A 115,343-nucleotide genomic window follows, 5' to 3' on the forward strand; every position below is an offset into this window, starting at 1 on the left:
CTCGGCCAGCTCTTCGACCGGCTCGGCGAGGAGTCCTGGCGCTACGCCGACATGCCCCGCGAGTACCGCACCAAGCTCCTCGCCAAGGAACTCAGGTCGCGCCGCCCGCTCGCCCCCACCCCCGCGCCCGTCGACGCCGCCGGTGAGAAGACCCTCGGCGTCTTCCAGACCGTCAAGCGCGCCCTGGACGTCTTCGGGCCCGAGGTCATCGAGTCGTACATCATCTCCATGTGCCAGGGCGCCGACGACGTCTTCGCCGCCGCCGTCCTCGCCCGCGAGGCGGGCCTGATCGACCTGCACGCCGGCTGGGCCAAGATCGGCATCGTGCCGCTGCTGGAGACCACCGACGAGCTCAAGGCCGCCGACACCATCCTCGAGGACATGCTCGCCGACCCGTCCTACCGCCGGCTCGTGGCCCTGCGCGGCGACGTCCAGGAGGTCATGCTCGGCTACAGCGACTCCTCCAAGTTCGGCGGCATCACCACCAGCCAGTGGGAGATCCACCGCGCCCAGCGCCGGCTGCGCGACGTCGCCCACCGCTACGGCGTCCGCCTGCGCCTCTTCCACGGCCGCGGCGGCACCGTCGGCCGCGGCGGCGGCCCCTCCCACGACGCCATCCTCGCCCAGCCCTGGGGCACCCTGGAGGGCGAGATCAAGGTCACCGAACAGGGCGAGGTCATCTCCGACAAGTACCTCATCCCCTCCCTCGCCCGGGAGAACCTGGAACTCACCGTCGCCGCCACCCTCCAGGCCTCCGCCCTGCACACCGCCCCCCGCCAGTCCGACGAGGCCCTCGCCCGCTGGGACGCCGCCATGGACGTCGTCTCCGACGCCGCCCACGCCGCCTACCGCCGCCTGGTCGAGGACCCCGACCTGCCGACGTACTTCCTCGCGTCGACACCGGTGGACCAGCTCGCCGACCTCCACCTGGGCTCACGGCCCTCCCGCCGCCCCGGCTCCGGCGTCTCGCTCGACGGCCTGCGCGCCATCCCCTGGGTGTTCGGCTGGACCCAGTCCCGGCAGATCGTCCCCGGCTGGTTCGGCGTCGGCTCCGGTCTCAAGGCACTGCGCGAGGCCGGACTCGACACGGTCCTGGACGAGATGCACCAGCAGTGGCACTTCTTCCGGAACTTCATCTCCAACGTCGAGATGACCCTCGCCAAGACCGACCTGCGCATCGCCCAGCACTACGTCGACACCCTCGTCCCCGACGAGCTCAAGCACGTGTTCGACACCATCAAGGCCGAGCACGAGCTGACCGTCGCCGAGGTCCTGAAGGTCACCGGCGAGCAGGAACTGCTCGACGCGCAGCCCGTGCTCAAGCAGACCTTCACCATCCGCGACGCCTACCTCGACCCCATCTCCTACCTCCAGGTCGCCCTGCTCAAGCGCCAGCGCGACGCCGCCGCCGCGGGCGAGGACCCCGACCCGCTGCTCGCCCGCGCCCTGCTGCTCACCGTCAACGGCGTGGCGGCGGGCCTGCGCAACACCGGCTGACCCACGGCCGCACACGACGATGCCCCCGCGCCCTTCCCGGGGCACGGGGGCGTCGCCCTCCCCACGCCGTCACACCACCACGTACGCCGCCGTCAGCAGCGCCACCCCGGACCCCGCCAGCACCCACGCCGTCCGCGTCCGGCGCAGCCCGCCCGCCACCACCACCGACGCCAGCAGCAGCGCGCCGCCCAGCGGAACCCACGCGTACAGCACCCCGGCCGGACCGGAACGCACCACATGATCGCTGCCGGGTTTCACCACCACCGAGTACGTCCGCCCCTCGGCGACGGCGACGGAGTCCTCGAACACGGCCCTCTCGCGCGCCCGCGACCCCGCCGACACCGGCGCGTACGGTCCGCTGCACATCCCCCCGCCGCACCGCGTCACCTCCACCGTGCCGCGTTCGCGCCCCTTGGTCAGCAGCACGTGCTGCGCGGTGCCCCAGGACGCCCACACACCGGCGATCAGGATGAGCGCCGCCACCGTGCCCATCGCCGCGACCCGCCCGAAGTGCAGCACGGCGTACGACGCCCGAGAGGAGGAGACCGCAGAAGGCATGGCGGCGATCCTTGGCCATACCTGTGCGCTCGGTCAACCAGCCCGGGTGCCGGGGAAAGGACAAGTCAGGAGTTGTACGAACTCTGCGCCCGCTCCAGCCCCTCCACCACCAGCGACTCCACCGCGTCCGCCGCGCGGTCCACGAAATAGTCCAGCTCCTTGCGCTCCGCCGACGAGAAGTCCTTCAGCACGAAATCCGCCACCGGCATCCGCCCCGGCGGCCGGCCGATCCCGAAACGCACCCGGTGATAACCCGGGCCCATCGCCTTCGTCATCGACTTCAGACCGTTGTGACCGTTGTCCCCGCCGCCCAGCTTCAGCCGCAGCACCCCGTAGTCGATGTCCAGCTCGTCATGGACCGCCACCACATGCGCCGTCGGCACCTTGTAGAAGTCCCTGAGCGCCGTCACCGGACCACCCGACAGATTCATGTACGACATCGGCTTCGCCAGCACCACCCGCCGGCTCCCCGGCCCCGGCGGACCGATCCGGCCCTCCACCACCTGCGCCTGCGCCTTGCCGTGCCGCTTGAACCGCGCCCCGATCCGCTCCGCCAGCAGATCCACCACCATGAAACCGACGTTGTGCCGGTTCCCCGCATAACCCGGGCCGGGATTGCCCAGACCGGCGATCAGCCACACCGCCGCCGCGTCCGTCGTCACGTCCATGTCTCCTTCATACGCGTCGGCCGCTGCCCCGCACGGGAACAGCGGCCGACGAACCGACGAGCGTCGAGGATCAGGCCTCGGCGGGAGCCTCTTCGCCCTCGCCCGCTTCACCCTCGGCCGGAGCCTCCTCGGCCTGCGCGGCCAGCACCTGGAGGACCACCGCGTCCTCCTCCACGGCCAGCGTCACACCGTTCGGCAGCGTGATGTCCTTGGCGTGGACCGAGGCACCGGCCTCCAGGCCCTCCACCGACACGGTCAGCTGCTCGGGGATGTGCGTCGCCTCGGCCTCGACCGGCAGCGCGTCCAGCACGTGCTCCAGCAGGTTGCCGCCCGGGGCCAGCTCGCCCTCGGCCACCACCGGAACCTCGACCTGGACCTTCTCGCCACGCTTGACCAGCAGCAGGTCCACGTGCTCCAGGAAACCCTTCAGCGGGTCACGCTGCACGGACTTCGGGATGGCCAGCTCGTTGCTCTTGCCGTCGATGTCCAGCGCGATCAGCACGTTCGGCGTACGCAGGGCCATCAGCAGGTCGTGACCCGGGAAGGTCAGGTGCAGCGGGTCCGAACCGTGCCCGTACAGCACACCCGGAACCTTGTCGGCGCGGCGGATACGACGCGCGGCACCCTTGCCGAACTCGGTGCGCGTCTCGGCGGAGATCTTCACCTCGGACATGAACACTCCTCGTAGAGGTATCGAAAACGGACGTGGTCACCCGGCCACGAACGGCCTGCTACGAAGAGCGCGTCGATAACGGACCGCCGCACACGCGTCTTCCTGCGAAGACGAGTACGGCCTCCCTCGCCGAGCAACTTCAGCAGTCTACTCGGAGGGGGAGGCCGCACCCAAAAGGATCATCGGGCTCTGCGCAGAACCCTTACTGCACAGGCAGCTCTCACTGCTCGTCGAACAGGCTCGTCACCGAACCGTCCTCGAACACCTCACGCACCGCACTCGCGATCGTCGGCGCGATCGACAGCACCGTGATCTTGTCCAGTTCCAGCTCGTTCGGCGTCGGCAGCGTGTTCGTGAACACGAACTCGCTCACCTTCGAGTTCTTCAGCCGATCCGCCGCCGGACCCGACAGCACACCGTGCGTCGCCGTCACGATGACGTCCTCCGCGCCATGCGCGAACAGCGCGTCCGCAGCCGCACAGATCGTGCCACCCGTGTCGATCATGTCATCGACCAGAACACAGATCCGGCCCTTCACGTCACCCACGACCTCGTGCACGGTGACCTGATTCGCCACGTCCTTGTCACGCCGCTTGTGCACGATCGCCAGCGGCGCACCCAGCCGGTCGCACCAACGGTCCGCGACCCGCACCCGGCCCGCGTCCGGAGACACCACCGTCAGCTTGTCCCGGTCCACCTTCGCGCCCACGTAGTCCGCCAGCAGCGGCAGCGCGAACAAGTGGTCCACCGGCCCGTCGAAGAAACCCTGGATCTGATCGGTGTGCAGATCCACCGCCAGAATCCGGTCGGCACCGGCCGTCTTCATCAGGTCCGCGATCAGGCGCGCCGAAATCGGTTCACGCCCCCGGTGCTTCTTGTCCTGCCGCGCGTAACCGTAGAACGGCACGATGACCGTGATGGAGCGGGCCGACGCACGCTTCAGAGCGTCGATCATGATCAACTGCTCCATGATCCACTTGTTGATCGGAGCCGTGTGGCTCTGGATCAGGAAGCAGTCCGCACCACGCGCGGACTCCTGATAACGCACATAGATCTCGCCGTTGGCGAAGTCGAAGGCCTTCGTCGGGACGAGCCCGACACCCAGCTCGTGGGCGACCTCCTCGGCAAGCTCGGGGTGGGCGCGGCCGGAGAAGAACATCATCTTCTTCTCGCCGGTCGTCTTGATCCCGGTCACAGCAACTTCTCCTCAGAGGTGTCTCAGCTGGTGCGGAGCGGACGTCCCAGCCAGTGGGGTGCGGATGTGCACTTATCACGGTACGCCGACTCAGGCGCACCGGTTTCCGGTCAGCCTTCGCCGTCCGACTCCCGGGACGTCGCCTCGGCCGCCTTCGCCGCCGCGCTCCCGGGACGCTTACGAGCCACCCAACCCTCGATATTCCGCTGCTGACCACGGGCCACGGCCAGCGAACCCGGCGGCACGTCCTTCGTGATCACCGAGCCGGCGGCGGTGTACACACCGTCCCCGACCGTGACGGGAGCCACAAACATGTTGTCCGCCCCCGTGCGGCAGTGCGAACCGATCGTCGTGTGGTGCTTGTCCTGACCGTCGTAGTTCACGAAGACACTCGCGGCACCGATGTTCGTGTGCTCACCGATCGTCGCGTCACCCACATAGGACAGGTGCGGCACCTTCGTGCCCTCCCCGATCGCGGCGTTCTTCGTCTCCACGTACGTGCCGATCTTGGCCTTCGGACCCAGCCGCGTCCCCGGCCGCAGATACGCGTACGGCCCCACACTCGCCTGCGGACCCACCTCCGCACCCTGCGCGACCGTGTGGTCGAGACGGGCCCCGGCACCCACACGCGTGTCCGTCACACGGGAATGGGGGCCCACCTCACAGCCCTCGGCCAGATGCGTCGAACCGTGCAGCTGCGTCCCCGGGTGGACCGTGACGTCCTGCTCGAACGTCACCGTCACATCCAGCCACGTCGTCGCCGGATCGACCACCGTCACACCGGCCAGCATCGCCCGCGTCAGCAGCCGGTCGTTGAGAATCCGGCGCGCCTCGGCCAGCTGCACCCGGTTGTTGATCCCCGCGATCTCCCGGTGGTCACCGGCGACCGACGCACCCACCCGGTGCCCCGCCTCCCGCAGGATCCCCAGCACGTCCGTCAGGTACTCCTCGCCCTGGCTGTTGTCCGTGCGCACCTTGCCCAGCGCATCCGCGAGCAGCCGGCCGTCGAACGCGAACACACCCGAGTTGATCTCCCGGATCGCCCGCTGCGACTCCGACGCGTCCTTGTGCTCCACGATCGCCGTCACCGCACCCGAGGCGCCGTCACGCACGATCCGGCCGTAACCCGTCGCGTCCGGCACCTCCGCCGTCAGCACCGTCACCGCGTTCCCGTCGGCCGCGTGCGTCGCCGACAGCTCCTTCAGCGTCCCGGCCGTCAGCAACGGCGTGTCCCCGCACACCACCACCACGGTCCCGTCCACGGCACCGCCCAGCTCCTGAAGCGCCATCCGCACGGCGTGCCCGGTACCGAGCTGCTGCTCCTGCACGGCGGTGCGCACACCGGGCGCGACCTCGGCGAGATGCGCGGCGACCTTCTCTCGGGCGTGCCCCACGACGACGACCAGGTTCTCGGGGTCCAGCTCACCCGCGGCGGCGAGCACATGACCCACCAGGGAACGGCCACAGATCTCGTGCAGGACCTTGGGTGTGGCCGACTTCATACGGGTGCCCTCACCCGCTGCGAGAACGACGACGGCTGCCGGGCGGTTGGCGCTCACGGGATGCCCTTCGGCTGTGGGTGGGGTTGGACATCCGCAGGATACCGGGGGTGGTTTCAGGGGGCATGGGTGCGGGTCCTGACGGGCGGGGTTCGCCGGTCAGGACCCGAACATAGGTCTTGTGCGCCGTGGCTCCCCCGCAAGGATTCGAACCTTGTCCTGCTGGTACCAAAAACCAGTGTGCTGCCAGTTACACCACGGGGGACAGCGCCTCAGACCTTACCGGAGACGTGCTTCCGCGTGAGTAACGATGCCGCTCCACCAGCCCTCGATGCGGTTGTACAGTTCGGCGCCTTGGGACACGCCGACAACCAGACAACCGTGGTAGGTGTCGCCGGTGTTCTTGCGGACGGTCTTCGGGTTGTGCTTCTTGAGAGTCGGCTTCGCAAACGCCGAGACATCGACACCGGCAAGGTCCGCCCAGTGCTGATGAGCCGCCGTGACATCTGCGGTCTCGTGGATGAGAACGCGGAAGGTGAGGCGGTCCCGGCTCACGCCGAGGAGGTCGAGCCAGGCCAGGTAGACCTGGATCACGCCGGGGTCGCTGTTCACGAAGACGACACGCTCGCGTCGGTCGTACGGCTTGCTCTTGGAGCCCTCGGCCCAGTAGAGCGCGACACCGATCAGGAAGAGGTCCCTGTCGCTGAGGTCATCGCTCTCCTGCCGGGCGTCGGCCCTGATGCGCTGGCGCTCCTCGTCCTGGGCGTTGCGTAGGCGCATCAGCCCGGCGTTCATGAGCGCCCGCTGTTCCTCCGGCGTGTAGCGCGGCTGCGGCTTCGGCAGGTCCCGCACCCACAGCGAGACGGAGCTCCTGGAGCAGCCCAGTTCCGCCTCGATCTGGTCGTACGTCCAGCCCTGGAGACGTAGCTCCCGTGCCTTGGCTTTCAGGCCGTCCTTCGCTCGTGGCCGTTTTGTCCATTCTGGCGGGGGTTCCCCCTTTACCAGCTGGTTGAGGATGTCGTTGTTGAAGATCTTCAGTTCGTCGCGGATTTGTCGAAGGCTGTAGCCCGCGCGCCGCAGCGCCACGGCCTGCTCTCGCAGTCCCTCGAAGTCGGCGTATTTGCCGTGTGGATGTGCCATGGGCATACCGTCCGGCCGGAATCTGACCCTCCGGGGGTGAACGGGCGTGCGTTCACCCGTTCGAGGGGTATCGCGTCACATCGCTTCTCGAACTCCCCGGAAATGCGCCCCTGCGCGCCCGTAGGCTGGAGGCATGACCACGACGGGGGAAGACCAGGTACCGGCGGCCCGGGGTGGGCCCTGGTGGTGGAGCAGGCGGCGCAGTGCGGTGCTGGACGCGGGGCTCGCGGTGGTGTCCGCGGCCGAGTGCGCGGTGGAGGGGGTGCCGTTCGCGCGGGACGCGGGGGTCCCGGTGGCGGTGGGGGTCGTCTTCGGGGTGCTGGCCGGTTCCGTGGTGCTGGTGCGGCGCCGGTGGCCGATCGCCGTCGTGCTGGTGGCGATCGCGATCACTCCGGCCGCGATGGGCATTCTCCTGGGCGTCGTCGGTCTGTACACGCTGGCCGCGTCGGAGGTGCCGCGCCGGATCATCGGCTCGCTGGCCGGAATGCAGCTGGTGGGCACGCTGATCGTGATGTTCGTGCGGCTGCGGCAGGACGTGGCGCGGGAGGACCTGGACGTCGGGGACTGGATCGTCCCGTTCGCGTCGATCACGACGGCGCTGGGGCTGACCGCGCCCCCGCTGCTGCTGGGTCTGTACGTGGGTGCCCGGCGGCGGCTGATGGAGAGCCTGCGGGAGCGGGCGGACAGCCTGGAGCGGGAGCTTCAGCTGCTCGCGGAGCGCGCCGAGGAGCGGGCGGAGTGGGCGCGGAACGAGGAGCGGACGAGGATCGCTCGAGAGATGCATGACGTCGTCGCCCACCGGGTGTCGTTGATGGTCGTGCACGCGGCGGCTCTTCAGGCGGTCGCGCGCAAGGACCCGGAGAAGGCGGTGAGGAACGCCGCGCTGGTGGGGGACATGGGGCGGCAGGCGCTGACCGAGCTGCGGGAGATGCTCGGGGTGCTGCGCAGCAGTGGCCAGGAGCGCCGGGAGCGGGCGGACGTGCCGTTGGCGGCGGTGGGGGTGGCTGCCGCGGCCGCGGCGTCGCGGGCGGAGCCGGAGGAGGGCGAGGGGCCCTGTCTGGCGGAGTTGGACGAGTTGATCGGGCAGTCGGCGGCGGCCGGGATGGTGGTCGATCTGTCGGTCGAGGGGGAGGTGCGGTCGTATCCGGCGGAGGTGGAGCAGACGGCGTTCCGGGTGGTGCAGGAGGCGTTGACGAACGTCCACAAGCACGCGGCGGGTGCGAAGACGTATGTGCGGCTGGCGCACCGGGTGTCGGAGATCGCGATGCAGGTGGAGAACGAGCCGCCGCCGGAGCCGGCGTCGGCGGGTTCGGCGCGGTTGCCGTCCGGTGGCAATGGTCTGGTGGGGATGAAGGAGCGGGTCTCGGCGCTGGGCGGGGTGTTCGTGTCGGGGCCGACGGAGGCGGGGGGTTTCCGGGTGTCGGCGGTGATTCCGGCGGCGTAGCCGGTGCGGGGTCTGTGCCGGTCCTGCGCGGGCTCGGGGTCGCGGGGGTGGTCAGCCGGCGGTGAGGCGGGCGGGGGTCGTGCCGGAGACGAGGGAGGCGAGGGCCTGGTCGATGTCGGCGCCGAGGTACCAGTCGCCGGTGTGGTCGAGGGCGTAGACGCGGCCCTGGGCGTCGATGGCGAGGAGTGCGTGGGTGTCGGTCTCGGCGCCGAGGGGGCAGACCTCGGTGTCGAGGGCGCGGCCGAGGTCGCCGAGGGTGCGGGCGAGGTGGAGGCCGTGGAGCGGGTCGAGGTGGACGGCGGCGGGGGCGATCTGGCGGCCGGGTCCGGTGGGGGCGATGTGCAGGCCGCCGAATTCGGCCCAGGCCTCGACGGCGGCGGGGAAGACGGTGTGGCGGTGTCCTGCGGGTGAGGTGTGTTCGCGCAGGGTGTCGGCCCAGATCTCGGCCTGCTTGATGTCCCAGCGTCCGGGCTGCCAGCCGGCGGCGCGCAGGGCGGCGTCGACGGGGACGGGGAAGCGGGTCGTGGAGGTGCGGTCGGCGTGCATGGGCCTTCGTTCGTCGTCCGGTTCTCGTGACGGGGTGTGTGTTCTCGTGACGGGAGCGGTCGGGGTCAGTCGTCGGTGGCCGTCGGGTCGACGATGCGGACGCCGAAGTGGGCGCTGAGGGCGGTGCAGGCGCGGCAGGGGGCCGCGAAGCTGCCGTGGAGGGGGTCGCCGTCCTCGCGGATGCGGCGGGCGGTGAGTTTGGCGTGTTTGAGCGCTTTGCGTGCTTCGCCGTTGGTCATGGGTTTGCGTGCGGCGCGTTTGCTGCGGGCGCTGTCGGCGGCGGTGATGTGCCGGGAGATGAGGATGGTCTCGGCGCAGCGGCCGGTGAAACGGTCGCGTTGGGCGCTGGTGAGGGTGTCGAGGAAGTCCTGTACGAGCGGGTGCAGTGCGGGGGGTGTGTCGCCGCGGGCGGCGGTGCCGGTGAGGGTGGCGCCGCGGACGGAGAGTGCGGCGGCGACGGTGGGGAGTATGCCGTCGCGGCGGTGGTGGAGGGTGGGCGCCTGGGCGGTGTCGGTGGCGCTCCAGCCGATGCGGGGGTCGCCGGTGCGCGGGTCGGCGCCCGGGGTGGTGCGGGGGGCGGTTCCCGGGCCCTCCGGGCCGGCCGGATGCGGCCCCGTCTGTGTCGCACTCATGATCATCATCCCCTCCTGAGCATCCCCCCGAAGGTCACAGACTGCCAAATCCCGTGGCTGGTGCGGAAGCTGGGGCGTGGCGACACGCCCGGGAGTGGGCGGTCCGTCACGGCGGGGTGACGGCTGGTCACGGTGGGCGCGTGGGGGGTGTGACCGGTGCCGGTGACCGGTGTCGCCGTACCGCATAGGCTGTCGGGCACCGCGATTCCAAGCGGTGATCCAGACAGGCCAGACAGGGCAGACAGACTTACGCCGCAGGGGGCTACCGCCATGACGACAGGTCGGCTCGGGCTGGGGGCACCTCCCGGCCGCCAGGCCGGGGGACAAGCCGCGCCGCCGAACGCGGCCTATGCCGGGCAGGTCGTGCATTTCCCGGACCCGGTCAGGGCGGCCCGTCACCCGAGAGGGGTACGGGTGGACGAGGGCGGTTTCCCCGACTTCTCGCCGTACGCGCGGGCGGCGGCGGAGATCGCGGACCCTCCGGAGGGTTTCGGCGTCGACGAGTTGCGGCTGACGGACTACGTGTCGGCGAACGCGGTGCTGGCGGCGTCGGGGCACGAGCTGTGGGACACGGTCCCGGCGGTGGCGACGCCGCACGGCTGGACGTGGCATCACGTGGCGGGGACGCGGCGGCTGGAGCTGGTGCCGGTCGAGGTGAAGGCGCTGCTGCGGCATCACGGCGGGATCGCGACGGCGGTGGTGGACCAGGCGAAGCGCGGGACGCGCCCGTTGCAGGAGACGCGTCCGGCGCACTTCGGGCTGCCGAAGTCGGGTGTGGCGGTGTCCGAGCAGCAGGTGCTGGGGGTCGAGGAGGACCTGGGGTACCGGCTGCCGGGTGCCTACCGGTCGTTCCTGAAGGCGGCGGGTGGTTGCGCGCCGGTGGGGACGGCGCTCGACGCGGAGCTGGGGCTGCTGCTGGACCAGCCGTTCTTCACGGTGCGTGAGGAGGCGGCGGTCAATGACCTGGTCTACGTCAACAAGTGTCTGCGGGACCATCTGACGAAGGACTACCTGGGTGTCGCGTTCGTCCAGGGCGGTCTGCTGGCCGTGAAGGTGAAGGGCGAGCGGGTCGGCTCGGTGTGGTTCTGCGCGTACGACGACGCGCGGGACGTGGACCCGTCGTGGTCCCCGGCCGAGCGGGTGGAGCGGTTGCTGCTGCCGTGCGGTGAGGACTTCGACGCGTTTCTGTCGCGGCTGGCGGGGTCGCCGCCGGAGCTGGAGACCGTGGCGAACCTGATGGTGGACGGCGGTTTCGCGCGTGCGGTGCCCGTGTCGTCGGTAGGGGAGTGAGCTGGCCGTGGTGACGTTCGCGCAGGCGCAGGAGCGCGCCGAGGAGTGGATCAACGGCGATGTGCCGTCGTACCAGCACCGTGAGGTGCGGGTGCGGGAGTTCGAGCTGGGCTTCGTCGTCTGGGCGGAGGACCGGGCGGACGGGCCGCGTTCGGACGGTGGTGCGCAGCGGCTGGTGATCGCGCGGGACAGCGGCGAGGCGACGCTGTGGCCGCCGCTGCCGGTGGGCGAGGTGATCCGCCGTTACGAGGAGGAGTACGGCCGTCCCGGCGCGGCGGCCGAGCCGGTGCCGGCGCCTGCGGAGCGGGTGGATCTGAATCAGACGTCGTTCCTGCTGTCTCCGCCGGAGTGGTTGCAGGAGGCGGCGGACAAGCTGGGTATTCCGGACCGGCGGCGTGCGGGGGGCGAGCCGGGCGGTTCCGGTGGTTCGGCGCTTCCGGAGACGCAGGCCGGGGTTCCGCTCGGTGCGTCGGGCGCAGGGGATGCGGTCGGCGTGGCGGGCGGTGCCGGTGGTTCGGGCGGCTCCGGCGGCTCCGGTGGCTCCGGTGGCTCCGGTGGCGCTGGTGGGCCCGGTGCCCCTGGGGTTTCCGGGGGTGCCTCCTCGGGCGGTGGTACGGCGTGGCCGGCCGCCGGTGGGAGCGGCGCGGGCGATGCCGGGACCGGTGGCGCGGCGGCGTCGCCCTCCGGGCCGGGAGCGGCGGGGACGCCGGGGGCTCCGGGGGTGCCGGGTGCGCCCGCCGCGCCGTCCGGGGCGACCCCGTGGGCCGGGACCGACACCAACGCGGACGCCGGGGAGGACCGTTCGGTACCGCTGCCCGAGACGGTGTTCGCGCCGCCGCTCAGCGGTGCCGACGACGACACCCCGCCGCCCTCGACGACGCCGGACGCCAAGACGGCGCTGATGTCGGGCGGCAGCGGGCTTCCGCGGACGGCGGTCGCACCGGCGATCGACGACCCGGACACGCCGGGTCCGGGACCGGGCGTCCCCGCGGCGCCGGGGGCCTCCGCGGCGCCGGGAACCCCGCAGCCGCCGTCGTCCGGGCCGGGTACGCCGCCCCCGCCGTCCGGTCCGGACACGCCGGCGCGACCGCTCGCGCCGAACGCCGGTGACATCGCCGACGCCGCGACCAGAAAGGCGACTCCGCCGCCGCGCCGGGGCGGGGACGTCTCCACGCCGCCTCCGCCGGGTGCCCCGGGTGCGCCCGGTGCGCGGCCGGGGGCCGCCCCGCCGCCTCCGCCCGCGTCCGGGCCGGGCGCGCCGGGTGCCTCGGCGGGCGGATACGTGCCGACCCAGTTCGCCCCGGCGCTCGACGGGGCGAACGGTCCGGGCACGCCGCCCCCGGGCGCTCCGCAGCCGCCGTCGTCCGGTCCGGGCACGCCGCCTCCCGGCGCTCCCCAGCCTCCGGGCGTGCCCGGCGGGACGCCTCCGGGCGGGGTGCACCACGCCGCGACGATGCTGGCCGACCCGGGCCGGTCGGGCGCCACCCCGCCGCCTCCGGCACCTCCGGGCGCCCCGGGCGCTCCTGGCACCCCGCCGCCTCCGGGTCCTCCCGGCGCTCCTGGCACCCCGCCGCCTCCGGTTGCCCCCGGTGCGCCCGGGGGCCCGCAGCCTCCGGCGGCCCCCGGTGCCCCGGGTGCCCCCGGTGGTGGGCGCGGTGCCGTCCATCACGCCGAGACGATGCTGGCCGCGCCTCCGCCGGGCGGTCCCGGCGCGCCCCCGCCGCCTCCGGGCGCCGTACCGCCGCCGGGCATGCCGCCCGGTGCTCCTGGTGCCCCCGGTGCCCCAGGCGCGCCCGGCGTTCCGGGTGCCCCCGGTGCCGTACCGCCGCCCGGTCAGCCCCCGGCGTACGGCTATCCGCAGCAGCCCACCGGTCAGCCGACCGTCGGGCCCGGTTACCAGGCCGTGCTGCGCTACCGGGCGCAGGACGGCTCCGAGCAGCAGCTGATCCGGCGTTCCGCGCCGGGCACCCCGCACCCGGAGTGGCAGATCTTCCACGAGCTGCGCGCCATGAACGTGCCGCCGGACCAGGTGCTGGAGCTGCACACGGAGCTGGAGTCCTGCGAGCTGCCGGGCGCGTACTGCGCGCGGATGATCCGGGAGCAGTGGCCGCAGGCGCGGATCACGTCGATCGCGCCGTACGGCACCGATCACGCCAGCCGGCAGCAGGGTATGCAGCAACTCCTGGCCCACCAGGGCGAGTTGCACCAGGTGGCCGACGGTCCGGCGCGTCCGGCGCCGGTGCGCGCGCCGCTGCCGCCGGTGCAGCCGGTGCCGCCGGTCCCGCCGGAGGCGATCGGTCAGGAGCTGGCCGCGGCGTTCGGGCCGGGCGTGTTCCGGTTCGAGCAGGCGGCGGTATCCCGGCAGGGCGTGCCGCCGGTCGTGGCGCACACGCTGATGGCGGCGGGCCTGCCGATGGACATGGGCCCGTTCTTCTGGGCGCAGGCCCAGCCGGGGCGGCCGGTGCCGACGCTGGCGGAGCTGGCGGCCGAGCGCGGGGTGCAGCCGGCGTCGGACGCGGGCTCATACCTGGTCGTGGGCAGCGACTTCGGCAAGGCGCTGTGCGTGCAGTACGGCACGGCGCACATCGTCGCCGTGCCGGTGGAGGCGGGGCCGGGCGGTGCGCCGGTGCCGCCGCAGTTCGTGAACACCGGGCTGCCGGAGTTCGCGCGCTGTCTGGCGCTGCTCGGCCGGATGTGGCGGCTGCGGTACGGGCTGAACCAGGAGCAGGCGGGCCGCTGGACCGTCGACTTCCAGGCGCAGCTGGCCGCGCTGGACCCGGCGGCGCTGGGTTCGCCGGAGAGCTGGTGGTCGGTGCTGCTGGAGCAGATGTGGGACGGACTGCTCTGACGCGGGGCCGCCGCTGACGGACACGACGGGCGGGGCCCGGTCGGCCTTCGGGACGACCGGGCCCCGCCCGCTGTCGTACGGCCTCCGCTCCATGTGCCGTGCCCGCCTGCCCCTGTGCCGTGCCCGCCCGTCGTCGGGCCGGGCCCGTACGCCCGTAGGCCTTTTGTGCGGTGTGTCGGATTATGGGCGTTTACGACCGATCCATAAAGTCGGTTAAGTCCATTCAGTGCGGCAGGTTCACACAGGGGTGTTGAGCATGAGCAGCGCATCGGCGTCTCCCCACGGCTTCGTGACCGTACGCGGGCGCGAGCGCGGCTACCGTCCCGAGCAGGTGGAGGCGGGGGCCGCGGCCCTCTGCGAGGAACGGGACGCCGCGTGGGAGCGGGCCGCCCGGCTCACCGTGCTGGCCCGGGAGATGGAAGAGGGGCTGGTGGAACTGCGGGAGGTGGTCGCCCACCTCGCCCCGCAGGACTACGAGGCGCTCGGGGAGAGCGCGCGGCGCCTGTTCCGCCTCGCACAGGAGGAGGCCGACGCCGTACGCGAGGAGGCGCGGCGGGCGGCCGACGAGTGCGCCGAGGACGCGCGGGCGTACGAGGCCCGCGTGCGGGGCGCCGCGCAGGAGCACGCCGACACCGTGCGCGCCGAGGCGGACGAGTGCGCCCGGCGGCGGCTGCTGGCGGCGCGCGCGGAGGCCGACGAGGTCCGCGTCGCCGCCCGGCGCGAGGTGAAGGCGAGCCGCGGTGAGGCCCTGGGGGCGCTGCGCGAGATGCGCCGGCGCACCGCCGGGATGCTCACCGACCAGGCCAGGGAGCACGCCGAACGGTGGGCCGAGGCCGAACGGGAGGAGGAGCGGCGGGCGGCGGCGCTCGACGCGTACCACGCGGAGCTGCTGGCACGCGCCGAGGAGACGCTGGCGGAGGCGGAGCGGTCCCTGGCCGAAGCCGAGGAGTCGGCGCGGCGCATGCCGGAGGAGGCCCGCGCCCGCGCGGCGGAGATCCTCGCCGATGCGCGGGCCCGGCGGGAGCACATCACCCGGGAGACCGAGCGGGTGCTGCGCGAGCACGGGGAGCGCTGGGACGACGTGCAGGCGCAGATGGACTCCGTACGCAGCAGGCTCAGCGCGCTGACGGGACGAGCGGTGGAGTGAACCCCGCGCCCGCGCCGGCCCGCACGCCCGCGCCGGCCCGCACGCCCGTCAGCCGCCCCGGCGTACCGCGCCCGCGAGGATCCAGCCCTCCACGGCCTCGTACTGGCGCCGCTGTTCCTCGGCCTTGCTCCGGCCGGACAGCACCGTGCCCAGCCAGCCGCAGGCGAAGCCCAGGGGGATGGAGACCAGGCCGGTGGTGGTGAACGGGAACCAGTTGAAGTCGGCGCCGGGGAAGGCCGAGACGGGTGAGCCGGAGACGAGGTTGGTGCCCGGCATCAGCAGGATCACCGACAGCGAGCCGCCGGCGAGGGTGGCCAGCAGTCCGGCGCGGGTGTACCGGCGCCAGAACAGGCCGTAGACCAGGGCGGGGGCGAGGGCGGAGGCGCCCAGACAGAAGGACAGCGTCACCAGCGGCTGGAGGCTGCGGTGCTGGACCAGGGTCGCCAGGAGGATCGCGGGGACGCCGACGGCGAGGGCGGAGAGACGGGCCAGGGTCATCTCGCGGCGCGGCGACATCTCCTGCACGCGCGTGGCGAACACGTCGTGGGCGAGGGAGTTGGCGCAGGCCAGGATCATGCCGGCGACGGAGGCCAGCAGGGTGAGGAAGACGGCGGTGGTGACCGTCGTGAACAGCAGCGTCTCGGCGGTGGTCACCTGAGCCCCGAACGCGGCCTGCGAGCCCAGCAGATAGGCGGTGTTGCCCTGCGGGTCGATCCCGGCGATGGCCGCCCGGCCGATCAGCGCCGTCGCGCCGACGCCGACGACGGTGATGACCAGCACGAACAGCGCGACGCTGGAGACCGCCCAGGACATCGAGCGGCGCACCTGGCGGGCGGAGGACGCGGTGTACATGCGCATGGTGACGTGCGGGAGGCAGGCGCCGCCGAGGACCACCGTCAGCTGCGAGGTGATCATGTCGAGGCCGGGGTGGGGGCCGCCCGCGAACTGGAGTCCCGACTCCAGGAAGGACGATCCGACGCCGCTTCGGGCCGCCGCCGCCTCGAACAGGGCGCCCGGGTTCCAGTCGAAGCGGTGCAGGATCAGGACGGCGACCACCGCGCCGGAGCCGAGCAGCATCACCATCTTCAGGATCTGGATGAGGGCGGTTCCCTTCATGCCGCCGATGGCCGCGTAGCCGATCATCAGGATGCCGAGGCCGATGATGCAGCCGGTCTCCAGGGACTCGCCGGAGAAGCCGAGCACGAACGCGAGCAGCTGGCCGGTGCCCGCCAGCTGCACGAGCATCATCGGCAGCAGCGCCGCGATGGTCACCACGCAGGTGGCGACGCGCACCGCGCGTCCGCTCATCCGGCGGGCCAGCGCGTCGCCCATGGTGAACCGGCCCGCGTTGCGCAGGGGTTCGGCCAGCAGGAACATCAGCAGCATCAGCGACAGGGCGGTGCTGAGGGCGAGGACCACGCCGTCGTAGCCGAAGAGCGCGATGACGCCGCAGGTGCCGAGGACGGTCGCGGCGGAGATGTAGTCGCCGGCGATGGCCAGTCCGTTGCGCATCGGGGACAGGGAGCCGTAGCCGGTGTAGAACTCGTCGAGGTCGTCGCGGTCCGGGCCGGTCATCACGCACAGCAGCAGGGTGATGGTGACCACGGCGGTGAAGCCGACCAGGGCCATCGTCTGGGCGTTGCCGCTGAACTCGCTCATCGGGCCGCTCCCTCGCGCCGGGCGTCGAGGGCGGCCTCCTTGCGGATGCGGTCCGCGAGCGGGTCGACGTGCCGGCGCGCGGTGTGCTCGTACAGGGCGATCGCGAGCCAGGTGACGGGCAGTTGGGCCAGGGCGAGCAGCAGGCCCATGGGGATGCCGTCGGTGACGGTGCCGGTCATGAAGCCGGGCGCGAAGGCCGACAGGACCAGGAACAGCGTGAAGTAGCCGAGCGCGGTCAGGGTGGCGGTGCGGCGCTGCCAGCGGTAGGCGCTGCGCAGGATGCGCAGGTCGCTGTGGTGGCCGAGCGGTGGCCGGCGCGGCGCGCGCCGGTGCGGGGACGGCTGCGGGTGCGGGGGGAACGGGCGCTGGGACGACTGCGAGGGCGGGGGGAACGCGTGCGGGGACGACTGCGGGGGCGGCGGGTAGGACGGATACGCCGACGGGGGCGGCGAGTACGGGTCGTGGGACATCCCGGTGCTCCTTGCGCGGCTCGGGCCCGCAGCGGCGGACCGCAGGGAGTGGTGGGGGTGGGGGGCACGCACGCTACTCGCCGGTCGCACACCGCGCGGCGTTTTGGCCAAACTGATCGGTCGGTATGCGCTTACTGCCCTGACCTCGGGTGTTACCCGCGTTAACCCGGATGCTCCGGCCGAAAAGCGTTTGCCCCAGGGGCCCGCGGCACGGCAGTGTTCAGGCCACTTCGCCGCCCCGCCCCCGAAGGATGCGCCCGTGCCGCGACGCCTGGCCCTGCTCGGCGGAGGCTTCTCCACCGACTCCGACGGACTGCTGGACGACTGGGTGCTCGGCCAGGCGCGTACGCCCCGGCCCAGGGTCTGCTTCCTCCCGACGGCGAGCGGTGACGCCCCCGCGTACGCCGAGAAGTTCCTGGCCGCGTTCCGCGACCGCGACTGCGTGCCGTCCGTCCTGCCGCTGTTCCGGCGGGAGCTGGACGACGACGCGCTCCGGGCGTTCCTGCTCGCCCAGGACGTCGTGTACGTCGGCGGCGGGAACACCGCCAACCTGCTGGCCGTCTGGCGCGTCCACGGCGTCGACCGGCTGCTGCGCGAGGCGTACGGGGCCGGCACGCTGCTGTGCGGGATCAGCGCGGGCGCCAACTGCTGGGCCCAGGCCTCGCACAGCGACTCCTTCGGGCCGCTGCGCCCTCTCGCGGACGGGCTGGGCCTGCTGCCGGGCTCGGTGTGCCCGCACTACGACAGCGAGCCCGGCCGCCGCCCCCGCTACCGGGCGGCCGTGGCCGGCGGCGCCCTGCCCGCCGGCTGGGCGCTGGACGACGGCACGGGCGCCCTGTTCACGGACGGCCGGCTGACGCGGACGGTGACCCGGACGCCGGGCACGCGGGTGTACCGCGTCGCGGCGGACGGGGCCGGCGGCGTCACCGAGGAGCCGCTGCCCGGCCGGCCCCTCGGGCGATAGCGGGCGGGCGTCTCAGTCCTTCAGCGCCGGCTGCTCCGTGCCCTGCGGCGTGCCGCCGTCCTGGATGACCGGGAACCTGCGCGGTGCCAGCACCAGCAGCACCACGAACGCCAGGGCCGCCGCGCCGGCCGCGCCCAGGTACACCGCGTGCACGGCGTCCGCGATCGCGCGGCGCACGGACTCGTCCACCGCGCCGCCCGCGTCCAGCGCCCGGGTCACCGAGTCGAGGTCGCTCGCGCCGCCGAGCCGCGTGGCCAGCACCCCGTTGGCGATCGCGCCGAAGAGGGCCGCGCCGAGGGTCTGGCCGGTCTGCCGGCAGAACAGCACCGACGCCGTCGCCGTACCCCGCTCCGACCAGTCGACCGTGGACTGCACACCGACGATGAGCGGCAGCTGGAACAGGCCCAGCGCGGCGCCGAGCAGCAGCATCAGCAGCGTCGGCTGCCAGGCCTCGCCGGGGTAGGGCAGGAACGGGAAGGCGCACAGGAGCAGGGCCGCCGTGCCGATGCCCAGCACGGCCGTGTTGCGGAAGCCGATCCTGCGGTACACGTGCTGGCTCAGCGCCGCCGACACCGGCCAGCTCAGCGTCCACACCGACAGCACGAACCCGGCGGCCACGGGGGCCAGGCCCAGCACGGCCTGCGCGTACGTCGGCAGGAACACGGTGGGCGCCACCATGAGCAGGCCCAGCGCGCCCAGCGCCAGGTTGACCGCGGCGATGGTGCGGCGGCGCCAGACCCAGCCCGGGATGATGGGCTCCGCCGCCCGCCGTTCGATCACCACCACGACGGCCGCCAGCGCCAGCCCGGCGCCGAACAGCGCGAGCGAGGGCGCCGACAGCCACGGCCAGGCCACCCCGCCCTGCACCAGCGCGGTGAGCAGCACCCCGCCGCACGCGAACACCGCCAGCGCGCCCGCCCAGTCGACCCGAGGGCGCCCGCCGGACACCGGCTCCCGCGCGGGCTCGTGCAGATGACGCACGATCAGCCACAGGGCGACCGCGCCGATCGGCAGGTTGATCAGGAAGATCCAGCGCCAGTCGGCGTAGGCGGCGAGCACACCGCCGACGCCCGGGCCCGCCACCGCCGACACCGCCCACACCGTCGACAGCCTGGCCTGGATCTTCGGGCGGTCCTTGAGCGGGTACAGGTCGGCGGCGAGCGTCTGCACCGTTCCCTGGAGCGCGCCGCCGCCCAGGCCCTGCACGATGCGGAAGGCGATGAGCGCGGCCATGTTCCAGGCCAGCGCGCACAGCAGGGAGCCCACCAGGAACACCGCGGCGCCCGCGACCAGGACCGGTTTGCGGCCGAAGGTGTCGGAGAGCTTGCCATAGACGGGCAGGGTCACGGTGACGGCCAGCAGATAGCCGGAGAACAGCCAGGAGAAGACGGAGAACCCGCCGAGATCGCCGACGATCTGCGGTACGGCGGTGGAGACGATCGTCGCGTCCAGCGCCGCCAGCGCCATCGTGAGCATCAGCGCCGCGACGACGGCGCCGCGCCGCTCGGTGCCTGCGTGCCGTGCGGTCTCGCGGACGGCGGATCTGGAGCTGCCCACCCCGGTGTCCCTCCCTGTCGTTTCCCCCTGCATCCATCTGCCGCGCATCAGCTTCCCACTTGACCCTGACGTTGCGGGAGGGCCGATGCTGGACGCGTCGTGGGAGGGAGTCGTCCCCGAGGCGGCCTCCACCGGAGGGTGGACTGCCCCTAGGGGTACCTCCGTACTACGGCTCGGGGAGGGTTCGTACCGCCGGAGGACGAGCCGGGACCGGTGCCGTCCTTAATCTGGCTTTACGCCGCTGGGGGGGCGGCGTACCGCAGCCGCGGGGGTGGGGTTTTCCCCCGCGGAAGTGTGCGCTGGGCCCCAGCGCGCCCGGGACGCGGTTCGACCAGACTTCTCGGCACCACCCGCTACGTCCGTAGCACCGACGCACTTCCCTCCGTACCGCCGACGCGTCCGTCGCCGGTACCGGCGGCCCATCTGATGACCGACATAGGAGACTTGCCATGACATCGGCCGTGACCATTCCCCGACACGGGAGCACCGGCGGGCGTACGGCCGTTGCCGCGAGGGCGCGGCAGGTCGTGAAGGCGTACGGGGCGGGGGAGACCCGGGTCGTCGCCCTCGACCACGTGGACGTGGACGTCGCCCGCGGACAGTTCACCGCGATCATGGGCCCCTCGGGGTCCGGCAAGTCCACGCTGATGCACTGCCTGGCGGGCCTGGACACCGTGACGTCCGGCCAGATCTTCCTGGACGAGACCGAGATCACCGGTCTGAAGGACAAGAAGCTCACGCAGCTGCGCCGGGACCGGATCGGCTTCATCTTCCAGGCGTTCAACCTGCTGCCCACGCTGAACGCGCTGGAGAACATCACGCTGCCCATGGACATCGCCGGCCGCAAGCCCGACAAGGCGTGGCTGGACCGGGTCGTGGAGACCGTCGGCCTCGCCGGCCGGCTGAAGCACCGGCCGAACCAGCTCTCCGGCGGCCAGCAGCAGCGCGTCGCCGTGGCGCGGGCGCTGGCGGCCCGGCCGGAGATCATCTTCGGTGACGAGCCCACCGGCAACCTCGACTCCCGCGCGGGCGCCGAGGTCCTCGGCTTCCTGCGCCGCTCCGTGGACGAGCTGGGCCAGACCATCGTGATGGTCACCCACGACCCGGTGGCCGCCGGCTACGCGGACCGTGCGCTGTACCTCGCCGACGGCCGGATCGTCGACGAGATGCACAACCCCACCGCCGAGCAGGTCCTGGACCGCATGAAGGACTTCGACGCCCGGGGGCGCACGTCATGACCGTCCTGAAGACCTCGATGCGCAACTTCCTCGCGCACAAGGGACGCATGGCGCTCTCGGCGGTGGCCGTGCTGCTGTCGGTGGCGTTCGTGTGCGGCACGCTCGTGTTCACCGACACCATGAACACGACGTTCGACAAGCTCTTCGCCGTCTCCTCCGCGGACGTCACGGTCAGCCCGAAGGACGCCAAGGCCGAGGACACCCCGCAGAACGGCGTCCCGGCGTCCCTGCCGGCCGACGCCCTGGAGCGCGCCCGCACCGCCGAGGGTGTGAAGTCGGCCGAGGGCGCGGTCAGTTCGATGAACGTGACCGTCGTCGACGGCGACAACGACAACGTGGGCGCCACCAACGGCGCCCCCACCATCGCCGGCAACTGGACCAGGAACGACCTGCGCTCCATGGAGATCACCTCCGGGCACGCCCCGCGCGGGCCCACCGAGGTGATGGTCGACGCCGACACCGCCGACAAGCACGGCCTGAAGCTCGGCGACGAACTGCGCACCATCGCGCAGACCGGCGACTTCACCGCGAACATCGTCGGCATCGCCTCCTTCACGGTGACCAACCCCGGCGCCTCGGTCTTCTTCTTCGACACCGCCACCGCACAGCGCCAGCTGCTCGGCGGCACCGACCGGTTCACCCAGCTCCACGTCACCGCCGCGGACGGCGTCTCGGACGCCCGGCTGAAGCAGAGCGTGGCGCAGTCCCTGGACGGCACGTACAAGGTCCAGACGGCGAAGGAGACCTCCGACGAGAACCGCCAGGACATCGGCGAGTTCATGAACGTCATCAAGTACGCCATGCTCGGCTTCGCCGGGATCGCCTTCCTGGTCGGCATCTTCCTGATCATCAACACCTTCTCCATGCTGGTCGCCCAGCGCACCCGGGAGATCGGCCTGATGCGGGCCATCGGCTCCTCGCGCCGCCAGGTGAACCGCTCGGTGCTGCTGGAGGCGCTCCTCCTCGGCGTCGTCGGCTCCGTCCTCGGCGTCGCCGCCGGTGTCGGCGTCGCGATCGGCCTGATGGAGCTGATGTCGGCCGCGGGCATGAACCTTTCCACCGACGACCTGACCGTGAAGGCGACGACACCGGTCGTCGGCGTGGTCCTCGGTGTCGTCGTCACGGTGCTGGCCGCCTACCTGCCGGCCCGCCGCGCCGGCAAGGTCTCCCCGATGGCCGCCCTGCGCGACGCCGGCACCCCGGCCGACGGCCGGGCGGGCCTGCTGCGCGGGCTGACCGGCCTGGTGCTCACCGGCGCGGGCGCCGCCGCGCTGTACACGGCGGCCACGGCGGACAAGGCCGGCGACGGCGCGCTGATGCTGGGCCTGGGCGTGGTGCTGTCCCTGATCGGCTTCGTGGTGGTCGGCCCGCTGCTGGCCGGCGGGGTCGTCCGGGTCATCAGCGCGGTGCTGCTGCGGGCCTTCGGGCCGGTGGGCCGCATGGCCGAGCGCAACGCCCTGCGCAACCCGCGCCGCACCGGTGCCACCGGCGCGGCCCTGATGATCGGCCTGGCCCTGGTGGCCTGTCTGTCGGTGGTCGGCTCCTCGATGGTCGCCTCGGCCACCAGCGAGCTGGACAAGTCGGTCGGCGCGGACTTCATCGTCCAGGGCAACCAGCGGATCGTGCCGCAGGCCGAGCAGGCGGTGCGGGACACCCCCGGCCTGGAGCACGTCACCGGTTACAAGATGCTCGACGCCACGCTCACCTCCCCCGACGGGGAGAAGGACACCGACGGCGTCATCGCCGCCGACCCGACGTACGCCGAGGATCTGCGCCGCCCGACCACGGCCGGGACGCTGTCCGACGCCTACGGTCCGGACGCCATGTCGGTCGGCTCGGACTACGCCCAGAAGCACGGCGTCCGCGTCGGCGACACCGTCTCCGTCGCCTTCGAGGGCGGCGAGACGGCGAAGCTGAGGGTCGCCGCCGTCACGGACGACGACACCGCCATCGACCAGGGCGCGCGGTACATCGGCATGGAGACGATGCGCAAGTACGTCCCGGCCGACCGGGTCCCGCCGAACACGATGATGTTCGCCAAGGCGGAGGAGGGCCAGGAGGAGGCGGCGTACGCGGCGCTGAAGACGTCCCTCGACGGCTACCCGCAGTACCAGGTCCGTGACCAGACCGACTACAAGCAGGAACTGAAGGACCAGGTCGGCCAGCTGCTGAACATGGTCTACGGGCTGCTCGCGCTGGCGATCATCGTCGCGGTCCTGGGCGTGGTGAACACCCTGGCCCTGTCGGTGGTCGAGCGGACCCGCGAGATCGGCCTGATGCGCGCCATCGGCCTCTCCCGCCGCCAGCTCCGCCGCATGATCCGCATGGAGTCGGTCGTCATCGCCCTCTTCGGCGCCCTGCTGGGCCTGGGGCTGGGCATGGGCTGGGGCGCCACCGCCCAGCGGCTCCTGGCGCTGGAGGGCCTGAACGTCCTCGACATCCCGTGGCCGACGATCATCGGCGTCTTCATCGGCTCGGCCTTCGTGGGGCTGTTCGCCGCCCTCGTCCCGGCGTTCCGGGCGGGCCGCATGAACGTCCTGAACGCCATCGCGACGGAGTAGCCGCCCGGCAGGGGCCACCGCGAACGGGGGTCGCGGAGGAGAGCCCGGCACCGAAGCCACCCGGCTTCCGGTGCCGGGCTCCTCGGCGTCCGGCGACGGCGGTTCGGTGAGCACTTCGCCGGTCACCCCGCCTCCGGGATCGTCCGCGACCTCCGGGGTTTCCGCGGTCCCCGGGGTCGTCCACGGCCTACGGCGTCGTCCATGCCTACGGCGTCATCTGCGGCCTCCGGGGTTTCCGCGGTCCCCGGCGTCCTCCGCGGTCCCCGGCGTCATCCACAGGCCCGGGCGTCATCCGCGGCCCCCGGCTTCATCCACAGCCTCCGGCGTGCGCTCGCCGCGCGTCGTACGCTGGAGACCCCCCGGCCCTCACCGCGTCGGGCCTTTCGTGTTGCCCACCCCCCTGGACCCGGGCCTCCGGTTCCACGTCACGGACGGAAAGCGCACCCTCCATGAGCCTGCACGGTCTGCTCGACGCCGTCGTCAAGGACCCCGCCCTCGCGGAAGCGATCACGGCGGCCGCCGACGGCCACCGCAAGCACGTCGACCTGGTCGGTCCCCCGGCCGCCCGCCCCTTCGCGGTGGCCGCGCTGGCCCGCGGCACGGGCCGCACGGTCCTCGCCGTGACGGCGACGGGCCGCGAGGCGGAGGACCTGACCGCGGCCCTGCGCTCCCTGCTGCCGCCCGAGGGCGTCGTGGAATACCCGTCCTGGGAGACCCTCCCGCACGAGCGCCTCAGCCCCCGCAGCGACACCGTCGGCCGCCGCCTCGCCGTCCTGCGCAGGCTCGCCCACCCCCGCCCCGACGACCCCGAGACCGGCCCCGTCTCCGTCGTCGTGGCCCCCGTGCGCTCCGTGCTCCAGCCGCAGGTCAAGGGCCTGGGCGACCTGGAGCCGGTGGCCCTGCGCACCGGCCAGAGCGCCGACCTGGACGAGATCGTCGACGCCCTCGCCGCCGCCGCGTACGCGCGCGTGGAGCTGGTGGAGAAGCGCGGCGAGTTCGCCGTGCGCGGCGGCATCCTCGACGTGTTCCCGCCGACCGAGGAACACCCCCTGCGCATCGAGTTCTGGGGCGACGACGTCGAGGAGATCCGCTACTTCAAGGTCGCCGACCAGCGCTCCCTGGAGGTCGCCGAGCACGGCCTGTGGGCGCCGCCCTGCCGTGAGCTGCTGCTCACCCAGGAGGTGCGCGACCGGGCCGCCGCACTCGCCGAGCAACACCCCGAGCTGGGCGAACTCCTCGGCAAGATCGCCGAGGGCATCGCCGTGGAGGGCATGGAGTCGCTGGCCCCGGTCCTCGTCGACGACATGGAGCTGCTGCTCGACGTGCTGCCCGAGGGCTCCATGGCCGTCGTCTGCGACCCGGAGCGGGTGCGGACCCGCGCCGCCGACCTCGTGGCCACCTCGCAGGAGTTCCTCCAGGCGTCCTGGGCGGCCACCGCAGGCGGGGGCGAGGCGCCCATCGACGTCGGCGCGGCCTCCCTGTGGTCCATCGCGGACGTCCGCGACCGCGCCCGCGAGCTGGAGATGATGTGGTGGTCGGTGTCGCCGTTCGCCGCGGACGACGCCCTGGAGGACGCCGACACCCTCAAGCTCGGCATGCACGCCCCCGAGAGCTACCGCGGCGACACCGCCCGGGCCCTGGCCGACACCAAGGGCTGGCTCGCCGACGGCTGGCGCACGGTCTACGTCACCGAGGGCCACGGCACGGCGGCCCGCACCGTGGAGGTGCTGGGCGGCGAGGGCATCGCGGCCCGCCTGGACCAGGACCTCGCCGGGCTGAGCCCCTCCGTGGTGCACGTGGCGTGCGGCTCGATCGACCACGGCTTCGTCGACCCGGCGCTCAAGCTGGCCGCGCTCACCGAGACCGACCTCTCGGGCCAGAAGGCCGCCGGCCGCGACGGCGCCCGGATGCCGGCCCGGCGCCGCAAGTCCATCGACCCGCTCACCCTGGAGCCGGGCGACTACATCGTCCACGAGCAGCACGGCGTGGGCCGCTACATCGAGATGGTCCAGCGCACCGTCCAGGGCGCCACCCGCGAGTACCTGGTCGTGGAGTACGCCCCCGCCAAGCGCGGCCAGCCCGGGGACCGGCTGTACATCCCCACGGACCAGCTGGAGCAGATCACCAAGTACGTCGGCGGCGAGGCGCCCACGCTGCACCGCCTGGGCGGCGCCGACTGGACCAAGACCAAGGCCCGCGCGAAGAAGGCGGTCAAGGAGATCGCCGCCGACCTGATCAAGCTGTACAGCGCGCGGATGGCGGCGCCCGGCCACGCCTTCGGCGCGGACACCCCCTGGCAGCGCGAGCTGGAGGACGCCTTCCCCTACGCGGAGACGCCCGACCAGCTCACCACGATCGCCGAGGTCAAGGAGGACATGGAGAAGTCGGTCCCGATGGACCGCCTGATCTGCGGCGACGTCGGCTACGGCAAGACGGAGATCGCGGTCCGCGCCGCCTTCAAGGCGGTCCAGGACGGCAAGCAGGTCGCCGTCCTCGTGCCCACCACCCTGCTGGTGCAGCAGCACTTCGGCACGTTCAGCGAGCGCTACGCCCAGTTCCCGGTGAACGTGCGCGCGCTCTCCCGCTTCCAGACCGACACCGAGGCCAAGGCGGTCCTGGAGGGCCTGCGCGAGGGCTCGGTCGACGTCGTCATCGGCACCCACCGCCTGTTCTCCTCGGAGACCAAGTTCAAGGACCTGGGCCTGGTCATCGTCGACGAGGAGCAGCGCTTCGGCGTGGAGCACAAGGAGCAGCTGAAGAAGCTCCGCGCCAACGTCGACGTGCTGACCATGTCCGCCACCCCCATTCCGCGCACCCTGGAGATGGCGGTCACCGGCATCCGCGAGATGTCGACGATCACCACCCCGCCGGAGGAGCGGCACCCGGTGCTGACCTTCGTCGGCCCGTACGAGGAGAAGCAGATCGGCGCGGCCATCCGCCGCGAGCTGCTGCGCGAGGGCCAGGTCTTCTACATCCACAACCGCGTCGAGTCGATCGACCGCGCGGCGGCCCGGCTGCGCCAGATCGTCCCCGAGGCGCGCATCGCCACCGCCCACGGCCAGATGTCGGAGCAGGCGCTGGAGCAGGTCGTGGTCGACTTCTGGGAGAAGAAGTTCGACGTGCTGGTCTCCACGACGATCGTCGAGTCCGGCATCGACATCTCCAACGCCAACACCCTGATCGTCGAGCGCGGCGACAACTTCGGCCTCAGCCAGCTGCACCAGCTGCGCGGCCGGGTCGGCCGGGGCCGCGAGCGCGGCTACGCCTACTTCCTGTACCCGCCGGAGAAGCCGCTGACGGAGACCGCGCACGAGCGGCTGGCCACCATCGCCCAGCACACCGAGATGGGCGCGGGCATGTACGTGGCGATGAAGGACCTGGAGATCCGCGGCGCCGGAAACCTCCTCGGCGGCGAGCAGTCCGGCCACATCGCGGGCGTCGGCTTCGACCTGTACGTGCGGATGGTCGGCGAGGCGGTCGCGGACTACCGGCGGCAGCTGGAGACGGGCCAGGTCGAGGAGGAGCCGCCGCTCGAGGTCAAGATCGAGCTGCCGGTCGACGCGCACGTCCCGCACGACTACGCGCCCGGTGAGCGGCTGCGCCTCCAGGCGTACCGGGCGATCGCCTCCGCCAACAGCGAGGAGGACATCAAGGCCGTCCGCGAGGAACTGGCCGACCGCTACGGCAAGTTGCCCGAGCCGGTGGAGAACCTGCTGCTGGTGGCCGGGCTGCGGATGCTGGCGCGGGCGTGCGGCGTCGGCGAGATCGTGCTCCAGGGCACCAACATCCGGTTCGCGCCGGTGGAGTTGCGCGAGTCGCAGGAGCTGCGGCTCAAGCGGCTGTATCCGGGCACGGTGATCAAGCCGGCCGTGCACCAGGTGCTCGTCCCGCGTCCGAAGACCGCGAAGGTGGGCGGCAAGCCGCTGGTCGGCCGGGAACTGCTCGCGTGGGTGGGCGAGTTCCTGACGTCGGTCCTGGGGTCCTGAGCCCCGGGGCCGGGCCGGCGGACGCGGAACCGTCCGCGGAGAGGCTCCGCGGACGGTTCATGTCACCGGGTCGGTCCGGCGGACGCCCGCCGGTTCCTTCAGGCGGGGTCTACTGCTGGTCCGGCCGGTCGCGCTGTTCGCCGCCCATGCCGAAGCGCTCTTCCGCCTTCTGCTGAGCGGTGTCGACCTGCTGCTCGTACTTGCCGCCGGTCCTCTCGTTGACCTGCCGTTCGGCCGCGTCGGACGCCTGCTTGGCCTTGTCCTTCGCGCCCTGACTCTTGAACCTGTCGAAGATGCCCATGCAGAGGCTCCTTCCGGACGTGACTCACTTCCGACCATACGCCCGACTTGTGCCGAATGCCCGCTGAGGTGCCGTGGGGCCCGGCCCGGCGGCTCGCTACGGTGGAGCCGACCGGCGGCACAGGGGAGGGGCACGGGTGGAACGGCACAGCGGTGCGGCGGCGGGCGGATCGCGCCGCGTGGGCGGGGCGGCGGCCGTGTGCGCGGCCCTCGCCCTGATCGCGGGCTGCGAGGGCGTCGGCGGCGACTCCCCGGCGGGCGGCGCACCCGCACCGGACGGGCGGGCGATGAGCCCCCTGGACAACCCCGACGGCACCGGACCCGGCCTCGCGCCGGTGACCGGCGAGAGCGACCGGGCCGAGGCGCGCCGGCTCATCGAGACTCTGAACACCAAGGGCCGCGGACCGAAGACCGGCTACGACCGGGACGAGTTCGGCTACGCCTGGATGGACACCGCCGACGGCGTGCCGCTGGCCCGGAACGGCTGCGACACGCGGAACGACCTGCTCAAGCGCGACGGCGAGCGGCTCCGCTTCCGATCCGGCTCCGACTGTGTGGTCGTGGCCATGACGCTGCGCGATCCGTACACCGGCACCACCATCGACTGGCGCAAGCAGGACGCCGCCGAGGTGCAGATCGACCATGTGGTGCCCCTGTCCTACAGCTGGCAGATGGGCTCCTCCCGGTGGCCGGAGAGCAAGCGCGAGCGCTTCGCCAACGACGTGCTCAACCTCGTCCCGGTGCAGGGGCGGGCCAACGCGGCCAAGGGGGACTCCGGTCCCGCCTCCTGGCTGCCGCCCGAGAAGTCGGTCAGGTGCGCGTACGCGGTCCGCTTCGCCCAGGTCGCGCTGAAGTACGAGATGCCGGTGACCGCGCCCGACAAGCGGATGATGCTCAGGCAGTGCTGACGCCGTGCCGTCCCGGCCGGGAAACCCGCTGTCCGGGCGGGTCCGCGCTGGCTACGGTGACCGCATGGAGATCAAGGTGTCGAGTCTCGCCGAGCGGCCCGAGATGCGCGACGCGGTCCTGCGCATGCCGGACTCCTGGCCCGAGTTCGCGGTCGAGGACCTGACGGGCAACGCCCACTACCCGCGCATCTCCCGGGAACTGCCCGAGTACGTGCAGTTCGCCGAGGACGAGGACGGCGAGGTCGTCGCCCACGCCCACAGCGTGCCGTTCGCCCTGCACACCGAGGGACGGGGGACGCTGCCCGACCGCGGCTGGGACGAGGTGCTGGTGTGGGCCTTCGCCGACCTGCGCGGCGGCGTCCGCCCCGACACCGTCAGCGCGGTCTCGGTCACCGTCGCCCCGCACGCCCAGGGCCGCGGACTGTCCGGCCTGCTGCTGGCGGCCATGCGGGACAACGCCCGTGAGCGTGGCTTCCGCGAGGTCGTCGCACCGGTCCGGCCCAGCGCCAAGCACCTCGAACCGCACACGCCGATCGAGGAGTACGCCCGCCGCCTCCGCCCGGACGGTCTGCCGTACGACCCGTGGCTGCGGGTGCACGTCCGGGCCGGCGCCCGCGTCGACTCGGTGGCACCGGCCTCGATGACCGTCGCGGCCTCCCTTCGGACGTGGCGCGACTGGACCGGGCTGCCCTTCGACACGGCGGGCGACGTCGAGGTGCCCGGCGCCCTCGTGCCGGTGCGGTGCGAGCCGGAACGCGGCTACGCGGTGTACGTCGAGCCCAACGTCTGGGTGCGGCACGCCGTGTGAATCCGTCCGGTCGTGGGCCCGGCGCGGCGGTGCCCGACGCCCCGGTGAATCGTTGGTCGAATGGGTTGGCCAAAGCCTCGCCGCTGCATACCATCGATCACCGCAAGACTTTGTGCACCGCCGCACAATCTCCTCGGGAGGTTCCCTTGCACCGCCGCCGTCGCACCGCGCTCCTCCTCACCGCCGCGATCGCCGCGGCCCCCCTCCTGACCGCCTGCGGAAACGACGCGCATCCCGGTGCGGCGGCCGTCGTCGGCGGCCAGCGGATCACCGTGGCGCAACTGGAGGACCGAGTCGACGAGGTGCGCGCGGCACAGCGGGCGACCGTGCGGGACGAGGCCCAGTACGCGCAGGCCGTCGCCCGGACCGGCAGCCTGAGCCGCGACACCCTGCACGGCATGGTCCTGGACCGGGTGCTGCACCACGCCGCCGAGGAGGCCGGCGTGACGGTCACCCGCAAGGAGGTCCAGGAGATGCGCGACGGCCTGGAGAAGCAGGCCGGCGGGGCCAAGGCGCTGGAGACGGTCTGGCTCCAACAGTACGGCATCGCCCCCGAGCGCCTGGACGAGAACCTCCGCATCCAGCTGGAGGCCCAGAAGCTCGCCGAGCACCTCGGCACCGACACCGGGCAGCCGGCGTTCTGGCAGGCGCTGTCGAAGGCGTCCGAGCAGCTCGACATCGACCTCAATCCGCGCTACGGCAGCTGGGACCCGGAGCGCAGCAGCCGCGTCGACGCGCAGACGCCGTGGGTGCGGGAGATCACGGCGGCCGGGACCCGGCAGACCATGTGACCCGGGCCGTCCGGCCCCCGCCTTCCGGGGTGCGCCGGCGCCCCCCTGTGGACAACTCGGGGGACCGTCGGTGGCGTGCGTTACGTTCGGTGGTGTGAACGCAACGAGCCCCGAAGCCGCCCCCGGCCCCGCCGCCGACCCCGGTCGCGTCGTCCTGCTGACCACCAGCCACCGCGTCGCACCCGGCCTGCTGTCCTGGCCCGCCTGGCAGGCGCTGCGCGAGGCCGACCGCGTGCTCTGCGCGGACGGCGCCCATCCGCAGCTGCCGTATCTGCGCGAGGCCGGGATAGCGGTCGACGAGGCCGCCCCGACCGCGGAGCAGCTGGTCGAGGCGTGCGCCGGCGGCCGGACGGTCGTGGTCGTGGCGACCGGCGAGGGCGAGCCGGCCCTGACCGACGGCCTGGCCCGGCTGGCCGGCTCCGGCCGGGTCCGCATGCCGGAGCTGGAGTTGCTCCCCGCCTCCTACGACCTGCCGGGCGCCCGCCTGCTCGACCTCGTGCAGGTGATGGACCGTATCCGCGCCGAGTGCCCCTGGTCGTCCCGCCAGACCCACCAGGGCCTGGCGAAGTACGGCATCGAGGAGGCGTACGAACTCGTCGAGGCGATCGAGGAGGGCGACCGTGAGGAACTGCGCGAGGAGCTGGGCGACGTCCTGCTCCAGGTGATCTTCCACGCCCGGATCGCCGAGGAGCACGAGGAGGCCCCGTTCTCCATCGACGACGTGGCCGGCGGCATCGTCGCCAAGCTGATCCACCGCCACCCGCACGTCTTCGGGGAGGAGACCGCCACCACCCCCGAGGAGGTCAAGGAGCACTGGCTGCGCACCAAGGCGGTCGAGAAGCAGCGCACGTCGGTCACCGAGGGCATCCCTCTCGGCCAGCCGGGCCTGGCCCTCGCCGCGAAGCTGGCGTCCCGGGTGCGGAGCGCGGGCCTGACGGTGGAGCTGCCGCGCGGCGAGGGCTTCGGCTACGACCTGCTCGCCATGGCGGTGGCCGCGGAAGCGGCGGGCACGGACCCCGAGGCGGCCCTGCGCGCCGCGGCGAGGGCCTACCGGGACGCGATCCGGGCCGCCGAAGGCACCTGACGACGCCGGAACGGGGCAACGGACGACCGGGCCGGCCCCGGACAGGGCCGTGTGCTCCGGAAACGATGCCTCCGGAGCACACGGCGCGCAGTCGGACGGACCTGTCAGATCCGGTCGCTCCGCGTCAGTTCAGGGACCGGAAACCCGACAGGCCCGAGCCCACGTTCACGCCGCTGCCCTTGATCTCCGGGTAGAACAGCAGGTTGCCGGAGGCGTCGGTGGCCCAGACCGACGGGTGGCCGTCGCCCTTCACGTCGGGAACCGACGTGACCAGCGGCCGGTTGGACGGCGTCCATCCGGTGCCGATCTGCACCTTGCTGCCACCGGCTCCCAGGCCCTCGCCGTTGGGTCCGGTGCCGTCGTAGCGGTACAGCACGCCCGTCGACCTGTTGCGGGCGATCATGTCGACGCGCCCGTCGCCGGTGGCGTCGCCCGGCGCCGCGATGTCGTACCCGGACCAGCCGCCGTCGCCGATCAGCACGGGCGGCTGCTCGAGGTACTCGTCGAGGTAGCCGGACGGCGACCCGAAGTACAGCCAGAGCTGGTCGCCCTGCTTGACGAGCAGGTCGGGGTGGCCGGGCCGGTCGTCGGGACCGATCGTGCCGTCCCCGTCGAGGTCGAGCGGGCCGTCGACGTCGCCGATCGCGAGGATCTGGTCCGCGCCCTGCCAGTGGTCGTTCTCCGGCTCCCAGACGTTCAGCTCCCGCACGTCGGAGGTGTCGATAGCGCCGGCGCCGTCGTTGGGGTGGATCCACAGCCGGTCCCGCCGCTCGGTGGCGTCGGGACGCAGCAGGAGCAGGTCCTCGATACCGTCGTCGGTCCAGTCGCCGCGCCGGGTGGTCCTGGCGTCGGAGTACCGGCCGGCGGCCGAGGCGGCCTCGGAGGCTCGGACGGCCGCGCCGGTGCCGTCGCCGAAGTACCGCTGCAGGGTTCCCGCGCCGTCGACCGCCCACAGGTCGGGGTGGCCGTCGCCGTTGAGGTCGCCGGGCTTGTCGGGCACGGCGGCGCCGTTGACGTAGAAGAGGTAGGCCTGGAGGTCGGACTTGTTCCGGGCGCGGTCGAGGCTGCGCACGTACAGGTGGTGGGGACCAGCCTTGGTCGGCGTGAGCGAGATGGTGACGTTGCCGTTCAGCGTCGCCGGGGTGGCGGTGCGCACGGTGGTGTCCTGCGTGGTCCAGTACTCGTAGGAGGCCACGTCCTTGGCCGCGCCGGGCGTCACGACGAAGTCGCCCTTGGTCCGCACCGGACTGGTGCCGGCCGGCCAGCCCGCGTCACCGTTCGGGAACTGCTCGGAGGACACGGTGGGCGGTGTGCTGGGACGCTGCGGGTCGAAGACGAAGCGGCAGCCGGGCGCGCCCTTCGTGGGCGTCCAGTCCGAGTACAGCGACCCGTCGGTGGCCTGCGCCTTCCACGAGAAGTTGCCGTTCGCCGTGGCCAGGTGGGGCACCAGTGTGCTCTTGGCGACCTTGAGCTTGGCGACCGAGCCCGAGGTGACGGCCACGGACTGGTTGACGATCAGCACCCCGTCGGGATCGTCGTTGGGGTGGTGCCCGGTCGCCCACAGGTGGAACTTGACGTTGACCGTGCCGCCGTCGGGGTCGCTCGCCCGGGCGGTCAGGTAGATGTCGGTGTCACCGATGTAGCCGTACGGGGCGGTGTCGCCGCAGCCCGTGCTGTTCTTGGTGCTGGGCACGGTGTCGAGCGCGCTCGGTGCCGCCGGCGTGCTGTTGTACTCGGTGGAGATGACGGCGGTGGAGGCGTCGAACTTCTTCCAGGCGTAGGTGTCGGTCTCGCTGGCCTTCAGACCCAGGGTGATGGTGTTCCACTTGTTCGCGGAGGCCTTGGTGGCCGCGTCGAGCGTGGAGAACTCCAGGTTGCCGGCCGGGCAGGAGGACGACCAGCCCTTGGCGTCGGTGACGGTCGCCTGGTTCGTGCTCCAACTGGGCTGGTTGTTCCAGGTCGTCGCCGAGCTGATCCCGCCGGTCAGGCTGAGGGTGACCGCCTTCTTGGTGCAGGACCAGGAGTGGGTGTTCTTGATCCGGAACGTGGACTTCACGATCTTCTTGCCGTGCAGGTTCCGGGAGTCCATCGTGAAGAAGGACCGCCAGGTGCCGCCGGTGTCCGACTCGTAGCCGACCCGGGCGACGTTGTCGGACTTGTTCCAGAACGCCGTAGTGGGGTACTTCTTCGCGACCGCGGCCCAGTTGTTGCGGCCCCCGGAGACGTACGGGTCGATGTGCACCGGGTAGACCGTGTCGGGCGCGGTGAGCAGCTCCTGATCCGGCGTCAGCTTCAGGGTGCCGCCCTCGATCCGGGTGGGCAGCTCGGCCTGCTTGGCGCCCACGGCCGGGTCGAAGAGGTGCTTCTCGTCCGCGGCCCGGGGGGCGGACTGCGGCGCGGCCAGGGCGGCGCCGGCGGAGCGCGCGGCGGCCGGGGCGGGCTCTGCGGGGACGCCCGAGCTGTCCCACATCAGGGGGGTGGGCGCCGTGAAGACCTCCTGGCCCGCCGGGTCGACCGCGGTGAGGTTGCCCGCGGCGTCCGTCCGGGGCTTCACGCCGTCGGCCCGCAGTGCGTACCCGAGCTGCTTGAGCCGGGGATCGGCGGCTGCCCTGCGGTTCTTGACGACCAGCAGCTGCTGGAAGCCGGTGACCCCGGAGCGCAGCTTGAGATCGACCCCGGGCAGCACCTCGGGGTAGGTGGCGGTGTCACCGTCCAGGACGGGCTCGGGGAGTGCGCCGTCCCAGTCCAGCGACATGGTGCGGCCGTCGCGGGTGATGGTGGCCATCGTGGTGTCGGCGGGTGCCCCGCCGCCGGAGAACTCGATGCCGACGGCCGCGGCCCGGGGCCGTACGACGCCGTCCTCGCCCTTGACGAGCGTGGGATCGGCGGTGACCAGGCGGCCGTTCTGGCGGACCCGGACCGGGACGACGTGCGTCTCCTGGGTGAGGGTCCCCGCGGGGTTGGCGAAGGTGCTGGAGTACTCGGTCCGTTCCGAGACCACCTCGACCCGCTGCCCGGTGTCGGCCGCGCGGTCCAGGGCGCGTTCCGTCTCGGTCCGCTGCACCTGCGGTGCGGCGTCCGCGGCCGTGGCCGCCGCCGCGGGCAGGACGGTGCCCGCCAGGCCCGCGACGACCGCGCAGGCCAGGAGCCGGCTGGTTCCCCCCGGTCTGTGACCGCGCATGGGCGGTTGCTTCCTCAAAACTCTCCCCTCCCTGGCACTTGGGCCGGGCCGCCGGACGGCCGCGTGCCCGCAGTGCGGCGGTGCCGCCGGACGACGGCACCGGAATCTCGTCGAAATCCAGAGAAGGGTAAACGGTCGTCTTGGCCTGAAATCCGCGCAGGTGTCGTCTGATCACAGCTCAGAAACTTTTCCAGGGCGAACATCATCGCTTGCCTGATAGATCATGTTTGTACCGTTCATGACCAGTAACGTCCGAGTAATCTGCCTCCGTTTTCCTTGACACAGACAGGGGGCGGGAGTGCTCAAGACCCTGGACGCCGCAATGGGGAAGCGGCGCAGACGACGATCCGTCAGGCAACGCCGCTGGAGACGGGCCACGGCCGTCGTCTCGACGGCCGCGCTCTTCACCGGACTTCTGGGCACCGACATCGCGGTGGCGGCCGGTGAGCTGAAGCTGCCGGGCCTGGACGAGACCAAGCCGGTGCCGGTCACCGAGGTGAAGCCGGAGAAGGCCACGGGCCGCGACGACGCCGCACGGGACGCGCGCAAGCGGGCCCCGGCGGTCGAGTGGCCCCGGGCGGCCACCGCGGAGGCCGAACTGCCCGAGCGGCGCGGTACGGCCCGCAAGGCCGGCTCGCTGCCCGTCTCCGTGGGGCTGCCGCAGGGCGGCGGCAGGTCGAAGGACACCGCCCCGCCGAAGACCGCACAGGTCCAGATACTCGACCGGGCGACGACGCAGCGGCTCGGTGTCGAGGGCGTCGTGGTGGCCGTGCGCGGCACCGGCGGCGGCGAGGACGGCAAGGTCCGCGTCACCCTCGACTACTCCGGCTTCGCGCAGGCCTACGGCGCCGGATGGGCCTCCCGGCTCACCTTCGCCCGGCTGCCGCAGTGCGCGCTGGACGACCCGGACGCGAAGAAGTGCTCCACGGCCGAGCCGCTGGCCGGCGACAACGACGCCGACGGCCAGACCCTGACCGCGGACGTGCCCGTGGACGGCACCGCCGAACTGTCCGGTGACCCGGTCGACGGCGGCACCCGCACCATGCTCGCCCGCGAGGCGGGCTCCGCCGCCGAGGGCGTCACCCTGCTCGCCGCCACGGCCACCCCCTCCGGTGGCGGCGGCGACTACAAGGCGACGCCGCTCAGCCCGTCGGGCCACTGGGCGGCCGGATCCTCCTCCGGGGGCTTCACCTGGTCCTACGACATACAGACCCCCGAGACGCCCGGCGGCCTGGAGCCCGAGCTGGGACTCGGCTACAACTCGCAGTCGCTGGACGGCCGCACCGCCGCCACCAACAACCAGGCCAACTGGGTGGGCGACGGCTGGTCGATGACCGAGAACTACATCGAGCGCCGCTACGCGTCCTGCAACGACGACAAGTCGGGCGGCAACAACACCGCCAACAACGGCGAGCTGTGCTGGCGCAGCGACAACGCCACGATGTCGCTCGACGGAGAGTCCCACGAGCTGGTCCGGGACGACGCCACCGGCACCTGGAAGCTGAAGGACGACGACGGCACCCGGATCGAGCGGCTGAAGGACACCGCCCGCGCCAACGGTGACAACGACGGCGAGTACTGGCGGATCACCACCACCGACGGCACCCAGTACCACTTCGGCTACCACCGGCTGCCCGGCTGGACCTCGGGCAAGGCGGAGACCAACTCCACCTGGACCGTGCCGGTCCACGGCAACCAGTCCGGAGAGCCCTGCCACAAGACGTCGTTCGCGGACTCCTCCTGCAAGCAGGCCTGGCGCTGGAACCTCGACTACGTCGTGGACACCAACGACAACGCCACCGCCTACTACTACGCGGCGGAGACCAACCGCTACGCCCGCAACGCCAGCCCGACCACCGGGCTCGGCACGGTGACCGCGTACGAGCGCGGCGGCTACCCGCTGCGCATCGAGTACGGCCTGCGGGCCGGCAACCTCTACGGCACCAACGCCGCCGCGGCGAAGGTGGAGTTCACCGTCGCCGAGCGCTGCCTGCCCGACGCCGCGTTCGACTGCGCGCCGTCGAAGATGACCGCCGCCAACGCCAAGCGCTGGCCCGACGTCCCCGTCGACCAGTACTGCCGTGAGGGCGAGGACTGCAAGGCGAAGATCGCGCCGACCTTCTGGACCACCAAGCGGCTGACGAAGATCACCACCAAGGTCCTGGCCGGCACCTCCTACGCCGCCGTGGACAGCTGGGACCTGCGCCACCAGTTCCCCGACCCGGGCGACGGCACCACCCCGGCGCTGTGGCTGGCGGGCATCACCCGCACCGGGCACACCGCCGACCCGGCGCAGAAGCTGCCCGAGGTCACCTTCCTCGGCCAGCAGCTCGCCAACCGTGTCGACACCACCGGCGACGGCATCCCGCCGATCACCCGGTACCGCGTCCGCCAGGTGAACACCGAGACCGGCTCCACCATCGGCGTCACCTACTCGGCGCCCGACTGCTCCCCGGGCAGCCTGCCCGCGGAGTCGTCCAACACCAAGCGCTGCTACCCGGTCTACTGGTCCTCGGCCGACTCCCCGGCCGCCGACTACAAGCCGGTCAAGGACTGGTTCCACAAGTACGTCGTCACCCGGGTGCTGGAGAACGACCTGGTCGGCGGTTCCCCCACGCAGCAGACCGACTACACCTACGTCGGCGGCGCCGCCTGGGCCAAGAGCGAGGACGAGTTCACCAAGGCCGAGCACCGCACCTACAGCGACTTCCGCGGCTACGGCGAGGTCCGCACCCAGGTCGGCAACGGCACCGACGGCCCCAAGCTGGACAGCCGCACCCGCTACTTCCGCGGCATCGAGGGCGCCAAGGTCGCCGACTTCGAGGGCAACGAGGCCACCGACCACCCGGTGTTCGCCGGTGTCGAGCGCGCCGAGGCCACCTACGAGGGCGGCGCGGTCCTGGAGGAGGAGACCACCACACCCTGGCGCAGCGGCGCCACGGCCACCCGCGCCCGCGCCGGTCTGCCCGCGCTCACCGCGTACCAGAGCGACGTGGCGCAGGAGACCAGCCGCAGCCCGCTCAAGGGCGGAGGCTGGCAGCGCACCAAGTCGGAGCGCACCTTCGACGCGTACGGCATGCTCGCCACGGAGACCGACCACGGCGACACCGCCAAGAGCGGCGACGAGACCTGCACCCGGATGACGTACGCCCGCAACACGGGCGCGAACATCCTGGAGCTGGAGGCCTCCGAGAAGACCACCACCGGCACCTGCGCCGCCCCCGGCGAGCTGATCGCCGAAGAGCGGACCTACTACGACGGCAGCACCACCCTGGGCGCCGCGCCGACCAAGGGCAACGCCACCCGGCAGGACGAGAACGACGACAAGGGCACCGGCTTCTTCACCGCCGCCACCACGTCGTACGACGCCTACGGGCGGCCGGTGTCGGTGACCGACGCGCAGAACCGTGCCATGACCACCGAGTACGTCCCGGCCACCGGGATGCCGACGAAGATGGTCGTCACCAACCCGCTTGGCCACACGCTCACCACGGAGATCGACACCAAGCGCGGTGTGGAGACCGCCGAGATCGACGCCAACGGCAAGCGCACGGACATCGCCTACGACGCCCTCGGCCGGGTGACCAAGGTGTGGGAGCCGGGGCGCAGCAAGAGCCAGTACCCGGACTCGCCCAGCGCGGTGTACGAGTACCGCATCTCGCGCACCGAGGCACCCGCCGTCACGACGCGGGAGCTGCGCGGCGACGGTTCGACGGAGACCAGCTACACCCTCTACGACGGACTGCTGCGCGAACGCCAGACCCAGATGCCCGCGCTGGGCGGATCCGGCGGCCGGGTGCTCACCGAGACGCTGTACGACTCGCGCGGTCTGGAGTGGAAGGTCTACGACGACTACTACGCCACCGGTGACCCGGAGCCCACCCTCGTGGCGGGCGACGACACCAAAGCGCCCGCGGCCGTCCGGATCACCCACGACGGAGCGGGCCGCCCGACCGAGACGGTCGCTCTGAAGTACGGCACCGAGACCCGCCGGGCCACCACGGTCTACGACGGCAACCACACCACCGTCATCCCGCCGAAGGGCGGCACGGCGCGCACCACGGTCACCGACGCCCTGGACCGCCCGGTCGAGGAGATCGAGTACACCAACGAGGCCCGGACCGCCTCGCAGTCCACGAAGTACGCCTACGACGCCCGGGGCCTGGTGGAGCGGATCACCGACCCGGCCGGCACCGAGCGCACGTTCGCCTACGACGCGCGCGGGCGGGAGGTCCGGTCCGAGGATCCGGACCAGGGCACCACGCGTATGACGTACGACGTCCTGGACCGCCGGGTGTCCACCACCGACGCCCGCGGCGTGACCCTGACGACGGGCTACGACCCGCTCGGCCGTGTGGTCTCCGTCAAGGAGGGCTCCACCCTCCGGTCGGAGTGGGTGTACGACACGGTGGCCAAGGGCGAGCTGTCCGAGGCGCGCCGGTACGTGGACGGGCAGGCCTACACCCAGAAGGTCACCGGCTACACGGACGACTACCAGCCGACCGGCATGCAGGTCGTGATCCCCTCCGCGGAGGGCGGCCTGGCCGGCACGTACACCTGGGGGTTCGGCTACAACGACAAGACGGGCCTGCTGACCCAGATCACCCAGCCGGCCATCGGCGACCTGCCCGCGGAGCGGGTGGTCACCCGGTACGGGGCCGACGACCAGGCCCAGGGCCTGACGGCGGGCGGCCGGACCCTGGTCAACTCCAACACCTACGACCCGTTCGGGCGGGTGCTCCGCACGGAGTACAACGACCAGATGCGCCGGCTGTACCGCAGCTGGTCCTACGACGAGCACACCGGTGAGCTGCTGCGTGTCACCACCGACAAGACGCTGGCGCCCCAGCGGGTCGACGACACGCACTACACCTACGACCCGGCGGGCAACGTCACACGCATCAAGACGTCGACCGGTCAGGGCGAGGACCTGCAGACCGACACCCAGTGCTTCACGACCGACGCGCTCCAGCGCCTGACCGAGGCGTGGACGTCGACCGACGACTGCGCAGCCGGTCCGTCGAAGGCGAACGTCGGCGGCCCGCGGCCCTACTGGACGTCGTACAGCTACGACGCACTGGGCAACCGCACCAAGGAGGTCAAGCACGACACGAGCGGTGACCCGGCCAAGGACACCGTGCGCACCTACTCCTACGGCCCCTCCGGCTCGGGCCAGGGCGGTCCGAACGCCCTGGCCTCCGTCGAGACGGTGACGAACGGCACCACCTCGACCGAGTCCTTCGCCTACGACCAGACGGGCAACACCGTCGCCCGTCAGGAGGGAGGCCGGCAGCAGACGCTGACCTGGGACGCGGAGAACCAGCTCGCCAAGGTGGAGGAGCCGGGCACGGCCACCACCGAGTACGTCTACGACGCCAGCGGCGAGCGCATGCTCCGCAAGGACGCCCTCGGGACCACGCTCTACCTGCCCGGCGGCAACGAGCTGCTGCTCCAGCCGGACGGCAAGAAGGCGGGGACCCGCTACTACGACTTCGACGGGGAGACCGTCGCGGTCCGTACGGACGGGCAGCTGGAGTTCCTCTTCACCGACCACCACGGCACCGGCACGACCGCGATCGACGCCACCACGCAGGAGGTCACACACCGGTGGCTCGACCCGTTCGGCGCCGAACGCGGCAAGCTCTCCAGCGTCTGGCCGGTGGACCGGGGCTTCGTCGGCGGCATCACGGACAGCACGGGCCTGACACAGTTGGGGGCCCGGGCCTACGACCCGGAGCTGGGCCGGTTCATCAGCGTGGACCCGCTGGTCGACTACACCGAGTCGCAGCGGATGAACCCCTACGCGTACGCCAACAACAACCCGGTCTCCTTCTCCGACCCCGACGGCCTGTTCTTCGGCAAGATCAAGAACGCCATCAAGAAGACCGTCAAGAAGGTCACCAAGAAGGTCAAGAAGGTCGTCAAGAAGGCCGTCAAGAAGGTCAAGAAGGCCGTCAAGAAGGTCGCCAAGGTCGTCAAGAAGGTCGCGAAGAAGGTCAAGAGGGTCGCCAAGAAGGTGGCGCGAGCGGCCAAGAAGGTCGTCAAGCGCACCGTGCGGGTGGTCAAGAAGTACGCCAAGAAGACCTACCGGGCGGTGAAGCGCACCTACTCCAAGGCGAAGAGCGCGATCAAACGAGGGGTGAAGAAGGCCGCCTCGGTCACCAAGAGAGTGGCGAAGTCCACCTGGTCCGGCGTGAAGAAGGTGGGCAGGGCCGTCACCAGTGAACGGGCCGCACAGATTCTGGGCCATGTCAGTACGATCACCGGCACAGCGGCGGGTGTCCTGGCGATGTTCCCGCCGACCGCAGGGTTCGCCGCCGGCTTGGGCGCCGTCTCCGCGGTGACGGGGATCGGGTCGGCCGCGATCTATGCGGCCAACGGCAAGAATCAGGAGGCCGTCAGCCAGCTGGCCGGTACGGCAGCGGCCATTACCCTTGGGGGCGCGGGTGCGGCCAGCAAGCTGATCATCGGCAGCGGTGGCGTGGCCCGAGGGGCCCGCGCCGCGCTGGGCGATGGCCTGTCCGGACCCGGCATCAAACTTGCCCACAAGGGGGCCAGTGCGATGGAGCGGGGAGTCGGACGCGCGTCCATCGGCCTCCACACCACGGCCGCCAACGTCGGAGGCTGGCTCGGCCTCAGAAAGGAGTTCGCCGGCTGATCCCTTGACAGGGGTCTGCCGACGCGGGGTGCCCGGAAGTCTTCGGGCACCCCGCGGGGCTTCTCACCGCCTCCCACCTTCCGCCCGACACCAAGAGGATCGACATGCCCCGCCCGTCCCATGAGTTTGTTCTTCTGTTCTTCGGCCTGAGTATCGGATTCTTCGCACTGAGTTACTGTGCCGTCACAGTGAACTGGCGTCAGCGGACACCCTTGCTCTGGATGTTCATCCCGCTCAGCGGCGGCATCGGCATCGGACTGGCCAAGGGCGAGTCACTCGACATGATCCTCTTCAGTTTGGGAGGCGCGCTGGCCCTGGCCGCCCTGGGCGGTTTCTACCCTCCGGGCAGGGTCAAGGCGCTCAACCGGAGGAAGGCAGCCGGTGAGCAGGTCGAGTCCAAGGAATTCGAGCCGTCGCAACTGGTGACGTGGGTGGTGATCACGGCGATCGTTGCCTGGATCTGTGTGTCCTTCGCCCTGTTCGGTGGGTGACCGCCCTCCATGCCTGACGCGTCCCGCGAGCTCGCGTTCGTCACCTTTGTCCTCGGCTCCGCCGTCTTTTCGCTCAGTTACTGCATCGTCACTGTGAACTGGCGTCAGCGGGCTCCACTGTTGTGGACGCTCATTCCGCTCAGTGGCGGCGTCGGCCTCGGGCTCGCCAAGGGAGAGCCGCTGAGCATGCTGCTGTTCAGCCTCGGCGGTGGTCTGGCCCTGCTGTCCCTCATGCTGTTCTTCCCCCGCGGCCGGCGGAAGGAGCTCAACCGCAGGAAGGCGGCCGGGGAGAAGATCGAGTCCAAGGAGTACGAGCCGCCGTCCTGGGGCGTGTGGACGATGCTGTCGGGCGTCCTCGCCTGGGTCTGCCTGTCCTACTTCCTCTACAGCGCCTGACCCGCCGTGCCGAGCAGGAGGGCCCCGCGGCCCGGTGGACGCCTGGAGTTCCGCACCCCCGACCGCGGACGTTCGCTGGTGTTCACCCTGGTGTGCGCGGTGTGGGGGGCCACCGGGCTGGTCCGGGTGTCGCTCGGGCACGTCACGTTCTTCGACGTCCTGGGGATCGCCCTGCTGGCCCTGTCCCCGTTCCTGCTCAACGTGGCCCTCGGCAAGACCGTCGTGGACGCGACGGGCATCCGCACGGGCCGTCCGCTGTGGCGGCGGTCCGTGCCGTGGGCGGACGTCGAGTCCGTCACCGTGGAGGAGAAGACCGGCCGCGGCCACGGCGCCCACCGGGTCCGCGTCCGCACCACCCGGGGCCGTACGGTCTGGCTGGCCGCCCCCTACGTCGAGGTCCGGTGCACCGAGCAGCGGTACGCCCGCTTCGCCGCCCAGGCCGGCCGGATCGTCCGGTACTGGCACGTAACCCGGGGCTGAGCCGCCGGCCCGCCCGCCGGATACCGTCGACACGTGACCGACCAGCACCAGCCCCACCCCTCGTCCGCCCCCGCCCCCGACCTCTTCACCTGGGAGTTCGCGAGCGACCCCTACCCGGCGTACGCCTGGCTGCGCCGGCACGCGCCCGTGCACCGCACCGAGCTGCCCAGCGGGGTGGAGGCCTGGCTGGTCACCCGGTACGCGGACGCCCGGCAGGCGCTCGCCGACCCGCGGCTGTCCAAGAACCCCGCGCACCACGACGAGCCCGCGCACGCCAAGGGCAAGACGGGCATCCCCGGCGAGCGCAAGGCCGAGCTGATGACCCATCTGCTCAACATCGACCCGCCGGACCACACCCGGCTGCGCCGGCTGGTCAGCAAGGCGTTCACGCCCCGCCGCGTGGCGGAGTTCGCGCCGCGGGTGCAGGAGCTGGCCGACACACTCATCGACCGGTTCGCCCCGCAGGGCTCCGCCGACCTGATCCACGAGTTCGCCTTCCCGCTGCCCATCTACGCCATCTGCGACCTGCTCGGCGTCCCGCGCGAGGACCAGGACGACTTCCGGGACTGGGCGGGCATGATGATCCGGCACGGCAAGGGGCCCCGGGGCGGCGTCGCCCGGTCGGTGAAGAAGATGCGGGGCTACCTCGCCGACCTGATCCACCGCAAGCGCGAGGCGCTGCCCGCCGCGCCCGTCCCCGGCGAGGACCTCATCTCCGGCCTGATCCGCGCCTCCGACCACGGCGAGCACCTCACCGAGAACGAGGCCGCCGCCATGGCCTTCATCCTGCTCTTCGCGGGCTTCGAGACCACGGTGAACCTCATCGGCAACGGCACCTACGCCCTGCTCACCCACCCCGAGCAGCGGGCCCGGCTCCAGCGCTCCCTGGCCGCCGGCGACCGCGGTCTGCTGGAGACCGGCGTCGAGGAACTGCTGCGCTACGACGGCCCCGTGGAGATGGCCACCTGGCGGTTCGCCACCCGGCCCCTCACGATCGGCGGACAGGACATCGCCCCCGGCGACCCCGTCCTCGTCGTGCTGGCCGCCGCCGACCGCGACCCGGAGCGGTTCACGCACCCCGACACGCTCGACCTCGCCCGCCGGGACAACCAGCACCTCGGCTACGGCCACGGCATCCACTACTGCCTCGGCGCCCCGCTCGCCCGGCTGGAGGGCCAGACCGCGCTCGCCACCCTGCTGACCCGCCTGCCCGATCTGCGGCTCGCCGAGGACCCCGCCGCACTGCGCTGGCGCGGCGGGCTCATCATGCGCGGACTGCGCACCCTGCCGGTGTCCTTCACCCCGGTGCCCGGGAACGACGCGCCGGCCACGCAAAGGTGACACACGTTCACTTCTGTGATCTTCACGTGATCTGCGCGGCATGAACTTGTGACAAGTGATCGTCTGCCTATACGTTCACGGATCAGCGCGGCGCCGAGCCCCACCCGCCGCGCCGGTCAGTGCTGTCTCCGAAAGGTCTTCGCATGCTCTCCGGGAACGGTCGTCACCGTCGCCCCCGCCAGGCCCCGGCACTCGTCGTCGCCGCCGGAGTCACCGGCTCCGCCATCGCGATCCCGCTCCTCGGGGCCTCCGGTGCCAGCGCGGCCGACGGCACGGCCTGGGACCGCGTCGCCGAGTGCGAGACCGGCGGGGCCTGGAGCCAGAACAGCGGCAACGGCTACTACGGCGGTCTGCAGTTGACCCAGGACAAGTGGGAGGCCTACGGCGGGCTCGCCTACGCGTCGAGCGCCGACCAGGCCAGCCGGGCCCAGCAGATAGCGGTCGCCGAGAAGCTGCTCGCCGCCGAGGGCATCACCGCGTGGCCGACCTGCGGACTGCTCGCCGGACTGGAGAACGACTCGCCCTCGTCGGTCGGCGGCGGCACCGCGGATGACGGGTCGTCGGACCAGGGGAGCGACACCTCCAAAAAGCCCACCTCGCCCACCTCGCCCACATCGGACTCTTCGGATGCTCCGGATAGATCGGGCGAGTCGGGCTCCACCGCCCCGGACTCCGGCTCCTCACCCTCGGCGAGCCCGCCGGCTCCGTCCGGCGCCGCGACGGAGGGAGCGGACGGAGCGGACGGGGCGGACGAACCGGTCGAGTCCGACACGCCCGGCGAAAACGGTTCGTCCAGCGGCTCCGCCTCCGACCCGGCCACCACGAAGCGCGACGACTCGGACAACTCCGGCCACGGCGCCGGTCCTTCGGACCCGGCCGAGACGGGCCAGGCCGGCACCGGCCGCCATCGCGGCGAGAGCGCGGACGAGAGCGCCGGGGGCGGCCGTGCGGACGGCTCGGCCGGGCGGCACGCCTCGCGCGGCGACGCGGCCGCGCGCGACGCCGCGGACGGCACGTACACCGTCCGCTCCGGCGACAGCCTCTGGGGCATCGCGGACTCCCTTGAGCTGAGCGGCGGGTGGCGTGCGCTCTACGCCGCGAACGAGGAGACCGTCGGTGCCGACCCCGACCACATTCTGCCCGGTCAGAAGCTTGCAGTGAGTGCCGAATCGGGCGAAAAGTAGCGGGAGTTCGTGTCCCGGTTCGGGCTTGATGTCGGCTTTAAACGCCGTGAGAGATAGGTCTCAGAAGCCCTGATCGTCTTTGAAAATCCGCGGAGCGCGTGGCTACGGTCATGACCGCTCGCCATTCGCGGGCCCCGGTTGCCGCAACGCCGAATCCTGCCAGCGGCCGTCCGGGAACAGTCGTCGCGTCAAGCGCCGCAGGCAGGAGCGGGGGACCCAAGGTAAGTGCCGCGCAGGACGGTTGCGTCCGAGCGGCTAGGGGTGAAGCCGAGTCCCGCAAGGGACCCGGCCGGGCAACTCAACCGGCCCGAACCCGACAGCTCACCTCGCAGGCGTCGGTGAGGGGATCCAACCATGCTGTTTTCCGGCAAGGGCAAGCACCGTCGTCCGTCCAAGGCCACTCGCGCCATCGCCGTCGCCGGCGTCACCGGCGCCGCCGTCGCCGCCCCGCTGATGGCGGCCGGCAACGCCTCCGCCGCCACCGCCTCCGAGTGGGACGCCGTCGCCCAGTGCGAGTCCGGCGGCAACTGGTCCATCAACACCGGCAACGGCTACTACGGCGGTCTTCAGTTCTCCGCCTCCACCTGGGCCGGCTACGGCGGCACCCAGTACGCGGCCACCGCCGACCAGGCCACCAAGGCCCAGCAGATCGAGATCGCCGAGAAGGTCCTCGCGGGCCAGGGCAAGGGCGCCTGGCCGGTCTGCGGCAAGAACCTGTCCAGCACCCCGTACAACGGTGGCGGCTCCACCGGGACCGGCGGTTCCTCGAACGGCTCCTCGAACAGCTCCTCCGGCGCCACGGAGAGCCGCGAGACCGAGCAGAAGGCCTCCCGTTCGCAGGAGCGCCCGGCCGCGCCCAAGGCCGAGGAGAGCAAGAAGACCGTCACCACCCCGACCGGCAAGAAGGTCGAGAAGGGCGACGGCGAGTACAAGGTGGTCAAGGGCGACACCCTCAGCTCCATCGCCGCCGAGCACGGCGTCGAGGGCGGCTGGGAGAAGCTGTTCCAGCTCAACGACGACATCGTCGAGGACGCCGACCTCATCTACCCGGGCCAGCAGCTGCACCTGAAGTAAGCAGCGGTCCCTCCGCCTCCCGCCCCGGTGCGTCTTCCCCCGTACGCACCGGGGCGGGGTCGCGTCCGGACCGGGTTCCATTGGTCCGGATCTTTTGTTCCGTTCGGAAACAATTTACTCTCGGTTCTGTCCACAGGGTGGGTGACCGGCTGGCCGATCGCCCGGAGCCGGTTAGGCTCATCCCGCAGAGCCCCCACGGCCGGCCCGCACAGCCACCGCGGAACTGCACCAACAGCGTCACATCCCACGAAGGAGATGCTCGTGCCGTCCATCGACGTCGTCGTAGCCCGGGAAATCCTGGACTCCCGAGGCAACCCCACGGTCGAGGTCGAGGTCGGCCTCGACGACGGCAGCACGGGTCGTGCCGCCGTCCCGTCCGGCGCCTCCACCGGCGCCTTCGAGGCCATCGAGCTCCGCGACGGCGACACCAACCGCTACCAGGGCAAGGGCGTCGAGAAGGCCGTCCTGGCCGTCATCGAGCAGATCGGCCCGGAGCTCGTCGGCTACGACGCCACCGAGCAGCGCCTGATCGACCAGGCGATGTTCGACCTGGACGCCACCGACAACAAGGGCTCGCTCGGCGCCAACGCCATCCTCGGCGTCTCGCTCGCCGTCGCGCACGCCGCCTCCGAGGCCAGCGACCTGCCGCTCTTCCGCTACCTGGGCGGCCCCAACGCGCACGTGCTGCCGGTGCCGATGATGAACATCCTGAACGGCGGAGCGCACGCCGACTCCAACGTGGACATCCAGGAGTTCATGATCGCTCCGATCGGCGCGGAGTCCTTCTCCGAGGCCCTGCGCTGGGGCACCGAGGTCTACCACACGCTGAAGAAGGTCCTGAAGAACAAGGGCCTGTCCACCGGCCTCGGCGACGAGGGCGGCTTCGCCCCGAACCTCGACTCCAACCGCGCCGCCCTCGACCTGATCATCGAGGCCATCAAGGAGGCCGGCTACACCCCCGGCGAGCAGGTCGCCCTGGCCCTGGACGTCGCCGCCACCGAGTTCTACAAGGACGGCGTCTACGTCTTCGAGGGCAAGGAGCGCACCGCCGCCGAGATGACCGCGTACTACGCGGAGCTGGTCGAGGCCTACCCGCTGGTCTCCATCGAGGACCCGCTGAACGAGGAGGACTGGGAGGGCTGGCAGACCATCACCGCCGAGCTCGGTGACAAGGTCCAGCTCGTCGGCGACGACCTGTTCGTCACCAACCCCGAGCGCCTCCAGCGCGGCATCGACGACAACGCCGGCAACGCCTTGCTGGTCAAGGTCAACCAGATCGGCTCGCTGACCGAGACCCTGGACGCCGTCGAGCTGGCCCAGCGCAACGGCTTCAAGTGCATGATGTCCCACCGCTCCGGCGAGACCGAGGACGTCACCATCGCCGACCTGGCCGTCGCCACCAACTGCGGCCAGATCAAGACCGGCGCCCCGGCCCGCTCCGAGCGCGTCGCCAAGTACAACCAGCTGCTGCGTATCGAGGAGATCCTCGACGACGCGGCGGTGTACGCCGGCCGCTCGGCGTTCCCCCGCTTCAAGGGCTGACCCCCCGCCCGGGAGGAACCCGTAGGCAGCGTCGTCCGTACGTCCCCGTACCCGGTCCCGTACCGTGTGCGGGGACGTACGCACGTATGAACAGCACCGACGTGAACGGGAGGCGGGCACATGGCGGTGAAGGACCGGGACCGTTTCTCCACCGCGACGCGGATCCGGCTGCTCGGCGAGCAGACCGCGGCCCGCGTCTACCGCTCGCAGACCCGGCGCCAGGCCCGCCGCTCCCGGCTGACCGGTCGGGCGGCGCTGCTCGCGCTCGTGGTCTGCTCGCTCGTGGTCGCGCTCGCCTACCCGATACGGCAGTACATCGCCCAGCGGGCCGAGATCGCCGACCTGGAGCGGCAGAAGGAGCAGGCCGCGCAGCGGGTGGAGGAACTGCGGGACCTCAAGGCGCGCTGGAAGGACGACGCGTACGCCGCTCAGCAGATCCGGCTGCGGCTGCACTACGTGCTGCCCGGGGAGACCGGGTACATCATGCGGAACCCGGACGTGGCCACGAAGTCCCGCGCCGGCCTCGGGGCGGCCGACCGCCCGTTCTACCGCAACCTCCTGGACGGGGTGGACAAGGCCGACGCCGCCGGCCGCTGAGCCGCCCGGGACCGGTCGCGCCCGGCACCGACGAGGGAGCGCGCCCGGCACCGGCCCCACCGCGCGCTCGGCACCGACCGGCGCGCGCTCGACATCGACCAGACAGAAAGACACCCTGAAGACAGTCATGGAAACGCCCCCGCCGCCCACACCGCGCACCGAGCCCACGGACGCGGACGTCGAGGCCTTCAAGCAGCAGCTCGGGCGTCCGCCGCGCGGGCTGCGCGCCATCGCGCACCGGTGCCCCTGCGGGCAGCCGGACGTCGTGGAGACGGCCCCGCGGCTGCCCGACGGCACCCCCTTCCCGACGCTGTACTACCTGACGTGCCCGCGCGCCTCCTCGGCGATCGGGACGCTGGAGGCGAACGGCGTGATGAAGGAGATGTCCGAGCGGCTGGCCGCCGACCCGGTGCTCGCCGCCGCCTACCGGGCCGCGCACGAGGACTACGTCCGGCGCCGCGACGAGATCGAGGAGCTGAAGAACTTCCCCAGCGCGGGCGGCATGCCGGACCGGGTGAAGTGCCTGCACGTGCTGGTCGCCCACTCGCTGGCGGCCGGGCCCGGCGTCAACCCGCTGGGCGACGAGGCGCTCGCGATGCTGCCTCAGTGGTGGCGCAAGGGACCGTGCGTGACGCTCCCGGACGAGACCCACGGCCACGGCCACGACCAGGAGGGGGAGGACGCCCAGTGACCAGGGTCGCCGCCATCGACTGCGGTACGAACTCCATCCGGCTGCTGGTCGCCGACGTCGACCCGGCCACCGGCGGGCTGACCGACCTGGACCGGCGCATGACGATCGTGCGGCTCGGCCAGGGCGTCGACCGCACCGGCCGGCTCGCCCCCGAGGCGCTGGAGCGGACCTTCGCCGCCTGCCGCGAGTACGCCCGGGTCATCAAGGAGCACGGCGCCGAAAGGGTGCGCTTCGTGGCGACCTCCGCCTCCCGGGACGCCGAGAACCGGGACGAGTTCGTCCGCGGCGTCATGGACATCCTCGGCGTGGAGCCGGAGGTCGTCACCGGCGACCAGGAGGCCGAGTTCTCCTTCACCGGCGCCACCAGGGAGCTGACCGGCCGTGCGGATCTGCACCGGCCCTTCCTGGTCGTGGACATCGGCGGCGGCTCGACCGAGTTCGTCGTCGGCGACGCCCATGTGCGCGCCGCCCGCTCCGTGGACGTGGGCTGCGTGCGGATGACCGAGCGTCACCTGGTGCGGGACGGCCGGGTGACCGACCCGCCCGCCGAGGAGCAGATCGCGGCGATGCGGGCCGACATCGAGGCGGCCCTCGACCTGGCCGAGCAGACGGTCCCGCTGCGCGAGGCGCGCACCCTGGTGGGGCTGGCCGGGTCGGTGACGACGGTCTCGGCGATCGCCCTGGGCCTGCCCGAGTACGACTCGGCGGCCATCCACCACTCCCGCGTCTCCCGCGACCGGGTCCGCGAGATCGCCCACCGGCTGCTGCACTCCACCCACGCCGAACGCGCGGCGATCCCGTCCATGCACCCGGGCCGCGTCGACGTGATCGCGGCGGGCGCGCTGGTGCTGCTGGCGATCATGGACCGCATGGGGGCGGAGGAGGTCGTGGTCAGCGAACACGACATCCTGGACGGCATCGCGTTCTACGCGGCGAGCGACTCGCCCTCCTAGCCCCTCCTCGCCTTCCCGGGCTCGCGCCCCTTCCTTCCCGGGCGGCACGCCCACCTCGCCTCCCGGGTTCCTTCCTGGGCCCGGCGCCCTCATGAGCCCGGCCGCCTCATGGGCCCGGTGCCCTCATGGGCCCCGGCGCCACCCGGCCGGGAGCGCAGGCGCCGCCGCCGGGGCGGGGGCGTGGCCTCCGGCCGGGGGCGGTGTTCCCCGGCCGGGGGCGCCTGGTGTGCGACGGTGACGGCCATCAGGGCCAGGTCGTCGGCGAGCACGCCGCCCGCGTGGTGGTGGACCAGGCGGGCCAAGGTCTCCACCACGGTCGGCGGGCCCTGGCGCCAGGCGGTGCGCAGGCCCTCCTTCGGGGAGAAGAAGGCGCCGTCGGCGTCCCGGGCCTCCAGCAGGCCGTCGGTGCACAGCAGGAGCAGGTCACCGGTGGCGAAGGGGCGGGTCTCGTACGCCCACGGGCCGGGGTCCAGGTCGCCGAGGCCGAGGGGGAGCCCGGCGTCGGCCGGCGCCCACTCCTGGACACCCGCCTCGCTCGCCAGGAACGCCGGGCAGTGGCCCCGGCTCAGCAGCCGCACCTCCTCGCCCCCCGGCGGGATCTCGGCGACGGCCGCGGTGACGAAGCGCTCGCCCTCCGTGCCCTCGTCGCCGTCCGCGCCCTGCCCGGCGCGCACGGCCGCCACGTCGTGGGCGTACCGGGTGACGGCCTCGTCGAGGTGGCGGGCGAGCAGCGGCAGCGTCTCCGTGTGGTGCGCGGCCTCCCGGAAGCTGCCCACCAGCGTCGCCACGCTCGGGATCGCGTCCAGCCCCTTGCCGCGCACGTCGCCGATGAGCAGCCGTACGCCGTACCGGGTGTGCTCGGCCGCGTACAGGTCACCGCCGACGGCCGCCGAGTGCGAGGCCGCCTCGTAGCGCACGGCGATCCAGGTGCGTCCGAGCCAGGCCCGAACCGGGGGCAGCACCGCGCGCTGGGCGTACTCAGCCGCCTTCGCCGCTCCCGCCAGCTGCCGGCGCAGGGAGAGCCGCAGGGCGCACAGCGGTACGGAGACCCAGGTCAGCAGGAGCACGGCCAGGTAGTCCGCCAGTCGCAGGCCGTTGTCCTGAGCCAGGTGCCGGGTGAACAGCAGCAGCAGCCCGGCCGCGCTGTTCAGCAGGGCCAGCAGGGTCACCATGGGCAGGGAGTAGACGCAGGCGCCCATCATCGCGCCGAGGACCAGCAGGGAGTCGGCGGTGACGGACGCGGAGGTGGTCAGTCCCACCGTGACGGCCGGCACGACCAGGCCCACGGGCAGCCAGCGCGCCCACTGCGGCAGCGCGATGCTCTCGTGGTCCGGGGCGTAGGAGAGCAGCCCCGTCGCACGGCGGTGCGGACTCATGCGGAACCTTTCTCTCCCCGAGCACACTAGGGACGACTGAGCAGGTCGGCTAACGTGTGAGCGCGTTCGGGGGGTCCCTCGGGCGGTGCCGGGCGGAGTCCCGCGGGAAAGTTCGTGAAGTTCTTCACAAGGAATTGGGCCCTGTCGGACGACAAAAGCGCGCCCGTTGACCCTTTTGGGGGCTCAACTGCCCTTTGAACACGTTCAGGACGGCCGTTCGGGCCTGCCCGGCGACCGGGCCGGAGACGCCCGGCCGGGCCGCCCCCGCGAGCCGGACGAGCAGCTCACGCGGCCTTGACAGCCCGTCCCCCTACACGCCGGTTCCCGCCCGGCGCCATGATCTCCGTCACGAAGCGGCGGATGGTAACACAGCCCTCACCGGAGCTTGTGAAGGGGCGCACGAACCACCCCCCTGAGGCGGGTGGATACTCGATGGCATGAGCACCACGGAGCGTCCCAGGATCCTCGTAGTAGGCGGTGGGTACGTAGGCCTGTACGCGGCTCGGCGCATTCTGAAGAAGATGCGTTACGGAGAGGCGACCGTCACCGTCGTCGACCCCCGGTCGTACATGACCTACCAGCCCTTCCTCCCCGAAACCGCCGCCGGCAACATCTCCCCGCGCCACGTCGTCGTCCCGCTGCGACGCGTGCTGCCGAAGGCGGAGGTCCTCACCGGCCGGGTCACCACCATCGACCAGGACCGCAAGGTCGCCACGATCGCCCCGCTGACCGGCGAGGCGTACGAGCTGCCGTTCGACTACCTGGTCATCGCCATGGGCGCGGTCTCCCGCACCTTCCCGATCCCCGGCCTCGCCGAGCAGGGCATCGGCATGAAGGGCATCGAGGAGGCCATCGGCCTGCGCAACCACGTGCTGGAGCAGCTCGACAAGGCCGACTCCACCACCGACGAGGAGATCCGCCGCAAGGCGCTCACCTTCGTCTTCATCGGCGGCGGCTTCGCCGGTGCCGAGACCATCGGCGAGGTCGAGGACATGGCCCGGGACGCGGCCAAGTACTACAGCAACGTCTCCCGCGAGGACATGCGCTTCATCCTCGTCGACGCCGCCGACAAGATCCTCCCCGAGGTCGGCCCCAAGCTCGGCACGTACGGCAGGGAGCACCTCGAGGGCCGCGGTGTCGAGGTCTACCTGTCCACCTCCATGGAGTCCTGCGTCGACGGCCACGTGGTGCTGAAGAACGGCCTCGAGGTCGACTCCAACACCATCGTGTGGACGGCGGGCGTCAAGCCGAACCCGGCCCTGTCCCGCTTCGGCCTCCCCCTCGGCCCCCGCGGCCACGTCGACTGCGAGCCCACCCTCCAGGTCAAGGGCACCGACTACATCTGGGCCGCGGGCGACAACGCCCAGGTCCCGGACCTCGTCGGCCGCAAGGCGGGCAACGAGAACGCCTGGTGCCCGCCGAACGCCCAGCACGCGCTGCGCCAGGCCAAGGTCCTCGGCGACAACGTGGTCTCCGGCATGCGGGGCTTCCCGCAGAAGGACTACAGCCACGCCAACAAGGGCGCGGTCGCCGGCCTCGGCCTGCACAAGGGCGTCGCGATGATCGTCCTGGGCAAGACCAAGATCAAGCTCAAGGGCCGGCTGGCCTGGTACATGCACCGCGCGTACCACGGCATGGCGATGCCGACCTGGAACCGCAAGATCCGGGTCTTCGCCGACTGGACGCTCGGCATGTTCCTCAAGCGCGAGGTCGTCTCGCTCGGCGCGATCGAGTCCCCGCGCGAGGAGTTCTACGAGGCCGCCAAGCCGGCCCCGGTCGCCGCGGCCAAGCCCGAGGAACAGAAGGCCAAGGCCTCCTGACCCCACCCCTCAGCACACCCCCGAAGGGGCCACCCGCCATCCGTGGTGCGGGCGGCCCCTTCGGCGTTCCCGGCACCGGTCAACTGGAAGCCCCGCGCAGCTGTTTTGCGTCAGTCATGACCCCAATGCGGGACTGCGCATCGGCCCTGTCGGTGTTTACGTGGTACAGAGCATCCGGGCTCATGTGTCACGGAGGTGTGCGCCATGGCAGACGCCGCGCTGCGGCTGAGGAACCTCGTCGAACAGATGCTGGGAGTTCCGCTCCCGGTTCGTATCTGTGCCTGGGACGGGTCGCAGGCGGGGCCCGGCGGGGCTCCCGCGTTGGTCGTCCGTAATCGTCGTGCCCTGCGTCGGCTGCTGTTCAAGCCCGGCGAACTGGGGCTGGCCCGCGGGTGGGTGGCCGGGGATCTGGACGTCGAGGGCGATCTGTACACCGCCCTCGACCTGATGTCCGGTCTGATCTGGGAGCGCGGCGAGGACGCCCGGACCCTCGGTCAGGCGCTGCGCGACCCGGAGGTGCGCGCCGCCGTCCGCGGGCTGGTGAAGCTCGCGGGGCCGCCCCTGCCGCCGGCGCCGCCCGCGGAGGAGGTCCGCAGGCGCCGCGGCCACCTGCACACCCGCCGCACCGACCGGCGCGCCATCAGCCACCACTACGACGTCGGCAACGACTTCTACGAGCTGGTCCTCGGCCCCTCCATGGTCTACTCGTGCGCCTACTGGGACGAGGGCCCGGACGCCACGCTGGAGACCGCCCAGCGCGACAAGCTGGAACTGGTCAGCCGCAAGCTCGGCCTGAGGGCCGGTCAGCGGCTGCTCGACGTCGGCTGCGGCTGGGGCTCGATGGCCGTCCACGCCGCCCGCGACCACGGGGTGAGCGTCGTCGGCATCACCCTCTCGCAGGAGCAGGCCGCCTACGCCCGCAAGCGCGTCGCCGACGAGGGGCTCACCGACCGGGTGGAGATCCGCGTGCAGGACTACCGGGACGTCGCGGACGGACCCTACGACGCGATCTCCTCCATCGGCATGGCCGAACACGTCGGCGCCGAACGCTACCTGGAGTACGCCCGGACCCTGCACGCCCTGCTCCGGCCCGGCGGACGACTGCTGAACCACCAGATCGCCCGCCGCCCCGAGCGCGACGAGAGCGCCTACAGCGTGGACGCCTTCATCGACGCCTACGTCTTCCCCGACGGCGAACTCGCCCCGCTCGGCACCACCGTCACCCAGCTGGAGCGCGCCGGGTTCGAGGTGCGCGACGTGGAGTCGATCCGCGAGCACTACGCCCGCACCCTGCGCCGCTGGGTCGCCAACCTGGAGGACGCCTGGCCGCGGGCGGTGCAGCTCACCAGCCCCGGCCGGGCCCGGGTCTGGCGCCTGTACATGGCGGCCTCCGCGGTGTCCTTCGAACGCAACCGCATCGGCGTCAACCAGGTCCTGGCGGTGAGGACCCCGGAGTCCGGCGCGTCCGGCATGCCGCTGCGCGCCCGTACCTGGAACTGACGCGCGAGGGCCCCGTCTCCTCCCGGCAGGGGCCGGAAGGGAACGGGGCCCTCGTCGTCGTACGCCTGACCGGGCTACTCGGTCTTGATGGCCGTCAGCATGTTCAGCCGTGCCGCCCGCCGGGCCGGCCACAGCGCCGCCAGGACGCCGACCGCCGCGGCCAGGGCCAGGAAGAGCGCCATCCGCCCCCACGGCAGCACCAGCTCGTACGTCGCCAGCGCGGAGCCCATCAGCTCACCGGCCGCCCAGCCGAAGAACACGCCGAGCCCGATGCCCAGCACGCCGCCGAACAGGGAGATCACCAGCGACTCCAGGCGGACCATCCGCTTGATGCCCCGGCGGTCCAGGCCGATCGCCCGCAGCATCCCGATCTCCTGGGAGCGCTCGAAGACCGACATGGCCAGGGTGTTGATGACACCGAGGACGGCCACGATCACCGCCATGGCCAGCAGGCCGTAGAGCATGTTCAGCATCAGCGTGAACATCTGCGCGATCTCCTGGGAGATGTCCTTCTTGTCCTGGATCTTGATGGCCGGGTTGGTGCCGAGGGCCTCGACCAGCCGGTCCTTCGTCGCCTCGGAGGCGCCGCCGGAGGTCTTCACCATGACCTGCATGTCGACCGGGTCCGGCTGGTGCGGGGCGAGGGTGGCGGTGTCGAGCATGATGCCGCGGATCATCTCGTTGCCCTGGTAGATCCCGGCGACCGTCAGCTTCTGCTTCTCGCCGTCCTCGTAGGCGACGGTGAAGGCGGAACCGGCCTTCCAGCCGTGCTCCTTCGCGGTGGTGTCGTCCACGACCACGTCCGTGCCGCCGACCGCGAAGCTGCCCGAGTCGACCGGCAGGTCGGTCAGCTCGCCGATGGTGGAGCCGTCGACGCCGGTGAGGTACTCGGTCTCGCCGCCGATCCGGGAGGGCGCGTTGCGCAGCGGGCTGGTGGCGGTGACCCCGTCGACCCGCCGGAGCTTCTCGGCGACGTCCGGCGACAGCGGGTTGTAGTTCGCCATGGAGACCACGTAGTCGGCCTCGATCGCCGACGACGCCATCTTGTCGATCGACTTCTGAAGGCTGCCCGCCATCACCGTCATGCCGGTGATCAGGGTGAGGCCGATCATCAGCGCCGAGGCGGTGGCGGCGGTACGGCGCGGGTTGCGCACCGAGTTCTGCCGGGCCAGCTTGCCGGATACGCCGAACGCGCGCAGCGCCGGCGCCGCGGCGGCGATCAGCGGGCGGGACAGCAGCGGCGTCAGCACGAACACGCCGATGATCAGCAGCACGGCGCCGAGACCCATCGGGGCCTGTCCGTCGGTGCCGCCCATCGTGGTCGCCGCGAGAACGACGGCGACGCCGGCCGCGGAGAACAGCGCGCCGATGGTGTTGCGCAGCACCAGGGACTTGGTGGTCGCCTTGGCGTGCAGGCTGCTCATCGCCGCCACCGGCGGGATCTTCGCCGCGCGGCGGCCGGGCAGCCACGCCGCCAGCATGGTGACCAGGACGCCGACCGCGAGGGCGGCGACGACCGTGCCCGGGGTGACGACCAGCGGCCCGTCGGGCACGGGCGCGTCCAGGGCGCCCATCAGGGAGCGCAGCCCGGCGCCGATGCCGATGCCGGCGACCAGGCCGGTCACGGCGGCGACCGCGCCGACCACGAACGCCTCGATCAGCACCGAGCGGGTGACCTGCCGGCGGGAGGCGCCGACCGCGCGCAGCAGCGCCAGCTCCTTGGTGCGCTGGGCGACCAGCATGGTGAAGGTGTTGGCGATGATGAAGGTGCCGACGAACAGCGCGATGCCGGCGAAGACCAGCAGGCCCTGCTTCATCCCGCTCATCGACGAGGCGATCGCCTCCGCCTGGTCGTCGGCGAGCCGCTCACCGGTGGTGGTCTCCACGACGCCCTTGGGCAGCGCCTTGTCCAGCTCGGCCTTGAGCGCGGCCTGGCTGACGCCGTCCTTCGCCTTGACGTCGATCTCGTCGTACGTGCCCGCCTTGCCGAACAGCCGCTGCGCGGTCTCCGTGTCGAACAGGGCGAGGCTGCCGCCCGCCGCGACATTGCCGTCGTCGGTGGTGAAGACGCCGGTGATCTCCGGGGTGAGCACCGGGCCGTCCACCGACAGCCGCACGGTGTCGCCGACCCGGTAGCCGGTGCGCTCGGCGGTCTCGGAGTCGATCAGGATCTCGCCCTCGCCCTTGGGGGCGCGGCCCTCGGTCAGCGGGTACCGGGGGTCATCGTCGCCCCAGTAGTTGCCGCCCTGGGTGCTGAAGCCGTCGCCGATGAGCTTGCCGTCCTTGTCGGCGACGGCGGTGAAGCCGCGTACGACGCCGATCGCGGAGGCGGCGCCGGGGACCTCGGCGCTCTTGTCCAGCAGGGCGTCGGTCAGCTCGTGCTGCTTGCCGACGCGGTCGCCCTCGGCGTCCTGGTAGTCCGGGGTGACGGCGACGTCGACCTGGTCGAAGCCCTTGGCGGAGCTGTTCTGGTAGGCGTCGGAGATGGTGTTGGTGAAGACCAGGGTGCCCGAGACGAACGCCACGCCGAGCATCACGGCGAGCACGGTCATCAACAGCCTGGCCTTGTGCGCGAGGACGTTGCGCAAGGCGGTACGGAACATGGGGGTCTTCTCTGTCCGGACGGACGTACGAGGGGACGTACGGGGAACTGGCAGGGGGCGAGGGCGTGTCAGCTGGTGCGGCCCTTGGCGTCGAACCGCTTCATGCGGTCCAGGACGGTGTCGGCCGTCGGTCCGTTCAGCTCGTCGACGATCCGTCCGTCCGCGAGGAAGACCACCCGGTCCGCGTAGGCGGCGGCCACCGGGTCGTGGGTCACCATCACCACGGTCTGGCCCAGCTCCCGTACCGAGTTGCGCAGGAAGCCCAGCACCTCGGCGCCCGAGCGGGAGTCGAGGTTGCCGGTCGGCTCGTCACCGAAGATGATCTCCGGCTTGGAGGCAAGCGCCCGCGCGACGGCCACCCGCTGCTGCTGGCCGCCCGAGAGCTGCGCGGGACGGTGGCCGAGCCGCCCGGACAGCCCCACCATCTGGATCACGGTGTCCAGCCACTGCTTGTCGGGCCTGCGGCCCGCGATGTCCATCGGGAGGGTGATGTTCTCCAGGGCCGTCAGGGTCGGCAGCAGGTTGAACGCCTGGAAGATGAAGCCGATCTTGTCCCGGCGCAGCTTGGTCAGCTGCTTGTCCTTCAGGGAGCCCAGCTCGGTGTCGCCGATGCGCACCGAACCGGAGGAGAAGGTGTCCAGGCCGGCCACGCAGTGCATCAGCGTGGACTTGCCGGAGCCGGACGGGCCCATGATCGCGGTGAACCGGGCGCGCGGGAAGTCGACGGAGACCCGGTCGAGGGCGACCACCTGGGTCTCGCCCTGGCCGTAGATCTTGGACAGCTCCGTGGCGCGCGCGGCCACGGCGGTGGACCGGTCGGCCGGGTGTCCGCCCGGACGGAGGTCGGGGGAGGATGCGGTGGTCACGGGACGGGTGCTCCTGTCGGGACGACGGTGTGTTCGGGACGTCATCCATCGTCCCGGCCGCCGGGCGCCGTGGAGTCAGCCGCAGTTCCCGTTCCCGAGGGCGACTCGGGTCGGACTCGAGGAGCGCGTGTCATACCTGGGGAGGACGGGCGACCCCGACAGCGGCGATGTCCGCCGGGCGGGTGAGAACGGGTCGTACGCCCTGGTCGCGACGGTGAAATTCCGTCATTCCGTACGCGTGGGCGTCCGTCGCACGCAAGGCTGTCGGCAGGAGCTGAAGGGGCGCACGCGTTGCTGATGCTCCCTCAGACATCAATAAAATAAGACAACATCGGGCCCTCGCGCCGGTGTTCGACAGGTGCGTCCCGATAGGCTCGGGACCTCGACGCGGAGCCCATGGCCTGCCCGGATGGTGGAATGCAGACACGGCGAGCTTAAACCTCGCTGCCCCTTCGCGGGCGTGCCGGTTCAAGTCCGGCTCCGGGCACTTTCACGTCGCCGTCGGCCTCCTCTTCCCGGCGTGGCTTCCTGCCGTCCTTCCCTCCCTCATCCCTTCCTGCCGCGGACCCGTTGACAGCGGGCGCGCACGGCAAGAGACTCACGTCCGACCTTGGTGAAGGAAATTTCACCACACGAACAGTGAGGCGAAGAGTCCTCTGCGAAGCCCACGTGCACGGCAACGACGCCAACCGAAGGGAACGACCGATGCGCACCACCGTCGGGATCATCGGAGCCGGCCCCGCCGGCCTGCTCCTCGCCCGGCTGCTCCACAACGCCGGAATCGACTCGGTCGTCCTGGAGAGCCGCGACCGCGCCTACGTCGAGCGCCGGCAGCGCGCCGGGATCCTGGAGCAGGGGACCGTGGACGTGCTCCGCGCGGCCGGCGCCGGGGAGCGGATGGACCGGGAGGGCCTGCGCCACGACGGCATCGAGCTGCGCTTCGACCGCACACGCCACCGCATCGCCTTCCCCGCCCTCACCGGCGGCCGGTCGGTGACGGTCTACGCCCAGACCGAGGTCTGCAAGGACCTCATCGCCCTCCAGCTCGCGGAGGGCGGCCCGCTGCTGTTCGAGGCGGAGGCGCTGGCCGTCGAGGACGCCGGGACCGACCGCCCGCGGGTCCGCTTCCGCCACGCGGGCGCGGAGGACGTGCTGGAGTGCGACTACGTCGTCGGCTGCGACGGCTTCTGGGGCGTCGCCCGCAAGGCGGTCCCCGCCGGTCTCGTCCGCACCTTCGAACGCACGTACCCGTTCGGCTGGCTCGGCATCCTCGCCGACGTCGCCCCCTCGCACGACGAGCTGGTCTACGCCCGGCACGACCGCGGCTTCGCCCTGCTCTCCATGCGCTCCCCGTCCGTCTCCCGCCTCTACCTCCAGGTGCCCGCGGACACCGACGCCGACCGGTGGAGCGACGAGGAGATCTGGGCCGAGCTGGACCGCCGCTTCGAGACGGACGACGACTGGCGGCTGGAGCGCGGACCGATCACCCAGAAGTCGGTCACCCCGATGCGCTCCTACGTCCACGAGCCCATGCGCCACGGACGGCTCTTCCTCGCCGGTGACGCCGCCCACATCGTGCCGCCCACCGGCGCCAAGGGCCTGAACCTCGCCGTCGGCGACGTCGTCACCTTCGCCCGGGCGCTCACCCACCGGCGGGACACCGGCTCCGAGGAGCTGCTCGACGCCTACTCCGCGGCCTGCCTGCGCCGCGTCTGGCAGGCCGAGCGGTTCTCGTACGACATGACCACCCTGCTGCACCGCGCCCCCGACGCCACCGGCTTCGACGACCGCCTCCAGGTCGCCCGCCTGCACCGCATCGCCTCCTCGCGCGCCGCCGAGACCGACCTCGCCGAGGCCTACACCGGATTCCCGTTCGACGGTGGAGCCGGGCCCCGCCGTGAGGGGAATCACGGAGCGGCGTAGCGTGTTGGCCAGCAGCACGAGGGAAAGATCCTCCCCAAGCACTAGGGTCAATCCTTTGCCGTTCTATTACTCTTGAGCCAAGGCCGCGCAGTGCGGCCATGGAGGAGTGAAATGAGGAGCACGAACCCGGTCTTCTCGCGACGGGGGTTCAGCCGCGACAACGGCTACGCGGGCTTCAACACCGCGCCGCAGGCCGGGGGACCCGCCGTCGCCACGCAGGCCAACCCGTACGCGCAGCCCACCGGCAACCCGTACGCGCAGAACCCGTACGCGCAGAACCCGTACGCCCAGCAGGACGTGCAGCACGGCGCGCCGCCGCAGGCGCCGGCCGCCCCCGGCCGGATGACGATGGACGACGTCGTCATGCGCACCGCCACCACCCTCGGCCTGCTCATCGTCACCGCGGCGCTCTCCTGGGCGCTGCTGCCGGTGGACGAGGCCAACCTCGGGCGGTCGTACGGCATCGCGATCGGCGCCGCGCTGATCGGCATGGTCCTGGCGCTCGTCCAGTCCTTCAAGCGCAAGGCCTCGCCCGCGCTGATCCTGACGTACGCGGCGCTCGAGGGCGTCTTCCTCGGCGTCGTGTCGAACGTCGTGGACACCCACATCGCCAGTGGCGCGGCCATGCAGGCCGTGATCGGCACGATGGCGGTCTTCGCCGCCGTGCTGGTGGCGTACAAGGCGGGCTGGATCCGCGTCAACCGCCGCTTCTACGGCTTCGTGATGGCCGCCGCGCTGGGCTTCGTCCTGCTGATGGCGGTGAACCTGCTGTTCGCCGTCTTCGGCGGCGGTGACGGCCTCGGCTTCCGCAGCGGTGCCCTCGGCATCGTCTTCGGTGTCATCGGCATCATCCTCGGTGCCTGCTTCCTCGCCCTGGACTTCAAGCAGGTCGAGGACGGCCTCGCCTACGGCGCCCCGCGGGAGGAGGCCTGGCTCGCGGCCTTCGGTCTCACCCTGACGCTGGTGTGGATCTACCTCGAGTTCCTGAGGCTCATCTCGATCCTCAACAGCAGCGACTGACGCACGCCCGGGCCGGCATCCGCCGGCGCGGAAGCGTGAAAGGGCCCCGGGTTCCTCCCGGGGCCCTTCGTCTTCCTGCCGGCGCGCGCCTAGAGCAGCTTGCGCGCGGCCCTCCTCAGGTCGTACTCGTGAATGATCGCCTTGGCGTGGCCGTAGGCGAGGTCGTATTCGTGGCGGAGCCAGCTGACCTTCTCCTCGAAGCGGAGAGCGGGGCCCTCTTCGACGGTGCGCAGCCAGTCGGAGATCTCACGACCGGTGCAGTGGGGGATGCGGGCGAGCAGATTGCGATGGGTCTCCTCGGAGAGGACGTGGGACATCGGCGCCTCCGGACGCATGGGATGTAAGCCGGTCCTTCAGGTCACCGTGCCTGAGCGTTCGCCCGTTGGCAACAGTCCCGCACATCCGCGTACGCTCACGCCGTGGTTGATACGACGCCCCTGACCCGTGCGGTGGACCAGTTCGCCGATCGTCTGCGGGCCGCCCCGCAGAGCCGCCTCCAGCGCGGGGCGGCGGCCGAGGCGCTGGAGCTGGCCAGGGAACTGGCCCGTCGCGCCCAGCTCGCGGAGCGGCCCGACCGCGAGCCGCGGCAGATGCCCGACGCGGGGATGTTCGCCGCCGCCGACCAGGTCACCGTCGCCGCGCACGACCTGGCGCTCGTACTGCGGAGCGAATCCGAGCTCCAGGACGCCGTACGCCTGGTGGCGGACGCACAGAAACGCGCCGGGGTGTGAACCCCCGGCGCGCGATGCGGACGCCGGCTACAGCGACGCGATGACGCGGTCCGCCAGGATGTAGACGCTCTCCTCGCCGCAGGCGAAGGTCAGCGCGTACGCCCCCGAGACACCGGACCCGCCCAGCAGCACCGGCGTGTCACCGGCGCGCAGGGCGGCGGACAGGCGCTCGGCGGTCTCGCGGTGGCCCGGGGTCATGCACAGCGTCGTACCGTCGGCGAAGACGTAGACGTCCAGGGTGCCCAGCGGGCCCGGGCGCACGTCCGTCAGCCCGACCCGGCCGGCGGCCAGCTCCTCCAGCGTGGCGACGGTGCGCTCGTGGTCGTTGACGGCGGGTGACGGATGGGGGACGAAGTCCGGGTGCGAGGGGTGCCGGCGGCGGGCCGCGGCCAGCTCGGCGGACTCACCGGAGGGCTCGTCGGCGTCCGCGCCGGGCTCCGTCACCGACTCCAGGCCCGCCAGGTCGGCCGGCCGGGGCAGGAACAGCTCACTGTCCGGCAGGCCCAGCAGCAGCGGGGCGTCGGAGGCGTCCCGCGCCTCCTGGGCGGCCCAGAAGGCGCGCGCCTCGGCCAGCTCCCGTTCCCGCTCCTCGGCCAGCGCCTCGGCGACCGCGGCGCGTATCTCCTCGGCGTCGGCGGTGCGGGCGGCGGGGACCCGCGCCGACCCGGCCGCGCGGCTCTCGGCCAGCTCGGTGCGCAGGGCCGCGACCTGGCGGCGCAGCACCAGGATGCTGCGCAGGACGGCGACGCCCACGGCGCCGGTGGCGGCCGTGGTGAGCAGCAGGGCGATCTGTGGTGCGCTCACTGACGTACTCCCGGTTCAAAGTCGACCCCCGACTTCCTACATCAGCTTGAAGGGCGGACTAACCCGCTGTCAGTGCGTAACGTCACGAAGCGGACAGGACTTTGGGCCCGGCAGGGGCCGGTGGGGCCGGGCTGACCTGCGTCGATCTCTGCGACAGGGAGATAGGTCACATCCTGGGGGAGATTGGGTCACAAAACGGCCCGGACCCCTGGCGCACAGCGGGTTCCGGGCCGTATGTCACACAGGGTCTCCCCGGCGCTACCGACGGTCTTTCAGCGGGCCTGCGGTCACGGCCGCCGGGGTGCCGCCCCGGCCGGCCGCGACCCGCCGGTCAGCTCAGGCGCTCGATGACCATGGCCATGCCCTGGCCGCCGCCCACGCACATCGTCTCCAGGCCGAACTGCTTGTCGTGCCACTGGAGGGAGTTGATGAGCGTGGTGGTGATCCGGGCGCCGGTCATGCCGAACGGGTGGCCGACGGCGATGGCGCCGCCGTTGACGTTCAGCTTCTCCAGCGGGATGCCGAGGTCCTGGTAGGAGGGGATGACCTGGGCGGCGAAGGCCTCGTTGATCTCGACCAGGTCGATGTCGCCGATGGTCAGCCCGGCGCGGGACAGCGCCTGCTTGCTCGCCTCGACGGGGCCCAGGCCCATGATCTCCGGGGAGAGTCCGGAGACGCCGGTGGAGACGATCCGGGCCAGCGGGGTCAGGCCCAGCTCGCGGGCCTTGGTGTCGCTCATGACGACCAGGGCCGCGGCGCCGTCGTTGAGCGGGCAGCAGTTGCCGGCGGTGACCAGGCCGTCGGGGCGGAAGACCGGCTTCAGGCCCGCGACGCCCTCCATCGTGACGCCGGGGCGGGGGCCGTCGTCCTTGGAGATCACCGTGCCGTCGGGCAGCGTGACCGGGGTGATCTCGCGCTCCCAGAAGCCGTTCTTGATGGCCTCCTCGGCGAGGTTCTGCGAGCGGACGCCGAACTCGTCCATCTCCTGGCGGGTGACGCCCTTCCAGCGCGCCAGGTTCTCGGCGGTCTGGCCCATGGCGATGTAGGGGTCGGGCAGCAGGCCGTCCTCGCGCGGGTCGTGCCAGGTGGTGCCCTCCTGCTCGGCGACCGCGGCGGTACGCGCCTCGGCCTCGGCGAACAGCGGGTTGTGCGTGTCCGGGAGGGTGTCGGAGTTGCCCTTGGTGTAGCGGGAGACCATCTCGACGCCGGCCGAGACGAAGACGTCGCCCTCACCGGCCTTGATGGCGTGCAGGGCCATGCGGGAGGTCTGCAGGGACGAGGAGCAGTACCGGGTGACGGTGCAGCCGGGCAGGTGGTCCATGCCCATCTGCACGGCGACGACCCGGCCGAGGTTGTGGCCCTGCTCGCCGCCGGGCAGGCCGCAGCCGAGCATCAGGTCGTCGATGTCCTTCGGGTCCAGCTCCGGCACCTTGGCGAGGGCGGCCTGGATGATGGTCGCGGCCAGGTCGTCCGGGCGCAGGTCCTTCAAGGAGCCCTTGAAAGCGCGGCCGATGGGGGAGCGGGCAGCAGAGACGATCACGGCTTCGGGCATCACGGCTCCAGAGGCGATTGCGAGGGTCGGGGCTGCTTGGGAAGTTACCGGGACGTATGGCCTGGGTCACGGGTGTGGCGATGTGACATGTGCCGCAAGTGTCTAAGCGCTTGCTTTTCGATGTGAGGGTGTGGGTACTCAGCCCGTCCGGCCTTTGAGGGCGAGGCCGTCCAGGCCGAAGCGGGGGTCTGGGGGCGCAGCCCCCGGCGAGGCCCGCACCGGCGCAGGGTGAGGTCATACGGACGGCGCCGCGGGGGCCGGGTCCGGCTCCGCCACCCTGCGCCGCCGCCGGCGCTTGAGCAGGGCCCACGGCCCCCGCGCCCCCGTCGGTGCCGCCGCCGCGACCTCCGTGCCGGCGTCGGACGCGGCCTCCACCGCGGCACGGGCGACCGGCAGGAAGCCCTCGTGGCGGGTGACGTCGGGGCGCTCCTCCTCCGGCCACAGGCCGAGCGCCGCGCAGACCGTCGGCAGCACCGCCATCGCCGCGGTGGCGTAGCCCTCGGCGGAGGGGTGGTAGTTGTCGGGCCCGAACATCGCCCGCGGGTTCTGTGCGAACTCCGGGCCGAGCAGATCGCCCAGCGACACCGTGCGCCCGCCCTGTTCCACGACCCCGATCGTCTGCGCCGCCGCCAGCTGCCGGGACACCCGCCGGGCCAGCCAGCGCAGCGGCTGCCGCACCGGCTCGATGGTGCCCAGGTCGGGACAGGTGCCGACGACGACCTCCGCGCCGGCCGTGCGCAGCCGCCGTACCGCCGCCGAGAGGTGACGGACCGAGCTGGTGGCCGGCATGCGGTGGGTGACGTCGTTGGCGCCGATCATGATGACGCAGATGTCGGGCACCCGGGCGGGGTCCGCCAGCACCAGCCCCACCTGGCGGTCCAGGTCGTCCGAGCGGGCCCCCGGCAGCGCGACGGAGTCCAGCCGGACCGGGCGTTCCGCCACCGCCGCGAGCCCCGACGCCAGCAGCGCCCCCGGCGTCTGCCCGGCCCGGTGCACGCCCTGTCCGGCCGCCGTGGAGTCGCCCAGCATCGCCAGCCGCAGCGGCGGCTCACCGGCCGTCGGCAGCGTGCCGCCGTACAGGCCCGCCGCGTTCGGCACCCGTCCCGGCGCCCCGTTGCCCACCCGGCGCCTGGCCAGCTGCACCTCGGCCAGCAGCAGACCGACCGTGGCCGCGCCCGCCAGACCGATGCCACCGCCGCCGTAAGCCGCGCCGGCCGCGATCCGCCGGGCCACCCTCGCCCTCGCCATGCTCGTCATGCGTCGCCGCCACCTCCTCACGAGCCGTACACCAGGTGCTTGCCCCGTACGGACCGTCGTCCAATCTCGACGGAGGGTGAACGACCGTCACGGGGCCGCTGGACCCCGGCAGGCCATAGGCTGGCTGGCGGAACATCACTCCATTTCTTTCGACCACATCTTTCGCGGCATCCGGAGACAACGGTGCAATTCCACGACTCGATGATCAGCCTCGTCGGCAACACCCCGCTGGTGCGGCTCAACAGCGTGACCAAGGGCATCAGGGCGACCGTCCTGGCCAAGGTGGAGTACTTCAACCCGGGCGGCTCGGTGAAGGACCGCATCGCCCTGCGCATGATCGAGGCCGCCGAGCAGAGCGGCGAGCTGAAGCCCGGCGGCACCATCGTCGAGCCGACCAGCGGCAACACGGGCGTGGGACTCGCCATCGTGGCCCAGCAGAAGGGCTACAAGTGCATCTTCGTCTGCCCGGACAAGGTGTCCACCGACAAGATCAACGTGCTGCGCGCGTACGGGGCCGAGGTGGTCGTGTGCCCCACGGCGGTGGCCCCCGAGCACCCGGACTCCTATTACAACGTCTCTGACCGGCTGGTCCGGGAGACGCCCGGCGCCTGGAAGCCCGACCAGTACTCCAACCCGAACAACCCCCTCTCCCACTACCACTCGACCGGCCCCGAGCTGTGGGAGCAGACGGAGGGGAAGATCACCCACTTCGTCACCGGCGTCGGCACCGGAGGCACCATCTCCGGCACCGGCCGCTACCTGAAGGAGGCCAGCGACGGCCGGGTCAAGGTGATCGGCGCCGACCCCGAGGGCTCGGTGTACTCCGGCGGCTCCGGACGGCCGTACCTGGTCGAGGGCGTCGGTGAGGACTTCTGGCCGACCGCCTACGACCGCACCGTCGCGGACGAGATCGTCGCCGTCTCCGACAAGGACTCCTTCCAGATGACGCGGCGGCTGGCCAAGGAGGAGGGCCTGCTGGTGGGCGGCTCCTGCGGCATGGCGGTCGTCGCCGCGCTGGAGGTCGCCGAGCGGCTCACCGAGGACGACGTGGTGGTCGTGCTGCTGCCGGACAGCGGGCGCGGCTACCTCAGCAAGATCTTCAACGACGAGTGGATGGCCGACTACGGCTTCCTGGAGGACGCCGGTCCCAGCGCCCGCGTCGCCGACGTGCTGGACGACAAGGAGGGCGGCGCCATCCCGTCCCTGGTCCACATGCACCCGGACGAGACGGTCGGCGAGGCCATCGAGGTGCTGCGCGAGTACGGCGTCTCCCAGATGCCGATCGTCAAGCCGGGCGCCGGCCACCCGGACGTGATGGCCGCCGAGGTCGTCGGCTCGGTCGTGGAGCGGGAGCTGCTGGACGCGCTGTTCGCCAAGCGGGCCTCGCTGGAGGACCCGCTGGAGAAGCACATGTCCGCCCCGCTGCCGCAGGTCGGCTCCGGTGAGCCGGTCGCGGACCTGATGGCGGTGCTCGGCCGGGCCGACGCGGCGATCGTGCTCGTCGAGGGCAAGCCGACCGGTGTGGTGAGCCGTCAGGACCTGCTGGCCTTCCTCGCCAAGAGCGGCAAGTGAGCGGCACGTGAGCGGACGGGCCGGGGGCCGGCAGGGCCCCGGCCCGAACTCCGGGTGAACGGCCGGGGCCGAGGCCCGCGCCCGGGCGTCCGTGGGCGGGGTGCCGACTTCGCGGAAGTGGTACGTGCGCGACACGTTCGCGCAGCACACGCTTAACACCGGTCCGCCACAGTGGGGTTGTCGGCAGGGGCCGCGGGAGCGGCTCCCCGCCCCCCTTCCGGCACCGTACGGCGTCATGGACCTCCGGAGCGGCTCCCGGACCTCCCTGGACGCCACGGACGCGCCCGCCCGGCCCTCGGGCCCGGCCCCGCGTCCCTCGCGGGGACCGCCGTCGTCCCGCCCCCCGGCAACGGGGGTGCGGCGGTCCCCGCGCTCGGCTTTCCGCGTGCGGTACGCGCGCTCGGACTCCTTCGAGGGCGGCGAGGGCGAGGAGGACGACGAGGGCGACCGGGGCGGTGGGGGCGGCGGCCCTCAGTCCTCCCGGTCACCGTCCCGTTCGCCGCGCGGCCGGCGCCGGAACAGTCCCGGGTCGGTGCGGGCCAGCTGCACGACGTTGACGCCGACGATGCCGGCCCAGGCGACCAGGAGCCCGGGGAGGTGGGCGGTCCCGGCGCCGATCGCCGACAGGGGGACGGCGAGCACCAGGGAGACGATGCCGAAGCCGAACCTCTCCCCCCAGGAGTCCGTCGCCCTCGGCGAACGGGAGTCCCGGGCCGTCCGCATCCGCTGCTCGGCGAGCTGCCGGCGCATCCGGCGCTCCACCGCGCCGTCGATACGCTGGTCGACCTTCTCCAGGAACGAGTCGACCAGGGCGGACTCGTACTCCTCGCCCAGCTCCCTGCGGGCCTGGAGGGTGGCGTCGAGTTCCTTCTTCAGGTCGGCGTCCCGCGCGTCCATTCCGGTCATACGGCCCACGGTAGGCAGCCGGCGGCCGACCGGCACTGGGGCTAGCCCCCGTTTCCGGCGGGGGGATCGCCGGGCGGGGCGGGCGCCCCCGGCTGTATAACGGTATGCAGGGTTTCCGGACCGTGAATAGGCTGGCCGTGGCGAGGCGACGGAGCGAGGGGGAGCAGGTCATGAGCGGGAGCGCGAGCGACGGCCCGGCCGCGCGGTTGCAGGCGCTCTTCGAGGGGCACCGGCTGACGCCCACGCAGCGGCGCATCGCGCACAGCATGGTGCGCCGGGCCGCCGACGTGCCCTTCCTGTCCAGCGTGGAGCTGGCCGAGCTGGCCGGGGTCAGCCAGCCGTCCGTGACCCGCTTCGCCGTCGCCCTGGGCTTCGACGGCTACCCGGCCCTGCGCCGCCATCTGCGCGAGGTGGCGCCCGCCGAGCCGGTCGCCGAACCGGGCGCGTTCAACGAGTACCAGCAGGCCGTCGAGGCCGAGATCGAGAACCTGCGCCACCTGGCGGCGGCCCTGGCCGACCCGGGGCCGGTGCGGGAGGCGGGGCGGGTGCTCGCCGCGAGCCGGCCGCTCCCGGTCCTCGGGCTGCGGGCCGCGGCCGCGCAGGCGCACGGCTTCGCCTACTTCGCGGCCAAGGTCCATCCGGACGTGCGGCTGCTGAACGAGGGCGGCTCGATGATCCACGACCGGATCGACGCCGCCGTCCGGGCCGGCGCGGGCGCCCTGCTCTGCTTCGCGCTGCCCCGGCATCCCCGCGAGGTCGTCGACACCCTCACCCACGCCAAGGAGGCGGGGCTCACCGTCGTCACGGTCGCCGACTCCGCCTTCGCGCCCGTCGCCAAGGTGTCCGACCTGCTGCTGCCCGCCGCCGTGGGCACCGGGCTCGCGTTCGACACCGCCTGCGCGCCGATGCTGCTCGGGCGGGTGCTGCTGGAGGCGATGTGCGACGACCTGCCGGACGCGCAGGCCAGGCTGGAGGAGTTCGACGCGAAGGCGGCGGCGCGGGGGCTGTTCGTGGAGTGAGGCGCGGGTCGTGGAGTGAGGTGCGGGCGCCGTTCTCAGATTCGTCTCAGGTTCCCGCGCTACCGTGCCGGGGCTCACACTTCGGACGCTGCACGGACGAGAGACGAGAGACGGAGGCGAACGTGGCGCGCGGAGGACTGGGGCTGGCTCGGGTGGCCGTCGTCGTGCGGGCGGGAGCGGCACCCATGGGGTGGCTGGGGGTGCTCGCGGCGGGTGTCGGACTGGTGGTGCCGGGGCTGACCGGACGCCGGATCGGCGTCCTCGCGGGTGCGGCGCTGTTTCTGGTCGCGGCGGCCGTCGTGGCGTCCGTCGGCCGCAAGCGGTACACGGCTCTGGCCCGTTCGGCCGCCCGCGCGGGCAAGCACGACGTGCTCCAGGACCGGGCGGTCACCGCGCGCAACTGGCGCCGGGGGCACCGCTGGTGGCTTCTGCTCGCCTTCCTCGCCGCCCTCGGCAGCGCCTTCGCCGCCCCGGCCGCCGGCGGCATGCTGCTGGCCGGCTGCGGGGCGGGCCTGTGGCTCAAGGCCGCCTGGATCGGCCGCCTGGAACGCACCGAGGACGCCCTGCTGTGGGTCCGCGTCGACTGGCTCGGGCGGGGCGCCGGCCGTCCCGCCGGGAAGACCGTCAAGTCCTACCGCAGCACCGGCATCGCCGCGGGCGACGCGGCACCGGGCGGAGCGAGGAAGAAGACGGCGGCTCTGGTCTGACCGCCGGCCGAGCCACGCTGCCCCCGGGGCGCGCCGGGTCCCAGGGGGCGGTCCGGTCGTGACCGGTGCCGGCACGCCCCCGGGGTGCGCCGCTCCCCATGGGACCCGCACCCTCCTACGGCACCAGGCCGGACGTCAGTGCGTCCACCTGTGCCCCTCCCGCCTCGGCGACGATCTCCTCGACGGACTGGGCCTCGCGGACGACGGCGAACGCGACGCCGCCGGTGCCGTCCGGCGCGAACCCGTACACCCCGGGCCGCGCCAGCGAGTTGTACGCGTAGTGGTGCGCGAAGTAGTACGCCCCCGTGTCCAGCGCCGCCACGTAGTCCCCCTGCTCCACCAGCGGCAGCTCACGCCCCGCCGCCAGCAGATCGCCCGCGAAGCACGCCGGTCCCGCCACGTCCTGCACCACGGCCGGCCCCTCCTTCGGCCGTCCCTTGCCGTCGAACACGGCGATCCTGAGCGGCCACGCCCCCGGCGCGTACACCGTCCGCGTCGCGACCTGCACGCCCGCGTGCGTGACCGCGACCGGACGGCCGCCGGCGCTCTTGGCGTACTCCACCCGCGCCACCACCGTGCCGTGCTTGGCCAGCAGTGACCGCCCGAACTCGGTGACCAGCCCGTACCGCCCGTCGAACAGCCCCGGCACCGCCTCCCGCAGCACGCGCGCGTACTCGGCGTACGTCGGGGTCGTGGCGTCCGAGGCGAAGTTCACCGGCAGGCCGCCGCCGATGTCGAGGGTGTCGATCTGCCGGCGCCCGGCCCGCTCGTTGATCTCCTCGGCCAGCGCGTACGTCTCCCGCACGCCCTCGGCCATCAGCGCCAGCGGTATGCCCTGGGAGCCGGTGTGCGCGTGCAGCCGGGTCAGCCACGGCCGGTCCAGACACGCCCGCACCACCCACTCCCGGGCCCCTGCGTCCCGCAGCGCCACCCCGAACTTCGAGGTCGCCGTCGCCGTCGACAGCGCCTCGATGGAGCCGCCGCCGACCTGGGGGTTCACCCGGATGCCGAGCGGCGAGCGGCTGGGCGCGGACCGCATCAGGGCGTCGATGCGCTCCAGCTCCTGCGGATTGTCCGCGTTGACGGCGATGCCCAGCGCCAGCGCCTGGCGCAGCTCGGCCGGCGTCTTCGCCGGCGAGTCCAGCACCGTGCGCGCCACCGGCACCCCGGCCGCCCGTGCCAGGGCCAGTTCCCCGGGGCTGGCGACCTCCGCGCCGATGCCCTCCTGGTGCAGCAGCCGCACCACCGGCACCAGCGGCGTCGCCTTCACGGCGAAGGCGTGCAGCACCGGCGTCCCCGGCGCCACGACCGCGTCGAACGCCGACCGCAGCGCGGCCGCCGACTCCCGGATGCCGCTCACGTCGAGCAGCCCGACCAGGGGCGCCTCCGGTCCGAGCAGCCCCTGCTCCACCGCCGCCCGCACCGCCTGGTCCCGCCGCTCGGCCCGCTCCCCGCCGGCGCCGCCGTCGTCCTGTCCCATGTGATCCCCCGTCCCGTCGATGCCTGCACCCATGCATCCCAGCCAAACATCCGCGACGCGCCGACGCCGCCCCCACCCCGTATTGACTAGTCTTATTCACAGGGCCAGGATGTGAATAACCGCAGCAACACATCCGTCGGGAGCAAGCCCAGCAGGAGGCACCATGTCCGGACCCCGTCCTGTCCGAGCGCCGCGCGGCACCACGCCGAGCGCCCTGGGATGGCAGCAGGAGGCCGCCCTGCGGATGCTGCAGAACAACCTCGACCCGGAGGTCGCCGAGCACCCCGACAAGCTCGTCGTCTACGGCGGTACCGGCAAGGCCGCCCGTGACTGGCGGTCCTTCGACGCCATGGTCCGCACCCTGAAGACCCTCCGGCAGGACGAGACGATGCTCGTCCAGTCCGGCCGCCCGGTCGGCGTCATGCAGACCCACGAGTGGGCCCCGCGCGTCCTCATCGCCAACTCCAACCTCGTCGGCGACTGGGCCACCTGGGAGGAGTTCCGCCGCCTGGAGGCCCTCGGCCTGACCATGTACGGGCAGATGACGGCCGGCTCCTGGATCTACATCGGCACCCAGGGCATCCTCCAGGGCACCTACGAGACCTTCGCCGCCGTCGCCGCCAAGAAGTTCGGCGGCTCGCTCGCCGGGACCATCACCCTCACCGCCGGCCTCGGCGGCATGGGCGGCGCCCAGCCGCTCGCCGTGACGATGAACGACGGCGTGGCGATCTGCGTCGACTGCGACCCGCGCGCCATCGACCGCCGCATCGAGCACCGCTACCTCGACGTGAAGGCCGACTCCCTCGACCACGCCCTCCGGCTCGCCGTCGAGGCCCGGGACCAGCGCAGGCCGCTGTCCATCGGCGTCCTCGGCAACGCCGCCGAGCTGGTGCCGCAGCTGCTCGCCATGGGCGCCCCCGTCGACATCGTCACCGACCAGACCTCGGCCCACGACCCGCTGTCGTACCTGCCCGTCGGCATCGCCTTCGAGGACATGGCCGACGCCGCCGCCAAGGACCCGGCGGGCTTCACCACCCGCGCCCGCGAGTCCATGGCCCGGCACGTCGAGGCCATGGTCGGCTTCCTCGACGCCGGCGCCGAGGTCTTCGACTACGGCAACTCCATCCGCGGCGAGGCCAAGCTCGCCGGCTACGAGCGTGCCTTCGCCTTCCCCGGCTTCGTGCCCGCCTACATCCGCCCCCTGTTCTGCGAGGGCAAGGGCCCCTTCCGCTGGGCCGCCCTGTCCGGCGACCCGGCCGACATCGCCCGGACCGACAAGGCGATCCTCGACCTCTTCCCCGAGAACGAGTCCCTGGCCCGCTGGATCCGGATGGCCGGCGAGAAGGTCCACTTCCAGGGCCTGCCCGCGCGCATCTGCTGGCTCGGCTACGGCGAGCGTGACAAGGCCGGCGAGCGGTTCAACGACATGGTCGCGAGCGGCGAGCTGTCCGCGCCCGTCGTCATCGGCCGCGACCACCTCGACTGCGGCTCCGTCGCCTCCCCCTACCGCGAGACCGAGGCGATGCTCGACGGCTCCGACGCCATCGCCGACTGGCCGCTGCTCAACGCCATGGTCAACGTGGCCTCCGGCGCCTCCTGGGTCTCCGTCCACCACGGCGGCGGCGTCGGCATGGGCCGCTCGATCCACGCCGGCCAGGTGACGGTCGCCGACGGCACCGCGCTCGCCGGGGAGAAGATCCGCCGGGTGCTGACCAACGACCCCGGCATGGGCGTCATCCGGCACGTGGACGCCGGGTACGACATCGCCGAGTCGGTCGCCGAGCGGCGCGGGGTCCGGGTGCCGATGCACGAGGGCGAGGGCGAGGACGCGGACCGGGGGAGCGACCTGCACGGGAGCGACGTGCGCGAGGGTGACCCGGCGTGAACTTCCACAGCATGTGGGCGGAGCTGCTGCCGATCGGCCGCAGCTCCGCCTCCGGCGGCTACCGGCGCTTCGCCTGGACCGGGGCCGACGCCGACTGCCGGGCCTGGTTCGAGCAGCAGGCCCGCTCCCGCGGCCTCGCCTACGAGACCGACCGCAACGGCAACCAGTGGGCCTGGCTCGGCGACCCCGCGCGGGGCGGTGCCGTGGTCACCGGCTCGCACCTGGACTCCGTGCCCGACGGCGGCGCCTTCGACGGCCCCCTCGGCGTGGTGTCCGCCTTCGCCGCCCTGGACGAACTGCGCGCGAGGGGCGCGCGGTTCACCAAGCCCGTCGGCATCGTCAACTTCGGCGACGAGGAGGGCGCCCGGTTCGGCCTCGCCTGCGTCGGCTCCCGGCTCACCGCCGGGGCGCTCACCGTCGAGCAGGCCCACCGCCTCACCGACGGCGACGGGATCACCCTCCCGCAGGCCATGGAGGCCGCCGGACACGACCCCGAGGCCATCGGCCCCGACCCGGAGCGGCTGAACCGCATCGGCGCCTTCGTCGAACTCCACGTCGAACAGGGCCGCGCCCTGGACCTGTCCGGCGACCCCGTCGGCATCGCCGGCGCCATCTGGCCGCACGGACGCTGGCGGTTCGACTTCCACGGCGAGGCCAACCACGCCGGCACCACCCGCCTCGCCGACCGCCGCGACCCGATGCTGTCCTACGCCGAGACCGCGCTGGCCGCCCGCCGGGAGGCCGAACACGCCGGTGCCGTCGCCACCTTCGGCAAGATCGTCGTCGAGCCGAACGGCGTCAACGCCGTCCCCTCCCTGGTGCGCGGCTGGCTCGACGCCCGCGCCGCCGGGCAGGACGCCCTGGACGCCGTCGTCGCCGGCGTCGAGAAGGCCGCCCGCGTCCACGCCGGCACCCACGGCGTCGCCCTGGACGTCGAACGGGAGTCCTTCACGCCCGTCGTCGAGTTCGACCACGCCCTGCGCGACGAACTGGCCCGCATCCTCGGCAAGGACACCGACCCCGCCCTGCGGGTCCCGGTCCTCGGCACCGGCGCCGGACACGACGCCGGAATCCTGTCCGGACGGATCCCGACCGCCATGCTGTTCGTGCGCAACCCCACCGGCGTCTCGCACTCCCCGGCCGAGTCCGCAACCGAGGACGACTGCCTGGCCGGGGTCGCCGCCCTCGCCGACGTACTGGAAGGACTGGCCTGCACGTGACCGTCACCGAGCGGACCTACTGGCTGGAGAACGCCTGGCTCGGCACCCACGTCGAGCCAGGCGTCGCCCTCACGGTGTCCGACGGCCGCATCACCGCCGTCCGCCGGGACACCCCCGCCCCGCCGCCCGGCGCCGAGGTCCTGCGGGGGCTCACGCTCCCCGGCCTGGCCAACGCCCACAGCCACGCCTTCCACCGCGCCCTGCGCGGCACCGTCCAGGTCGGCTCGGGCACCTTCTGGACCTGGCGCGAGGTCATGTACTCTGTCGCCGACCGGCTGACCCCCGAGACCTATCACCAGCTGGCCCGCGCGGTGTACGCCGAGATGGCCCTCGCCGGGGTCACCGCCGTCGGCGAGTTCCACTACGTCCACCACGCGCCCGGCGGCGTGCCCTACGCCGACCCCAACGCGATGGGCGAGGCGCTGATCGAGGCCGCCGCCGAGGCCGGCATCCGCATCACCCTGCTGGACACCTGCTACCTGTCCGCCGGCTTCGGACAGCTGCCCGACGGCCACCAGCTCCGCTTCTGCGACGGGACGGCCGAGGCCTGGGCGGAACGCTGTGCAGTTCTCAAGGAACGGGATCACGCGCGGATCGGGGCGGCCGTCCACTCGGTGCGGGCCGTGCCCGCCGGCGAGCTGGCGACCGTGGCGCGCTGGGCGGAGGAGCGGCGGGCCCCGCTCCACGTCCACCTGTCCGAGCAGACCGCCGAGAACGACGCCTGCCGCGAGGCGCACGGCTGCACGCCCACCCGTCTGCTCGCCGACCACGGAGTCCTCGGGCCCCGCACCACCGGCGTCCACAACACACACCTCACCGACGAGGACATCGCCCTGATCGGCGGCAGCGGCACCGGCACCTGCATGTGCCCGACCACCGAACGGGACCTCGCCGACGGCATCGGACCCGCCGCCGCCCTCCAGGCCGCCGGCTCACCGCTCAGCCTCGGCTCCGACAGCCACGCCGTCGTCGACCTGCTCGAAGAGGCCCGCGCGATGGAGCTGAACGAGCGGCTGCGCACTCGCACCCGCGGCCACTGGACGGCCGCCGCCCTGCTGCGCGCGGCCGGCGCCGACGGTCACGCCGCCCTCGGCTGGGACGACGCAGGCACCCTCGAGTCCGGGGCCCGCGCCGACCTGACGACCATCGCGCTGGACTCGGTCAGGACCGCCGGGCCGGAGCCGAGGCTCGGCGCCGAGACCGCCGTATTCGCCGCGACGGCAGCGGACGTACGGCACACGATCGTCGCGGGCCGGCACGTCGTACGCGACGGGGCCCACACGCTCGTACCCGACGTGCCGCGGGCGCTGGCCCGGGCCGTCGCAGCCCTGCGGGCGTGACCACCGCCCGACCCCGCCCCCACGAGGACGCCACGGACACCATGAGCAGCACCGTCATCACCAACATCGCCGCGCTGGTCACCAACGACCCCTCCCTCAGCGACTCTTCCCCCCTCGGACTGGTCCGGGACGCGGCCGTCGTCGTCGACGGCGACCGCATCGCGTGGACCGGTGAATCCAGCAAAGCACCCGCCACTGACAATCACGTCGACGCCGGCGGCCGTGCGGTGCTCCCCGGCTTCGTCGACTCCCACTCCCACCTGCTCTTCGCGGGCGACCGGACCGAGGAGTTCAACGCCCGGATGTCCGGCCGCCCCTACAGCGCCGGCGGCATCCGCACCACCGTCGCCGCCACCCGGGCCGCGAGCGACGAGGAACTGGAGGCGAACGTCACCCGTTACCTCCACGAGGCCCTCCGCCAGGGCACCACCACCTTCGAGACCAAGTCCGGCTACGGCCTGACGGTCGCCGACGAGTCCCGCGCCCTGCGCATCGCCGCCCGCCACACCGACGAGGTCTCCTTCCTCGGCGCCCACATCGTCGCCCCCGAGCACGCCGAGGACCCCGCCGCCTACGTCGACCTGGTCACCGGCGAGATGCTCGACGCCTGCGCCCCGCACGCCCGCTGGATCGACGTCTTCTGCGAGAAGGGCGCCTTCGACGGCGACCAGGCCCGCGCGATCCTCACGGCGGGCAGGGCCAGGGGCCTGCACCCGCGCATCCACGCCAACCAGCTCTCCTACGGCCCCGGTGTCCAGCTCGCCGTGGAACTCGACGCCGCCAGCGCCGACCACTGCACCCACCTCACCGACGCCGACGTCGACGCCCTCGCGAACAGCCGGACCGTCGCCACCCTCCTGCCCGGCGCCGAGTTCTCCACCCGCGCCCGGTGGCCCGACGCCCGCCGCCTGCTCGACGCCGGCGCCACGGTCGCCCTGTCCACCGACTGCAACCCCGGCTCGTCCTTCACCTCCTCCGTCCCGTTCTGCATCGCGCTCGCCGTACGGGACATGGGGATGACGCCGGACGAGGCGGTCTGGTCGGCCACCGCGGGCGGCGCCGCGGCCCTGCGCCGCGACGACGTCGGCCGCCTCGTCCCCGGCGCGTACGCCGACCTGACCCTCCTCGACGCCCCCAGCCACGTCCACCTGGCCTACCGCCCGGGCGTGCCGCTGGTGGCCGGCGTGTGGCGACGGGGCGTCCGCGTCGTCTGAGCCGAGCGGCGGCGGGCTTCCGCGTGGTCCGAGCCGAGCGGCGGCGGGCGTCCGCGTGGCCTGACCGGCCGTCAGGAGGGCGCCGTTCAGGCCCCCGCCCGCCAGCGCTGCTCCGGCCGCCCCGACTCCGTCACCAGGACCACCGAGTCACCGCCGCCCGGCGCCACCGCGTGCCCCGGCGCGATGCCCGGACGGATCACTCCGCGTCCGTCCACGGCGAAGCGCAGGTTGGCGCCGTTGCGGCCGTGGACCGAGTCGCACTCCCAGATGCCGACGCCCTTGTCCACGCCGCCGCGGCTGTCCAGGCAGTAGTCGTCGTCGGCGTACGACTGGACCACGCCCCGGCCGGTGTCGACCCGCCACAACTGGGTGCGGGCGGACGTGCACGGCGCCAGCAGGACGTCGTTGCCCTTCCAGAACTCGCCGTCGGCGACGTCCAGGCACCGTCCCGTGGCGACGTTCACCACCTGCGCGTACGTGCCGCCGGGCGGCCGGTGCGACGGGGTGGAGCGGGTGGGGGAGGGCGTCGGGCGTGCCGTGCGCGTCGGTTCCCGGCTCGGCGTCGCCGACCGCGACGGGGCGGCGGACGTCGTCGCGGACGCCGACGGGGTCGTGGGCGGCGCGGAGACCGTGGCCGTCACCGTCACGGGAGGGGGCGGCGGACCGGGCGGCGTGCCGGCCGACCCCGCGGCCCGCGGCGGCGCCGAGGAGCCGCCCTGGGACAGCAGCATGAGCAGCACCGGGGCCAGCGCCACGCCGAGCGCGGCCGAGGCCAGGGCGAACCGCCGGGACGGCGGCCACAGCCGGGGCGTGGCGAGTGAGGCGGCGGCGGGCTCGTCCGCCTCCCGCGCGGCGTACGCCGTACCCGACCAGGGCAGCAGGCCCTCGGCCAGCGCGGTGCGCGGGTCGTCCCGCAGCGCGCACTGCTCCTCGTAGGCGGCCGTGCAGTGCGCGCAGCGCGCCATGTGGGCGTGCAGGTCGGGGCTCTCGCGGGGACTGTCCGGCCGTACCGACTCCTCGATGAGCCGGCGGAAGTCCGTGCAGCGCGGACCGTCGGAGGCGGCCAGCCGGGCGCGCAGACAGGCGTGGGCCAGCTCCTTGAGGGCCGGTCCGGTGCCGTACGTCACGTCCTGCGGGGCGATGCCCAGCAGCGTGGCCGTCCGCTCGGCGGGCTCCCGCTCCGCGACGCCGTACCAGAGCAGGCCCTGCGCCCGGAACGACAGGGTGCGAAACGGCGCGAGCATGGGCGGTACGGGGACGCCGGGGCCCGTCGTGTTCAGCACCAGCAGCAGGTTGGGGTCGAGGCCCGCGGCCCGCTCGTCCGCCGCCCACTCGGCCGCGATCTCCCCGGTCAGCAGCAGGAGCTGGTGCCGCCAGGGGCCGCCGGGGTCGGTGCCGCGCGCGGCATGACGGGCCGCCAGGGTGAAGGCCTGCGCGGCCAGTTGGCGCGCGGTGGACTCACCGGCCGCGCACAGCCGGGCGTAACCGAGGACCGCCGGCTGGTGCCGGGCGCGCAGTTCCTGGAGCGCCGGGTACGCGGTGGGCGTCTCGGCGCGCAGCAGCTCCGTCAGCCGTGCGTCGGACGCGCCCGCGTGCACGCCCTCGACACCCGTCCCGTCCCCGCCGTGCACGCCGTGACCGGCCCCGTCCCCCCGAGCCATCCGTCCGCCTCCTCGCACCACGCGGCGCCGCTGCCGCTCCGGTACTGACCTACTGGCCAGTTCGGGGGGCCCATAGTGGTGGACGGGGGCCGGTGAGAAAAGAGTTTCCGCGGGTAACCCCGGTGGTGTGCGGGTTGTTGGCGCCGACGACGCGCCGAGGGGGCGGCCCGGCACCGGGCCGCCCCCTCGGCGCGCCCGTGGCGGACGCCGTCACTCCGACGAGGTCACTCCTCGACCGTGAGCCCCTTGCGCAGCCGCACGAGCGTCCGCGACAGCAGGCGCGAGACGTGCATCTGGGAGATGCCGAGTTCCTCGCCGATCTCCGACTGGGTCATGCCCGCGACGAAGCGCAGGGAGAGGATCTTCCGGTCCCGCGGCGGCAGCTCGGCGATCAGCGGCTTGAGCGACTCGACGTACTCGATGCCCTCGAGTCCGTGGTCCTCGTAGCCGATCCGGTCCGCCAGCGCGCCCTCGGCGTCGTCCTCCTCGGGCTGGGCGTCCAGCGAGGCGGCCGTGTACGCGTTCGACGCGGCCATGCCCTCGACGACCTCGTCGTTGGAGATGCCGAGGCGCTCGGCCAGCTCGGCCACCGTCGGCGCGCGGTCGAGCTGCTGCGCCAGCTCGTCGCCGGCCTTGGCCAGGTCGAGCCGGAGTTCCTGGAGGCGGCGCGGTACCCGCACGGACCAGGAGGTGTCGCGGAAGAAGCGCTTGATCTCGCCGATGATCGTCGGCATCGCGAAGGTGGGGAACTCCACACCGCGCGACAGCTCGAAGCGGTCGATCGCCTTGATCAGGCCGATCGTGCCGACCTGGATGATGTCCTCCATGGGCTCGCTGCGCGAGCGGAAGCGGGAGGCGGCGAACTTGACGAGGGCGAGGTTGAGTTCGACGAGCGTGTTGCGTACGTACGCGTACTCGTGGGTGCCTTCCTCCAGCGACTCCAGCCGCTCGAAGAGGGTCCTGGACAGGGCCCGGGCGTCGGCCGGTGCCACTTCGTCGTACGCGGGGATGTCCGGAAGGCCGGCGAGTGAGTCGTCGGTGTCGACGACTGCGTCGGGATGCTCGATGGGATCCAGATGTTCCGGAGGGAGTGTCGACGTCGCTTCTTGGGTACGCGATCCGTCGAGCCGGGGTGACATGATGTCCTCCATCGTTCTCGGCATACGGCTGCCGAAGCCAGATACGTGCACTGCGGTGTGCGGCGCCTCCAAAGCCGGCCGTGTCGATTACGTGTTCCTCCTAGGCCTACCGGCTTCACCGAGCCCACCGCAAGTGCGTTATGTGCGGTTATGTCCGTTTCTGTACGGATGTTCGGGTGTCGAAGGGGGGCGGGAAGGCGTAGTGTTCGAGGGCGTCAGCAGCAGTCACGACCCCGGGAGAGAGAGACGGCATGGACCGCGGGACGGTCGGCAGCGCACAGTCTGGCCGGCTTCTGGTGGAGGTGCGGGAAGAGGGCCTCAGCGCCGTCGTGACCCCGGCCGGTGAGCTCGATCACCACACCGCCGATCTGTTGCGTGAACCACTCGAGGAGTGCCTCGCCAAGGGTTTCAACCGCCTTGTCGTCGACTGCTCCCGCCTGGAGTTCTGCGACTCCACGGGGCTGAACGTCCTGCTCGGGGCGCGGCTGAAGGCGGAGGCCGCGGGCGGCGGAGTGCACCTGGCGGGCATGCAGCCGGTCGTGGCGCGCGTGTTCGAGATCACGGGGGCGGACGCCGTCTTCACCGTGCATGACACGCTGGAGGCCGCGCTGGCGAACGAGTCCGGCTGAGCCGCCGTGAGCGGCCGGCGGCGGGTCTCCTGCGCCCCCTGTGACCGGCGTTTTCAGCCCGCACGGTGTTTCCTGCCGAATACAGGGGTGTTCAGACGGCCCGGTCGGGCAGGAGACATGCGAAAACATGTCGGCTGCCGGACGGGGGCACCGGAGGTGGGCGCACCGCCTGTACTGCGTGATCGACTGTGTACGACTTTCCAACGTGAACTGGTGAATCGGTGAGGTGAAGCGCTGATGAGCACCACCCGGCCCTACTCGCCGGGCGACCGCGGTCCGGAGCCCAGCGGCGCTTCCGGGGAGCCCGGAGAGGGCGCGCCCGCGACCGCCGAGTCCGTGGGACCCGCATCCGCGACAGGTGTGTCCGACGGGGGCGGTGCCGCACCCTCCGCGGCACCCGCCGGCCGGCAGGTCCGCAGGCTGAGCTTCGACGGGGCCAGCGGCGTCGTGCCGCTCGCGCGCGACTTCACCCGGCAGGCGCTGTACGCGTGGGGCTGGCTGCCCGCCGCGACGGCCGACCAGCGGGCCGCCGCCGAGGACGTCCTGCTCGTCGTCTCCGAGCTGGTCACCAACGCCTGTCTGCACGCCGAGGGCCCGGACGAGCTGTGGATCAGCTGCGACCGCAAGGTGATCCGGCTGGAGGTCTCCGACCGGGGCACGGGCCAGCCGGCCCCGCGCACCCCGCACCGCGCCGGGCGGCCCGGCGGCCACGGCATGTTCATCGTCCAGCGCCTCTGCCTGGACTGGGGGGTCGTACGCAGCCCCGGCGTCGCGGGCAAGACGGTCTGGGCAGAACTGGGCGCCCCGGCGTAGCGGCTTTCCCGCGGCCTCTCCGCCCGCCGCCGGCCCCGGCGGCCGTTCCCCGCCGCCCGTCCTCGCGGTCGGCTGCGGTGCCCGATGCTCCTTCTCGCGGCCCGGCGGCCGTTCCTCGTGATTCCCCGGTGCCCGCTCGCGCGGCCCCGGTGGCGGTGCCGTACAGCCTCGGCGTCCGCTCTCACGGCCGGGCCCCTGTCGCCTCGTGCCTGCTCCCGGGGGCGGGCTTCGCACCCCGGCAGCCTCATGCTCGGGGCCGGGCTTCGCATCCCGGCAGCCTCATGCTCGGGGCCGGGCTTCGCATCCCGGCAGCCTCGCGCTCGCGGCCTCCCCGGCCGCCTCACGTCCTGGCCGCCGGGCCGGAAGGGACCCGGGAACGGCCCGGAGGGCCACCACGCCTCTCGAGGCGTGGTGGCCCTCCGTGAGCCGTCGGCGGGTGCGGTCAGCGCACGTCGCCCATGAGCTCCTTGACCTTCTTGCGGTACATCCAGATCGCCACACCGGCTACCACGGCGAGGGTGGCCTCGGCGGCCACGATGCCCGTCCTGTTCAGGTCGACACCGGCGATGGAGAGCAGACCGGTCGTGGCGTCACCGGCGGTGACCGCCAGGAACCAGACGCCCATCATCTGCGAGGCGTACTTCACCGGCGCCATCTTCGTCGTGACCGACAGGCCGACCGGAGAGAGCATCAGCTCACCGCAGGTCTGGACGAAGTAGATCGCCACCAGCCACAGCGCCGCGGCCTCGTGCCCGTCGCCCGCGATCGTCAGCGGCGCGAGGAACAGGAAGAAGGACGCACCGACCAGGACGAGACCGAACGAGAACTTCACGATCGTGCTCGGCTCCTTGCCGCGCCGGGCGAGCGCCAGCCACACCGTGGCGAACACCGGGGCCAGGGCCATGATCAGCACCGGGTTGACCGACTGGTACCAGGAGACAGGGAACTCCCAGCCGAGGACGCTGTTGTCCGCCGACGTCTTCGCGAAGATCGACAGGGTCGAGCCGCCCTGGTCGTAGATCATCCAGAACACGGCCGCGGCGACGAAGAACCAGATGTACGCCGACATCTTGGACTGCTCGGTGCGGTCCAGCTCCTTGTCGCGCTTGATGCGCGTCAGCACCATCACCGGGATGATCACGCCGAGCAGCGTCAGCGGGACCAGGATCCAGTTCAGCGTGTAGTTGCCGGAGAAACCGACGATCGCGTAGAAGACGACCGCGAGGGCGGCCCAGAACGCGGCCTTGCGCAGCGTGGAGGTCTTCTCCTCGGCCGACAGCGGCTTCGGGACGACGCTGGAGTGCGGCGCGAGGTGGCGGCTGCCGATCAGGAACTGGGCGACACCCAGCGCCATGCCCAGCGCGGCCAGCGCGAAGCCCAGGTGCCAGTTGACGCTCTCACCGATCGTGCCGATGATCAGCGGCGCGGCGAAGGCACCCAGGTTGATGCCCATGTAGAAGACGGTGAAGCCACCGTCGCGGCGCGGGTCGTCCGGGCCGCTGTAGAGCTGGCCGACCATCGTGGAGATGTTGGCCTTCAGCAGACCCGAGCCGATGGCGACGAGGCCGAGACCGGCGTAGAAGGTGCCGGAGGAGGGCAGGGCCAGCGTGAGGTGGCCGAGCATGATGATGCCGCCCGCGATCGCCACGGTCTTGCGGGGACCCCAGACACGGTCACCGAACCAGCCGCCCGGCATCGTGAGCAGGTACACCAGCGACAGGTACACCGAGTAGATCGCGGTCGCGGTGCCGGCGCTCAGGCCCAGACCGCCCGGAGCCACGAGGTACAGCGGAAGCAGTGCCCTCATGCCGTAGTAGGAGAAACGCTCCCACATCTCGGTCATGAAGAGGGTGGCCAGACCCCGGGGGTGGCCGAAGAAGGTCTTCTCGGAACCGGGGGTGCCCGGGGTGACCGAGTCCTTCGTCAGGCTGGACGCCATGGTCGATCCTTGCTGGTCGGGACGCGCTCACAAGGCGATGCGCGCCCGGTGGGGGGCGGCCGGCACCGGCGGCCCTGCCGTCCACCCCACGCCCACGGGGAGTCCGCCCCGGATCACGGAGCGGAGGACGGTGACCCCCGGGATCCACGCCTCGGGCGCGTTCGTGCGCGCGAGGCCCGGCCACAGGTCATTCCTTTCAAGGCTGGCCGTCGGCCAGCCCGCACACAAAAGAGACCTTCAGCGTCGAACAGCGCCAAAGGTCCCCGTGGTGCTACAGGCGTTGGTTCACCATACGGCAGGACACCGACCGGTATGGAAGTACTTGTGTCATGAATCACAAGGGAAACTGGAACCGCAGCGCCTCTTTCGAAGGTATCCAACAGGATGGGCTCCCACACCCGCAGGGCGTCCATCAATGGGCTGTGCAGGCACGTTCGTACCGGAACCGCCCGTGGCGATCACGGCCCGGACGTTGCGCCAAGCGGACTACCATCAGCTCATGACCCGTGTACTGCTCGCCGAGGACGACGCGTCCATCTCGGAGCCGCTGGCCCGCGCCCTGCGCCGGGAGGGGTACGAGGTGGAGGTGCGTGAGGACGGACCCACCGCGCTGGACACCGGGTTGCAGGGCGGCGTCGACCTCGTGGTGCTCGACCTCGGCCTGCCCGGCATGGACGGCCTGGAGGTCGCCCGACGGCTGCGCTCCGACGGCCACACCGTGCCGATCCTCATCCTGACCGCGCGCGCCGACGAGGTGGACACCGTGGTCGGGCTGGACGCCGGCGCCGACGACTACGTCACCAAGCCCTTCCGCCTCGCCGAGCTGCTCGCCCGGGTCCGGGCCCTGCTGCGCCGCGGCGCAGCCGAGCCCCAGCAGCCGCCCGCCACCCACGGCGTGCGCATCGACGTCGAGTCCCACCGCGCCTGGATGGGCGAAGAGGAGCTCCAGCTCACCGCCAAGGAGTTCGACCTGCTCCGGGTGCTCGTCCGCGACGCGGGCCGGGTCGTCACCCGCGACCAGCTGATGCGCGAGGTCTGGGACACCACCTGGTGGTCCTCCACCAAGACCCTCGACATGCACATCTCCTGGCTGCGCAAGAAGCTGGGGGACGACGCGGCCAACCCCCGCTACATCGCCACCGTGCGCGGCGTGGGCTTCCGCTTCGAGAAGAACTGACCCCCTCGGCAGAGCCGCGCCCCCGGGGCCGGCAGAGCCGGGCCCCCAAGGGCCGTACGCGGATACGTAAGAGGACATGCGCCGCCGACTGATCCAGTCCACGCTCGCCGTGGTGCTCGTGGTGATCGCCGTCTTCGGCGTCTCCCTCGTCATCGTGGAGACCCGCACCATCAGCAGCACCGCGCAGGAACGCGTCGACCTGGAGGCGGCCCGGCTGGCCAGCATCGTCGACAGCCGCCTGCTCGGCACCGGCACCGTCGACGCCGGCATCCTGCGCCGCCAGGTCGAGGGCGACCGCTACGCCGAGATCCGCATCCCCGGCCGGCCCGTCATCGAGGTCGGCACCGAACCCACCGGCGACGTCATCCGGGGCGAGGCCACCGGCGAGGAGGGCGAGACGGTCGTCGTGGAGGAGCCGCGCTCCTCCGTCACCCGGGAGGTCGGCCGGACCCTGCTGATCATCGGCCTGGTGGCGCTGCTCGCGGTGATCGCCGCCATCCTGCTGGCCGTACGCCAGGCCAACCGCCTGGCCTCCCCGCTCACCGACCTCGCCGAGACCGCCGAACGCCTCGGCTCCGGCGACCCGCGCCCCCGCCACAGGCGCTACGGCGTCCCCGAGCTGGACCGGGTCGCGGACGTGCTGGACGCCTCCGCCGAGCGCATCGCCCGGATGCTCACCGCCGAACGCCGCCTCGCCGCCGACGCCTCCCACCAGCTGCGCACCCCGCTGACCGCGCTGTCGATGCGGCTGGAGGAGATCACCGTCACCGACGACCCGGAGACGGTGAAGGAGGAGGCCAGCATCGCGCTCGGACAGGTGGAACGCCTGACGGACGTGGTGAACCGGCTGCTGACCAACTCACGCGACCCGCGCAGCGGCTCCGCCGTCACCTTTGAGCTGGACGACGTCATCCAGCAGCAGATCGCCGAGTGGCGCCCCGCCTACCGCAGCGCCGGACGGGCCATCGTCAGCTCCGGCAAACGGCACCTGGAGGCCGTCGGCACGCCCGGCGCGGTGGCGCAGGTGCTGGCGGCACTGATCGAGAACTCCCTGATGCACGGCGGCGGCACCGTCGCCCTGCGCACCCGGGTCACCGGCAACCAGGCGGTCGTCGAGGTCACCGACGAGGGGCCGGGCGTCCCGGCCGACCTCGGCGCGAGGATCTTCGAGCGCACCATCAGCGGACGCAACTCCACCGGCATCGGCCTGGCCGTCGCCCGCGACCTGGCCGAGGCGGACGGCGGACGCCTGGAGCTGCTCCAGTCCAAGCCCCCCGTGTTCGGGCTGTTCCTGTCGCGCACGCCGCCGTCGAAGTCCGCGTCGGACTCGGGCCACACCGTCAGATAGCCGCCCGCCGCACCGCGCGGGCCGCACGGGCTACGGCCGCCGGCCGGCGCCCACCCGCGGGGCCTTCGCGGCCCGGTCGTCGCGCACCGCCGCCGGATGCTCGTGCTCCAGGAAGGACTCCGCGCGGGTCACCGGCGGCAGCGCACGGAACACCCAGGTGCGGTACGACCAGAACCGGAAGAGCGTGCCGAGCCCGATGCCGAGGAACTTGAAGATGTTGCTCTGCAACGGGCTGTCCCAGCCGAAACCGTACGTCGCCGTGTACAGCACACCGTTCTCGATCACCAGCCCGACGGCGCTGAACAGCAGGAACAGCGACATCTCACGGGTACGGCGGGTCTTGTCGCGGTCCCGGTAGGTGAAGTAGCGGAAGCCGAGGTAGTTGAAGACGATCGCGACGATCGTGGCGATGATGCTGGCCCGCACCACCTGGAGGTCGGTGGTGTGCCGTACGAGGTTGAAGACACCGAGGTTGACCAGCACCCCGGCACCGCCCACCGCACCGAACTTCACGACCTCACGGACGAGCCGCTCGACCCGCCGCCGCACCGCGCCGGGTGGCGCGGGAGGTGCCGAGGGAAGCCCCGAGGAACCATGTCCCATGGTCGTGCCGGCCCCCGTCCGTCGGTTGGCGTCAACCCAGCCATGCTAACCACCCACGCGTGCGATCTTCCTGCCGGCGACGGCCGGCACCGGACGGATGCCGTCGAACCGGCCGGTAAACCGGCCGCTCCCGGGTGGCCGATACGCTAGGGGTGTGACGTTCCCGGTAGTCGGCATGGTCGGCGGGGGCCAGCTCGCTCGTATGACACACGAGGCAGGCATCCCGCTGGGCATCAGGTTCAAGCTTCTCAGTGACACTCCTCAGGACTCAGCGGCGCAGGTCGTCGGCGATGTCGTCATCGGCGACTACCGCGACCTGGACACGCTGCGCGAGTTCGCCCGCGGCTGTGACGTGATCACCTTCGATCACGAGCACGTGCCCACCGAGCACCTCCGGGCCCTGGAGGCGGACGGCATCCCCGTGCGCCCCGGCCCCGACGCGCTGGTGCACGCCCAGGACAAGGGCGTGATGCGGGCGAAGCTCGACGCGATCGGCGTGCCCTGCCCACGGCACCGCATCGTGTCCGATCCGCAGGACGTGGCCGCGTTCGCGGCGGAGGGTGACGGCTTCCCCGTCGTCCTGAAAACGGTCCGCGGCGGCTACGACGGCAAGGGCGTGTGGGTGGTGGACTCCGCCGAGGAGGCCGCCGAGCCCTTCCGCGCGGGCGTTCCGGTCCTCGCCGAGGAGAAGGTCGACTTCGTCCGCGAGCTCGCGGCCAACGTCGTCCGTTCCCCGCACGGCCAGGCGGTGGCCTACCCGGTGGTGGAGTCCCGCCAGGTGAACGGCGTCTGCGACACGGTCATCGCCCCCGCCCCCGATCTGGACGAGTCCCTCGCCCTCCAGGCCGAGCGGATGGCGCTGGACATCGCCAAGGAACTCGGCGTCGTCGGCCACCTCGCCGTCGAGCTGTTCCAGACCCGCGACGGGCGGATCCTCGTCAACGAACTGGCGATGCGACCGCACAATTCCGGCCACTGGTCGATGGACGGCGCCATCACCTCCCAGTTCGCCAACCACGTCCGCGCGGTCCTCGACCTGCCCCTCGGCGACCCGCGCCCGCGCGCGAAGTGGACGGTCATGGTCAACGTCCTCGGCGGCGACTACCCCGACATGTACTCCGCGTACCTGCACTGCATGGCCCGCGACCCCCAGCTGAAGATCCACATGTACGGCAAGGACGTGAAGCCCGGCCGCAAGGTCGGCCACGTCAACACCTACGGCGACGACCTGGACGACGTGCTGGAACGCGCCCGTCACGCAGCCGGCTACCTGAGAGGCACGATCACCGAATGAGCCCCGTTGCTGGCATCGTCATGGGGTCGGACTCCGACTGGCCCGTCATGGAGGGCGCCGCGAAGGCCCTCGACGAGTTCGAGATCCCCTACGAGGTCGACGTCGTCTCGGCGCACCGCATGCCGCGCGAGATGGTCGCGTACGGCGAGGAGGCCGCCGGCCGCGGCCTGAAGGTGATCATCGCCGGGGCGGGCGGCGCCGCCCATCTGCCCGGCATGCTCGCCTCGGTCACCCCGCTGCCGGTGATCGGCGTCCCGGTGCCCCTGAAGTACCTGGACGGCATGGACAGCCTCCTGTCCATCGTGCAGATGCCGGCCGGTGTCCCGGTCGCGACCGTCTCCGTCGCCGGCGCCCGCAACGCCGGCCTGCTCGCCGCGCGGATGCTCGCCGCGCACGACGAGGAGCTGCTCGCCCGGATGCGGGAGTTCCAGCAGGAGCTGAACGACCAGGCCACGGAGAAGGGCCGCCGCCTGCGCTCCAAGGTCGACGGCTCCGGGTCCGGATTCGGTTTCGGGAATTGAATGCTCCCCCTCGCCAGCGAGGGGGATTCCTGGCTCACGCCGCTCGACCGCCCGGCGGACGGTCGAGTCTCACGCGGTCGGCACCAGCCGGGTCCAGACCTGCCCGGACCAGCATCACGCGGGCGGAGTTCTTGTCCCTGGGGGACACGGCTCCGCACGTGGCGCAGGTGTAGGTACGTTCCGAAAGAGGAAGTGCGTGCTTGGTTCTCGCTCCGCACCGCGCGCAGTCCTTCGTGGTGTGGGCGGGATGCACGAGGTGGACGTCCCGCCCGTGTTTGCGGCCCGCCTCGAACAGGGCCCGCTTCGTGGCGCCGATCGCCGCGTCAGCGGCTTTGCGCGCCAGGGTCGTGCGGCTGAGGAACTTCGGCCGGAAGTCCTCCACGGCTATGGCGTCGTGGTCGCGCACGACCTTCTTCGCCCATTTGCGGCCGGTGTCCTGACACTGCCGTGCGACCTTCCTGTGGGCCTTTGCCCGCAGACGCCTCGCTTCCCGGTAGCCCTTCGAGGTCGCTTGTCCCTTCTTCGGCTTGCGGCGGGCCATCATCCGGTCGTACCGGGTCAGCTTCTTCTTGGCCCGGAGACCGTGCAAAGGGTGTGGAAGGTCGTGTGCGTCGCTGGTGGTGGTCGCGATGTCCGTCACTCCCCAGTCGATGCCGATCACGGCTCCTGTGGAGGGCAGGGGCACCACCTGCGCAGGAACGACGAACGAGCAGTACCAGTGACCCAGCGAGTCCTGGTAGACGCGAACGGAGGACGGCTCGGCCGGAAGCCCGCGCGACCACACGACCCTCAGCACAATCCCACCCGCAAGATGCAGACGACCGTCCTTCAGCCGGAATCCGCGCCTTGTGTAGCTCAGCGTCGGCGGTGCACCGAGCTTCCTCCGGAACTTGGGCATTCCGGCGCGTCGCCGTGCGGGAAGCCGCTGCCCGATGTCCTTCAGTGCCTTCGCGCGGGCCTTGCCGAAGTCGCGGATGACCTGTTGTTGTACGACCGAGCTGCCCGCTCGCAACCACGGGTTGGCCGCTCTGGCACCGGTGAGCATGCGATCGAGACGGGCCGGGCCACACGTCTCGCCCTCCCTGTGGGCCTTGGCGGAACGGGCGACACATTCGTTCCAGACCCATCGGCAGCGGGCCCACTCGGCGCCGAGTGCGGCGCGGGCGGTCGACGACACGCGCAACCGGTAGGTGTAGCGGGCATGCAGACCCACACCCTGCCCGAGCCCCTCGGCCTCCCCCACGCCTGCCTCCCCTGCGCGCGCTCGACACGCCGCTTTCCTGCGTCGTCCCGCCGTGTGCAAACCTACGTACGACATTCGTGTGGGCGTGTCCCCATCCCCTACTTGTCGCCCCAACCGGTCAACTCGGGACGTGTGTGCGTCCTGTTGCAGAGGTCCGGTTCCGTGACCCGGCACGCTTGCCGGGAACCCCATTGAGAAACAGGAGATGCCCATGACCGCCCTGGACCAGGCCCGGGAGCTGCTGCGGGAGTTTCCGGTCGTCGACGGGCACAACGACCTGCCCTGGGCGCTGCGCGAGCAGGTCCGGTACGACCTCGCCGCCCGTGACATCGCCGGTGACCAGTCGGCCCATCTGCACACCGACCTGCCCCGGCTGCGGGCCGGCGGGGTCGGTGCGCAGTACTGGTCGGTGTACGTCCGCTCGGACCTGCCCGACGCGGTGCCGGCGACGCTGGAGCAGATCGACTGCGTGCGGCAGCTGCTGGACCGCCACCCCGCGGAGCTGCGTGCCGCGTTCACCGCCGCGGACATGGAGGCGGCGCGGACCGAGGGCCGCATCGCCTCGCTCATGGGTGCCGAGGGCGGCCACTCGATCGCCAACTCGCTGGCCACGCTGCGCGGGCTGTACGCGCTGGGTGTGCGCTACATGACGCTCACCCACAACGACAACGTGGACTGGGCGGACTCGGCGACGGACGAGCCGCGCGTCGGAGGTCTGTCGGCCTTCGGCCGTGAGGTCGTCCGGGAGATGAACCGCCTCGGCATGCTGGTCGACCTCTCGCACGTGGCGGCGACGACGATGCGCGACGCGCTGGACACGTCGTCGGCCCCGGTGGTCTTCTCGCACTCCTCCGCGCGGGCGGTCTGCGACCATCCCCGCAACATCCCGGACGACGTCCTGGAGCGCCTCCCGGCCAACGGCGGCGTGGCGATGGTGACCTTCGTGCCGAAGTTCGTGCTCCAGGCGGCGGTGGACTGGACGGCCGCGGCGGACGAGAACATGCGGGCGCACGGCTTCCACCACCTCGACACCAGCCCCGAGGCGATGAAGGTCCACCGCGCCTTCGAGGAGCGCGTCCCGCGCCCGGTCGCCACCGTCTCCACGGTCGCCGACCACCTCGACCACATGCGCGAGGCCGCCGGCATCGACCACCTCGGCATCGGCGGCGACTACGACGGCACGGCCTTCACACCAGACGGCCTGAACGACGTCTCCGGCTACCCGAACCTGATCGCCGAGCTGCTCGACCGCGGCTGGTCCAGGTCCGACCTGGCCAAGCTGACCTGGAAGAACGCCGTCCGGGTACTGGGCGCGGCGGAGGACGTGGCCCGTGGCCTCCGGGCGACGCGCGGACCGTCCAACGCGACGCTGGAGGAGCTGGACGGCTGACCGGCCAGGGCGGGGCGGCGTACCCCCGAACGCCCCGCCCACCAGGAAGGACCCCCGGCCGCGTGCGACGGTGGCGGTACTGCACGACGACCGTACGGAGCCCGCCATGGCAGACCTCCAGGACGACCTGCACTCCCGCACCGAGGCCGGCGAGCTCGACGACCTGCCCGTGCCGTTGGCCGCCGAGGCCTTCCCGCCGGAGCCCTACGCGCCCGTCTCCGATCCCGACGACGAGCCGCTGGCGCGCGCCCACGCCGTGCTGGCCGCGCATCCCGTGGCCGACGGGTACAGCGGGCTGCCCTGGGCGCTGAAGCACCTGCCCTGGTACGACCTGGAGGTGGGGGAGAACGCGGTCGACACCGATGTGCCGCGGCTGCGTCAGGGGCACGTCGGTGCGTTGTTCTGGTCGTTGCATCTGCCGGAGGGGTTCGACGGCGACCGGGCCGTCGGCGCCACCCTGGAGCAGCTGGACCTGGTCAAGCAGGTGGTGCGGGCTCATCCGGAGGGGCTGCGGCTGGCCCATGACGCGGGGGAGACCACCGACGCCCGCAACTGCGGCCGGACCGCCGTGCTGCTCGGGCCGGCCGGGGCCGCCGCCCTGGGCGACTCGCTGGGCACGCTGCGCGCGCTGCACACCCTCGGCCTGCGGGTGCTGACCCTGACGGGCGCGGCGTGGGCGAGCGACGCCGGGCTGACCCGGTTCGGCGAGGAGGTGGTCCGGGAGATGAACCGGCTCGGGGTGATCGCCGATCTGTCCGGTGCCTCGGCCGAGACCATCCGCCGGACCTTCGCCGTCTCCAAGGCGCCGGTGCTGTGCAGCCGTTCCGCCGCCCGTGCCCTGCGCCCCCACCCGGCCAACCTCCCGGACGACCTGCTGGTGGAGCTGGGTGCGGCCGGGGGCCTGTGCCTGGTGCCGCTGACCGCCGAGCAGACCGGGCCGACCGTCCGGGACGTCGCCGACCACCTCGACCACGTCCGTGCGGTGGCCGGTCCGCGCGGGGTCGGTCTGTCCGGTACGTACGACGCCGGTACGGCGCACCCGCTGGAGCTGGGTGACGCCTCCTGCTATCCCCGGCTCATCGCCGAGCTGCTGCGGCGCGGCTGGGACGAGGCCGACGTGGCCCTGTTGACCTGGGGGAACGTCCAGCGGGTGCTGCGCGAGGCGGCGTTCGCCGCGCGGGCCGCCCAGCGGCGGCGGCAGCCGTCGACGGCGACCATCGCCGAGCTGGACGGATAGCCGCCGGCGCGGGCCGGGCGCCGGCGGCGGCGCGGGCCGGGAGTGCCGGGGAACGGCGCGAGCTGTGCCGGGGCGGCAGGGGCCGGGGCCGCTGGTACGGGCCGGGCCGGCCGCCCGGGTCAGCCGTGCTCGATGCGGCACAGGCAGAACGGATGCCCGGCCGGGTCGGCGTAGACCTGGAAGTCCTTCTTCTCCCGGTCCTCCAGGTCCAGCGGCCGGGCGCCCAGGGCCAGGACCTTCTCGTGGGCCGCGTCGATCTCCTCCCAGGTGGACCCGGCGTCGAAGTCCAGGTGGAACTGCTGGGCGTTGCGGTCGGCGCGCGGCCACTCCGGCGGGGCGAGCCCGGGCGCCCGCTGGAAGGCGAGCCGGGGCCCGTCGGGTACCTGGAGCACCACCCAGTCGGGGTCCTGCTCCTCAGGGGTGCCGCCGGCGACCTGTGCGTAGAAGCGGGCCAGTTCGAGGGGCTCGGGGCAGTCGAGGACGACGTTCCTGATACGTGCCACGGGGGCCATGGGGGCTCCTTCGCGAGGTCAGCAGGCGCACAGGCAGAACGGGTGCCCGGCGGGGTCGGCGTAAACCCGGAAGCCGCGGGAGCGGTCCTCGGTGTCCAGCGGCCGGGCGCCCAGCTCCAGGACGGCCTTCTCCGCCGCGTCGAGGTCCTCGACGTTGAGGTCCAGGTGGAACTGCTGCGAGTGGTCGGGGGACGGCCACCGCGGCGGGACGAACCCGGGGGCGGACTGGAAGGCGAGCGTCCGCCCGCCGGGGAGCTTGAGGTCGATCCAGTCCGACTCCTGGTCGTTCTCCTCGATCGTGCCCCCCAGGACGGCGGCGTAGAAGGCGGCCAGTGCCCGGGTGTCGGGGCAGTCCAGGACCACGGGGCCCAGCTCGGCGACGGCCATGACGTCCTCCTCGAAGTCTGCGGTTACCCCCAAGGTGCGGGTAACCGGTAACGGTTACTGCATGCTGCCCTATTGGCGGTAACGTCGCAAGCATGAGTGAGAGGTCGCCCGCGCCCGGAGGGCTCGCCCTGGTCGAGTCCCTGGTGAACACGCTGGACGTCGAGACGGGCGCCGACCGGCTCGACACTCCGGAGGGCCGGGCGCGCTTCGGCTGCACGGAGGACGACCTGGCGGACGTGCGCGAGCTGCGCGAGTCGCTCCGCGTCGCGCTGCTCGCCCACGCCGGTCACCCGCCGCACCGCGCGGTGACCCCGCTGGGCGAGCTGCTGGCGGCGGCGCCCCTGGTGGTGACCGTCGACGCGGCCGACGGCTCGGCGGCGCTCGCCCCCGCCGACGGCGGGCCGCTGCTGGCCCGCGTCGCCGCCGCCGTCGCCGAAGCGCTGGTCGCCGGCACCTGGACGCGGCTGAAGGCGTGCGAGGCGACCGACTGCCTGTGGGCGTACTACGACCGCAGCCCCGCCGGACGCGGACGCTGGTGCTCGATGCAGGTGTGCGGGGCGCGCGCGAAGATGCGCCGCTACCGGGCGGCGGCCAAAGAGGCGTAGCGCACACCGGGTTCACCGGCCGCCCGCGCCCCGATTGCGGCAGAATGCAGCACGACGCCGGTTCGGCCGACTGAGCCTCGGCCGAACCGGCGTCACCTCGTCCGCCGTCTGTGCCGCGCCGCTACGCCGTCGGGCGCCCCATCGCCCGGTACGTCCACCCGGCCCGCCGCCAGGCCTCCGCGTCCAGCGCGTTGCGGCCGTCGAGGATCACCCGGGCCGCCGTGGCCGCGCCCAGCGCCTCCGGGTCCAGCTCGCGGAACTCCCGCCACTCCGTCAGGTGCAGCACCACGTCCGCGCCGCGCACCGCCTCCAGTGCGGTGTCCGCGTAGCCGAGCGTCGGGAACAGCCGCCGGGCGTTGTCCATGCCCTTCGGGTCGTACACCGTGACCTGGGCGCCCTGGAGGTGGATCTGCCCGGCGACGTTCAGCGCGGGGGAGTCGCGCACGTCGTCGGAGTCCGGCTTGAAGGTGGCGCCGAGGACCGCGACCCGCTTGCCCAGGAACGGCCCGCCGCCCAGGGCCTGCCGGGTCAGCTCCACCATCTGGCCGCGCTGGCGCATGTTGATGGAGTCGATCTCGCGCAGGAAGGTCAGCGCCTGGTCGGCGCCCAGCTCACCGGCGCGCGCCATGAACGCCCGGATGTCCTTGGGCAGGCACCCGCCGCCGAACCCGATCCCGGCCCGCAGGAACTTCTTCCCGATCCGGTCGTCGTAGCCGATCGCCTCCGCCAGCCTGGCCACGTCCCCGCCCGCGGCCTCGCACACCTCCGCCATCGCGTTGATGAAGGAGATCTTGGTGGCCAGGAAGGAGTTGGCGGAGGTCTTCACCAGCTCGGCGGTCGGGAAGTCGGTGACGACGAACGGCGAGCCCTCCGCGACCGGCGTGGCGTACACCTCCCGCAGCAGCTTCTCGGCGCGCTCGCTGCGCACCCCGACCACGATCCGGTCCGGGTGCAGGGTGTCCTGGACGGCGAAGCCCTCGCGCAGGAACTCCGGATTCCAGGCCAGCTCGGCGTCGCCGCCGGCCGGGGCGTGCTCGGCGAGGTAGGCGGCCAGCCGGTCGGCGGAGCCGACGGGCACGGTCGACTTGCCGACGACCAGGGCGGGACCGCGCAGATGCGGTGCGAGCGAGGCGATCGCGGCGTCCACGTACGACATGTCGCAGGCGTACTCGCCGTGCTTCTGCGGTGTGTTCACGCACACGAAGTGCACGTCGCCGAAGGCCGCGACCTCGGCGTAGTCGGTCGTGAACCGCAGCCGTCCGCTGGAGCCCTCGATCCCGGCGACGTGCCGGCGCAGCAGCTCCTCCAGGCCCGGCTCGTACATCGGGACCTCGCCGCGGCGCAGCATCTCGATCTTCTCGGGCACCACGTCGAGCCCCATGACCTCGAAGCCCAGCTCCGCCATGGCCGCCGCATGGGTCGCGCCGAGGTAGCCGGTGCCGATCACGGTGATCTTGATGGCCATGGGGGTGCTCCAGGAGTCTGCGGCGGACGTGCGCGCCCGAGCATAACCGGGGTGCGGGGCACGCCCTCGACGGGCGACTCTCCGGCCGTCCGTCCCGCCGTCCGGCCGCGGTCTTTCGCGCTGTCGTCAAGCTCACCTATCCATCGGCGCGGCCGGAGCTCTAAAATTTGGGTTACTTAACGGTAGTTAGCGTGCCCAGCATCGCAGCGTTTTGGAGCGTGAGAGACCTTGGCCGGATCGGCTGACTTCGACCTGTACCGCCCGTCCGAGGAGCACGACATGCTCCGCGACGCCGTCCGCGCGCTGGCCGAGGCGAAGATCGCGCCGCACGCCGCCGCGGTGGACGAGGACGCCCGCTTCCCGCAGGAGGCGCTCGACGCCCTGGTGGCCAACGACCTGCACGCCGTCCACGTCCCCGAGGAGTACGGCGGCGCGGGCGCCGACGCCCTCGCCACGGTCATCGTGATCGAGGAGGTGGCCCGCGTCTGCGCGTCCTCCTCCCTGATCCCGGCCGTGAACAAGCTGGGCTCGCTGCCGGTGATCCTCTCCGGCTCCGAGGAGCTGAAGAAGAAGTACATGGCCCCGCTCGCCAAGGGCGACGCGATGTTCTCGTACTGCCTCTCCGAGCCGGACGCGGGCTCGGACGCCGCCGGTATGAAGACCAAGGCCGTCCGCGACGGCGACCACTGGGTGCTCAACGGCGTGAAGCGCTGGATCACCAACGCGGGCGTATCCGAGTACTACACGGTCATGGCGGTCACCGACCCGGCCAAGCGCTCCAGGGGCATCAGCGCGTTCGTGGTGGAGAAGTCCGACGAGGGCGTCTCCTTCGGCGCCCCCGAGAAGAAGCTCGGCATCAAGGGCTCCCCGACCCGCGAGGTCTACCTGGACAACGTCCGCATCCCCGCCGACCGCATGATCGGCGAGGAGGGCACCGGCTTCGCCACGGCGATGAAGACGCTGGACCACACCCGCATCACCATCGCCGCCCAGGCCCTCGGCATCGCCCAGGGCGCCCTCGACTACGCCAAGGGCTACGTCCAGGAGCGCAAGCAGTTCGGCAAGCCGATCGCCGACTTCCAGGGCATCCAGTTCATGCTCGCCGACATGGCCATGAAGATCTCGGCCGCCCGCGCCCTGACCTACCAGGCCGCCGCCGCCTCCGAGCGCGGCGACGCCGACCTCACCTACCTGGGCGCCGCCGCCAAGTGCTTCGCCTCGGACGTCGCCATGGAGGCCACCACCGACGCCGTCCAGCTCCTCGGCGGCTACGGCTACACCCGCGACTACCCGGTGGAGCGCATGATGCGCGACGCCAAGATCACCCAGATCTACGAGGGCACGAACCAGGTCCAGCGCATCGTCATGGCGCGCAACCTGCCGTAACCGGTCCGCCGAGCCGCGAGCGAGGGGTGCCCGTCCCAGGGGCGCCCCTCGCTCGCGCTCACGGACGTTCCCACCCGCCGGGAGCCGTCCCCCGGGCACCCTCGGCCGGTGCGGGCCGGGGCAGCGCCCTCACTCGGTGCGGGCCGGGGTCTCGAGCGTCAGGCCGCCGCGCAGGGCCGAGGCGGCGAACGCCACCGCGGACGCCAGGCAGAACAGCGCGAGCGGTCCCCAGATCACCCCGAGCGCCCACATCGGCCAGCCGTTGCCCACCTGCGCCCACAGCGCCAGCAGGGACGCGAACCCCAGCGCGACGCCGTGCCAGCGCACCGCCGCGGCCGCCTTCCGGTGCCGCCGGTCGCCCCGGGCGAACAGCCCCCAGACCGCCCCGACGACGGCGGCCCCACCGACCGAGAAGCAGGCGAGCGCACCGCCGAGGCGGTCGTCGGCCCAGTCCACCGGGCCGTCGGAGGTCTGCTGCCGCAGGCCGTCCCCGGTCCGCACCTCGACGACCTCCCCGTGCCAGATGAGCCCGACGACCTCGTCGCCCGGCTCCAGCTCGGAGACGACCGGGTCGGTGTTCCGGAACGTCACCCGCCAGGGCTCACCGGACGGCAGCAGCAGTTCCGCCTCCGGCGACTCGTACCGGTCCGTGCGGTGGGTGTCGGCCGAGCGCACGGTGAAGTCCTGCTCCCACAGACACCCCGACGCCCGCACGGGCACGGAGCGGCAGGCCGGCGCGGCACGGAACTCCCGCTCCCGTTCCAGCGCCCCGGAAACCTCACGGGCGGACGCCACCCCCACGGCGAGCATCACGAGCCCGACCAGCAGCCACCCCACGCCCTGCATCGCCCCGCGCACCGCCGACGCCACCGTGTCCCCCTCGCACCCTCCGGGTCTCCTGTCGGTGCATTCGAGCACGTCGGCAGGGCCGCCGCCCATGCCCGTCACCGGCAAGACGCGGCCCGCCGGATTGCCGGGCCGGTGCAGCGAACGGGCCCGACCGCGGCGGACGGACGGAGGCGCGGTGGGCGGACGGGCGCGTCGGGCGGACGGGGGCGCGGCGGGCGGGTCAGTCCTCGAAGCCCTCCGCCGCCCGCTGCCGGCGCAGCTCCAGGATCGCGCGGCGCCGGGCCAGCCGGTGGGTGCGCCGGATCTGGGCCTCCTGGTAGCGGCGCTTGTCCCGCTCGGTCTCGGGGAGGACCGGCGGCACCTGACGGGGCTTGCCGTCGGCGTCCACGGCGGCGAAGACCAGGTACGCCGAGCCCACCTGGGTGGGCGGCGTCGACTCGTTCCAGCGCTCGGCCAGCACCCGCACGCCGACCTCCATCGAGGTCCGGCCGGTCCAGTTGACCTGGGCCTTCACATGGACGAGGTCGCCGACGCGGACCGGTTCGAGGAACGCCATCTCGTCCATCGACGCGGTGACGGCGGGACCGCCGGAGTGCCGTCCGGCGACGGCGCCGGCCGCGTCGTCGACCAGCTTCATGATCACTCCGCCGTGCACCGTGCCCAGGAGGTTGGTGTCGCTGTGGGTCATGATGTGGCTGAGGGTGGTACGGGAGGCCGAGGTCGGCTTGCCCGGGATCTCCGGGGTGCCCGACTCCGCGGCCGAGGCCTGGTGTGCCTGGTCTGTCATGGCCTCCACCTTATGCCGAGGCGACACGGGTGTGATTTGTGTCAGCTTCGCAACAGCGCCGCCCCTATTTTCCGACGACTCTTGTCCGCCGCACCGCCGGGACCTGCACACTGGGGCGCATGAATGATTGGCCCCAGGGATGGTCCGGCGACGACCGCGGCAGCGGCTACGGGCGCGGCAGCGCGAACGCGCGGCCCGAGAGCGCCCGTGTGATGCGGCAGGTCCGCCGCGGCCCCGCGGGGCCCGGCCCCGGCCCGGCCGCGCCCGCGTACGGCGGCGTGCCCCAGCAGCCGTCGTACGTCGACGGCCGCGGCCACGACGGTTACGGCCCGGACGGTCCCGGCGGCTACGACAGCGGCTACAACACCGGTCAGGTCTACGGGACACCCGGCGGCCGGGGCCCCGGCGGCGGCCCGCACGGTCCGCGGCCCGCGCCGAACTGGGGCAGACGCCTCAAGCTGACGGCGATCACCCTGGCCACGGTGCTGGTCGTCACGTTCGTCGGCACCTACTTCTGGGCCGACTCCAAGCTCAACCGCGAGGTCGACCTGTCCAAGGTCATCGAGCGGCCCGAGGCGGGCGAGGGCACCAACTACCTGATCGTCGGCTCCGACAGCCGCGAGGGCATGACCGACCAGCAGAAGAAGGACCTGCACACCGGTTCCGCCGAGGGCAAGCGCACGGACTCGATGATGATCCTGCACACCGGTGACAACGGCGCCACGCTGATCTCCCTGCCCCGCGACTCCAACGTGGAGATCCCCTCCTTCGTCGGCTCCGACTCCGGCAAGCGCTACGAGGGCACCGGACGGCAGGTGAAGCTCAACGCCGCCTACGCCGAGGACGGCCCCGAGCTGCTGGTGCGCACCGTCGAGTTCAACACCGGCCTGCGCATCGACCACTACGTCGAGATCGGCTTCGCCGGCTTCGCCAACATCGTGGACGCGGTCGGCGGTGTCGAGATGGACATCCCGCAGGACATCAAGGACGCCAAGTCCGGCGCCGACCTGAAGAAGGGCAGGCAGACCCTGGACGGCCAGGAGGCCCTGGCCTTCGTCCGCACCCGCTACGCGCTGGCCGGCTCCGACCTGGACCGCACCAAGAACCAGCAGAAGTTCCTGTCGGCCCTGGCGAGCCAGGTGGCCACGCCGTCCACCGTCCTGAACCCCTTCCGGCTCTACCCGACGATGGGCGCGGGCCTCGACTCGCTCATCGTCGACAAGGACATGGGCCTGTTCGACCTGGCCGACATGTTCTGGGCGATGAAGGGCGTCAGCGGCGGCGACGGCACCTCCATGAACATGCCGATCGCGGGCAACGCCGCCAACGGCAACCTCCAGTGGGACACCGCCAAGGTGAAGGAACTGGTGGGCCAGCTGAAGAACGACGAGAAGGTCACCGTCTCCGGCAAGTGACCGCCTCCCCCGGCGGGCGTCAGCGCTTGCCGCACACCACCTCGTCGCCGCGCACGACCGTGCCCGGCTTCTGCGGCGGCTCCTGCGGCTTCACCGTGCGCACCTCCCGGAAGTCGGCGCCCGCGATCACCTTCAGCGTCGCCCCCTGCCCCTTGACCGGCCGCAGTTCGCTGCCGGGCAGCGCGGCGGCCAGGGACTTGGCCGAGCGGTCCCAGCGGGGGTCGTAGGCGACGATCGTCCGCTCCACCGCGGGGGCCGCCGCGTTCACCGGCGCCCCCGTGGTGCGGAACCCGGTCGCCGCGAGCGCCCGGTCGATCCGCTTGCCGAGCCCGGGCGTGCGGGTGCCGTTCTCCACCTGGACGCGGATCTGCCGGGGGTCCACCGGAACGCGCACCGCCGGCTCACCGCGCCGGGCGGGCGGGGGCGGGGCCAGCGGCTTGTCCTCGCGCAGGGCCCGGAAGATCCGCTCGGACTTGACCGGGTCCCACTTCAGGGTCGAGCCGACGCCCTTCACGGCGTACCCCATCTGCCCGATGGGCACGGTGGTGAACTCCGACGACGAGGGCGAGAAGTCCCGCATGGCCCGGCCCAGGGCCAGCAGTTCGTCGGTGCCGAAGCCCTTGTCGGCGCGGACCGAGCCGAGCACCGCGCGGGTGATGTCCCGGAACTTGATCGGGTTCAGCAGGATCCCGGAGGACGTCGCCCGGTCGATGAGGGCGGCGAGGAACTGCTGCTGGCGCTTCATCCGGCTCAGGTCCGAGGCGCCGTCGACGTGCCGGGCGCGGACGTACTGCAAGGCCTGCCCGCCCAGGAGCGTGTGGTTGCCGGCGGGCAGGTCCAGCCCGCTGTGGCTGTCCTTGAGGGGCTCGGCGGTGCAGATCTCCACCCCGCCGAGCACGTCGACCGTCTTCATGAAGCTGGTGAAGTCGACCTCCAGATAGTGGTCGATCTTCACGCGGGTCATGTTCTCCACGGTGCGGATCGTCAGCCGGGGGCCGCCCTCGGCGTACGCGGCGTTCAGCTTGAGCGGGTGCCCGCCGTGCCGCTTGCCGGTGTTGCGGTCGGTGTGCGGCGGGGTCATGGCGTAGGAGTCGCGGGGCAGGCTGACCACGCTGGCGCGGTCCCGGTCCTCCGAGATGTGCACGATCATGATCGTGTCGGTGCAGTGGCAGGGCGCGCCGCCGAGCCGGTACTTCTTCCGCTCCTCCTCGGAGATCTTCTCCCGGCCGTCGGTGCCGACCAGCAGGACGTTCATGCCGTGCCCGGCCTCCGGGCGGTTCTTCATGTCCTTGAAGGCGTCGACCCGGCCGATGTCCGCGTCCAGCGTGGACAGCACCGCGTGCCCGATCCCGGCGGACGCCAGCACCACCACCGACAGCGCCGTCACCGTCCGCATGGCCCAGCGCGGTCGCCTGCGCCGCGCGGGCGCCCGCCGGGCGGCCTGCGGGCGCCGCCGCTGCGACGGGGGGCCGCCCCGCGTGGGCACGGCCGGCACCCGGGAGGCGGGGGAGCGGGGCGGCTTGGGCAAGGGGACACCTCCGCGAGGACGGGCCCGTGCGGGCTGCGGCCGGACGTGGGAACCCTGAGCACGGTAGGCCGATACGATCTGCGGCCCGGGGCAGCGACCCCGCGGCGCGCACCCGTGTCCCCCGTTCGCGGTAACGTGAGCACCGATGAACGCCAAGCCCGACGTGCGGCTCCCCGCCGTTTCCGTGATCATGCCCGTCCTCAACGAGGAGCGGCATCTGCGCGGCGCCGTCCGCGCCATCCTCGCCCAGGAGTACGCCGGCGAGATGGAGGTCGTGATCGCCCTCGGTCCGTCCACGGACCGCACGGACGAGATCGCCGCCGAGCTGGTCCGCGAGGACCCGCGCGTGCACACCGTGCCCAACCCCACCGGGCGCACCCCGGCCGCGCTGAACGCCGCGATCAAGGCCTCCCGCCACCCGGTCGTCGTCCGTGTCGACGGCCACGGCATGCTGTCGCCGGACTACATCGCCACCGCCGTGCGGCTCCTGGAGGAGACCGGCGCGCAGAACGTCGGCGGCATCATGCACGCCGAGGGCGAGAACGACTGGGAGCACGCGGTCGCCGCCGCCATGACCTCGAAGATCGGCGTCGGCAACGCCGCCTTCCACACCGGCGGCCAGGCGGGCCCCGCCGAGACGGTCTACCTCGGGGTGTTCCGCCGCGAGGCACTGGAGCAGCAGGGCGGCTACAACGAGGAGTTCATCCGTGCCCAGGACTGGGAGCTGAACTTCCGCATCCGCGAGGCCGGCGGGCTGATCTGGTTCTCGCCGGAGCTGAAGGTCTCCTACCGGCCCCGGCCGAGCGTGCGGGCGCTGGCCAAGCAGTACAAGGACTACGGCCGCTGGCGGCACGTCGTCGCCCGCTACCACTCCGGCTCCATCAACCTGCGCTACCTCGCCCCGCCGACGGCCGTGTGCGCGATCGCGGCCGGCCTCGTGGTCGGCGCGGCGCTCACGCCGTGGGGGTTCGTGATCCCCGGCGGCTACCTGGCGGCCATCGCCGCCGGGTCGGTACCGGCGGGCAAGGGGCTCCCGGTCAAGGCCCGGCTGCGGATCCCGGTGGCGCTGGCGACCATGCACATGTCGTGGGGCTGGGGCTTTTTGACCAGCCCGCGGTCGCTGGCCCGCAAGGTGATCGCGTCGCGGCGGCCCGCGGTGCGGGCGGAGGCCGACCCCGCCCGCTGACCGTCAGCGTCCGCCGGTCCTCACCAGGTGAACGCCGGGTCCACCGCCATGCAGGCGCTGTCGTCGGCTCCGTTGAGGGCGTCGGCCGACTCGGGCGTGGTGTCGTCCTGTTCCGGCGCCCGGTACCGAGTGCCCTCGCGCCAGTCCGCGCCGACGACGAGCGTCACCCCGGAGACGTCCGTGGACCGCTGCACCGCACTCGCCGGGATGCCCAGCGCCTCGGCGACCCGGCGGGCGTCGCCCTCCAGGTCGGCGCTCGGGTAGCGGACCACCGTGCGCTCCTCGGACAGCACCGTGGACTGGTCGGCGACCGCCTGCGCGAAGCCCTTCTCCGCGAGCAGCCCGGCGACCGTGCCCGCGCGCCCGGGCACCGGCGGACCGGTGCCGGTACGGGTGCCGTTGCGCACCTGCACGGCGATCTCCGCGTCCTCGGCGGCCTGGTCGGCGGGCGTCTTGTCGGGCGTCTCCGCCTCCCCCTGGTCCTTCTTCGGCTTCGCGCCCTTGCCGTCCAGGGGGATGTCCTCGCGCACCAGCCGGAACAGCTGCTCGGCGTCCTCGGTCGGCTCGACGCGCGCGCCCACGTAGCGGTTGGGCATCGTCGTCATGGTGATGCGCTCCGGCTTCACCTTGCGCAGCTCGGTGCTGAGGTCGTACAGCTTCTTGACGGTGTCCAGGCCCGGGTCGACGGTGAGCGCCCTGGTGGCCTCCTCGGCCAGCCGGCGCAGCTTGTTGGGGCTGCTGAGAGTGGCGTTCTGGCGCAGCTGACGGACCATCGCGCTCATGTACATGTGCTGGGCCTTGGCGCGGGCGAGGTCGCTGCCGTCCTCGAAGCCGTACCGGGTGCGCAGCCACTGCAAGGCCTGCTCGCCCTTGATGTCCGTGGTGCCCTTCTCCAGTTTCAGGCCCGAGCCCTTGCCGTCGGCGGTGCGCGAGTGGATGTTGGCGTCCACGCAGACGGGGACGCCGCCGACGGCGTCCGCCATCGCCACCACGCCGGCGAAGTCCACCATGACGAAGTGGTCGATGTGGATGCCGGTCAGCTCCTGCCAGGTGGCCACCGTGCAGCCGGGGCCGCCGTGGCCGAGGCTCTGGTTGGTCATCGTCCGGCCCTGGCTCGCCGGGTAGACCTTCCCGTCGTCCGGGTCGGTGCACTTGGGGATGTGCACCAGGGTGTCGCGGGGCATGCTGATGACCGACATGTTGGTGCGGTCGGCCGACAGGTGCACCAGCATCTGCACGTCCGCCAGCGGCGTCGAGCCGAACGTCTCGCGGGCGCCGCCGAGTTCCTGGTTCTCCTCGGTGTCGCGCGCGTCCGACCCGATGACCAGGATGTTCAGCGGGGTCTGCCCGGCGGCGTTCGGCGTCGGCTCGGCGACCTTGTTGTCGCCCAGGTTCAGCTCGTCCTTCTTGATGTTGCCGTTCAGATGCCGGTAGTAGAGGTAGCCGGCCCCGGCCGTGCCGAGTATGAGCAGGGCGAGGACGGTGGCGGTCCAGCGCAGCACCCGGCGGCGCCGCGGCCGGCGGCCACCGCTCCGGCCGCCCGCCTCCGTGCAGCCGTCACCGCCGCTCTCCCCTTCGGCGCCGCCTCCGCCGGCGGCCCCGCCGGGCCCGGCGGGGGTCCGCACCGCACCGGGCGCCGCCTCCTCCTGCACACTGCTTCGCGTCACGTCCTGTCCTTCCCCGCCCACGGGCCCCCGCCCGCACACCCCGCCACCGCGCCTGCCCCTCGTCCTGTCAGACGCGCGACGGGCTCCTCAGGTCACCTCACGGCCTCGACCGGCGCACTGCACGCTGCCGGCCGTGGACTTCTCCGCCTCCGGCGCCTTCACCGGGGCGTCGAGCCGCGCGCCCGCGCGTGGAGTCCGGCCCGGTGCCGGCGTCGTCGCCGGCCGTCCCCGAGCGTCAGTGAGGCGTGTGACGCGGAGGAGGGCCGCCGATTCCTCCGCGCGGTCGGGTCAGCGGGCACACGACGCCGGCGCGGCCCCACGTGGACGACGAGACCCTCCTGATGTCCTGCTCACGTATGTGACGGCCGACGCGTGCCAAGGGTTGCGTCCCGGCGGGGGATCCGTTCGCACGGGGTACGGCGGCCCGTGGCCCGCCGGATCACTGGGCGCACTTGACCTGGTCGGCGGTGGACTTCTCCACGTCGGCCGGGGCCGCGGACGTCCCGTTCAGCTTCACTCCGGCGCCCTTGAAGTCCTTGCCCAGCGTCAGCGTCATGGTGGGCAGGCCCTGGGCGTTGGTCACGCTCTCGCCCTCCTTCATCGCCGAGCCGGACAGACCCAGCAGGTCGGCGAGACGGCGCGCCTGGTCGGCCTGGTCGGGGGCGTACTCCAGCGTGGTCTTGGCCAGTTCCTCGGGCGCGTTGCCCGCGTTCTCGGACTTGGTGACCCCCGCCTCGGTCTGGAGCCAGGCCAGCTCCCGCTGGGCACTGCCGCTCGGGGCACCGCCGTTGAGGACGCGGACGCGGACCTCGGAGGCGTCGGCCTTGGGGCCCTCCAGCCGGGCGGCGACCGCGGCGGCCTCCTTCTTCTTCTTTTCCTTGACCTCGGTGAAGGAGACGTCGTTCTTGATCATGTCGAAGACCTGCGGGGCCTTGGACTCGTCCAGGACGACCGTCGCCTTGACCTTCTCGGCGGGATTGTCGCGCACTGGCACCCTGATGAACGTCAGGTTCTTGGTGTCGAGCTTGCCCAGCTCCAGTCCGAGGTCCTTCAGCTTGCCGATGCTGTCGAGCTGGGAGTCGACCGTGAGGGCCTCGGTGCCCGCCTCGGCCAGCTTCACCATCTTCGACGGGCTGGTGAGGGTGTCGTTGGACTTCAATTTGCGCATCAGCGAGCCGAGGAACTGCTGCTGGAGCTCGATCCGGCTCAGGTCGCCGCCCGTGCCCACGGAGTGCCGGGTGCGGACGAACGCCAGGGCCTGCTCGCCCTCCACGGTGTGCTTGCCCGCCGGCAGGTTCAGATGAGAGTCGGGGTCGTCGATGTCCTTGTTCAGGCACACCTCGACACCGCCGACCGCCGAGGACAGCGTCTTGACCGCGTTGAAGTCGGCCACCATGAAGTTGTCGGGCTTGACGCCGGTCAGTTCGGTGACCGTCCGCATCGTGCAGCTCGGGGTGCGGCCGCGCTGGCCGAGGCTGGTGTTGAAGCGGACGCCCTGCTCGCCGGGGATGATCTTCTGGGAGCCGTCCTCCTGCTCCGTGGGGCAGTCGGGGATGTCCACGATCAGGTCGCGCGGGATGCTCAGCGCGGTGGCGTTCGACCGGTCCTTGGAGACGTGCAGCAGGATCGTGGTGTCGGCGTGCCCCTCGCTCCCGGCGTCGCCGTAGCCGTCGTTGCCGGCGCCGGTGCGCTTGTCGGTGCCGATCAGCAGGATGTTGATGGCCTCGTCCTTGCGGAAGCCACCCGTGCTCGCGCCGTCGTCGGAGACCGAGGTGATGTTGTCGTTCAGGTGCTCCAGATAGAAGTACGCGGCCGCCGCGGTGCCCAGGACGACGAACGCCAGCGTGCCGCCGGACCACATCAGGACCTTTTTGCCCGTCGACTTCTTCTTCACCGGCCGGCGCCCGCGCCGTCCGGGGGGCGGCTCCGCGGGTGCGCCGCGCCGCCTGCGCGGGGGCGGGACCTCACGGCCGGGAGCGTCCCGGTCCGGCCGGTCGCGGCCCGGGGCGCCGCGGTCGGGGTTCGCCGTACGGCCGCGCGGTGCGGCGCCCGCGTCGGGGGAGGCTCTGCGGGGTCCGGGGACCGCCGACTGCGGAGCGGAAGGGCCTAGTCGCAGTTCGTATTCGCCGGTGCGCGGATTGAGTACCCACTGGTCTGCGGGGTCGATGTTCTCCGCCCGCCCACGGCCTTGCGCGTCCACGGTTGTCCGAATCCTCCGTCGGGGCCACGCGGCGCCTTCCCCCTCAAAGGCGCTCGGGTCTCTCACTCCGGGTCTGACTTGGTGCGCGACCGCGGGACGACGGTCTCGGGGACGGGCACCGGAGCGCTCACACTAACTGCCCAGTTCAACGTGCGGCGACGCCGGTGACAAATTCCACGACCCTACAACCGGGCAATCCGCCCAATTCCATGGACGAGAGCCGGTTTCTGTGTGCCGCCTTTGAGTCGGCTTTACCCGCAGCCGTCCTCCGCGGCGGTGTTCCCGGTGAACGTCGGGGCGGGAGAATCGCCGGCCGCGGGCTCGTCCCCGCGCTTTTCCCGGGACGTTGCGTCGCCGCGCCCGTACGTTCCGTGCCCGCCGGAATCCCGTTGTCCGCGCCCGCGATCGGCGACCGTCACCGGTTCGTCCGTCCGCAGCCGGGTGAACAACTCCTCCGCCTCGGGCTCCATGAGCTGGTCGCGATTGACGTCCTGCGCGTACGACTCCCGTGGAACGGTCAGGAATTGCACGCGTTCGGTGGGAATGTCGCGCAGCCCGCGCACGAGGTCGTACAGACCGCGCAGACTCGCCAGGTCCGGGTCGGTGGTGAGGGAGGACGTGGCGGCGTCCAGAACCGGGTACAGCTTCACCGGATTCAGCAGGACGTCATTGCTCTGCACCTTGTTGACGAGCGCTCCGAGGAAGTGCTGCTGCCGTTCCATCCGGCCGGTGTCACTGCCGTTGCCGAGCGACTTGCGGGCGCGGACGTAGCCGAGGGCCTGCTCCCCGTCGAGCGTCACCCGTCCGGCGGGCAGGCGCAGCCCGGCCGCCTCGTCGTCGACGGGTTCCGTGAGGCACACCTCGACGCCGTCGACCGCGTCCACCATCTCCTTGAAGCCGTGGAAGTCGATGACGACATGGTGGTCGACGCGGATGCCGGTGAGTTTCTCCACCGTCCGGATCGTGCACGCCGAACCGCCGGCCTCGAAGGCGTAGTTGAACATCGTGAACACCGGCTCGGTGCGGGAGCCGTCGGGGCGGCGGCAGCCCGGCACGCGCACCATCAGGTCGCGGGGGAGGGAGACGGCGGTGGCGCTGCGCCGGCCCGCCGCCAGGTGCAGCAGGATCACGGTGTCCGACCGCTCGGTCCCCGGGTCGCGCCCATAGCGGGCGTTGTCCTCGCCGGCCCGGGAGTCGGAGCCGATCAGCAGGATGTTCTGCGCGCCGCGTACGAGGGCGGTGGGACGCTCCTCCTCGTACCGGGCCAGCTCGGCCGCGGCGGCCTCGTCGGGCGTGATGTTCCCGTCCAGCTTGGCGTACACCGCCCAGCCGCCGGCCGCGGCACCGGCCACCACTCCGGCGACGGCGGCCCCGGCCCAGCCCAGCCGGCGCCGGCGGCGCCGTGCGGCCCCGGCGCCGGTCGCGGACGCCCCGGCGCCCGGGCCCAGGGGCCGGCCCCCGGCCTCGGGAGAGGACGCACCTGCCCTGTCGCCCACGTCTGGCGCCACCCCCTCATGCCGTACGAGCGTGCCGTGCCACGTGTCGTGCATTCCTGCTGCCGCTACGAGCATGGCCCGCCCGCCCGGCGCGGGGCGGCTCGGGATGCGCCGAACGGGGGAGGGGCGGGTCGGCGAAGGGGGTGGGCGGACCGCGTGCCGGCCCGGTGGTGCGTCAGCGCGCCGTCGGGGGCGGGTCGGCGACGGGGGCGGGCCGCGTGATGGTCCCGTGGCGCGTCAGCGCGCTGTCGCGGTCACCCGTTCCGACTCGATCCGCTGGTCCAGCGCCTCGGCGGCCAGCCGGTCCAGGTTCCGGCACAGCACCACCGAGCCGCCGGTCGCGAGCGGCCCGTACAGCCCGGCGTTCAGCCCTTCCCAGGTGTCGTACGGCAGGCTCGACAGCAGCCGTGCGCCCGGCCCCGTCAGACCGAGCGCCGTCGCCTCCGCGCGTGCCCGCTCGACCACCTCGGCCCCGCTGAACTCCCGCCCGGCCACGATGAGCGCGGGCTCCTCCGGGTCCACCGGCGTGTACGGCACGAAGCGGTCCGGCTGGCCCGGCACCTCCACCGCGTAGTCGGTGAACCCCTCCGGCGCCTGCGGGAACCGCCCGCCGAGCGGGCGCAGCGCCAGTGCGATCCGGGCCCCGGAGCAGGCCCGCGCCGCCTGGAGCGACTCCGGCTCCGGCCCGCTGACCACCACGTCCGCCGCCGCCGGGTCCCCGGCCACGTCGGCGACCACGCCGACCGACGCGCACGCCAGCAGCCACACCGCCGTCTGCCAGTGCGCGGGCAGCAGCAGCGCGACCCGGTCCCCGGGTTCGACGGACAGCTCGTCCTGGAGGAGGTTGGCGGTCTTGGCCACCCAATTGGCGAAGGTGGCCACCGAGAGTTCGACGCGTTCGCCCGTGGCGTCGTCGTAGAAGGTCACCAGGGGGCGTCCCGGGTCCGCGGCGAGCGCGGAACTCAGCAGGTCGGCAGGGGTGCGGTCGGTGGCGTTCACCCGCGCAAGCGTACGCGGGCCACACGGCGCGCACCGAACGGACGGGGCGCCGTACGGCCACCGGATCGGCCGAACGCGCCTGGCGCACCGTCAAGTTCCAAATGGACAGATTTGTCGGAGGATGTCCAGGATCAGGAGCATGCGTGGATTCCTTGCTTCCTCGATCGGTGTCACGTGTGCGGCCGCCCTCGCCCTCCCCCTCGCCCCGCCCGCGGCCGCCCAGGCGCCCACGAACGGGAGACCGTCGGTGTCGGCAGAGGCCGGCGGGGGGCCGTCGGTGACGGCCGAGGCGGACGGAGGGCCGTCGGGGTCGGCTGAAGCCGGCGGGGAGCCGTCGGGGTCGGCCGAGGCGGACCGGAGCCCGGCGCAGCCGGTGCCGGTCGAGCCCCATGTCCCCGGCAGCACCCGGTCCCTGCCCCTGCGGCCCCTCGCCGGCGACCGCACGCCGGGCGTCACCGCGCAGGGCCTGTCCCGCCACGACGTACGGCCCTTCTCCCTCGTCGGCGTCGTGTGGGACGACCCCGCGACCGAACTGCACGGCACCGTCCAGGTCCGTACCCGGGCCGTCGCCACCGGAGCCTGGTCCGGCTGGCAGGACCTCGAGACGCACAACGCCGAGCACGCCGCCGACCCGGGCAGCGCCGAGCGCCGGTCGGGGCGGGTACGGGGCGCCACGGCACCGCTGTGGGTGGGAGAGTCGGACGGCGTGGAGGTCCGGGTCCGCCCCGCCCCCGCCGGGACGGACCGGGGCGCGGACTCCGGCACGGACCCCGGCACGGACCCCGGCACGGACCTCGGCACGGACTCCGGCACGGACCCCGGCACCGGGGCGGGCGACCGCTCCGTGCCGCCCGGGCCGGCGCCCGCCGCGGTGCCCCTGCCCTCCGGGCTCCGCCTCGAACTCGTCGACCCCGGGCAGGGCGACCCGCCCCCGGCCGGCGCTCCCGCCGACGGACCGCGCACCGGCGCCCAGAGCGCCGTGCCGGCCGCGTCGGCCGAGGCGCTGGCCGCGTCCGCCGCCAACGCCGACTTCGCCCCGCTCGGCGCCGCCGAGATCATGGCACTGAGCCGCGAGCAGACGGAGCGCGAACTGCTCGCCCTGGGCGCCGGCGCCCTGACCGGGCAGCCGGCACCGGCGGTGCAGGCAGGGCAGCAGCGGGCCAAGCCGTACATCGGGCCGCGTCCGCGCATCGTCACCCGCCGCGGCTGGGGCGCCGACGAGAAGCTGCGCGAGAAGAAGTTCGCCTACACCAAGAAGGTCAAGGCCGCCTTCGTGCACCACTCGGCCACGGGCAACAACTACCGCTGCTCGCAGGCCCCCTCCGTCATCCGCGGTATCTACCGCTACCACGTCAAGAGCATGGGCTGGCGCGACATCGGCTACAACTTCCTCATCGACAAGTGCGGAAAGATCTACGAGGGCCGCGCCGGCGGGGTGGCCAAGCCGGTCCTGGGCGCGCACACCTACGGCTTCAACAGCAACAGCATGGGAGTCGCCGTACTCGGCACCTACAGCTCCAAGAAGCCCTCGTCGGCGGCGGTGAAGGCCATCGCCCGCCTGACCGCCTGGAAGCTCGGGCTCTACGGCATGAACCCGCGCGGCAAGACCTACCTGAAGTCCGGCGGCGGCAACCTCCACCGAAAAGGCAAGAACGTACGACTGAACGTGATCTCGGGCCATCGCGACGGCTTCGTGACGGACTGTCCGGGACGGCGGCTGTACGGCAAACTCGGCACCGCCCGCTCGACCGCGGCCCGCTACCAGGGGCGCTGAGGGGGCGTTCACCGCCATCGGGGGCACGGGCGGAAGGACAGTGGGGGGACGGGAACACGCACCGCACTGCCGTCGACGGCGTCATGGAACGGTCTGCATACACTGGCCGGCCGAAAGACAGTTCGGCCGGTCCCGGCAGGAAGCAGAGACGACAGGTGACAGAAGCGATCCTCCTGGTCGGCGGCAAGGGCACGCGGTTGCGCCCGCTCACGGTGCACACCCCCAAGCCGATGGTCAGGGCGGCGGGGGTGCCGTTTCTCACGCACCAGCTGGCGCGGGCGAAAGCGGCGGGAGTGGAGCACATCGTGCTCGCCACGTCCTATCTGGCCGAGGTCTTCGAGCCCTACTTCGGCGACGGCTCGTCGCTCGGGCTCCACATCGAGTACGTGACGGAGGAGGAACCGCTCGGCACGGGCGGCGCGATCCGCAACGTGGCGTCGCGGCTCCACTCGGGACCGGACGACCCGGTGCTGGTCTTCAACGGCGACATCCTGACGGGGCTGGACATCCGGGCGCTGGTGGACACCCACCGGTCGACGGGGGCGGACGTCTCCCTGCATCTGACGCAGGTGACGGACCCGAGGGCGTACGGGCTGGTCCCCACGGACGGGACGGGGCGCGTCCTGGCGTTCCTGGAGAAACCCCAGACGCCGGAGGAGATCGTCACCGACCAGATCAACGCGGGGGCGTACGTCTTCCGCCGCTCGCTCATCGACACGATCCCGGCGGGCAGGCCGGTCTCGGTCGAGCGTGAGACGTTCCCGGAGCTGCTGGCGGCCGGCGCGCACCTCCAGGGCATGGTCGACTCGACGTACTGGCTGGACCTGGGCACGCCGGCGGCGTTCGTCCGGGGCTCGGCGGACCTGGTCCTGGGCCGGGCCCCGTCCCCGGCGATACCCGGCCGCTGCGGCGACCGGCTCGTCCTGCCGACGGCGAGGGTGGCGCTCGACGCCAAGCTGGCGGGCGGGACGGTGGTCGGCGAGGGGGCGTTCGTGGCGGAGGGCGCGCGGGTCTTCGGCAGCACGATCCTGCCGGGGGCGGTGATCGAGCCCGGCGCGGTCGTCACGGACTCCCTCGTCGGCAACCGGGCCCGCGTGGGCCGGCGCTCGGTGCTGACGGGCACGGTCATCGGGGACGGCGCGGTGGTCGGCGCCGACAACGAACTGAGAGACGGCGCCCGTGTCTGGTGCGACGCCCGCATCCCCTCGGGCGCCCTGCGCTTCTCCCCGGACACGTAACCCCGCCCGACGGCGCCCGCCCGCAGCCCGCGGGCAGTCGTGCCGCTGGGGCGGCACGGGTGGGCGCTGGGGGTGCCCCCTCTGGGGGAGGCACCCCGTCCCGCCGGGCTGCGCAAACGCCCTGACGCCGGCCACGACGCCGGGCACTGTCGAACCGTCGGCGACAGCCCGTGGGCGCGGGCGGCACCCCGTCACGCCGGGCCGCACAAACGCCCCGACCCCCAGCCACGACGCAGGACCCCTGCAAACGGGCGGCACCAGGCACCCGTAAGACCCGCCTCACAACCGCCCGATGTCCCGCACCGCCATCCTCGGCGCCCGCCGCGGCGGCACCCTCCCGCTCAGCAGGATCAACCGCGCCGCCCGATGCCGCTGCCCCGCATACGGCTCCAGCAGGCGCAGCATCTCCTCGTCGTCGGCCCCCCGGTTCCCCGCCAGCGCCCACCCCACGATCCCGGGCAGATGCAGATCCCCCACCGTCACCGCATCCGGCGCCCCGTGACTGCGCTGCACGACCTCCGCCGACGTCCACGGCCCGATCCCCGGCACGACCTCCAACCGCGCCTGCGCGGCGGCCGGTTCCATCCCGGCCGCCTCCTCCATCCGCGCGGCGACCCGCACCGCCCGCAGGATCGTGGACGCCCGCTTGTTGTCGACCCCCGCGCGGTGCCACTCCCAGGACGGGATCAGCGCCCACGTCCGAGGCGCCGGCATCACGTACATCCGCCCGGGCGCCGGCCCCGGCGCCGGCTCCCCGTACTTCCGTACCAGCAACCGCCACGCCTGATACGCCTCGACCGTCGTGACCTTCTGTTCCAGCACCGACGGAATCAGCGACTCCAGCACCAGCCCGGTCCGCGTCAGCCGCAACCCCGGCCGCCGGTGCCGCGTCACCGCCAGCAGCCGGTGCCGCGGCTCGAACGCGGACGGATCGTCGTCCGCACCGAGCATCCCCGGCAACCGCTCCAGCAGCCACTCGGCCCCCGGCCCCCAGGCCTCGCCCCGCACCTCCCCGCCTCGGGCCGCGACCCGCAGCGTCCCGGGCCCGGCGGGCGTCAGGCTCGCCCGCCACACCGAACCGTCCGGCATGGCCCGGAACGTGGGGTCGCCCGGTCCGCGCCGCAGCGGCCCCAGCACCAGCCCCAGGTCGAACGGCCCGTCCGGCACCCAGGTGCGGACCTTTCCCGGCGCGGCGGCCTGCCGCGGCACCCCCGCGGGCACGGCGACCTGCCCGCCGCGCACGGTCGCCCGTGTCGGCCGGGGAGCGAAACGTCCAGCCACGAGTGAGGTCCCGGAGAAGAGCGGAAACGAAAGAGGTCAGTACGAGGGTAGGTGCTCGCGACCCGGCCTCACCGCACTTCCAGGAACGCCCCGGCGTCCCGCGCGGGTCTCGGCCGGGGCTCCTCGGCCGGACGGCCGACCGCGACGGCACCCATGGGGTCCCAGTCCGCCGGCAGGTCCAGCACCTCGCGCACGACGTCCCGGCAGAACATCGTCGACGACACCCATGCCGAGCCCAGCCGCTCCCCGGCCAGCGCCACGAGGAAGTTCTGCACGCCCGCCCCGGCGGCCACGACGAACATCTCCCGCTCCGCCCCGTCGCGCCGCGCGTCCCCGTACGTGTGCGAGCCGTCCATGACCAGGCACGGGACGACGAGGTACGGGGCGTTGCGCAGCACGTCGCCGCGCCGGATCCGCTTGGCGACGGACTCCTCGGACTTGCCGTCGGCCCTCAGGTCGGCGATCCACGCGTCCCGCATCGCGTCCAGCAGACGGGTGCGGGACTCCGGGGACTCCAGGAGCACGAAACGCCACGGCGTCGTGTGGTGCGGGGCCGGCGCGGTGACCGCGGCGGCCACCGCCCGTCGTACGGCTCCGGGATCGACGGGATCGTCGGTGAAGCTGCGCACCGTACGGCGCTGGGTCACCGCCTGCCGTACCGCCTCGGAGGTGCCCAGCCGGAACATGTCGTCCCGCGCGCCGCGCACCATCGCGCGGGCGCCCTCCCCGTCGTCCTCGGACACCACGTGCGGCAGCCCGCGGACGACGGCGACCGGCAGCCCGCCGGCCTTGCCCTTGACCAGGTCGCCCGCCGCGGCCAGCTCGTCCGCCGTGGCGACGACGGTGGCGCCGAGCGGGTTGCCGTGCGCGTCCGTGCTGCCGCGCAGGTCGTTCAGGACCCGGATTCCGGCCGCGCCGATCGCCACGTCCGTCAGGCCGGCGCGCCAGGGCCGGCCGAAGGTGTCGGTGACGACCACGCCGACCGTGACGCCGAGGGCGTCGCGCAGCCCGTCGCGGATCGCGCGGGCCGAGGCGTCCGGGTCCTCTGGGAGGAGCAGCACGGTGCCGGCGGGGGTGTTGGACGCGTCGACGCCCGCCGCCGCCATGACCAGGCCCTGGCGGTTCTCGACGATGCGCAGCGTGCCGCGCCGGGCCACCACCCGCACCGTCTCCGCGTCGATCGCGGCTTCCCGGTCGGCCGCCCGGACGACGCGTCCCTCGGCCTTGGAGACGATCTTGGAGGTGACCAGGAGCACGTCCCCGTCGGCCAGACCCGGCTCGGCCTCGGCGATCAGCTTGGCGAGGTCGGCGCCGGGGGTGATCTCGGGCAGGCCCGGTACGGCCCAGACCCGGTAGCCGTCGCCGCTCACGCCGCCCGCACCTCCTCCGCCAGCGCCAGCGCCTCGCGCGCCATCTGCGCGGTCGCCGCCACGTCGCTCATCATCAGCGGCACCGCCCGGCAGAGGATCCCGGCGGCCTGCACGCGCGTGACCGACTCCGCGTCGACCGTGTCGACCAGCCAGCCGTCCAGCAGACCGGAGCCGTAGTGCTCGGCGACGGCCGCGGCCGTGGCCTCCACGCCGACCGCCGCGAGCACCTTGTCGGCCATCCCGCGCACCGGCGCGTCCCCGACGATGGGGGACAGGCCGACCACCGGCACTCCGGCGTCGGCGATCGCCTCCCGGACGCCGGGCACGGCGAGGATGGTGCCGACGGAGACGACGGGGTTGGAGGGCGGGAAGAGGATCACGTCCGCCTCGGCGATCGCCTCCAGCACGCCGGGCGCCGGCTTCGCCTGCTCGGCGCCGACCGGTACGACCGCCTCGGCGGGGACGGAGGCCCGCAGCCGTACCCAGTACTCCTGGAAATGGATCGCCTTGCGCTCGCCGTCCAGTTCCACGGCGACATGCGTCTCGACCCGGTCGTCGGTCATCGGGATCAGGCGCACACCCGGCTTCCAGCGGTCGCAGAGGGCCTGGGTCACCGCGCTGAGCGGATATCCGGCGCCGATCATCTGCGTCCGCACGATGTGCGTGGCGAAGTCCCGGTCGCCGAGCCCGAACCACCCGGGCCCCACGCCGTACGCCGCGAGCTCCTCCTTGAGGTGGAAGGTCTCGTCGGCCCGCCCCCAGCCCTGCTCCTCGTTGATGCCGCCGCCGAGCGTGTACATCACCGTGTCGAGGTCCGGGCAGACCTTCAGCCCGAAGAGGTGGATGTCGTCCCCGGTGTTGCCGATGACCGTGATGTCCGCGTCCGGTGCGGCCTGCTTCAGACCGCGCAGGAACCGGGCACCGCCGATGCCGCCTGCCAGAACCACAATGCGCATGGCCCCAGTCTTGCAGGCGGGTACGACAGTGCGTCAGGCAGTCGTCACGGCACCGGTACCGGCGCCGTGCGGCGCGGCGGCCGTGCACCGCGCCGAGTACATCGTCATCTCCGTCAGGCCCGGGTAGTAGACGTGCAGGCTCACCGCGGGCTCCAGCGCGTCGTTGATCACCTCGTGCGTGTAGCCCGGCGCGAACACCCGCTGGGCGCCCGGCCGCAACGCGCGCGTGCCGCGCCGCGTGCGCTCGGTCAGCGTGCCGTCCAGGACGGTCAGCACGCCCGAGGAGGCTCCGTGGTCGTGCAGCCCGCTGCCCTGCCCGGGGACCCAGGACAGCAGCCACACCTCGTAGCCCGGACCGGTGCGCAGCCGGTGGTACCAGCGGGTGGTGGCGTCGTAGCGGAC

Annotated in this window: 91 protein-coding genes, 2 tRNA genes and 1 riboswitch (2 of these 94 only partly in view); of the genes, 51 read left to right on the forward strand and 42 right to left on the reverse strand. The window is 72.5% G+C overall.

All coding sequences use genetic code 11. The annotated features are described in order from the left end of the window. A protein-coding gene (ppc, locus tag ACZ45Q_RS25350) for a phosphoenolpyruvate carboxylase (protein WP_468265329.1) crosses the window boundary here: on the forward strand, positions 1-1,497 show its 3' portion. It extends 1,239 nt beyond the left edge of the window; 1,497 of the gene's 2,736 nt are visible here — the last part of the coding sequence; its start codon lies off the left edge, out of view; it ends in the stop codon at positions 1,495-1,497. A gap of 69 nt (positions 1,498-1,566) precedes the next feature. Here ppc and ACZ45Q_RS25355 read toward each other — a convergent pair whose 3' ends face one another. The 7 genes from ACZ45Q_RS25355 to ACZ45Q_RS25385 form a co-directional block, all read right to left on the reverse strand. Then, positions 1,567-2,055, reverse strand: a complete 489-nt coding sequence (locus ACZ45Q_RS25355; protein WP_468265331.1) for a hypothetical protein — start codon at positions 2,053-2,055, stop codon at positions 1,567-1,569. Positions 2,056-2,120: 65 nt separating this feature from the next. Beyond that, positions 2,121-2,723 carry an aminoacyl-tRNA hydrolase gene (gene pth, locus ACZ45Q_RS25360; RefSeq protein ID WP_468265333.1) on the reverse strand — a complete coding sequence of 201 codons (603 nt, stop codon included), beginning with the start codon at positions 2,721-2,723 and terminating at the stop codon, positions 2,121-2,123. A gap of 70 nt (positions 2,724-2,793) precedes the next feature. After that, the gene (locus ACZ45Q_RS25365) at positions 2,794-3,396 is read right to left on the reverse strand and encodes a 50S ribosomal protein L25/general stress protein Ctc (protein ID WP_468265335.1); all 603 of its coding nucleotides are present in this window, start codon (positions 3,394-3,396) and stop codon (positions 2,794-2,796) included. A 220-nt stretch (positions 3,397-3,616) separates the two neighbouring features. After that, complete coding sequence (locus ACZ45Q_RS25370; protein ID WP_468265337.1) at positions 3,617-4,591, reverse strand: ribose-phosphate diphosphokinase; 975 nt, start codon at positions 4,589-4,591, stop codon at positions 3,617-3,619. Between the two features lie 110 nt (positions 4,592-4,701). Then, positions 4,702-6,150, reverse strand: a complete 1,449-nt coding sequence (glmU, locus tag ACZ45Q_RS25375) for a bifunctional UDP-N-acetylglucosamine diphosphorylase/glucosamine-1-phosphate N-acetyltransferase GlmU (protein ID WP_468265339.1) — start codon at positions 6,148-6,150, stop codon at positions 4,702-4,704. Positions 6,151-6,279: 129 nt separating this feature from the next. Continuing rightward, a tRNA-Gln gene (locus ACZ45Q_RS25380) sits at positions 6,280-6,355 on the reverse strand. A 14-nt stretch (positions 6,356-6,369) separates the two neighbouring features. Then, a complete protein-coding gene (locus ACZ45Q_RS25385) occupies positions 6,370-7,230 on the reverse strand; it encodes a hypothetical protein (RefSeq protein WP_468265341.1) in 861 nt (286 codons plus the stop codon). 133 nt (positions 7,231-7,363) lie between these two features. Here ACZ45Q_RS25385 and ACZ45Q_RS25390 point away from each other — a divergent pair, with 133 nt between their 5' ends. Next, complete coding sequence (locus tag ACZ45Q_RS25390; RefSeq protein ID WP_468265343.1) at positions 7,364-8,674, forward strand: sensor histidine kinase; 1,311 nt, start codon at positions 7,364-7,366, stop codon at positions 8,672-8,674. A gap of 51 nt (positions 8,675-8,725) precedes the next feature. On the opposite strand, the gene ACZ45Q_RS25395 is transcribed toward ACZ45Q_RS25390, so the two are convergent. Both ACZ45Q_RS25395 and ACZ45Q_RS25400 read right to left on the reverse strand, forming a co-directional pair. After that, the gene (locus tag ACZ45Q_RS25395; RefSeq protein WP_468265345.1) at positions 8,726-9,220 is read right to left on the reverse strand and encodes an SUKH-3 domain-containing protein; all 495 of its coding nucleotides are present in this window, start codon (positions 9,218-9,220) and stop codon (positions 8,726-8,728) included. Between the two features lie 65 nt (positions 9,221-9,285). Further along, on the reverse strand, positions 9,286-9,861 hold the full coding sequence (locus ACZ45Q_RS25400) for a YwqJ-related putative deaminase (RefSeq protein WP_468265347.1): 576 nt from the start codon (positions 9,859-9,861) through the stop codon (positions 9,286-9,288). Between the two features lie 261 nt (positions 9,862-10,122). Here ACZ45Q_RS25400 and ACZ45Q_RS25405 point away from each other — a divergent pair, with 261 nt between their 5' ends. The 3 genes from ACZ45Q_RS25405 to ACZ45Q_RS25415 all read left to right on the forward strand — a co-directional run bounded on the left by ACZ45Q_RS25405 (position 10,123) and on the right by ACZ45Q_RS25415 (position 15,137). Beyond that, positions 10,123-11,142, forward strand: coding sequence for an SMI1/KNR4 family protein (locus tag ACZ45Q_RS25405; RefSeq protein ID WP_468265349.1), 1,020 nt, complete (start codon positions 10,123-10,125; stop codon positions 11,140-11,142). Between the two features lie 7 nt (positions 11,143-11,149). Beyond that, positions 11,150-13,990 (forward strand): SUKH-4 family immunity protein, encoded by a 2,841-nt coding sequence (locus ACZ45Q_RS25410; RefSeq protein WP_468265351.1) that lies wholly within the window; start codon positions 11,150-11,152, stop codon positions 13,988-13,990. 256 nt (positions 13,991-14,246) lie between these two features. Beyond that, positions 14,247-15,137: a cellulose-binding protein gene (locus tag ACZ45Q_RS25415; protein WP_468265353.1), complete on the forward strand. Its 891-nt coding sequence runs from the start codon at positions 14,247-14,249 to the stop codon at positions 15,135-15,137. 48 nt (positions 15,138-15,185) lie between these two features. On the opposite strand, the gene ACZ45Q_RS25420 is transcribed toward ACZ45Q_RS25415, so the two are convergent. Continuing rightward, positions 15,186-16,796 carry a sodium/solute symporter gene (locus tag ACZ45Q_RS25420; RefSeq protein ID WP_468265355.1) on the reverse strand — a complete coding sequence of 537 codons (1,611 nt, stop codon included), beginning with the start codon at positions 16,794-16,796 and terminating at the stop codon, positions 15,186-15,188. Then, entirely contained in the window at positions 16,793-17,266 is a 474-nt protein-coding gene (locus ACZ45Q_RS25425; RefSeq protein ID WP_468265357.1) for a DUF485 domain-containing protein, read from the reverse strand. The genes ACZ45Q_RS25420 and ACZ45Q_RS25425 overlap by 4 nt, the downstream gene beginning before the upstream one ends. A 259-nt stretch (positions 17,267-17,525) precedes the next feature. Between ACZ45Q_RS25425 and ACZ45Q_RS25430 the strand changes: the two genes are divergently transcribed. Further along, on the forward strand, positions 17,526-18,230 hold the full coding sequence (locus tag ACZ45Q_RS25430; protein ID WP_468265359.1) for a Type 1 glutamine amidotransferase-like domain-containing protein: 705 nt from the start codon (positions 17,526-17,528) through the stop codon (positions 18,228-18,230). A 12-nt stretch (positions 18,231-18,242) separates the two neighbouring features. On the opposite strand, the gene ACZ45Q_RS25435 is transcribed toward ACZ45Q_RS25430, so the two are convergent. Then, positions 18,243-19,835, reverse strand: coding sequence for an MFS transporter (locus ACZ45Q_RS25435; protein ID WP_468265361.1), 1,593 nt, complete (start codon positions 19,833-19,835; stop codon positions 18,243-18,245). Positions 19,836-20,236: 401 nt separating this feature from the next. On the opposite strand from ACZ45Q_RS25435, the gene ACZ45Q_RS25440 reads away from it, so the two are divergent. The 3 genes from ACZ45Q_RS25440 (at position 20,237) to mfd (ending at position 27,572) form a co-directional block, all read left to right on the forward strand. Further along, on the forward strand, positions 20,237-21,025 hold the full coding sequence (locus ACZ45Q_RS25440; RefSeq protein WP_468265362.1) for an ABC transporter ATP-binding protein: 789 nt from the start codon (positions 20,237-20,239) through the stop codon (positions 21,023-21,025). Continuing rightward, positions 21,022-23,586 (forward strand): ABC transporter permease, encoded by a 2,565-nt coding sequence (locus tag ACZ45Q_RS25445; RefSeq protein ID WP_468265364.1) that lies wholly within the window; start codon positions 21,022-21,024, stop codon positions 23,584-23,586. Before ACZ45Q_RS25440 ends, ACZ45Q_RS25445 begins: the two co-directional genes overlap by 4 nt. Before the next feature lie 449 nt (positions 23,587-24,035). Beyond that, positions 24,036-27,572, forward strand: a complete 3,537-nt coding sequence (gene mfd, locus ACZ45Q_RS25450; protein ID WP_468265366.1) for a transcription-repair coupling factor — start codon at positions 24,036-24,038, stop codon at positions 27,570-27,572. Positions 27,573-27,681: 109 nt separating this feature from the next. On the opposite strand, the gene ACZ45Q_RS25455 is transcribed toward mfd, so the two are convergent. Further along, positions 27,682-27,873, reverse strand: coding sequence for an antitoxin (locus ACZ45Q_RS25455; protein ID WP_468265368.1), 192 nt, complete (start codon positions 27,871-27,873; stop codon positions 27,682-27,684). A 136-nt stretch (positions 27,874-28,009) separates the two neighbouring features. Between ACZ45Q_RS25455 and ACZ45Q_RS25460 the strand changes: the two genes are divergently transcribed. The 4 genes from ACZ45Q_RS25460 (at position 28,010) to ACZ45Q_RS25475 (ending at position 31,463) form a co-directional block, all read left to right on the forward strand. Further along, complete coding sequence (locus tag ACZ45Q_RS25460) at positions 28,010-28,780, forward strand: HNH endonuclease family protein (RefSeq protein WP_468265370.1); 771 nt, start codon at positions 28,010-28,012, stop codon at positions 28,778-28,780. 64 nt (positions 28,781-28,844) lie between these two features. Further along, a complete protein-coding gene (locus ACZ45Q_RS25465) occupies positions 28,845-29,588 on the forward strand; it encodes a GNAT family N-acetyltransferase (protein ID WP_468265372.1) in 744 nt (247 codons plus the stop codon). A gap of 146 nt (positions 29,589-29,734) precedes the next feature. Continuing rightward, on the forward strand, positions 29,735-30,379 hold the full coding sequence (locus tag ACZ45Q_RS25470) for a SurA N-terminal domain-containing protein (protein ID WP_468265374.1): 645 nt from the start codon (positions 29,735-29,737) through the stop codon (positions 30,377-30,379). Positions 30,380-30,473: 94 nt separating this feature from the next. Next, positions 30,474-31,463, forward strand: coding sequence for a nucleoside triphosphate pyrophosphohydrolase (locus ACZ45Q_RS25475; RefSeq protein WP_468265376.1), 990 nt, complete (start codon positions 30,474-30,476; stop codon positions 31,461-31,463). A 124-nt stretch (positions 31,464-31,587) separates the two neighbouring features. On the opposite strand, the gene ACZ45Q_RS25480 is transcribed toward ACZ45Q_RS25475, so the two are convergent. Continuing rightward, positions 31,588-34,644 carry a VCBS repeat-containing protein gene (locus ACZ45Q_RS25480; protein WP_468265378.1) on the reverse strand — a complete coding sequence of 1,019 codons (3,057 nt, stop codon included), beginning with the start codon at positions 34,642-34,644 and terminating at the stop codon, positions 31,588-31,590. 298 nt (positions 34,645-34,942) lie between these two features. On the opposite strand from ACZ45Q_RS25480, the gene ACZ45Q_RS25485 reads away from it, so the two are divergent. The 11 genes from ACZ45Q_RS25485 to ACZ45Q_RS25535 all read left to right on the forward strand — a co-directional run bounded on the left by ACZ45Q_RS25485 (position 34,943) and on the right by ACZ45Q_RS25535 (position 50,051). After that, complete coding sequence (locus ACZ45Q_RS25485; RefSeq protein WP_468265380.1) at positions 34,943-41,302, forward strand: RHS repeat domain-containing protein; 6,360 nt, start codon at positions 34,943-34,945, stop codon at positions 41,300-41,302. Between the two features lie 104 nt (positions 41,303-41,406). Next, entirely contained in the window at positions 41,407-41,793 is a 387-nt protein-coding gene (locus tag ACZ45Q_RS25490) for a hypothetical protein (RefSeq protein WP_468265382.1), read from the forward strand. Between the two features lie 9 nt (positions 41,794-41,802). Beyond that, positions 41,803-42,189 (forward strand): hypothetical protein, encoded by a 387-nt coding sequence (locus ACZ45Q_RS25495; protein ID WP_468265384.1) that lies wholly within the window; start codon positions 41,803-41,805, stop codon positions 42,187-42,189. 6 nt (positions 42,190-42,195) lie between these two features. Beyond that, positions 42,196-42,669, forward strand: a complete 474-nt coding sequence (locus tag ACZ45Q_RS25500) for a PH domain-containing protein (RefSeq protein ID WP_468265386.1) — start codon at positions 42,196-42,198, stop codon at positions 42,667-42,669. A 33-nt stretch (positions 42,670-42,702) separates the two neighbouring features. Then, entirely contained in the window at positions 42,703-44,010 is a 1,308-nt protein-coding gene (locus tag ACZ45Q_RS25505; protein ID WP_468265388.1) for a cytochrome P450 family protein, read from the forward strand. Positions 44,011-44,153: 143 nt separating this feature from the next. Beyond that, positions 44,154-45,194 carry a LysM peptidoglycan-binding domain-containing protein gene (locus tag ACZ45Q_RS25510; protein ID WP_468265390.1) on the forward strand — a complete coding sequence of 347 codons (1,041 nt, stop codon included), beginning with the start codon at positions 44,154-44,156 and terminating at the stop codon, positions 45,192-45,194. Positions 45,195-45,377: 183 nt separating this feature from the next. After that, positions 45,378-45,544: riboswitch (cyclic di-AMP (ydaO/yuaA leader) on the forward strand. A 4-nt stretch (positions 45,545-45,548) separates the two neighbouring features. Then, a complete protein-coding gene (locus ACZ45Q_RS25515; protein ID WP_468265392.1) occupies positions 45,549-46,268 on the forward strand; it encodes a transglycosylase family protein in 720 nt (239 codons plus the stop codon). Between the two features lie 261 nt (positions 46,269-46,529). Continuing rightward, a complete protein-coding gene (gene eno, locus ACZ45Q_RS25520; protein WP_468265394.1) occupies positions 46,530-47,810 on the forward strand; it encodes a phosphopyruvate hydratase in 1,281 nt (426 codons plus the stop codon). Between the two features lie 120 nt (positions 47,811-47,930). Continuing rightward, positions 47,931-48,407, forward strand: coding sequence for an FtsB family cell division protein (locus tag ACZ45Q_RS25525; RefSeq protein ID WP_468265396.1), 477 nt, complete (start codon positions 47,931-47,933; stop codon positions 48,405-48,407). A gap of 127 nt (positions 48,408-48,534) precedes the next feature. Beyond that, complete coding sequence (locus ACZ45Q_RS25530) at positions 48,535-49,098, forward strand: DUF501 domain-containing protein (protein ID WP_468265398.1); 564 nt, start codon at positions 48,535-48,537, stop codon at positions 49,096-49,098. After that, complete coding sequence (locus ACZ45Q_RS25535; protein WP_468265400.1) at positions 49,095-50,051, forward strand: Ppx/GppA phosphatase family protein; 957 nt, start codon at positions 49,095-49,097, stop codon at positions 50,049-50,051. Before ACZ45Q_RS25530 ends, ACZ45Q_RS25535 begins: the two co-directional genes overlap by 4 nt. Before the next feature lie 89 nt (positions 50,052-50,140). On the opposite strand, the gene ACZ45Q_RS25540 is transcribed toward ACZ45Q_RS25535, so the two are convergent. Next, positions 50,141-51,427, reverse strand: a complete 1,287-nt coding sequence (locus tag ACZ45Q_RS25540; protein WP_468265402.1) for a PP2C family protein-serine/threonine phosphatase — start codon at positions 51,425-51,427, stop codon at positions 50,141-50,143. 437 nt (positions 51,428-51,864) lie between these two features. Here ACZ45Q_RS25540 and ACZ45Q_RS25545 point away from each other — a divergent pair, with 437 nt between their 5' ends. Together ACZ45Q_RS25545 and ACZ45Q_RS25550 are read left to right on the forward strand one after the other, a co-directional pair. Beyond that, a complete protein-coding gene (locus ACZ45Q_RS25545) occupies positions 51,865-53,247 on the forward strand; it encodes an NAD(P)/FAD-dependent oxidoreductase (protein WP_468265403.1) in 1,383 nt (460 codons plus the stop codon). A gap of 204 nt (positions 53,248-53,451) precedes the next feature. Next, positions 53,452-54,747, forward strand: a complete 1,296-nt coding sequence (locus ACZ45Q_RS25550) for a class I SAM-dependent methyltransferase (RefSeq protein WP_468265404.1) — start codon at positions 53,452-53,454, stop codon at positions 54,745-54,747. 74 nt (positions 54,748-54,821) lie between these two features. On the opposite strand, the gene ACZ45Q_RS25555 is transcribed toward ACZ45Q_RS25550, so the two are convergent. Together ACZ45Q_RS25555 and ACZ45Q_RS25560 are read right to left on the reverse strand one after the other, a co-directional pair. Next, positions 54,822-57,350 carry an ABC transporter permease gene (locus tag ACZ45Q_RS25555; RefSeq protein ID WP_468265406.1) on the reverse strand — a complete coding sequence of 843 codons (2,529 nt, stop codon included), beginning with the start codon at positions 57,348-57,350 and terminating at the stop codon, positions 54,822-54,824. Between the two features lie 68 nt (positions 57,351-57,418). Continuing rightward, entirely contained in the window at positions 57,419-58,153 is a 735-nt protein-coding gene (locus tag ACZ45Q_RS25560; protein WP_468265524.1) for an ABC transporter ATP-binding protein, read from the reverse strand. Positions 58,154-58,619: 466 nt separating this feature from the next. Between ACZ45Q_RS25560 and ACZ45Q_RS25565 the strand changes: the two genes are divergently transcribed. From ACZ45Q_RS25565 to ACZ45Q_RS25575, 3 genes are all read left to right on the forward strand, one after another. Further along, positions 58,620-58,703 (forward strand) — tRNA-Leu (locus tag ACZ45Q_RS25565). 218 nt (positions 58,704-58,921) lie between these two features. After that, a complete protein-coding gene (locus ACZ45Q_RS25570) occupies positions 58,922-60,139 on the forward strand; it encodes a 4-hydroxybenzoate 3-monooxygenase (RefSeq protein WP_468265408.1) in 1,218 nt (405 codons plus the stop codon). Between the two features lie 111 nt (positions 60,140-60,250). Then, positions 60,251-61,159: a Bax inhibitor-1/YccA family protein gene (locus ACZ45Q_RS25575; RefSeq protein WP_468265410.1), complete on the forward strand. Its 909-nt coding sequence runs from the start codon at positions 60,251-60,253 to the stop codon at positions 61,157-61,159. Between the two features lie 89 nt (positions 61,160-61,248). Here ACZ45Q_RS25575 and ACZ45Q_RS25580 read toward each other — a convergent pair whose 3' ends face one another. Then, on the reverse strand, positions 61,249-61,476 hold the full coding sequence (locus ACZ45Q_RS25580) for a DUF4287 domain-containing protein (RefSeq protein WP_468265412.1): 228 nt from the start codon (positions 61,474-61,476) through the stop codon (positions 61,249-61,251). A gap of 102 nt (positions 61,477-61,578) precedes the next feature. Between ACZ45Q_RS25580 and ACZ45Q_RS25585 the strand changes: the two genes are divergently transcribed. Then, the gene (locus ACZ45Q_RS25585; RefSeq protein ID WP_468265414.1) at positions 61,579-61,890 is read left to right on the forward strand and encodes a hypothetical protein; all 312 of its coding nucleotides are present in this window, start codon (positions 61,579-61,581) and stop codon (positions 61,888-61,890) included. A gap of 27 nt (positions 61,891-61,917) precedes the next feature. On the opposite strand, the gene ACZ45Q_RS25590 is transcribed toward ACZ45Q_RS25585, so the two are convergent. The 3 genes from ACZ45Q_RS25590 to ACZ45Q_RS25600 all read right to left on the reverse strand — a co-directional run bounded on the left by ACZ45Q_RS25590 (position 61,918) and on the right by ACZ45Q_RS25600 (position 65,503). Beyond that, positions 61,918-62,694: a hypothetical protein gene (locus ACZ45Q_RS25590; RefSeq protein ID WP_468265416.1), complete on the reverse strand. Its 777-nt coding sequence runs from the start codon at positions 62,692-62,694 to the stop codon at positions 61,918-61,920. A gap of 331 nt (positions 62,695-63,025) precedes the next feature. Next, on the reverse strand, positions 63,026-64,246 hold the full coding sequence (locus tag ACZ45Q_RS25595) for an acetyl-CoA C-acetyltransferase (protein WP_468265418.1): 1,221 nt from the start codon (positions 64,244-64,246) through the stop codon (positions 63,026-63,028). A 234-nt stretch (positions 64,247-64,480) separates the two neighbouring features. Then, the gene (locus ACZ45Q_RS25600; RefSeq protein WP_468265420.1) at positions 64,481-65,503 is read right to left on the reverse strand and encodes an SGNH/GDSL hydrolase family protein; all 1,023 of its coding nucleotides are present in this window, start codon (positions 65,501-65,503) and stop codon (positions 64,481-64,483) included. A 183-nt stretch (positions 65,504-65,686) separates the two neighbouring features. Here ACZ45Q_RS25600 and ACZ45Q_RS25605 point away from each other — a divergent pair, with 183 nt between their 5' ends. Next, a complete protein-coding gene (locus ACZ45Q_RS25605) occupies positions 65,687-67,075 on the forward strand; it encodes a cystathionine beta-synthase (protein WP_468265422.1) in 1,389 nt (462 codons plus the stop codon). 471 nt (positions 67,076-67,546) lie between these two features. Here the strand turns inward: ACZ45Q_RS25605 and ACZ45Q_RS25610 are convergent, their stop codons facing one another. After that, positions 67,547-67,972 (reverse strand): hypothetical protein, encoded by a 426-nt coding sequence (locus tag ACZ45Q_RS25610; protein WP_468265526.1) that lies wholly within the window; start codon positions 67,970-67,972, stop codon positions 67,547-67,549. Between the two features lie 179 nt (positions 67,973-68,151). Here ACZ45Q_RS25610 and ACZ45Q_RS25615 point away from each other — a divergent pair, with 179 nt between their 5' ends. Then, the gene (locus ACZ45Q_RS25615; RefSeq protein WP_468265424.1) at positions 68,152-69,000 is read left to right on the forward strand and encodes a MurR/RpiR family transcriptional regulator; all 849 of its coding nucleotides are present in this window, start codon (positions 68,152-68,154) and stop codon (positions 68,998-69,000) included. A gap of 122 nt (positions 69,001-69,122) precedes the next feature. Next, on the forward strand, positions 69,123-69,707 hold the full coding sequence (locus ACZ45Q_RS25620) for a hypothetical protein (RefSeq protein WP_468265426.1): 585 nt from the start codon (positions 69,123-69,125) through the stop codon (positions 69,705-69,707). A 115-nt stretch (positions 69,708-69,822) separates the two neighbouring features. On the opposite strand, the gene ACZ45Q_RS25625 is transcribed toward ACZ45Q_RS25620, so the two are convergent. Further along, positions 69,823-71,187, reverse strand: coding sequence for a type III PLP-dependent enzyme domain-containing protein (locus tag ACZ45Q_RS25625; RefSeq protein WP_468265428.1), 1,365 nt, complete (start codon positions 71,185-71,187; stop codon positions 69,823-69,825). Positions 71,188-71,350: 163 nt separating this feature from the next. Between ACZ45Q_RS25625 and hutU the strand changes: the two genes are divergently transcribed. Genes hutU through hutI form a run of 4 tightly spaced genes read left to right on the forward strand, consistent with a single transcriptional unit; the run spans position 71,351 to position 76,846 of the window. After that, the gene (gene hutU / locus ACZ45Q_RS25630; protein WP_468265430.1) at positions 71,351-73,072 is read left to right on the forward strand and encodes a urocanate hydratase; all 1,722 of its coding nucleotides are present in this window, start codon (positions 71,351-71,353) and stop codon (positions 73,070-73,072) included. Further along, positions 73,069-74,292 carry an allantoate amidohydrolase gene (locus ACZ45Q_RS25635; RefSeq protein ID WP_468265432.1) on the forward strand — a complete coding sequence of 408 codons (1,224 nt, stop codon included), beginning with the start codon at positions 73,069-73,071 and terminating at the stop codon, positions 74,290-74,292. Before hutU ends, ACZ45Q_RS25635 begins: the two co-directional genes overlap by 4 nt. Continuing rightward, the gene (locus ACZ45Q_RS25640; protein WP_468265434.1) at positions 74,289-75,632 is read left to right on the forward strand and encodes a formimidoylglutamate deiminase; all 1,344 of its coding nucleotides are present in this window, start codon (positions 74,289-74,291) and stop codon (positions 75,630-75,632) included. Before ACZ45Q_RS25635 ends, ACZ45Q_RS25640 begins: the two co-directional genes overlap by 4 nt. 41 nt (positions 75,633-75,673) lie before the next feature. Next, positions 75,674-76,846 carry an imidazolonepropionase gene (gene hutI / locus ACZ45Q_RS25645; RefSeq protein ID WP_468265436.1) on the forward strand — a complete coding sequence of 391 codons (1,173 nt, stop codon included), beginning with the start codon at positions 75,674-75,676 and terminating at the stop codon, positions 76,844-76,846. Between the two features lie 86 nt (positions 76,847-76,932). On the opposite strand, the gene ACZ45Q_RS25650 is transcribed toward hutI, so the two are convergent. Then, positions 76,933-78,507: an RICIN domain-containing protein gene (locus ACZ45Q_RS25650; RefSeq protein ID WP_468265438.1), complete on the reverse strand. Its 1,575-nt coding sequence runs from the start codon at positions 78,505-78,507 to the stop codon at positions 76,933-76,935. 224 nt (positions 78,508-78,731) lie between these two features. Continuing rightward, positions 78,732-79,646 carry an RNA polymerase sigma factor SigF gene (locus ACZ45Q_RS25655; RefSeq protein WP_468265440.1) on the reverse strand — a complete coding sequence of 305 codons (915 nt, stop codon included), beginning with the start codon at positions 79,644-79,646 and terminating at the stop codon, positions 78,732-78,734. A gap of 251 nt (positions 79,647-79,897) precedes the next feature. Here ACZ45Q_RS25655 and ACZ45Q_RS25660 point away from each other — a divergent pair, with 251 nt between their 5' ends. After that, positions 79,898-80,275 (forward strand): STAS domain-containing protein, encoded by a 378-nt coding sequence (locus tag ACZ45Q_RS25660; protein WP_468265442.1) that lies wholly within the window; start codon positions 79,898-79,900, stop codon positions 80,273-80,275. Between the two features lie 237 nt (positions 80,276-80,512). Beyond that, entirely contained in the window at positions 80,513-81,088 is a 576-nt protein-coding gene (locus ACZ45Q_RS25665; protein WP_468265444.1) for an ATP-binding protein, read from the forward strand. Between the two features lie 442 nt (positions 81,089-81,530). Here ACZ45Q_RS25665 and ACZ45Q_RS25670 read toward each other — a convergent pair whose 3' ends face one another. Further along, the gene (locus tag ACZ45Q_RS25670; protein WP_468265446.1) at positions 81,531-83,027 is read right to left on the reverse strand and encodes an MFS transporter; all 1,497 of its coding nucleotides are present in this window, start codon (positions 83,025-83,027) and stop codon (positions 81,531-81,533) included. A 499-nt stretch (positions 83,028-83,526) separates the two neighbouring features. On the opposite strand from ACZ45Q_RS25670, the gene ACZ45Q_RS25675 reads away from it, so the two are divergent. Continuing rightward, positions 83,527-84,204 (forward strand): response regulator transcription factor, encoded by a 678-nt coding sequence (locus ACZ45Q_RS25675; protein ID WP_468265448.1) that lies wholly within the window; start codon positions 83,527-83,529, stop codon positions 84,202-84,204. A gap of 76 nt (positions 84,205-84,280) precedes the next feature. Then, complete coding sequence (locus tag ACZ45Q_RS25680; protein WP_468265450.1) at positions 84,281-85,552, forward strand: ATP-binding protein; 1,272 nt, start codon at positions 84,281-84,283, stop codon at positions 85,550-85,552. A 30-nt stretch (positions 85,553-85,582) separates the two neighbouring features. Here the strand turns inward: ACZ45Q_RS25680 and ACZ45Q_RS25685 are convergent, their stop codons facing one another. Then, a complete protein-coding gene (locus tag ACZ45Q_RS25685; protein WP_468265452.1) occupies positions 85,583-86,155 on the reverse strand; it encodes a GtrA family protein in 573 nt (190 codons plus the stop codon). 154 nt (positions 86,156-86,309) lie between these two features. Between ACZ45Q_RS25685 and ACZ45Q_RS25690 the strand changes: the two genes are divergently transcribed. Continuing rightward, positions 86,310-87,449, forward strand: coding sequence for a 5-(carboxyamino)imidazole ribonucleotide synthase (locus tag ACZ45Q_RS25690; RefSeq protein WP_468265454.1), 1,140 nt, complete (start codon positions 86,310-86,312; stop codon positions 87,447-87,449). Then, positions 87,446-87,970, forward strand: a complete 525-nt coding sequence (gene purE, locus ACZ45Q_RS25695; RefSeq protein ID WP_468265456.1) for a 5-(carboxyamino)imidazole ribonucleotide mutase — start codon at positions 87,446-87,448, stop codon at positions 87,968-87,970. Before ACZ45Q_RS25690 ends, purE begins: the two co-directional genes overlap by 4 nt. 34 nt (positions 87,971-88,004) lie before the next feature. Here purE and ACZ45Q_RS25700 read toward each other — a convergent pair whose 3' ends face one another. Then, complete coding sequence (locus tag ACZ45Q_RS25700; RefSeq protein WP_468265458.1) at positions 88,005-89,213, reverse strand: RNA-guided endonuclease InsQ/TnpB family protein; 1,209 nt, start codon at positions 89,211-89,213, stop codon at positions 88,005-88,007. Between the two features lie 211 nt (positions 89,214-89,424). Here ACZ45Q_RS25700 and ACZ45Q_RS25705 point away from each other — a divergent pair, with 211 nt between their 5' ends. Beyond that, positions 89,425-90,603 (forward strand): dipeptidase, encoded by a 1,179-nt coding sequence (locus ACZ45Q_RS25705; RefSeq protein WP_468265460.1) that lies wholly within the window; start codon positions 89,425-89,427, stop codon positions 90,601-90,603. A 106-nt stretch (positions 90,604-90,709) separates the two neighbouring features. Next, positions 90,710-91,840: a dipeptidase gene (locus tag ACZ45Q_RS25710; RefSeq protein WP_468265462.1), complete on the forward strand. Its 1,131-nt coding sequence runs from the start codon at positions 90,710-90,712 to the stop codon at positions 91,838-91,840. A 119-nt stretch (positions 91,841-91,959) separates the two neighbouring features. On the opposite strand, the gene ACZ45Q_RS25715 is transcribed toward ACZ45Q_RS25710, so the two are convergent. Both ACZ45Q_RS25715 and ACZ45Q_RS25720 read right to left on the reverse strand, forming a co-directional pair. Beyond that, on the reverse strand, positions 91,960-92,352 hold the full coding sequence (locus ACZ45Q_RS25715; RefSeq protein WP_468265464.1) for a VOC family protein: 393 nt from the start codon (positions 92,350-92,352) through the stop codon (positions 91,960-91,962). 18 nt (positions 92,353-92,370) lie between these two features. Beyond that, the gene (locus ACZ45Q_RS25720; protein WP_468265466.1) at positions 92,371-92,739 is read right to left on the reverse strand and encodes a VOC family protein; all 369 of its coding nucleotides are present in this window, start codon (positions 92,737-92,739) and stop codon (positions 92,371-92,373) included. A 92-nt stretch (positions 92,740-92,831) separates the two neighbouring features. Here ACZ45Q_RS25720 and ACZ45Q_RS25725 point away from each other — a divergent pair, with 92 nt between their 5' ends. Next, positions 92,832-93,344, forward strand: coding sequence for a CGNR zinc finger domain-containing protein (locus ACZ45Q_RS25725; protein WP_468265468.1), 513 nt, complete (start codon positions 92,832-92,834; stop codon positions 93,342-93,344). 121 nt (positions 93,345-93,465) lie between these two features. Here ACZ45Q_RS25725 and ACZ45Q_RS25730 read toward each other — a convergent pair whose 3' ends face one another. Continuing rightward, the gene (locus ACZ45Q_RS25730) at positions 93,466-94,809 is read right to left on the reverse strand and encodes a UDP-glucose dehydrogenase family protein (RefSeq protein ID WP_468265470.1); all 1,344 of its coding nucleotides are present in this window, start codon (positions 94,807-94,809) and stop codon (positions 93,466-93,468) included. A 228-nt stretch (positions 94,810-95,037) separates the two neighbouring features. Here ACZ45Q_RS25730 and ACZ45Q_RS25735 point away from each other — a divergent pair, with 228 nt between their 5' ends. Beyond that, entirely contained in the window at positions 95,038-96,195 is a 1,158-nt protein-coding gene (locus ACZ45Q_RS25735; RefSeq protein WP_468265472.1) for an acyl-CoA dehydrogenase, read from the forward strand. Between the two features lie 129 nt (positions 96,196-96,324). Here the strand turns inward: ACZ45Q_RS25735 and ACZ45Q_RS25740 are convergent, their stop codons facing one another. Next, positions 96,325-97,065: a hypothetical protein gene (locus ACZ45Q_RS25740; RefSeq protein WP_468265474.1), complete on the reverse strand. Its 741-nt coding sequence runs from the start codon at positions 97,063-97,065 to the stop codon at positions 96,325-96,327. 199 nt (positions 97,066-97,264) lie between these two features. Beyond that, positions 97,265-97,831 (reverse strand): acyl-CoA thioesterase, encoded by a 567-nt coding sequence (locus ACZ45Q_RS25745; RefSeq protein ID WP_468265476.1) that lies wholly within the window; start codon positions 97,829-97,831, stop codon positions 97,265-97,267. Positions 97,832-97,950: 119 nt separating this feature from the next. On the opposite strand from ACZ45Q_RS25745, the gene ACZ45Q_RS25750 reads away from it, so the two are divergent. Next, on the forward strand, positions 97,951-99,246 hold the full coding sequence (locus ACZ45Q_RS25750) for an LCP family protein (RefSeq protein ID WP_468265478.1): 1,296 nt from the start codon (positions 97,951-97,953) through the stop codon (positions 99,244-99,246). 19 nt (positions 99,247-99,265) lie between these two features. Here the strand turns inward: ACZ45Q_RS25750 and ACZ45Q_RS25755 are convergent, their stop codons facing one another. Next, on the reverse strand, positions 99,266-100,774 hold the full coding sequence (locus ACZ45Q_RS25755) for an LCP family protein (RefSeq protein WP_468265480.1): 1,509 nt from the start codon (positions 100,772-100,774) through the stop codon (positions 99,266-99,268). A gap of 145 nt (positions 100,775-100,919) precedes the next feature. Between ACZ45Q_RS25755 and ACZ45Q_RS25760 the strand changes: the two genes are divergently transcribed. Next, complete coding sequence (locus ACZ45Q_RS25760; protein ID WP_468265482.1) at positions 100,920-101,960, forward strand: glycosyltransferase family 2 protein; 1,041 nt, start codon at positions 100,920-100,922, stop codon at positions 101,958-101,960. Between the two features lie 20 nt (positions 101,961-101,980). Here the strand turns inward: ACZ45Q_RS25760 and ACZ45Q_RS25765 are convergent, their stop codons facing one another. The 4 genes from ACZ45Q_RS25765 to ACZ45Q_RS25780 form a co-directional block, all read right to left on the reverse strand. Next, the gene (locus ACZ45Q_RS25765) at positions 101,981-103,627 is read right to left on the reverse strand and encodes an LCP family protein (RefSeq protein WP_468265484.1); all 1,647 of its coding nucleotides are present in this window, start codon (positions 103,625-103,627) and stop codon (positions 101,981-101,983) included. Between the two features lie 439 nt (positions 103,628-104,066). Beyond that, entirely contained in the window at positions 104,067-105,827 is a 1,761-nt protein-coding gene (locus tag ACZ45Q_RS25770; protein ID WP_468265486.1) for an LCP family protein, read from the reverse strand. Positions 105,828-106,078: 251 nt separating this feature from the next. Next, the gene (locus tag ACZ45Q_RS25775; protein WP_468265488.1) at positions 106,079-107,323 is read right to left on the reverse strand and encodes an LCP family protein; all 1,245 of its coding nucleotides are present in this window, start codon (positions 107,321-107,323) and stop codon (positions 106,079-106,081) included. 237 nt (positions 107,324-107,560) lie between these two features. Next, positions 107,561-108,322 carry a TIGR03089 family protein gene (locus ACZ45Q_RS25780; RefSeq protein WP_468265490.1) on the reverse strand — a complete coding sequence of 254 codons (762 nt, stop codon included), beginning with the start codon at positions 108,320-108,322 and terminating at the stop codon, positions 107,561-107,563. A 139-nt stretch (positions 108,323-108,461) separates the two neighbouring features. Here ACZ45Q_RS25780 and ACZ45Q_RS25785 point away from each other — a divergent pair, with 139 nt between their 5' ends. Both ACZ45Q_RS25785 and manB read left to right on the forward strand, forming a co-directional pair. Beyond that, entirely contained in the window at positions 108,462-110,096 is a 1,635-nt protein-coding gene (locus ACZ45Q_RS25785; RefSeq protein ID WP_468265492.1) for an N-acetylmuramoyl-L-alanine amidase, read from the forward strand. A gap of 155 nt (positions 110,097-110,251) precedes the next feature. Next, the gene (gene manB, locus ACZ45Q_RS25790) at positions 110,252-111,334 is read left to right on the forward strand and encodes a mannose-1-phosphate guanylyltransferase (protein WP_468265494.1); all 1,083 of its coding nucleotides are present in this window, start codon (positions 110,252-110,254) and stop codon (positions 111,332-111,334) included. A gap of 279 nt (positions 111,335-111,613) precedes the next feature. On the opposite strand, the gene ACZ45Q_RS25795 is transcribed toward manB, so the two are convergent. The 4 genes from ACZ45Q_RS25795 to ACZ45Q_RS25810 form a co-directional block, all read right to left on the reverse strand. Then, a complete protein-coding gene (locus ACZ45Q_RS25795; RefSeq protein ID WP_468265496.1) occupies positions 111,614-112,615 on the reverse strand; it encodes a DNA-3-methyladenine glycosylase family protein in 1,002 nt (333 codons plus the stop codon). A gap of 68 nt (positions 112,616-112,683) precedes the next feature. Beyond that, positions 112,684-113,985 (reverse strand): coenzyme F420-0:L-glutamate ligase, encoded by a 1,302-nt coding sequence (locus ACZ45Q_RS25800; protein ID WP_468265498.1) that lies wholly within the window; start codon positions 113,983-113,985, stop codon positions 112,684-112,686. Next, entirely contained in the window at positions 113,982-114,941 is a 960-nt protein-coding gene (gene cofD / locus ACZ45Q_RS25805) for a 2-phospho-L-lactate transferase (protein WP_468265500.1), read from the reverse strand. Before cofD ends, ACZ45Q_RS25800 begins: the two co-directional genes overlap by 4 nt. A gap of 33 nt (positions 114,942-114,974) precedes the next feature. Beyond that, positions 114,975-115,343: the 3' portion of a cysteine dioxygenase gene (locus tag ACZ45Q_RS25810; protein WP_468265502.1), read on the reverse strand. Its footprint extends 150 nt past the window's final position; only the last 369 of its 519 coding nucleotides appear in the window; its start codon lies off the right edge, out of view; its stop codon occupies positions 114,975-114,977.

It is taken from the genome of Streptomyces sp. NPDC031049 (assembly GCF_055571015.1).

Bases quoted from the DNA above. Each gene is read 5' to 3' on its own strand.
- ACZ45Q_RS25355 (WP_468265331.1), bottom strand. From the start codon at position 2,055: ATGCCTTCTGCGGTCTCCTCCTCTCGGGCGTCGTACGCCGTGCTGCAC.
- pth (WP_468265333.1), bottom strand. From the start codon at position 2,723: ATGGACGTGACGACGGACGCGGCGGCGGTGTGGCTGATCGCCGGTCTG.
- ACZ45Q_RS25365 (WP_468265335.1), bottom strand. From the start codon at position 3,396: ATGTCCGAGGTGAAGATCTCCGCCGAGACGCGCACCGAGTTCGGCAAG.
- ACZ45Q_RS25385 (WP_468265341.1), bottom strand. From the start codon at position 7,230: ATGGCACATCCACACGGCAAATACGCCGACTTCGAGGGACTGCGAGAG.
- ACZ45Q_RS25390 (WP_468265343.1), top strand. From the start codon at position 7,364: ATGACCACGACGGGGGAAGACCAGGTACCGGCGGCCCGGGGTGGGCCC.
- ACZ45Q_RS25395 (WP_468265345.1), bottom strand. From the start codon at position 9,220: ATGCACGCCGACCGCACCTCCACGACCCGCTTCCCCGTCCCCGTCGAC.
- ACZ45Q_RS25400 (WP_468265347.1), bottom strand. From the start codon at position 9,861: ATGATGATCATGAGTGCGACACAGACGGGGCCGCATCCGGCCGGCCCG.
- ACZ45Q_RS25405 (WP_468265349.1), top strand. From the start codon at position 10,123: ATGACGACAGGTCGGCTCGGGCTGGGGGCACCTCCCGGCCGCCAGGCC.
- ACZ45Q_RS25415 (WP_468265353.1), top strand. From the start codon at position 14,247: ATGAGCAGCGCATCGGCGTCTCCCCACGGCTTCGTGACCGTACGCGGG.
- ACZ45Q_RS25420 (WP_468265355.1), bottom strand. From the start codon at position 16,796: ATGAGCGAGTTCAGCGGCAACGCCCAGACGATGGCCCTGGTCGGCTTC.
- ACZ45Q_RS25425 (WP_468265357.1), bottom strand. From the start codon at position 17,266: ATGTCCCACGACCCGTACTCGCCGCCCCCGTCGGCGTATCCGTCCTAC.
- ACZ45Q_RS25435 (WP_468265361.1), bottom strand. From the start codon at position 19,835: ATGCGCGGCAGATGGATGCAGGGGGAAACGACAGGGAGGGACACCGGG.
- ACZ45Q_RS25440 (WP_468265362.1), top strand. From the start codon at position 20,237: ATGACATCGGCCGTGACCATTCCCCGACACGGGAGCACCGGCGGGCGT.
- ACZ45Q_RS25445 (WP_468265364.1), top strand. From the start codon at position 21,022: ATGACCGTCCTGAAGACCTCGATGCGCAACTTCCTCGCGCACAAGGGA.
- mfd (WP_468265366.1), top strand. From the start codon at position 24,036: ATGAGCCTGCACGGTCTGCTCGACGCCGTCGTCAAGGACCCCGCCCTC.
- ACZ45Q_RS25455 (WP_468265368.1), bottom strand. From the start codon at position 27,873: ATGGGCATCTTCGACAGGTTCAAGAGTCAGGGCGCGAAGGACAAGGCC.
- ACZ45Q_RS25465 (WP_468265372.1), top strand. From the start codon at position 28,845: ATGGAGATCAAGGTGTCGAGTCTCGCCGAGCGGCCCGAGATGCGCGAC.
- ACZ45Q_RS25480 (WP_468265378.1), bottom strand. From the start codon at position 34,644: ATGCGCGGTCACAGACCGGGGGGAACCAGCCGGCTCCTGGCCTGCGCG.
- ACZ45Q_RS25490 (WP_468265382.1), top strand. From the start codon at position 41,407: ATGCCCCGCCCGTCCCATGAGTTTGTTCTTCTGTTCTTCGGCCTGAGT.
- ACZ45Q_RS25495 (WP_468265384.1), top strand. From the start codon at position 41,803: ATGCCTGACGCGTCCCGCGAGCTCGCGTTCGTCACCTTTGTCCTCGGC.
- ACZ45Q_RS25510 (WP_468265390.1), top strand. From the start codon at position 44,154: ATGCTCTCCGGGAACGGTCGTCACCGTCGCCCCCGCCAGGCCCCGGCA.
- ACZ45Q_RS25515 (WP_468265392.1), top strand. From the start codon at position 45,549: ATGCTGTTTTCCGGCAAGGGCAAGCACCGTCGTCCGTCCAAGGCCACT.
- ACZ45Q_RS25525 (WP_468265396.1), top strand. From the start codon at position 47,931: ATGGCGGTGAAGGACCGGGACCGTTTCTCCACCGCGACGCGGATCCGG.
- ACZ45Q_RS25530 (WP_468265398.1), top strand. From the start codon at position 48,535: ATGGAAACGCCCCCGCCGCCCACACCGCGCACCGAGCCCACGGACGCG.
- ACZ45Q_RS25540 (WP_468265402.1), bottom strand. From the start codon at position 51,427: ATGAGTCCGCACCGCCGTGCGACGGGGCTGCTCTCCTACGCCCCGGAC.
- ACZ45Q_RS25545 (WP_468265403.1), top strand. From the start codon at position 51,865: ATGAGCACCACGGAGCGTCCCAGGATCCTCGTAGTAGGCGGTGGGTAC.
- ACZ45Q_RS25550 (WP_468265404.1), top strand. From the start codon at position 53,452: ATGGCAGACGCCGCGCTGCGGCTGAGGAACCTCGTCGAACAGATGCTG.
- ACZ45Q_RS25555 (WP_468265406.1), bottom strand. From the start codon at position 57,350: ATGTTCCGTACCGCCTTGCGCAACGTCCTCGCGCACAAGGCCAGGCTG.
- ACZ45Q_RS25570 (WP_468265408.1), top strand. From the start codon at position 58,922: ATGCGCACCACCGTCGGGATCATCGGAGCCGGCCCCGCCGGCCTGCTC.
- ACZ45Q_RS25575 (WP_468265410.1), top strand. From the start codon at position 60,251: ATGAGGAGCACGAACCCGGTCTTCTCGCGACGGGGGTTCAGCCGCGAC.
- ACZ45Q_RS25580 (WP_468265412.1), bottom strand. From the start codon at position 61,476: ATGTCCCACGTCCTCTCCGAGGAGACCCATCGCAATCTGCTCGCCCGC.
- ACZ45Q_RS25595 (WP_468265418.1), bottom strand. From the start codon at position 64,246: ATGCCCGAAGCCGTGATCGTCTCTGCTGCCCGCTCCCCCATCGGCCGC.
- ACZ45Q_RS25600 (WP_468265420.1), bottom strand. From the start codon at position 65,503: ATGACGAGCATGGCGAGGGCGAGGGTGGCCCGGCGGATCGCGGCCGGC.
- ACZ45Q_RS25610 (WP_468265526.1), bottom strand. From the start codon at position 67,972: ATGGACGCGCGGGACGCCGACCTGAAGAAGGAACTCGACGCCACCCTC.
- ACZ45Q_RS25615 (WP_468265424.1), top strand. From the start codon at position 68,152: ATGAGCGGGAGCGCGAGCGACGGCCCGGCCGCGCGGTTGCAGGCGCTC.
- ACZ45Q_RS25625 (WP_468265428.1), bottom strand. From the start codon at position 71,187: ATGGGACAGGACGACGGCGGCGCCGGCGGGGAGCGGGCCGAGCGGCGG.
- hutU (WP_468265430.1), top strand. From the start codon at position 71,351: ATGTCCGGACCCCGTCCTGTCCGAGCGCCGCGCGGCACCACGCCGAGC.
- hutI (WP_468265436.1), top strand. From the start codon at position 75,674: ATGAGCAGCACCGTCATCACCAACATCGCCGCGCTGGTCACCAACGAC.
- ACZ45Q_RS25650 (WP_468265438.1), bottom strand. From the start codon at position 78,507: ATGGCTCGGGGGGACGGGGCCGGTCACGGCGTGCACGGCGGGGACGGG.
- ACZ45Q_RS25655 (WP_468265440.1), bottom strand. From the start codon at position 79,646: ATGTCACCCCGGCTCGACGGATCGCGTACCCAAGAAGCGACGTCGACA.
- ACZ45Q_RS25660 (WP_468265442.1), top strand. From the start codon at position 79,898: ATGGACCGCGGGACGGTCGGCAGCGCACAGTCTGGCCGGCTTCTGGTG.
- ACZ45Q_RS25665 (WP_468265444.1), top strand. From the start codon at position 80,513: ATGAGCACCACCCGGCCCTACTCGCCGGGCGACCGCGGTCCGGAGCCC.
- ACZ45Q_RS25670 (WP_468265446.1), bottom strand. From the start codon at position 83,027: ATGGCGTCCAGCCTGACGAAGGACTCGGTCACCCCGGGCACCCCCGGT.
- ACZ45Q_RS25675 (WP_468265448.1), top strand. From the start codon at position 83,527: ATGACCCGTGTACTGCTCGCCGAGGACGACGCGTCCATCTCGGAGCCG.
- ACZ45Q_RS25680 (WP_468265450.1), top strand. From the start codon at position 84,281: ATGCGCCGCCGACTGATCCAGTCCACGCTCGCCGTGGTGCTCGTGGTG.
- ACZ45Q_RS25685 (WP_468265452.1), bottom strand. From the start codon at position 86,155: ATGGGACATGGTTCCTCGGGGCTTCCCTCGGCACCTCCCGCGCCACCC.
- purE (WP_468265456.1), top strand. From the start codon at position 87,446: ATGAGCCCCGTTGCTGGCATCGTCATGGGGTCGGACTCCGACTGGCCC.
- ACZ45Q_RS25705 (WP_468265460.1), top strand. From the start codon at position 89,425: ATGACCGCCCTGGACCAGGCCCGGGAGCTGCTGCGGGAGTTTCCGGTC.
- ACZ45Q_RS25710 (WP_468265462.1), top strand. From the start codon at position 90,710: ATGGCAGACCTCCAGGACGACCTGCACTCCCGCACCGAGGCCGGCGAG.
- ACZ45Q_RS25715 (WP_468265464.1), bottom strand. From the start codon at position 92,352: ATGGCCCCCGTGGCACGTATCAGGAACGTCGTCCTCGACTGCCCCGAG.
- ACZ45Q_RS25720 (WP_468265466.1), bottom strand. From the start codon at position 92,739: ATGGCCGTCGCCGAGCTGGGCCCCGTGGTCCTGGACTGCCCCGACACC.
- ACZ45Q_RS25725 (WP_468265468.1), top strand. From the start codon at position 92,832: ATGAGTGAGAGGTCGCCCGCGCCCGGAGGGCTCGCCCTGGTCGAGTCC.
- ACZ45Q_RS25730 (WP_468265470.1), bottom strand. From the start codon at position 94,809: ATGGCCATCAAGATCACCGTGATCGGCACCGGCTACCTCGGCGCGACC.
- ACZ45Q_RS25745 (WP_468265476.1), bottom strand. From the start codon at position 97,831: ATGACAGACCAGGCACACCAGGCCTCGGCCGCGGAGTCGGGCACCCCG.
- ACZ45Q_RS25750 (WP_468265478.1), top strand. From the start codon at position 97,951: ATGAATGATTGGCCCCAGGGATGGTCCGGCGACGACCGCGGCAGCGGC.
- ACZ45Q_RS25760 (WP_468265482.1), top strand. From the start codon at position 100,920: ATGAACGCCAAGCCCGACGTGCGGCTCCCCGCCGTTTCCGTGATCATG.
- ACZ45Q_RS25785 (WP_468265492.1), top strand. From the start codon at position 108,462: ATGCGTGGATTCCTTGCTTCCTCGATCGGTGTCACGTGTGCGGCCGCC.
- cofD (WP_468265500.1), bottom strand. From the start codon at position 114,941: ATGCGCATTGTGGTTCTGGCAGGCGGCATCGGCGGTGCCCGGTTCCTG.